Origin of the sequence: Halorubellus salinus, from assembly GCF_020567525.1 — an archaeon.
GTDB lineage: Archaea > Halobacteriota > Halobacteria > Halobacteriales > Natrialbaceae > Halorubellus > Halorubellus salinus.
Genome location: NZ_JAJCVI010000007.1, coordinates 1 through 115,343 on the forward strand (window position 1 = coordinate 1; position 115,343 = coordinate 115,343).

At 59.5% G+C, this 115,343-nt stretch carries 99 protein-coding genes, 4 pseudogenes and 1 CRISPR repeat array (1 of these 104 running past the window's edge); of the genes and pseudogenes, 54 read left to right on the forward strand and 49 right to left on the reverse strand.

Translation table 11 applies throughout. From position 1 onward, the window contains the following. The 5 genes and pseudogenes from LI336_RS18070 to dcm form a co-directional block, all read left to right on the forward strand. Positions 1–381, forward strand: a pseudogene (locus LI336_RS18070) (hypothetical protein); the annotation flags it as partial. Position 382: 1 nt separating this feature from the next. After that, entirely contained in the window at positions 383–2,269 is a 1,887-nt protein-coding gene (locus LI336_RS18075; protein ID WP_227134568.1) for a DUF1998 domain-containing protein, read from the forward strand. Further along, a complete protein-coding gene (locus tag LI336_RS18080; protein WP_227134569.1) occupies positions 2,259–3,158 on the forward strand; it encodes a phospholipase D family protein in 900 nt (299 codons plus the stop codon). The genes LI336_RS18075 and LI336_RS18080 overlap by 11 nt, the downstream gene beginning before the upstream one ends. Positions 3,159–3,225: 67 nt before the next feature. Next, entirely contained in the window at positions 3,226–5,181 is a 1,956-nt protein-coding gene (locus LI336_RS18085; RefSeq protein WP_227134570.1) for a pentapeptide repeat-containing protein, read from the forward strand. 161 nt (positions 5,182–5,342) lie between these two features. Further along, on the forward strand, positions 5,343–6,587 hold the full coding sequence (gene dcm / locus LI336_RS18090; RefSeq protein WP_227134571.1) for a DNA (cytosine-5-)-methyltransferase: 1,245 nt from the start codon (positions 5,343–5,345) through the stop codon (positions 6,585–6,587). An 86-nt stretch (positions 6,588–6,673) separates the two neighbouring features. Here dcm and LI336_RS18095 read toward each other — a convergent pair whose 3' ends face one another. The 5 genes from LI336_RS18095 to LI336_RS18115 all read right to left on the reverse strand — a co-directional run bounded on the left by LI336_RS18095 (position 6,674) and on the right by LI336_RS18115 (position 17,571). Continuing rightward, positions 6,674–8,596 (reverse strand): DNA cytosine methyltransferase, encoded by a 1,923-nt coding sequence (locus LI336_RS18095; RefSeq protein WP_227134572.1) that lies wholly within the window; start codon positions 8,594–8,596, stop codon positions 6,674–6,676. A gap of 300 nt (positions 8,597–8,896) precedes the next feature. Continuing rightward, entirely contained in the window at positions 8,897–13,045 is a 4,149-nt protein-coding gene (locus LI336_RS18100) for a hypothetical protein (protein ID WP_227134573.1), read from the reverse strand. After that, positions 13,029–14,519, reverse strand: a complete 1,491-nt coding sequence (gene dptG / locus LI336_RS18105; protein WP_227134574.1) for a DNA phosphorothioation-dependent restriction protein DptG — start codon at positions 14,517–14,519, stop codon at positions 13,029–13,031. Before dptG ends, LI336_RS18100 begins: the two co-directional genes overlap by 17 nt. After that, positions 14,516–16,261, reverse strand: a complete 1,746-nt coding sequence (dptF, locus tag LI336_RS18110; protein ID WP_227134575.1) for a DNA phosphorothioation-dependent restriction protein DptF — start codon at positions 16,259–16,261, stop codon at positions 14,516–14,518. Before dptF ends, dptG begins: the two co-directional genes overlap by 4 nt. A 446-nt stretch (positions 16,262–16,707) precedes the next feature. Continuing rightward, the gene (locus tag LI336_RS18115) at positions 16,708–17,571 is read right to left on the reverse strand and encodes a MutH/Sau3AI family endonuclease (protein ID WP_227134576.1); all 864 of its coding nucleotides are present in this window, start codon (positions 17,569–17,571) and stop codon (positions 16,708–16,710) included. Positions 17,572–17,916: 345 nt separating this feature from the next. Between LI336_RS18115 and LI336_RS18120 the strand changes: the two genes are divergently transcribed. The 20 genes from LI336_RS18120 to LI336_RS18215 all read left to right on the forward strand — a co-directional run bounded on the left by LI336_RS18120 (position 17,917) and on the right by LI336_RS18215 (position 36,830). Beyond that, entirely contained in the window at positions 17,917–18,540 is a 624-nt protein-coding gene (locus tag LI336_RS18120; RefSeq protein ID WP_227134577.1) for a hypothetical protein, read from the forward strand. 88 nt (positions 18,541–18,628) lie between these two features. Continuing rightward, positions 18,629–20,647: a Kelch repeat-containing protein gene (locus LI336_RS18125; protein ID WP_227134578.1), complete on the forward strand. Its 2,019-nt coding sequence runs from the start codon at positions 18,629–18,631 to the stop codon at positions 20,645–20,647. Further along, positions 20,610–23,183 carry a hypothetical protein gene (locus LI336_RS18130; protein ID WP_227134579.1) on the forward strand — a complete coding sequence of 858 codons (2,574 nt, stop codon included), beginning with the start codon at positions 20,610–20,612 and terminating at the stop codon, positions 23,181–23,183. Before LI336_RS18125 ends, LI336_RS18130 begins: the two co-directional genes overlap by 38 nt. 37 nt (positions 23,184–23,220) lie before the next feature. Continuing rightward, positions 23,221–24,834, forward strand: a complete 1,614-nt coding sequence (locus tag LI336_RS18135; RefSeq protein ID WP_227134580.1) for a S8 family peptidase — start codon at positions 23,221–23,223, stop codon at positions 24,832–24,834. A 2-nt stretch (positions 24,835–24,836) separates the two neighbouring features. After that, positions 24,837–25,658, forward strand: coding sequence for a hypothetical protein (locus LI336_RS18140; RefSeq protein WP_227134581.1), 822 nt, complete (start codon positions 24,837–24,839; stop codon positions 25,656–25,658). A gap of 129 nt (positions 25,659–25,787) precedes the next feature. Next, positions 25,788–26,912: a hypothetical protein gene (locus LI336_RS18145; protein ID WP_227134582.1), complete on the forward strand. Its 1,125-nt coding sequence runs from the start codon at positions 25,788–25,790 to the stop codon at positions 26,910–26,912. A 2-nt stretch (positions 26,913–26,914) separates the two neighbouring features. Continuing rightward, a complete protein-coding gene (locus tag LI336_RS18150; RefSeq protein ID WP_227134583.1) occupies positions 26,915–27,121 on the forward strand; it encodes a hypothetical protein in 207 nt (68 codons plus the stop codon). Between the two features lie 132 nt (positions 27,122–27,253). Continuing rightward, a complete protein-coding gene (locus LI336_RS18155; RefSeq protein ID WP_227134584.1) occupies positions 27,254–27,538 on the forward strand; it encodes a hypothetical protein in 285 nt (94 codons plus the stop codon). Positions 27,539–27,562: 24 nt separating this feature from the next. Beyond that, positions 27,563–28,435 (forward strand): hypothetical protein, encoded by an 873-nt coding sequence (locus tag LI336_RS18160; protein WP_227134585.1) that lies wholly within the window; start codon positions 27,563–27,565, stop codon positions 28,433–28,435. After that, on the forward strand, positions 28,425–28,604 hold the full coding sequence (locus LI336_RS18165) for a hypothetical protein (protein WP_227134586.1): 180 nt from the start codon (positions 28,425–28,427) through the stop codon (positions 28,602–28,604). The genes LI336_RS18160 and LI336_RS18165 overlap by 11 nt, the downstream gene beginning before the upstream one ends. Then, a complete protein-coding gene (locus tag LI336_RS18170; protein ID WP_227134587.1) occupies positions 28,605–29,048 on the forward strand; it encodes a hypothetical protein in 444 nt (147 codons plus the stop codon). After that, positions 29,048–30,412 carry a hypothetical protein gene (locus LI336_RS18175; RefSeq protein ID WP_227134588.1) on the forward strand — a complete coding sequence of 455 codons (1,365 nt, stop codon included), beginning with the start codon at positions 29,048–29,050 and terminating at the stop codon, positions 30,410–30,412. The genes LI336_RS18170 and LI336_RS18175 overlap by 1 nt, the downstream gene beginning before the upstream one ends. Beyond that, positions 30,409–30,627, forward strand: coding sequence for a hypothetical protein (locus tag LI336_RS18180; RefSeq protein WP_227134589.1), 219 nt, complete (start codon positions 30,409–30,411; stop codon positions 30,625–30,627). Before LI336_RS18175 ends, LI336_RS18180 begins: the two co-directional genes overlap by 4 nt. After that, on the forward strand, positions 30,624–30,932 hold the full coding sequence (locus LI336_RS18185) for a hypothetical protein (protein ID WP_227134590.1): 309 nt from the start codon (positions 30,624–30,626) through the stop codon (positions 30,930–30,932). The genes LI336_RS18180 and LI336_RS18185 overlap by 4 nt, the downstream gene beginning before the upstream one ends. Before the next feature lie 43 nt (positions 30,933–30,975). Next, positions 30,976–31,308, forward strand: a complete 333-nt coding sequence (locus LI336_RS18190; RefSeq protein WP_227134591.1) for a hypothetical protein — start codon at positions 30,976–30,978, stop codon at positions 31,306–31,308. A 14-nt stretch (positions 31,309–31,322) separates the two neighbouring features. Next, entirely contained in the window at positions 31,323–32,090 is a 768-nt protein-coding gene (locus tag LI336_RS18195) for a hypothetical protein (RefSeq protein WP_227134592.1), read from the forward strand. Further along, entirely contained in the window at positions 32,090–33,205 is a 1,116-nt protein-coding gene (locus LI336_RS18200) for a hypothetical protein (RefSeq protein WP_227134593.1), read from the forward strand. The genes LI336_RS18195 and LI336_RS18200 overlap by 1 nt, the downstream gene beginning before the upstream one ends. Positions 33,206–33,225: 20 nt before the next feature. Continuing rightward, entirely contained in the window at positions 33,226–34,605 is a 1,380-nt protein-coding gene (locus tag LI336_RS18205; protein WP_227134594.1) for a hypothetical protein, read from the forward strand. Positions 34,606–34,712: 107 nt separating this feature from the next. Continuing rightward, the gene (locus LI336_RS18210; protein ID WP_227134595.1) at positions 34,713–36,545 is read left to right on the forward strand and encodes a hypothetical protein; all 1,833 of its coding nucleotides are present in this window, start codon (positions 34,713–34,715) and stop codon (positions 36,543–36,545) included. 72 nt (positions 36,546–36,617) lie between these two features. Beyond that, a complete protein-coding gene (locus tag LI336_RS18215; RefSeq protein ID WP_227134596.1) occupies positions 36,618–36,830 on the forward strand; it encodes a hypothetical protein in 213 nt (70 codons plus the stop codon). Between the two features lie 117 nt (positions 36,831–36,947). Here the strand turns inward: LI336_RS18215 and LI336_RS18220 are convergent, their stop codons facing one another. The 6 genes from LI336_RS18220 to LI336_RS18245 all read right to left on the reverse strand — a co-directional run bounded on the left by LI336_RS18220 (position 36,948) and on the right by LI336_RS18245 (position 40,386). After that, positions 36,948–37,343 carry a hypothetical protein gene (locus LI336_RS18220; protein WP_227134597.1) on the reverse strand — a complete coding sequence of 132 codons (396 nt, stop codon included), beginning with the start codon at positions 37,341–37,343 and terminating at the stop codon, positions 36,948–36,950. Positions 37,344–37,845: 502 nt separating this feature from the next. Then, positions 37,846–38,367 carry a hypothetical protein gene (locus tag LI336_RS18225; protein ID WP_227134598.1) on the reverse strand — a complete coding sequence of 174 codons (522 nt, stop codon included), beginning with the start codon at positions 38,365–38,367 and terminating at the stop codon, positions 37,846–37,848. Positions 38,368–38,499: 132 nt separating this feature from the next. Next, positions 38,500–38,934, reverse strand: coding sequence for a PIN domain-containing protein (locus tag LI336_RS18230; RefSeq protein WP_227134599.1), 435 nt, complete (start codon positions 38,932–38,934; stop codon positions 38,500–38,502). After that, on the reverse strand, positions 38,935–39,186 hold the full coding sequence (locus LI336_RS18235; protein ID WP_227134600.1) for an AbrB/MazE/SpoVT family DNA-binding domain-containing protein: 252 nt from the start codon (positions 39,184–39,186) through the stop codon (positions 38,935–38,937). 403 nt (positions 39,187–39,589) lie between these two features. Further along, positions 39,590–40,033 carry a type II toxin-antitoxin system VapC family toxin gene (locus tag LI336_RS18240; protein ID WP_227134601.1) on the reverse strand — a complete coding sequence of 148 codons (444 nt, stop codon included), beginning with the start codon at positions 40,031–40,033 and terminating at the stop codon, positions 39,590–39,592. Between the two features lie 17 nt (positions 40,034–40,050). Next, positions 40,051–40,386, reverse strand: coding sequence for a transcriptional regulator (locus LI336_RS18245; protein WP_227134602.1), 336 nt, complete (start codon positions 40,384–40,386; stop codon positions 40,051–40,053). Positions 40,387–40,707: 321 nt separating this feature from the next. On the opposite strand from LI336_RS18245, the gene LI336_RS18250 reads away from it, so the two are divergent. After that, positions 40,708–41,529, forward strand: a complete 822-nt coding sequence (locus LI336_RS18250; RefSeq protein WP_227134603.1) for an IS5 family transposase — start codon at positions 40,708–40,710, stop codon at positions 41,527–41,529. A gap of 55 nt (positions 41,530–41,584) precedes the next feature. Here LI336_RS18250 and LI336_RS18255 read toward each other — a convergent pair whose 3' ends face one another. Then, positions 41,585–42,034 carry a hypothetical protein gene (locus LI336_RS18255; RefSeq protein ID WP_227134604.1) on the reverse strand — a complete coding sequence of 150 codons (450 nt, stop codon included), beginning with the start codon at positions 42,032–42,034 and terminating at the stop codon, positions 41,585–41,587. A gap of 496 nt (positions 42,035–42,530) precedes the next feature. Here LI336_RS18255 and LI336_RS20445 point away from each other — a divergent pair, with 496 nt between their 5' ends. Further along, positions 42,531–42,680, forward strand: a complete 150-nt coding sequence (locus LI336_RS20445) for a cyclin family protein (RefSeq protein WP_227134789.1) — start codon at positions 42,531–42,533, stop codon at positions 42,678–42,680. A 216-nt stretch (positions 42,681–42,896) separates the two neighbouring features. Here LI336_RS20445 and LI336_RS18265 read toward each other — a convergent pair whose 3' ends face one another. After that, positions 42,897–44,276, reverse strand: a complete 1,380-nt coding sequence (locus LI336_RS18265; protein ID WP_227134605.1) for a PD-(D/E)XK nuclease family protein — start codon at positions 44,274–44,276, stop codon at positions 42,897–42,899. A 36-nt stretch (positions 44,277–44,312) separates the two neighbouring features. Beyond that, complete coding sequence (locus tag LI336_RS18270; protein WP_227134606.1) at positions 44,313–44,729, reverse strand: hypothetical protein; 417 nt, start codon at positions 44,727–44,729, stop codon at positions 44,313–44,315. A 28-nt stretch (positions 44,730–44,757) separates the two neighbouring features. Between LI336_RS18270 and LI336_RS18275 the strand changes: the two genes are divergently transcribed. Next, the gene (locus tag LI336_RS18275) at positions 44,758–44,952 is read left to right on the forward strand and encodes a hypothetical protein (protein WP_227134607.1); all 195 of its coding nucleotides are present in this window, start codon (positions 44,758–44,760) and stop codon (positions 44,950–44,952) included. A gap of 32 nt (positions 44,953–44,984) precedes the next feature. Here the strand turns inward: LI336_RS18275 and LI336_RS18280 are convergent, their stop codons facing one another. Then, a complete protein-coding gene (locus tag LI336_RS18280) occupies positions 44,985–45,212 on the reverse strand; it encodes a hypothetical protein (protein ID WP_227134608.1) in 228 nt (75 codons plus the stop codon). 454 nt (positions 45,213–45,666) lie between these two features. On the opposite strand from LI336_RS18280, the gene LI336_RS18285 reads away from it, so the two are divergent. Continuing rightward, positions 45,667–46,119, forward strand: coding sequence for a hypothetical protein (locus LI336_RS18285; protein WP_227134609.1), 453 nt, complete (start codon positions 45,667–45,669; stop codon positions 46,117–46,119). Positions 46,120–47,037: 918 nt separating this feature from the next. Here the strand turns inward: LI336_RS18285 and LI336_RS18290 are convergent. After that, positions 47,038–53,415, reverse strand: coding sequence for a carboxypeptidase regulatory-like domain-containing protein (locus tag LI336_RS18290; protein WP_227134610.1), 6,378 nt, complete (start codon positions 53,413–53,415; stop codon positions 47,038–47,040). A 295-nt stretch (positions 53,416–53,710) separates the two neighbouring features. Here LI336_RS18290 and LI336_RS18295 point away from each other — a divergent pair, with 295 nt between their 5' ends. Continuing rightward, the gene (locus LI336_RS18295; RefSeq protein WP_227134611.1) at positions 53,711–55,345 is read left to right on the forward strand and encodes a hypothetical protein; all 1,635 of its coding nucleotides are present in this window, start codon (positions 53,711–53,713) and stop codon (positions 55,343–55,345) included. A gap of 36 nt (positions 55,346–55,381) precedes the next feature. Here LI336_RS18295 and LI336_RS18300 read toward each other — a convergent pair whose 3' ends face one another. Beyond that, entirely contained in the window at positions 55,382–55,606 is a 225-nt protein-coding gene (locus LI336_RS18300; RefSeq protein ID WP_227134612.1) for a cold-shock protein, read from the reverse strand. Positions 55,607–55,682: 76 nt separating this feature from the next. Here LI336_RS18300 and LI336_RS18305 point away from each other — a divergent pair, with 76 nt between their 5' ends. Continuing rightward, on the forward strand, positions 55,683–57,710 hold the full coding sequence (locus tag LI336_RS18305; RefSeq protein ID WP_227134613.1) for a pentapeptide repeat-containing protein: 2,028 nt from the start codon (positions 55,683–55,685) through the stop codon (positions 57,708–57,710). A gap of 808 nt (positions 57,711–58,518) precedes the next feature. Here the strand turns inward: LI336_RS18305 and LI336_RS18310 are convergent. Further along, a pseudogene (locus LI336_RS18310) lies at positions 58,519–58,898 on the reverse strand (transposase domain-containing protein); the annotation flags it as partial. An 88-nt stretch (positions 58,899–58,986) separates the two neighbouring features. Between LI336_RS18310 and LI336_RS20565 the strand changes: the two are divergent. The 3 genes and pseudogenes from LI336_RS20565 to LI336_RS18320 all read left to right on the forward strand — a co-directional run. After that, positions 58,987–59,205 (forward strand): annotated as a pseudogene (locus LI336_RS20565) (DUF8105 family protein); the annotation flags it as partial. Between the two features lie 31 nt (positions 59,206–59,236). After that, complete coding sequence (locus LI336_RS18315) at positions 59,237–60,625, forward strand: ATP-binding protein (protein ID WP_227134614.1); 1,389 nt, start codon at positions 59,237–59,239, stop codon at positions 60,623–60,625. A 149-nt stretch (positions 60,626–60,774) separates the two neighbouring features. After that, positions 60,775–60,879: pseudogene (locus tag LI336_RS18320) on the forward strand (IS5/IS1182 family transposase); the annotation flags it as partial. 605 nt (positions 60,880–61,484) lie between these two features. Here LI336_RS18320 and LI336_RS18325 read toward each other — a convergent pair. From LI336_RS18325 to LI336_RS18335, 3 genes are all read right to left on the reverse strand, one after another. Further along, positions 61,485–61,787, reverse strand: a complete 303-nt coding sequence (locus LI336_RS18325) for a hypothetical protein (protein WP_227134615.1) — start codon at positions 61,785–61,787, stop codon at positions 61,485–61,487. Positions 61,788–62,136: 349 nt separating this feature from the next. Then, on the reverse strand, positions 62,137–63,372 hold the full coding sequence (locus LI336_RS18330; protein WP_227134616.1) for a hypothetical protein: 1,236 nt from the start codon (positions 63,370–63,372) through the stop codon (positions 62,137–62,139). 154 nt (positions 63,373–63,526) lie between these two features. Then, a complete protein-coding gene (locus LI336_RS18335; RefSeq protein WP_227134617.1) occupies positions 63,527–64,636 on the reverse strand; it encodes a glycosyltransferase in 1,110 nt (369 codons plus the stop codon). A 445-nt stretch (positions 64,637–65,081) separates the two neighbouring features. Here LI336_RS18335 and LI336_RS18340 point away from each other — a divergent pair, with 445 nt between their 5' ends. Continuing rightward, a complete protein-coding gene (locus tag LI336_RS18340; protein WP_227134618.1) occupies positions 65,082–65,474 on the forward strand; it encodes a hypothetical protein in 393 nt (130 codons plus the stop codon). Between the two features lie 53 nt (positions 65,475–65,527). Further along, entirely contained in the window at positions 65,528–66,967 is a 1,440-nt protein-coding gene (locus LI336_RS18345) for a hypothetical protein (RefSeq protein WP_227134619.1), read from the forward strand. Positions 66,968–67,021: 54 nt separating this feature from the next. On the opposite strand, the gene LI336_RS18350 is transcribed toward LI336_RS18345, so the two are convergent. Further along, positions 67,022–68,254, reverse strand: a complete 1,233-nt coding sequence (locus tag LI336_RS18350; protein ID WP_227134620.1) for a geranylgeranylglyceryl/heptaprenylglyceryl phosphate synthase — start codon at positions 68,252–68,254, stop codon at positions 67,022–67,024. A 263-nt stretch (positions 68,255–68,517) separates the two neighbouring features. Between LI336_RS18350 and LI336_RS18355 the strand changes: the two genes are divergently transcribed. Further along, positions 68,518–69,687 carry a vWA domain-containing protein gene (locus LI336_RS18355; RefSeq protein WP_227134621.1) on the forward strand — a complete coding sequence of 390 codons (1,170 nt, stop codon included), beginning with the start codon at positions 68,518–68,520 and terminating at the stop codon, positions 69,685–69,687. 89 nt (positions 69,688–69,776) lie between these two features. Continuing rightward, positions 69,777–71,417: an Hsp70 family protein gene (locus LI336_RS18360; protein ID WP_227134622.1), complete on the forward strand. Its 1,641-nt coding sequence runs from the start codon at positions 69,777–69,779 to the stop codon at positions 71,415–71,417. 94 nt (positions 71,418–71,511) lie between these two features. Here LI336_RS18360 and LI336_RS18365 read toward each other — a convergent pair whose 3' ends face one another. From LI336_RS18365 to LI336_RS18410, 9 genes are all read right to left on the reverse strand, one after another. Next, a complete protein-coding gene (locus LI336_RS18365) occupies positions 71,512–72,312 on the reverse strand; it encodes a nucleotide exchange factor GrpE (RefSeq protein WP_227134623.1) in 801 nt (266 codons plus the stop codon). A 51-nt stretch (positions 72,313–72,363) separates the two neighbouring features. Next, positions 72,364–73,563 carry a transglutaminase-like domain-containing protein gene (locus LI336_RS18370; protein ID WP_227134624.1) on the reverse strand — a complete coding sequence of 400 codons (1,200 nt, stop codon included), beginning with the start codon at positions 73,561–73,563 and terminating at the stop codon, positions 72,364–72,366. 181 nt (positions 73,564–73,744) lie between these two features. Further along, positions 73,745–76,060 carry a tubulin-like doman-containing protein gene (locus tag LI336_RS18375; protein ID WP_227134625.1) on the reverse strand — a complete coding sequence of 772 codons (2,316 nt, stop codon included), beginning with the start codon at positions 76,058–76,060 and terminating at the stop codon, positions 73,745–73,747. Positions 76,061–76,179: 119 nt separating this feature from the next. Further along, positions 76,180–77,019, reverse strand: a complete 840-nt coding sequence (locus LI336_RS18380; protein WP_227134626.1) for a hypothetical protein — start codon at positions 77,017–77,019, stop codon at positions 76,180–76,182. Positions 77,020–77,496: 477 nt separating this feature from the next. Next, positions 77,497–78,423, reverse strand: coding sequence for a hypothetical protein (locus tag LI336_RS18385; RefSeq protein WP_227134627.1), 927 nt, complete (start codon positions 78,421–78,423; stop codon positions 77,497–77,499). Further along, the gene (locus LI336_RS18395; RefSeq protein WP_264475546.1) at positions 78,420–78,857 is read right to left on the reverse strand and encodes a winged helix DNA-binding protein; all 438 of its coding nucleotides are present in this window, start codon (positions 78,855–78,857) and stop codon (positions 78,420–78,422) included. The genes LI336_RS18385 and LI336_RS18395 overlap by 4 nt, the downstream gene beginning before the upstream one ends. Continuing rightward, positions 78,854–79,231, reverse strand: coding sequence for a hypothetical protein (locus tag LI336_RS18400; protein ID WP_227134628.1), 378 nt, complete (start codon positions 79,229–79,231; stop codon positions 78,854–78,856). The genes LI336_RS18395 and LI336_RS18400 overlap by 4 nt, the downstream gene beginning before the upstream one ends. Beyond that, positions 79,228–79,497, reverse strand: coding sequence for a hypothetical protein (locus LI336_RS18405; RefSeq protein WP_227134629.1), 270 nt, complete (start codon positions 79,495–79,497; stop codon positions 79,228–79,230). The genes LI336_RS18400 and LI336_RS18405 overlap by 4 nt, the downstream gene beginning before the upstream one ends. Then, on the reverse strand, positions 79,494–79,856 hold the full coding sequence (locus LI336_RS18410; protein ID WP_227134630.1) for a hypothetical protein: 363 nt from the start codon (positions 79,854–79,856) through the stop codon (positions 79,494–79,496). Before LI336_RS18410 ends, LI336_RS18405 begins: the two co-directional genes overlap by 4 nt. 215 nt (positions 79,857–80,071) lie before the next feature. Here LI336_RS18410 and LI336_RS20570 point away from each other — a divergent pair, with 215 nt between their 5' ends. Next, entirely contained in the window at positions 80,072–80,353 is a 282-nt protein-coding gene (locus LI336_RS20570) for a winged helix-turn-helix domain-containing protein (RefSeq protein ID WP_497007375.1), read from the forward strand. A gap of 3 nt (positions 80,354–80,356) precedes the next feature. On the opposite strand, the gene LI336_RS18415 is transcribed toward LI336_RS20570, so the two are convergent. From LI336_RS18415 to LI336_RS18435, 5 genes are all read right to left on the reverse strand, one after another. Next, positions 80,357–80,629 carry a hypothetical protein gene (locus LI336_RS18415; RefSeq protein ID WP_227134631.1) on the reverse strand — a complete coding sequence of 91 codons (273 nt, stop codon included), beginning with the start codon at positions 80,627–80,629 and terminating at the stop codon, positions 80,357–80,359. A 153-nt stretch (positions 80,630–80,782) separates the two neighbouring features. Further along, entirely contained in the window at positions 80,783–81,781 is a 999-nt protein-coding gene (locus tag LI336_RS18420) for a Cdc6/Cdc18 family protein (protein WP_227134632.1), read from the reverse strand. A 68-nt stretch (positions 81,782–81,849) separates the two neighbouring features. Next, positions 81,850–82,155: a hypothetical protein gene (locus tag LI336_RS18425; protein WP_227134633.1), complete on the reverse strand. Its 306-nt coding sequence runs from the start codon at positions 82,153–82,155 to the stop codon at positions 81,850–81,852. A 2-nt stretch (positions 82,156–82,157) separates the two neighbouring features. Next, positions 82,158–82,511, reverse strand: a complete 354-nt coding sequence (locus LI336_RS18430) for an HNH endonuclease (protein WP_227134634.1) — start codon at positions 82,509–82,511, stop codon at positions 82,158–82,160. A 506-nt stretch (positions 82,512–83,017) separates the two neighbouring features. After that, positions 83,018–83,710 (reverse strand): twin-arginine translocation signal domain-containing protein, encoded by a 693-nt coding sequence (locus tag LI336_RS18435; RefSeq protein WP_227134635.1) that lies wholly within the window; start codon positions 83,708–83,710, stop codon positions 83,018–83,020. A gap of 744 nt (positions 83,711–84,454) precedes the next feature. On the opposite strand from LI336_RS18435, the gene LI336_RS18440 reads away from it, so the two are divergent. From LI336_RS18440 to LI336_RS18480, 9 genes are all read left to right on the forward strand, one after another. Further along, positions 84,455–85,282, forward strand: a complete 828-nt coding sequence (locus LI336_RS18440) for an IS5 family transposase (RefSeq protein ID WP_227134636.1) — start codon at positions 84,455–84,457, stop codon at positions 85,280–85,282. Between the two features lie 301 nt (positions 85,283–85,583). Beyond that, a CRISPR array of direct repeats spans positions 85,584–85,942; the repeat unit is 30 nt; unit sequence GTTACAGACGGACCCTCGTGGGGTTGAAGC. A 196-nt stretch (positions 85,943–86,138) separates the two neighbouring features. Beyond that, positions 86,139–86,354, forward strand: a complete 216-nt coding sequence (locus LI336_RS18445; RefSeq protein WP_227134637.1) for a homing endonuclease associated repeat-containing protein — start codon at positions 86,139–86,141, stop codon at positions 86,352–86,354. A gap of 239 nt (positions 86,355–86,593) precedes the next feature. Continuing rightward, positions 86,594–87,286, forward strand: a complete 693-nt coding sequence (locus tag LI336_RS18450) for an NUDIX hydrolase (protein WP_227134638.1) — start codon at positions 86,594–86,596, stop codon at positions 87,284–87,286. Further along, a complete protein-coding gene (locus LI336_RS18455; RefSeq protein ID WP_227134639.1) occupies positions 87,287–88,633 on the forward strand; it encodes a phosphohexomutase domain-containing protein in 1,347 nt (448 codons plus the stop codon). Between the two features lie 272 nt (positions 88,634–88,905). Further along, complete coding sequence (locus tag LI336_RS18460; RefSeq protein WP_227134640.1) at positions 88,906–89,673, forward strand: class I SAM-dependent methyltransferase; 768 nt, start codon at positions 88,906–88,908, stop codon at positions 89,671–89,673. A 316-nt stretch (positions 89,674–89,989) separates the two neighbouring features. Continuing rightward, entirely contained in the window at positions 89,990–91,018 is a 1,029-nt protein-coding gene (locus LI336_RS18465; protein WP_227134641.1) for a hypothetical protein, read from the forward strand. Between the two features lie 354 nt (positions 91,019–91,372). Then, positions 91,373–91,624 carry a HalOD1 output domain-containing protein gene (locus LI336_RS18470; protein ID WP_227134642.1) on the forward strand — a complete coding sequence of 84 codons (252 nt, stop codon included), beginning with the start codon at positions 91,373–91,375 and terminating at the stop codon, positions 91,622–91,624. A 237-nt stretch (positions 91,625–91,861) separates the two neighbouring features. Then, on the forward strand, positions 91,862–94,186 hold the full coding sequence (locus LI336_RS20450) for a right-handed parallel beta-helix repeat-containing protein (protein WP_227134643.1): 2,325 nt from the start codon (positions 91,862–91,864) through the stop codon (positions 94,184–94,186). 302 nt (positions 94,187–94,488) lie between these two features. Continuing rightward, on the forward strand, positions 94,489–94,755 hold the full coding sequence (locus LI336_RS18480; protein WP_227134644.1) for a hypothetical protein: 267 nt from the start codon (positions 94,489–94,491) through the stop codon (positions 94,753–94,755). Positions 94,756–95,029: 274 nt separating this feature from the next. On the opposite strand, the gene LI336_RS18485 is transcribed toward LI336_RS18480, so the two are convergent. From LI336_RS18485 to LI336_RS18495, 3 genes are all read right to left on the reverse strand, one after another. Further along, positions 95,030–95,509 carry a hypothetical protein gene (locus LI336_RS18485; protein WP_227134645.1) on the reverse strand — a complete coding sequence of 160 codons (480 nt, stop codon included), beginning with the start codon at positions 95,507–95,509 and terminating at the stop codon, positions 95,030–95,032. Between the two features lie 721 nt (positions 95,510–96,230). After that, positions 96,231–96,632, reverse strand: a complete 402-nt coding sequence (locus tag LI336_RS18490) for an SHOCT domain-containing protein (protein WP_227134646.1) — start codon at positions 96,630–96,632, stop codon at positions 96,231–96,233. A 107-nt stretch (positions 96,633–96,739) separates the two neighbouring features. Then, the gene (locus LI336_RS18495; protein ID WP_227134647.1) at positions 96,740–97,285 is read right to left on the reverse strand and encodes a DUF4188 domain-containing protein; all 546 of its coding nucleotides are present in this window, start codon (positions 97,283–97,285) and stop codon (positions 96,740–96,742) included. 239 nt (positions 97,286–97,524) lie between these two features. On the opposite strand from LI336_RS18495, the gene LI336_RS18500 reads away from it, so the two are divergent. Both LI336_RS18500 and LI336_RS18505 read left to right on the forward strand, forming a co-directional pair. Next, positions 97,525–97,989 carry a hypothetical protein gene (locus LI336_RS18500; protein ID WP_227134648.1) on the forward strand — a complete coding sequence of 155 codons (465 nt, stop codon included), beginning with the start codon at positions 97,525–97,527 and terminating at the stop codon, positions 97,987–97,989. Between the two features lie 85 nt (positions 97,990–98,074). After that, on the forward strand, positions 98,075–98,722 hold the full coding sequence (locus LI336_RS18505; protein ID WP_227134649.1) for a helix-turn-helix domain-containing protein: 648 nt from the start codon (positions 98,075–98,077) through the stop codon (positions 98,720–98,722). Positions 98,723–98,786: 64 nt separating this feature from the next. On the opposite strand, the gene LI336_RS18510 is transcribed toward LI336_RS18505, so the two are convergent. Next, positions 98,787–99,932 (reverse strand): oxidoreductase, encoded by a 1,146-nt coding sequence (locus tag LI336_RS18510; protein ID WP_368408402.1) that lies wholly within the window; start codon positions 99,930–99,932, stop codon positions 98,787–98,789. A gap of 176 nt (positions 99,933–100,108) precedes the next feature. On the opposite strand from LI336_RS18510, the gene LI336_RS18515 reads away from it, so the two are divergent. Continuing rightward, positions 100,109–100,873 (forward strand): pirin family protein, encoded by a 765-nt coding sequence (locus LI336_RS18515; RefSeq protein ID WP_227134651.1) that lies wholly within the window; start codon positions 100,109–100,111, stop codon positions 100,871–100,873. Positions 100,874–101,015: 142 nt separating this feature from the next. Here LI336_RS18515 and LI336_RS18520 read toward each other — a convergent pair whose 3' ends face one another. Both LI336_RS18520 and LI336_RS18525 read right to left on the reverse strand, forming a co-directional pair. After that, a complete protein-coding gene (locus tag LI336_RS18520; RefSeq protein WP_227134652.1) occupies positions 101,016–101,630 on the reverse strand; it encodes a DUF7970 domain-containing protein in 615 nt (204 codons plus the stop codon). Between the two features lie 2 nt (positions 101,631–101,632). Then, positions 101,633–102,526 carry a ParA family protein gene (locus LI336_RS18525; RefSeq protein ID WP_227134653.1) on the reverse strand — a complete coding sequence of 298 codons (894 nt, stop codon included), beginning with the start codon at positions 102,524–102,526 and terminating at the stop codon, positions 101,633–101,635. 500 nt (positions 102,527–103,026) lie between these two features. Here LI336_RS18525 and LI336_RS18530 point away from each other — a divergent pair, with 500 nt between their 5' ends. Beyond that, positions 103,027–103,665 carry an SIMPL domain-containing protein gene (locus LI336_RS18530; RefSeq protein WP_227134654.1) on the forward strand — a complete coding sequence of 213 codons (639 nt, stop codon included), beginning with the start codon at positions 103,027–103,029 and terminating at the stop codon, positions 103,663–103,665. A 21-nt stretch (positions 103,666–103,686) separates the two neighbouring features. Here LI336_RS18530 and LI336_RS18535 read toward each other — a convergent pair whose 3' ends face one another. Next, positions 103,687–104,583 (reverse strand): metallophosphoesterase, encoded by an 897-nt coding sequence (locus LI336_RS18535; RefSeq protein ID WP_227134655.1) that lies wholly within the window; start codon positions 104,581–104,583, stop codon positions 103,687–103,689. Between the two features lie 178 nt (positions 104,584–104,761). Between LI336_RS18535 and LI336_RS18540 the strand changes: the two genes are divergently transcribed. Beyond that, the gene (locus LI336_RS18540; RefSeq protein WP_227134656.1) at positions 104,762–105,172 is read left to right on the forward strand and encodes an ArsR/SmtB family transcription factor; all 411 of its coding nucleotides are present in this window, start codon (positions 104,762–104,764) and stop codon (positions 105,170–105,172) included. A 53-nt stretch (positions 105,173–105,225) separates the two neighbouring features. Here LI336_RS18540 and LI336_RS18545 read toward each other — a convergent pair whose 3' ends face one another. Continuing rightward, a complete protein-coding gene (locus LI336_RS18545) occupies positions 105,226–105,444 on the reverse strand; it encodes a hypothetical protein (RefSeq protein ID WP_227134657.1) in 219 nt (72 codons plus the stop codon). 93 nt (positions 105,445–105,537) lie between these two features. Beyond that, positions 105,538–105,936 carry an ArsR/SmtB family transcription factor gene (locus tag LI336_RS18550; RefSeq protein WP_227134658.1) on the reverse strand — a complete coding sequence of 133 codons (399 nt, stop codon included), beginning with the start codon at positions 105,934–105,936 and terminating at the stop codon, positions 105,538–105,540. Positions 105,937–106,220: 284 nt separating this feature from the next. On the opposite strand from LI336_RS18550, the gene LI336_RS18555 reads away from it, so the two are divergent. Further along, the gene (locus LI336_RS18555; protein WP_227134659.1) at positions 106,221–107,657 is read left to right on the forward strand and encodes a hypothetical protein; all 1,437 of its coding nucleotides are present in this window, start codon (positions 106,221–106,223) and stop codon (positions 107,655–107,657) included. A gap of 134 nt (positions 107,658–107,791) precedes the next feature. Here LI336_RS18555 and LI336_RS18560 read toward each other — a convergent pair whose 3' ends face one another. The 4 genes from LI336_RS18560 to LI336_RS18575 all read right to left on the reverse strand — a co-directional run. Beyond that, positions 107,792–111,400 (reverse strand): PAS domain S-box protein, encoded by a 3,609-nt coding sequence (locus tag LI336_RS18560; RefSeq protein ID WP_227134660.1) that lies wholly within the window; start codon positions 111,398–111,400, stop codon positions 107,792–107,794. 110 nt (positions 111,401–111,510) lie between these two features. After that, complete coding sequence (locus LI336_RS18565) at positions 111,511–113,991, reverse strand: efflux RND transporter permease subunit (protein ID WP_227134661.1); 2,481 nt, start codon at positions 113,989–113,991, stop codon at positions 111,511–111,513. A gap of 284 nt (positions 113,992–114,275) precedes the next feature. After that, on the reverse strand, positions 114,276–114,515 hold the full coding sequence (locus LI336_RS18570; protein ID WP_227134662.1) for a DUF8593 domain-containing protein: 240 nt from the start codon (positions 114,513–114,515) through the stop codon (positions 114,276–114,278). A gap of 212 nt (positions 114,516–114,727) precedes the next feature. Beyond that, positions 114,728–115,343 carry the 3' portion of an HpcH/HpaI aldolase family protein gene (locus LI336_RS18575; protein WP_227134663.1) on the reverse strand. Its footprint extends 173 nt past the window's final position, so only the last 616 of its 789 coding nucleotides appear in the window; its start codon lies off the right edge, out of view; the stop codon is at positions 114,728–114,730.

The window sequence follows — 115,343 nt, forward strand, 5'->3', positions numbered from 1 at the left end:
AAACGACTGTATATGTACGACGGATTCAACGAAGCGCTTGAACGCGACCTCATCACGCGCGATGACGCCTTCGAATTCATCAAACGCGCGTACTGTGTCAGTGAGGCACAGGACGAGGCCTGGCTGGATGTCAGTGACGAGCACGGTCAGAACCTGTACCGAGACCGCATCGAGGACCAGTTCGATAGGGTCTGGAGCCGACTCCTCGAAGACCCGCTCTCTCAAGACGGCAAAGGCGAATTCATTGCCAACGTCGTCGAAGGAGAAGCCGAGGATGAACGCGGTCCGATGAACAGTCTTCGAGACATCGACCAGCAGGTCCCGATAATCCCCGATCGGTTCTCGACGTTCGTCGTGGAGTCCTTCAGAGGGGAATACTGATATGCAAGACAACGATGCGGACATGGAGCGTGGTGTCGCACAGGTACTGAGTTCCTTCACCCCAGGCGCTGTTTTCAGCTACGGCCAAGCCGGCTTCTCCATGATGGTCGACAACTGGAAAGTCCAACCAATGGAGAATGTAGACGGGAATCGGGTTGCAAATCATATCGCAGGGAGCGTCAGGGAGTTCCGGAACAGCGACGCCCAACCGTGGAACAATATCGAGCACGAACCAATCGATATCTACCGCCCGAACGAGGTGCAAGGAGAGTTCTTCCCGCAGACGATGGTCTGCAACAGTTGTGACAATGTATTCGCCCCGAAGGACCTCAAGCATCTCGCCGCCAGCGAAGGAGAATGCGATAACTGTGGCGGGGAGCTCCAGCAACTACAGTTCGTACTGGTTCACGAATGCGGGCACGTCAATGATATCGAACCGAAGCCGTGTTCGCAACATGGCTGGGACCCAATCAAGCTGAAACGCGGCGATCCCGAACAGATGCAGACCTTCGGGTTCGTCTGCCGGAGCTGTGGCACGGAGACAAAATCACTCGTGGGTGCCTGTGAGTGTGGGGAGTTCATCAATCAAGCAAGTCCGCTCCAGAGCGGGTCTGTCTATTATCCCCAGCGCGAGACAATCGTCGACATCCCACCTGTTGGGGGTTCTGAGCTCAACATCCAGTATGGTGAATCATGGGCGCGGATTCTCATGCATGCTCACATCGGCGAGTTAGACCTGAGCCAAGATGGAGTCACGTTGGAAGCTGTTGCATCTCGTGAAGGGGTCCCAGAAGAGCAACTCGACGATATCAGAGATCAACTCGAGGAGGTTCCGCCCGAAACCGCAGAGACAATCATCCAGACACTCAGCGACGCTGCAAGCGGTGGCCCCGGCCGGCGAGAAATAGTCGAACTCAACGAACAACACGTATCACTCTCCGATAATCCGGACCGCTACACCCAGATTTCTCACGAACTTTTCACCTTTCTCCGCGCGACTCGAGGGTATCAAGGCGCCCAAGCGGACCTCGACGATGTCGACAGACATCCGTCACCACGTCCACTCTCTGATTTCACGCAGACAGACTTCGTCAACCGATATCATCAAGCCGCCCTCTACGAGGAGCTCCTGGACGACATCGCAATCGAAGATGCGTGGGTCGTCGATAACTTCCCGCTCCTCAGCCTCATCTATGGATACAGTCGCGGTCGCCCCGACGCACGCAAGGCCGATCTCCGTGGCTTCGAGAACCCGCAGGCAGGACGTGATGCTGTCACCGTTTACGGAGACCGCTCTCCTAGTGAGGCAATCATTCTCCAGTTTGACCGCAGTGCCATCATCGACTGGCTCATCGAGGCCGGTGAACTGGCAGGGATGGACGCCCCAGATCAAGACGATGAAAAAAAACTCAAGATTTGGTTCTTGGAGAATATCGATCCGACGGAGACCCAGAATCCGTTCACGCCAATCGAGGATGCACTCACCGAGCAGGTCTATGAACTCCTCCACTCCTCAAGTCATGCACTGATGGGGACTGCTAGTGAACAATGCGGGCTTGATTCAGACAGTATCTCCGAACTCATCCTGCCAACGGTTCCAGCTATCATCCTTTACGCGGAAAGCATGGAGCACTTCTCACTTGGTGGTATGTTCACGTTGTTCAAGACCCGGCTTCACAACTGGGTTGACAGGGCGAAAGAACACGCAAATAGCTGCATCTATGATCCGGCATGCCGGACTGAGGAATCTGGCGCCGCGTGCCACGCGTGTCTCCATACCAGCGAGTTCACGTGTGAGATGTTCAACAAGACGCTAAATCGGAACGTCCTGATTGGGGACCCAGGGCGGAACCCAGCATTCTGGGAGAACCTAGACGATGGCATCTGAGGATTCAGCGAGGCACGTAGGGCGTCTCTGCGAGGACTTCACCATTGCCGGCGCAATCTCCGAGGCTGCAGTGCTGGAGTCACTCTGTGATGGCTTCCGCGACATCCCTACAGACACCATCGACATCTCCGGCCAGGGCCTCATACAGGAAATCACCGAGATGACCCTGAGTCAGACCGAACAAGAGGCCCTCCTTATCGGACTCCTCCAAACCGACGTCGCAGACCGCATCGGTGGCGGGCATACGATACTCGAGGCCACATACCGCATCAACACCACCCACGCTGTCGAGGTTCTCACCCAACAACTCATCGCTGCTCACGCGCTCACGGACGACGCCACCGATTCAAAACGCAGGACCACCGTCGAGACACTCGCGACCTTCCCAGTCGGTACGTCGCAATCACCCCACCGGCCTGAAGGTGTGGTCGACCTCCCACCCAGACTTCGACGTCTCTTATTGGAAGCCAAGGAATCTGTCAGAATCGCGAATCCGTATTTCGATACAACACCACGAATCATCGATGACATCCTTGCACTCCCCCGGAAAGGCGTACACACCGCGATACTCACCAGAGAACTCAATCATCCCGATCACAGAGCGGTCTTTGGCCGGATACACGAGACGCTCACCGCCGAGGAGGAAGCACTCATCGATGTCCGAGAGCTCTACGCGCAAGATTCCAGTGGGAGACAAACGACAGCAACCCATGCCAAGCTGATGGTCGTCGATGACGAGATCGCTTACGTCGGCAGCGCGAACTTGACCATCACCAGCCTCACCTCCAACTTCGAACTCGGAGTCATCATCAAAGGCCCCCCAGTCGCCGATATCGCGGCCGCATTCGACGCCATTTTCAAAGACTCCACCGAGGTCAGCATCGAATGATTCACACACGCTATTCACATCGTAGCCGAACCAACTCCACAATCCGCACTGCGAGGATTCGACACCGATGACTACCTGGGTGGTCCCACTGGAGAGCCAGAGTGTCGAGGAGATACTTGAATCGAAACAGGTCATGGTTGAGAGCGACGAGGCCATCGATTCCGAGGATGTCATCGTATTGTATCGCCCGACGGAGACAGACCTCGTCGGGTGTTTTACCGTAGCCGATGCCACACCGGTCGGAGCAGATGCTACCACCACTTTGGTGACAGTCACTCCTCAATCGGAAACAGTGGGGCGACTCTCTGTCACCCGGGAATCTGAGCAGGAGCGATTCACTGGTGATGTACTCGCACTTGACGAGTCTGAAGCGGAGGTTAAGAGACGGCAACTCGATCGCGCTGACGACAGACTCCCCCCGAATACTGACGCCTCCGAACAAACCGGCTCTCTGCTGGATATCGAATCGCTCTCGGATATCGTCCGTGCCTCTGCACAGGTTGACGCAGCCCAGCAGGACTTCTCTGGAGAACGCCATGGCCGGCTCGTGCTTCGAAATCAGATTCTGCGAGGGTCAGACCTCTCATATACGAACCTCGAGAATTCGGACTTTACTGATGCGGAACTCCAGGATGTCGATTTCAGGGGGGCGAACCTGACTGACGTGACGTTCGACGGGGCACATCTACAGGGTGCTGACTTCCGGGGCGCGAACCTCTCGAGTGCATCGTTCGACCAAGACTTGACCCAATGTCGGTTCTCAGGCGCCAGCCTCATCGAAGCAGACCTGACGGGAACCACACTGGAGGGTGCAGACTTCTCACAGGCAGTGTTAGATGATGCGAATCTCCGTGGGACACGCCCCCACCGGACATGTTTTGATGATGCATCGCTCAAGGACATCCACTGTCAAGACGCCGAATTCATTGATGCCACATTCAGGGGGGCTAATCTCTCAGAAAGTACTCTCGCGGATGCAGACTTCACTGGTGCGACGTTCGATGGAGCAAAACTCACCAATGTTGATTTCACTCGCCCTCTCATCGACGAGACATCGTTCAAATCTGCTGAACTGTCCAAGGCGGAGTTCGACGGTGTAACCGCCGCTGGTTTGGACTTCACTGATGCGAACCTCACTGACGCATCGTTCACAGATGCAATATTGGAGGATGCCCGTTTCACGGGCAGTCGACTCACACGAGCGGATTTTCGAGGTTCGAATCTCTCTGGAGCGGTGATGACGGATGCAAAGGCGAGCGAGGCTGACTTCCGTCATGCGGTCATCGAACGGGTGGCCTTCGGTCAAACAGAGCTCTTTGCCGCCACATTCGGGGGCGCCGCATTGTATGGTGCAATCCTCCAATCAGCACGGGTCGGTGGTGACACCAGTTTCCATCTCAACACGCACACCGAATCCACTTCTGATGCTCCCACCGACACAGCAACTGAAGCTACTCATCGACGCGTGGTCTACGATCCACGCTCAAATCAATCAATTCCAGAAGGCGTTGCAGGTGACCCTGCCGATGTGGAGAAGGCTGAATCGGTCTATCAGACGCTCGAGACAGTGATGGCAGAGAATGCTTACGGAGCGGTTGCATCCAGCTACTTCTGGAATCAGAAGGAGATGCAGCGATACCAGGCCCGACAAGGAGGGACGAGTCTCGGAATCCCTAACGACATTCGATGGTGGCAAAATATCCTTGAGCGGGTCTCCTGCGGCTATGGCGAATCATTCAGCCATCTCTTCGGCTGGGCGTTCGTTCTAGTATGCCTTCTCGCTACCGTCTACCCGTTGTTTGGTCTCTCTCATGCAGAGATTGGTAAGTTATCTTATGAAACGGTTGGAGGGTGGGCGCCTGTCTATGGACTCCAATTCAGCCTTTCGGCGTTCACCGGGCTCGGATATGGACAATTTGACGTCAATCAGATTGGTGAAATGCTTGCAACAATCGAGACAGGATTGGGGGTGGTATTCTTTGCACTCCTTATATTCGTCATGACCCGGAAGGTCACTCGTTAACCTGCAATGAGAAGCAGATAGACAAGCCTTAGACCGCCGATTCAAACGAATTCCCGGAGGCTGTTCCCGAAGCAGGGGATAAGCCAACGAGTATCTCCATCGCTACAAATCCCAAAGGGAGAATGTTGAAGAGTGGTGGCGACCGTAGGATTCGGTAAGCAATGGGGCTGGATGTTGTCGAGTTGTTCGCTGGCGTTGGCGGGTTCCGCCTCGGACTAGAGGCCGCGGGGCACGAAGTCATCTGGAGCAACCAATGGGAACCATCGATACAAGCACAGCACGCCTCGAACTGCTACACTGAGCACTTCGGCGAGGAGAACCACACCAATATCGATATCAACGAAATCGACGAGACCGAGGTCCCAGACCACGACCTCCTCTGTGGTGGGTTCCCCTGTCAGGACTACTCGGTCGCCCAGAGCGGCGCCGAAGGTATCGAAGGAGAGAAAGGCGCCCTCTGGTGGGAAATCGAGCGTATCACCCGCGAGAAACAGCCCCAGTATCTCCTTCTCGAGAATGTCAATCGGCTCCTGAAATCACCGACCGAACAGCGCGGTCGCGACTTTGGCGTCCTCCTGCACTGTCTGCATGATATCGGGTACAACGTGGAGTGGCGGGTCATCAATGCCGCCGACTACGGCGGGGCGACCAAACGCCGGCGCGTGTTCATCTTCGCGGCCCGCCGCGACACCGACTGGGGCACCTACCTCGACACGGAAGGCCCGCAGCCGTACTACTTCACGAAGAAGGGGTTCTTCCCGCGGGAGTTCCCCGTCGACGACGCCCAGACCCAGTTCCCCGTCGAACGCCCCCCAGACACGGAACTCCTCGACAATCCGAAGGCGACGAGCGACGAGTTCGAATTCGAGTTCGAGAAAGCGGGCGCGATGATCGACGGCGGCATCTGGACGCGCGACATCACCCCCGATGGGGAGGACCCGACACCGCTTCGGGAGAAGCTCATCCAGGATGGGGTGCCCGAGGAGTACCACGTGCCCGACGATGAGCTTGAGCGCTGGGAGTACGTCAAGGGCGCGAAGAAGGAAGATCGCGTGACTGATGATGGGTACGAGTACACGTTCAGCGAGGGAGCGATCCCCTTCCCGGATAATCTGGATACCCCGGCGCGCACCATCTTGACGAGTGAAGGTGGCACCACTGCCGGCCGTGAGAAACACGTGGTCGAGGACCCCGCCACCGGCGACATCCGCGTGTTGACGCCGGAGGAGGTCGAGCGTATCATGGAGTTCCCCGAGGGCTGGACGGATACGGGGATGCCAGAGACCTGGCGGTACACATGCATGGGGAACGCGCTCGTCGTCGGTCTCGTCGAACGGATGGGCGAGACCCTCGCAGACGGTGTCCTCGACGAGGACGCTGATACAGACGCTGTCGGCGTTGCCTGACACCACCAGCCTTCCACAAGCACGGAGAATACGAGGCGAATGCGTCGGCCGTCAGGGCGAGGGTGAAGTCGCGCCCCCGGTCTCGATCATTGGGTGGCTGCAGGTTGTGTGTTGGTCGATACGGGCTGCAGGTCGAGAAGCCACTCGTCGATACACGCATGGTCAGCGTCCGGCAGTCGACACGTGGCTTCTGACACGATTGTCTCGCGAGTCGCGTCCGCCAGCTCGTCTGGAATGAACACGTCGTCTGCGTACGCTTCAAATCCGTGCTGGCAGTGATTCAATCGCCCCGCCACGTACATCGCACCAACTGCCTTCATGAGCACTCGAACCGGGAGAGTCGTCCCGCCGAGGATGTCGACGTCGATAGTGACGTCTTCGTAGTCTTCGTACGGAAAATGGGCATCCACGACGCCGTGGCTGTTGTCGTCATCGCGATGGCCAGCGATAGCTTCCAGGACCTCGTACTCGAGCGGTCGGTCGATACGAGCGCGCCGTGACCGAATCGCCTGCAACGTCGTGGCATCCGGCACCAACGGCGCCACTTCTGATTGGAGATCCGCAACGTACGCCTCGAACGCCGATGCCATCTCCGGCTTCGCGTCGAGGAACGCCGCAACCAGCGTCGCAACCTGCTCCCGGTCGAGGGTGAGTGATTGGACGTCCGAGGAGTACCCCTTGTAGAGGACCACATCGAACGCCACCGGATGCCCAACCACCGGCTCTTCCTCATTGTCCTCGCTACCGTTCGGGGTCTCGGCGAGGCCGGCGGCTGGATGCTCGGGGTGTGTCTCCTTGTCGGTGTCGAGGTCGACGCGGAACGCGGTCTTCGTGTCGTAGGGGACGTGATGGCGGAAGGACCGACTGAGACTCAACCGCCGCCGTCCCTTGTTCGAGAAGTCCTTCGCGTTCAGGTTCCGCCCGATATTCCCCTCCGGCACTGTCGATTCGACACGCCGCGGAACACTCGCGGCCTCGATGACGCCATCCGCGGCGAGGGCCTCGCGAATCGACTGCCCGATGCGATACGCGAGTGGGACGGGGACGGCGTCGCCGACGCGATTCCACTTTCGGGCGACACTCGTTCCCGTGAACTGGTACGTGATGGGGAACCCCTGAATCGTGCCAATCTCGCGGATGGTCGGCTTGCGATACTTACTGAAGCGCTCGGGCGCCACCGATTCGTCCTCCTCCATGACCAAGGTTTCCCGGGCGACGCGGCGGTTCGTCGCCAGGACCGTCCGCGACGGTACCGACGGATCATCGGGGAACTGCATCCGGCCGTAGAATGAGTGATCTGCCTTCCGCACCTTGATTTCCTTGGCCTCACGCTCCGTGAGATGACTGATATAATAGTGATCCGAGAGCTCCGCAGCAGGAATCTCGATATCATACAGCGGATCGCGCACCACCCCCTCGGGGCTGCTGGTCGGTGCCGGGAACGACTCCTGGACCTCGCCGAACGACAGCGCCTCCTCACTAGCTTCCTCAGGGAGCGGGAAGTCACCAGAGAACAGCCGGTCCCGACGCTGCGGAGCGCCGTAATCACTCGCCGTCAACACCGCTCGATTCGGTATCTCGAGAACGCCGTCTCGCTCCTCGATACCCAACTGTTCGTAGGTATATTCGTCCTCGAGGTAGTTGTCGAGGCGCGGGACGTTCTCCATCACCCAGTAGTCGGGGTCGAGCTCGACAACGAAGTACATGAACCGCGCCACGAGCTTCATGCCTTCCGCAATGTCGCCGTTCCCACCACTGTTCGCGAACGAGAACTCCGTACACGGAGGCGACCCGAACACCACATCCACATCGTCCGGCAACGCATCGGGTTCCAGTTCGAGGATGTCCTTCTGGATGACCTCTGCCTCTGGATGGTTCAACCGGTACGTCTCGACGGCGCCACTGTCGTTGTCCACCGCGTGTGTGATATCGAAGCCTGCTTGACGGAGCCCTTCACTGAACCCACCGCCACCACAGAAGAGGTCGACTGCCACCGGGTCGTTGGCCATATCGTTATCGACTAGTCGCATGCCCTAATGCCTTTCGATCCTGTCGCCATCCCACTTGTCGGATTCCTGCGTCGTTAGAGATAGGCATCTGAGATGATGACCTCCTGTGTTTCTGGAACCGGTTGTCTTTATAAGTTCAGGACGACGTGACACAACAGTTGAGAACTATCGAGAACCAGTCTCGAACGGCGTGGTGGATTCGGTTTGGAGTCAAGACCTGACTGCAACATGAATGCAGCTTCTGATGTCCAATCGTCGGTTTCTATCCTTCTACGAATCGGACATTCCTGGTATTCCTTCCTATTCGTCGAACCTGACCCAGTCGTGGAGTTCTTCACCAAAGTAGTCGGGTAGCGATGCCTCATCCATGAGGCTGAAGACATCAGCCGGGGTGGTTATTTTCCGTATACCTTCACCCCCTGAGTTGATTTCTCGCTTAATTTCGTTGCCACCGACGTTGATAACCTCCCCGCGGTGACCTTGGGAATCTTCCAGTATCTCGATGTCGAACTCACCATCGAGCAGGTCATCAGTATGCTTCTCGATGATATCCATTTCCTCACCATCGAGCAGTGAGTAATTTTCCAGACGGAATGCGCTGTCCACGGCGAGCCTACCGAATGCGGCCCTCAAAATCTCGGTATCAGCAAATCGCTCAGGTGGGTTGAAGAGACTCTCGGCCCAAGATATGGTGTTCTTGACTTGTTCAACGCCTGATTCGGGAGTTGCAGTCCCACCCTTCGCTTCGGTGAACCACAGTTTCAGTGTGAGTCCATCATCAGAAGCGCGCTTTGGGACCCCGATGAACATTAGGTCATCACTTGCTTTGTCCTCCTCAACTGGTGGGAGCGCTCCTGGACGTTCATGTTGACGTGCGAAATCGTGCTGCAGTTCATCACCGAGGTTCACTGCTATCCATGCGTAGTCGGGAAGGTACCGCCGTAGCATCGCTCTGGCGAGCACCAGACTACCGGCGACACCGACCAGTTCCATGATTTCACTCTCAGTTGCGTGCTGTAGCTTCAGCATCGACTGACCCTCCAGTGCGGTAAGAATCTCCAACATCCGTCTCGGGTCTGTCGTCTGGTCCCGGTCTATTTCCCCAAGCTTCCCTTCCAGAGCGTTGACGTACAGATTCTGCCGGTTCGTGGCGGTGATTGCATCATAACCGGGAGAAGGTGATCTTGTATCCTCGTGGTGGATGACCAATGGACCCCTCCCGCTAGAATCATCTCCGTGGATATAGTACTCCAGCCCGACTGGGGGTTGCAGATGAACAGCCCAGATTGACTGGTTCAATATCTCGTCCAATCGCTTGGTTTGGCTCGTTCCGGACGTTGATTCGACAATGCGAGCAATCTGGTTCTCTGGCGTGTAAATCTCCTGATTCCGATGGCCATGCTCGATTCGGTTGGCATGCCTCGCTGCTCGATGGAGATTCTTACCTCCGTGGTCTCCACACCCGAACCCGTTCGTATACGTTCGCTCGCCAGCCTCACCTTCAATTGTAGTCGATTCCCGTGGCAGAAGTCCATCCCTGTGGAACCGATTGGGGAGGTCGTCGAGTCCTAATGCTGCGAACCTGGATGTCAGCACACCTCTGAAGAACGTAAGATGCGTATCTTCGATAGCAGCCGAAGGTCCAGCCTTTGTGTAGGTGATTCTCTTCCGGAGTTTCTCGACTATGTGATTGTCACGGTCCTCAAGTGGGCCACCATCATCCCCGCTTTGGAAGAACTCATCCAGGGTCTGACCTTGTCCACCAGATCCGTATACTTGCAATTTGAAAGGAGGGCACTCATACTCTTCGTGGGCGTCGAGAACCTCAAGCACATCAGCCAATCCTTCCAAACAACTCCCGAGGCCCCCCATATTGAGGAAGTTCAGGACCAATGGCCGCTCCGAATGAATATCGAACAGCTGGTCGAAGATTTCCCTGAATTCTCGGATCTTCTCACTCACGAGTTCCCGCATGAAGTCTGGCGTCTCTGCATCATACGATGCAAGCGGAGCGTAATTCATCCAGAGTGAGTGATTCCGGATGGGTCTCCCTTGGAACGGCTCATTATCGGGTCCACGACTCCGATAAGGAAGCAGGCCTGAAGGAGTCAGCTGCGCTGCATAGGGTGGGTAACGGAAGCCAGCTGTGAGGTCGTCATCTTCGAGATTATTGTCGCGCCACTTGGCGAGGCGCAGCCCATATCCCAACATCAATGGGTGAAACGAGGTAAGCCAATGCCGTGTCGATTCGTCGCTGGTCGTCAACGTTCCAATACGTCGTATCCTACTGAGTGCAGCGTCTGATTCATCCTTCAGGGATTCTATATAGGCCTCTACCACATCCAAAACTTTCGTCCTTGTTTCTGCATCCCAGGAATCTGTCGACAATACTGTACTCCGGTCGTCTAGATGTTCTAATAGCTTGTCGTACTTCTTATCCAGCGCATTCGGCGTCTCGAATGTCTCGTCTTCAATCGTCGAGGACTCGAAGGTTCGGCCAGTAAAATGCCGGGGTGCCACACTAGCATCGTCGATGAACTCCTCTTCAATCTGAATAATCGACCGGAGTCTGCTATCATCGGGGACAAACTGTCGCCCGTTGGCCTGAATGGTGCCTTCCTTCGTCTCGACATCCTCGATTTTAAGCGAATCACCGGTCCACTCCTCCGGATTGATGATTGCCTCCACGGCCATCGGGAGGTGGACATCTGCCTCTCGTATCTCTGCTTCATCATCATATGCTAGCATCGGGAGTTGATCGACCTCGGATGGCTCAGGTGCAGCCAGGTAGAACGGTCGCTCTGCAGCACCGTTCGTCACCAGCGGGGTCTGTGGATACACGGTCAGTGGCCCATTGACCGTCACGATTTGCCCCTCCTCGGAGATGGTTGCGCTGTCTCCGTCTGAATCATCCGCTTTCGTGAGGGGTGTCAGCGACACCGATTCCTTGTTATGGAGAACAAATCTAGAATCACCGTCCACATCAAACCTGATATCCATCTCCTCTTCGCCCAGCACCTGGAACCACCACTCTGGGAGGATAGCAAAATCGACTTGAACGGTCGGATGAGGGTGCCGGGTTGTCTCATCGACATACACTTCGAACCGTTCCCACTGGATAGAATCGTTCGCTCCCCGTTGTACCTCGTATCTCACCTCTTCCCCATCTATCTCTACAGAGTCATCATCTGGTGTCGTCAGGACTGAGACAGAGGCGAGCGATTCGCTGAATGTCAGCTTGAGTTTGATGCTGTCCTCGGATGCTGTACACCGTACAACATGCCGGGATCGTGCCTTCGTGAAGGGCCCCTCTACTGGACCATACTTGACGGAATCCGGAGCGGAAATGCTGATGGTATCCAGTTCGGGAACCGAATCAGACTTGGTTTCCTCATCACGTTTTCGAGATACTGAAATATTTACGGAGGAGTCGGATTTGGACTCGGGCCCAGATTCGTCGGACTTCTCTTCGGGTTCGGAACTGGATTCGGTTTCTTCGGACTCGGAATCGGATTTGCTTTCTTTGGACTTAGAATCGATTTGCTTGTTATCGAAATCGGCATAGTATGCTTCTTCGAACCCGATTCCGCTCCAATTCTTCTTCTGTCCATGTTTTTTTACAAACTCCTCCTCGTAGTGCTCTCGAAGGTGATCTGCAGTGTCTTCACCTGGTTGGAACGCTTCGATGAATCGCCCAGCGTGCGTCTGTGCAGTTCTGAGATCGCCCAATATCTCCTGTTTTGCATCTTCCTCATCGAGAGACATCTCGAATAAGTTCTCGGGAAGAGAGTCAAAATAGAGCATCTCAGGGAGCTCCCCTATTCCTGCCGCCAGATTCTCAGTTGACTCGTTCTCTAGAGCGACACTGATGCTGGCTAATTCGGCGAACCACGACGTCCTATCATCTTCAAACAGGTCCTCCTCGATATAGGCCTTAATCGCTCGTATGACGGCTTTCGAAGCGGGATTGTCATATCTTCCCGGATTTAATAACGACTCCCTGATTGTTTCTATTGCTAGTGGCCCACCCTCTTCCGTCAGAAGTTCTGCTGGATTAAACGTATCTACATACGCATCCGGATCGATTACGATGAATCCTGCAACATAACGATTTGATTTACTGTCATCAAGTACATTATTCCGGAGGCCTGTCGCCAGTCCTTGTCCTACTTCCATTTCGTTACCTTTCTCGGGGAACTCGCTTCTGACGTGAAGCACATAGAGTAAGGGACTATCGTCGAAGCGGATTGCAGGTTTCATATTCAGCTCCCCATCAAGGTTCAATTCAACCAACTCCTCATCTGCGAGCTCTCGGAGCGCTGCAGCTAGCGCTTCAGTATGTTCCTCATCCGGGTAGTGTGCTGCCAAGAACTGCCCGTCTTCGGGGGGATTGGCTTCGAAGTATTCCTCAACGTGATTCTTCAGGACTGTTTTAATATGTTCTGACATTGACTGAATCTCCGCTATCGCTCTCCTGGCTGAGTAGGCCCATGCTGGTCAGACTCGCCTTCGCTGCTGTTTTACTTCTCTCGTCAAGGTGGAACCCTCGCTCAACGAGATAGCTGTTGAAGCGTGTCAACGCCAACTCCTCATCGGTTCGCTCTTCATCACAAGCGAATACCCGAGCAAGGAACGCGAGTGTCTCGTCGGCCATCTGGAACCGGTAGGATGGCCGTCCAGCTTCCCTGGACAGGAACCGCACATCAGCATCAGCTAGATTCTTCACACCACGAACCCCCATACTGAAAGGGGCTGAATCATCCGCGCCCTGATATCGTTTATCAATCGCCTTCACGAGCTTCTGAGACGCCTCGATAAGAGTCGATTCTAAACAATCATCCGGAGAATCTGCATCAAGAGAGTCATAGATTTCCTCGATTGCAGTCTGACGACTCTTGTCATCCATCACATCCAGCGCTTCAGTTAGTGTCACCGGATAATCGGGCCCGTGATCGTGCTCTGAAATGGCTTCGTTAAGCATCCTGAGAACTGCCAACCGGGCGAAGGAATCATAGATATCTCGCCTGACCGAGTACTCAGCGCCTCTCTCTCCTTTCCATATCTTAACGAACTCCCGACCAAGGCCGGCTGATTCACTTTCGATGCCGAAAGGGACTCCGATGATTTTCGGCGAGTACTCCTCCCCGTTGATGAACTTGCTCCACTCCTTCCGAAGATTCAGTGCAACCTGAACATAGTACATGAAGAAGTGAATTCCGATGAGATCTTGCGAACCACGAAGCCAGTCTGACGCCGACTCGACGTCGTTGGCTAACCATGCTTTCAAATCTACTCGGAAGTTCTCGGCCATCTCGTCGATATATGGCCGCAGTGGCACCGTAGCCTCAGCAGTGTCCTTTGTTGGTTCGTCGAAGGTCTCCACTACCGAAACGATTGCCTGTTCGAAAATGTTGGATGCCTCCAGATTGTCGAGACGCTTCCGGAAGTCAGCATGCAGACCATCTGGATCGAACTCGAGGGACTCTCCCTGTTTCTCAGTCATGAGGAGTCGATACCAGCTCCCCCATTTATTACTGTTGACCGGCCTGATTCGTTTCGGGATAGCGGGGTTGAACGGCACAACAATCGGATTGTCACCTTGTGTCAAAGCGGTGTACTTGGCTTCGAATATCTCCCAGACATCCTCAGAATTGACAGACGGAGTGACATCCAGGTTGGTCTCCTGACTGTAATCCCCGTCGATAACGTTGTTGAACCGCTGCTTGAGGGTGGTGTTGGCCCAATCGAATGTTGTATCTTTGGTTTCCTCTGTGATGGCGACCTCTGGGTCGCATTGAAGGACTGCTGCAAGGACATCACTAAATATTCCTTCGCGTGCATTAGCACGCGCTGAGAAGGGGAAAATACCACCATCTATCGTCCGCCGGGGTACTTGACCGGTTAGCTGTATCTCATCGCTCATGAATCGCTGAGTTGGATCGTTCCGGCTCGTGGCCCCTCGCCTTCCTGGACTCGCAGCAGGAGCTGATTGCTGAGATTTCTGACCTCGAGCTGTTCCTTCTTTTCAGTGAACTGTGAGAGTTGGGTTCGAATCAACCGGACACCCTCAGACTCCTTCGGGTCGATGGCTTCGGGATTGTATCCACGAGTGAGTAGCTCCAGAAGCCGATACAATTCATATGATAAGGGAATTTTCACCTCGTTGTTGAACGCGAACCATAGTTTTCCGAGCTGTGTTTCTTCGGTGGTTCTGGCCACAGATGTTTGTTCATCGTATCCTGCTTTCTCCTGGTTCCATTCTGAAAGGAATTGGTATCTGATTGAGTTCTGCCCATCTGGTATTTCAACAAGCTCACCGTCCCGTGCTTGCTGGGACCAATTCCGGATTGCTTCCACTATCGTATCATAAGCCGTAAACATGAATTCTTCCGTCGGATACTCTCTGTCGCCATCACGGCCGGGTTGCGGGATAGCATCGTGGTGGGTTCGAGCCCCAGCGAACGTTTCGAACAACCCATCCTCGACCACCTCTTCTGTCTCTCGTTGGACCTCACCGGTCAGATGTTGTAGTCGAACCACTGTGCGGTTGATAGCGCTCCCTGACAACCGATCATAATGAACCGCGCCGTCTTGCATATCGAACTCTGGGTTCAGAATCCATTCATCGAGTGAAAGACCAGAGACGAGACAGGGGTCGAGGTGTGCACTTTCGTGCCCCGGGCGCGCTAACACATCGTACACCGTGTTCCAGATGTATGTCTCCTCGACTGGTCTTCCGGCGTCAAGCAACTCCTCGAACGTGGGGAGAGCTTTCTCTTCCATTTCCTCCTGTAATCCTGCGCTTATTAGTATCTTGGAGAGATAATCAAGGACCCGTCGTGGATTTAGATATTCGTTTGAGATGATAGCCCGGGCAGCAAATAGGCGAATCAGCGATTCCTGTACCTCTGGATTCGACAATTTGTGAAGGTTGTAGGCGAGTGGATTCTCCTCTTGTGTTGCCTCGATTTCGTCTGAGATAGCAGCAAACGGGGATTCCTCATTATTGTAATCAAATAGTCGTATTATTTTGGCTAATAGTCCCTGCCCTAACGTCTTAGGATGGGTGTCGAACATACGGCGGAAAGAGAGGTTGACAACAGTCACCTCTTCTCCCCTGTATATTCCCCCCGGATTGAGGTTCGTATAATCTCGAGCATTATCAATTGCGTCCCATACTTTCGGGAACCGTTCGATTCTATTCTCCGTATGGAAGTACGTTAATGCGATTCCAAGGTTGATTGCTAAGCCACGACGAGGGGTTTCACCGCCCTCTTCCTCACCTCTTTTCTCGAGGAAGAGGTCCATCTCATCGTGGTTCGAACGGCGATCACTTTTCGATTCTGTCGCGTCAAGTCGGAGAAGTTTCGGGTGAAGCCAATCAGCATCGGATTCCTGATAGGATTTCCTTAAAATGGCGGTCTTTCCGTCGCCAGTGCTCCCGAGCAGAACGAAGAGTTCCCCATCTGGCTCATCACTACTAAAGAATTCTCGTGCCAGCTCGTCCGCCCTCGTAGGGACATAGATACTCTCCATGAATGCGTTGCTGTCGGTCAACGAGGCAACAACAGCCCCCGGGCGCCCTAACCGTAGACGGACGATTGCAGCTGCTGCTTCCTCAAGACTGTTCACCGGGCTTGAACCGGCATCTTCTCCGTCAGTCATGCGGATTGATGGAGAGGGCAGGAATCTCGAGTCTTCCCTCCTCGATACTCATTACAGACATTTGCTATGGTGAACCCACTATCACATCACATCACCTTAGTATAGGGGGCCAGAATTGCACCTGCCTATGTTCTCATGAATATATAAACATCTTCGAGGAGATACGATAGGGAAGATGAGCGGTCTAGAGACTTTCTCTCCTTATACACCGATGATATTCCGGTAGCCTCAGCACATGCTTCTATTACGCTTCAATTACAGGCTGGTGATCAATTCGTGCGATATCTTCAGCATCTCTGAAACAATCCCGGACTTTAGGAAAGCCGAAGAGATTAATCAAAAGGGAGACAAGCTCTTGTACATCTCCTCCCGATTGCATTCTACGCAACAAAAGAGCGGTATATAGTCCCGTATGGTAAAGAATCATATCCGCTGTGTGTAACGCTTCAGTCGTCGGCGGGGATGTACCCCGCAAGGTCCTTGTAGCGAGCGAAGGACATGGTGTCGCCGGTGGCCTCGGATTGCATCAACTCCCAGAATTCGGCTGCGTCGACGCCGCCACAGTAGTTGTGGGTGGCTTTCTCGAGACCCGTCGAATCCATCAGTACATCAAGCATCCCACCGAGGGCGATGCTCCAGCCGCGGCGTTCGGCGTGGTCGAGAACCGGGTGTGCGTCTTTGGCGACGGTTGAGTTCGGTGCACTCTGGCTGGGGTTGTCTTTCTTGTAGCCGCCGCCGTGTTTGGGGCAGGTGCCGAGGTAGTCGACGTGCCGTTCACTGGGGACCTCGCCGTTGAGGACCTTCTCCTGGCAGATCTCGAAGTCCTCTTGGAAGCGTCTATCCCATTCGTCGGTGGGGCGCCAGATATCGGTCCAGATGATAGGGTACTCCGACCGATTCGTGTCCTCGAAGTGGATGTACCAGACGATATGCATGGCGCTGAGCTTCTTGCGGAGGCCGGGGACGTCGCGCCAGTGGTCGGCCTCGGCGAGGGCGTTGTAGTCGACCATGCAGAGGACGAGGCGTTCTTTCGGGCGGAGGAGGTGGCCGTCACCGGTGGTGTTCAAGGGTGTGACCTTGAGTTCGATGCCGGCGTCGGGGAAGTCGGCTTGGGCGTCGTTGTTGATGTCGATGCCGTAGTAGCCTTTTTCGATGACGTTGGCGACGCCCATTTTCGAGCGGGCGCGGTCGTCGGTGGCTTGGCCGTGGATGGTGTCGTCGATACTGCCGATGGTTCGGCCGAGGAGGCCCTTTGAGGCGGATTCGATCTGGGGTTCGGTTGCTGCGGGGCCGATAGGGTCGTGTGTCATTTCGCGTGCTAGCGGCTAGAACCCTTGGCGGGGTTGAAAAGTGCACTGGCCGTGTTTGGCTTCGCGTCTGGTGATTTTGGCTGTGGATGGATATCGTGCTTGCAGCGATTGTTTTTCGGTGATGGAACGAATCTAACGGTAGTTTAAGTCTGCTAGTGTCCGTTGACGGGGATAAGGCACACTTCACCGTGCTCGCACGGGGAACGCCGATATAGTCTCCACCCAGTGGGGACTCGTCCGGCACCCTTCGACCCCTACTTAGCCATGTCTGCAACTCCACGACCCTCGAGACCCGAGAGTATCAACCCCGACCAACCCGACTACGACTCGACAGCTCCCAGCAAGGTGTTCCGGAAGGCAATCATCGAGAACCCCGCAATCTGCACGCGGTGTTTCGCCCGCCAACGCACCCTCTCACTCCAGGTCGTCCCGGTCGCGACCGTGGACGCGAACGGCGACCACCTCCGGATGACCCAGGTCGACGACGCCGACGCCGGCGACGAACACGTCGTCATGCAGGCGAGCGAGGCGACCGACACGCTGGAGCTGGCGTACCCGCCGCGGGTGTCGGCGGCTACCGCGTCACTAGAGGGCGTTGAGGTGCCGGTGTCCTGGAAGCGCGCCTGTCCTGAGCCGACATTGTTCTGCACGGAGTGCGGCGCCGTCGACGACGACGGCGACCGCGCCACGCTCTCGAAGCACGAACTCCTCGAGCACGCCAAAGCCGTCTCTCGCCGCCTCAAAGAACAGGACGTGCGCCACGACCCGGGGCTGCTGTTCGCGGTCACGAAGATGCTGAAGTCCAAACCCGTAGTGCAGGCGAAGACCGAGCACATCCTCAGTCACGCCGTCCGGGCGAGCGTCGAGAAGCGACGGTACGGCCGCAGTCGGCAGATGCGGGTCGACGACGACGCGAACGAGATCGCGGTCGCGGACGCCAGCGACGTCGCCTGGATGACCGGGCACTAACCGAGAAGACGTTATTCATGATTCACTCGATTACTCCTGAGCGGCAGGTATCGCATTCGAACAAGAGCGGCGTGGAGGCTGGTGCGTGATGAGTACTCGCACGCAACTCCGCAAACTGGAAGCTGCAAGTCTCGGTGCGAGCGCGTTTCTTGCGGTCGCGACGTATCTCACGGTAAGCACGGGACAGGCGGTCGAAGCGAACCCGTTTGTAGTGGCGGTAATTGGCGAGGTCCCGTGGTTCGGATTAGCAGGCGTGAAAATACTTTCAGTCGTGGGGGGCTTCGCAGTGTTTCGGCGCGTAGAACGGATGGATCTGGAAAACAGTAACCCGTCTCAAATTGCCATCAGTGGGGCTGTTTCCACGACAGTAATTCTATTCGCGAATGTTATCAACGATGCTATTATTCTTTCAAAAACTGTTCCGGAAACGTTCCTATTATTCGACGTGGCGGCGCTTTCTGTCGGTGGTGTCTGTTTGATCCTTGCGCGGTTCGGACTTACGGGACTACATCACCGAGTATATCTTAAACGATTGTTCAGCAAACGCCGAAAGGTCGTTTCAGCGTCTATGACGCTGCTTTTGGCCGTCTCTATGATTTCGGGCGCTATCGTTTTAGACGCGTCGGCAAACAATTCGACCACTGAACGCGACGGCACCCTGTCGGTGGCAGGTTTCCCGGATGAGGGTAACTGGTCAGGTAATATTTCTCCCCTTTCGGAAAGTGTAGATAAACACGGTATGGTTAGTGTGGACGGTGTACCTTACCGGGTGGGTGGACAATTAGGAGGTGGCGATTCTAACACGATAAAGAAATACAATAAAAGTAGTGACACTTGGGTTTCTCTTACAAACATCCCGAAGTCAGTACAAGCGGCTGCTGTGGTTTCTCACGGGGGGAATATTTACACGTTCTCTGGACAGGTAGGTGGAAGTGAATCCAGCACTGCGTACAAATATAATGTGGAAAACGATTCGTGGACGACTATTAGCAATTACCCAATTAGTGTAATAAACCTGAATGGTGCCGTGGTGAATGATAGTATATATCTGTCGGGCGGATACGATATCGGCGGAGGTTCCGCAGTAAATAACGTTTACAAGTATGATATTGAAAATGACACATACAGTCAGGTGTCTGGTCTACCAAGCTCAACACAGGGACACGCGTCGGCGTCGGTGAACGGGAACGTTTTCGCAATCTCGGGTATAAATGCCGGGGGAACGGTATATAAATACGCTCCCGAGACTGATACTTGGACCACTGTCAACAGTTACCCCGCTGGCGGGAACGAACCCGCTGCGGTTGGTGTCCAAGGGAAAATTTACATAACGGGCGGCGAAGACAATCCTTCGACTTACAAGTATTCCCCGGCGAACGATACGTATTCCCAGCTTTCGGATATGTCCCAAAGCCGGTTCCGTCACGCAGCGACCGAAGCAAACGGGTATATGTACGTCTCGGGGGACGATGGCGCTTCTAACTCAGTCGAAGTCTATAATATCGCCGGAGTTACCGGCGGTCAAAGCGACGCCACTGTTTCCGGCGTCGTCCGCGACCAAAACGGCGATCCGGTGAGTAATGCGACGGTGGTGTCTGTCGGGTTCGACGCAAAGAACTTCACCGGCAGCAAGCGAGAGATCCAGCAGGAGATCGCGAGCATTCGCGAGCAGTTGAACGATGTCACGCCCGCGAATTGGACGCAGCAGGTCGAGGGCGACTTCTCGATAACCGGGTCCGATGGCGTCCTCCAGTCGAACGCGGAGGGTGTGGCTGTGCACACGCTTGGTGCGTGGCAGGATGCGGACCTGTCGACGCCCGGCACGAACTTCGAGCCTGGGGAGCCGCTCGTGTTCTCGATTTGGGCTGACGAGTGTGGCGGGTTCACTGGCGCCCTCTATCAGGACAACTACGACAGCGACCTCTCCGGGGTCTGCATCCAGGATTCGACCGACGTGGTCGTCGAACGCATCTCGATGGAAGGCTCCATCCAGGACCGCTCGGTTCAGAGTACGGCGACGTTCCAGCAGGCCATCGGGACGAACGAACACGAAGTCGCCATCCGGACGAGTGGTCTCAGCACGGGCTTCTATCGCGTCTACCCCTAAAGGAACCGCGCACGCGTCGTACCTCATCACAGTTGGCGACGCCGACCAGATTATCTCCGGGTGGAAGCAACGGCTCAAGAACCGCGAGAATCAGCTGACGAAGCGTTCGCAGCGCCTCGAGGAGCTCTCAAACGCGGGGAAGATAGAGACCGTCCGAACCACGACGGGGCCGGATGGCCGCGTGAACTTATCGTTCGCGAGCAATGTCGCTGGTGTGAAGCTCATCGCGTACAAGACCCCGCCGAGTCTGGGGCCGAACGCGACCGAGGCGGACCTCCGCGAGTACTACGAGGAGTTCGACGTCCCCGACACCGTTGAGCGCGCTGCGCAGGCGAACATCAGCACGTACGCGGGCGCTGTCTACCTCGCCGACCCACAGCGGTCGCCATACATCAAGCCGGGCGAGACGAACGAGACAACCATCGGCGTGTACAAGGCGGATTACTCGAACTTCGTGAACCTGAACGCGACCGAGAAGTTCGCGGACTGGTTCGAGGACTACGTCGCCGGCCGGTCGTTCAGTTTCGCCGGCCACAACTACTCGCTGAGCAACGTCACCGACCTCCTCGATGCCCGCGAGAAGTTCGCGGGGATGGTCGAGGCGTCGCCGAACGCGACTGAGCGGTTCTGCACGCAGCATGGCCAGTGGTGCGGCGACGCGAACGAGAGCCTCACCTTCGAGGAGATCGACGCGGAGAACATCACGAAGCCGGAGGCGAAGCGTCTCATCCGGCAGGTCGGCTCGCTCAGCGCGGTGCTCCGGAACACGCCCGCGACGCTCAGCGCCGATGAGGTCACCACGGAGATCTCCGAGCGCGCGAGGGTGCTGACTGACGACTTCCGGTTGCCAGCGCCACCGGGGTCGCTGGATGCGGTGAACGCCACCATCATCTACGGGGATGGCACCCGCGAGCAGATACCGAGCGAGTATCTCCAACTGGAGTCGCTGGAACCGAACGGCCCGCTGACGGTGCTGCACGTCTCGAAGTACCCACTCACCGGCACGGACACCGGGTCTGACAGTGGAACGGACGATGGGGGCCGAGAGATTCGACGCGTTGCCATCTCACTCAACAGTGCCGAAGTCTCGGACGTCGCGTCGAATGTGGACGCTGAGACCGCCCAAATCCGCAAGAACCTCTCGCTGCCAGCCGTCCCGGACTCGCTGAATGACGTGACAGCCATCGTTGAGTTCGATGACGGCACCACCAGCACGCTCGGCACTGACGCCCTATCGCTGGCGCGGTCGCGCCTCAACGGCCCACGGAACGTGCTCCGTATCAACTACTCGGTGCCGAGCGGGCAGACCGTCACGGGCGTGAATGCCACGCTCGCCGCCAGCACGGGCGAGGCCGTGAACACATCGTTCGAGGCGACGCGCTTCCTCGACCGCTCGATTCCGTTCGATGCACCCGGGCCGCTGGACTTCGCGGACTTCAACGAATCGGATGTTGAGGTCATCATGCACTCCCAGAGCGGCACCACCACCTCGCTCGACAGCGATTACTGGCGGGTCGAGCAGCCCACGCTCGGCGTTGGGAACCCCGCGGTCGTCATCGAGGACTACCCGCTCGACGCTGACGTCGCGGTCAAGCAGGTGGAGGTCATCGTCGCCGGGGAAGCAGGTCTCGGGCGCGTGACGTCCCGGATCAAGAATCCGGGGTTCACGGGGACGCTCCCCGAGGTGGAGAGCGTCGACGTCAGCACGCTCTACCCCGGCCCGGACTCGCGAGTCACGGTCGACATCACGCCGAAGGACACCGCGGAGTTCGGGAACCTGGCGAACGCCACGGTCCGGGCGCCCGATGGCAGTCGCGTCCCTGCCTCGGTGAGTGGCGGGACGGTTGCGTTCACGACCGAGGGCGCGGGTTCGTATCGCGTGGAGGTGCGGTACACGAATCCGTCGGGGAAGGTGTTCGCGAGCGTCTTCGAGGTCGACGCCGCCTCGAAGTCCATCGACGGCCCCGCAACCCTCATCGCACGCCCCGGAACGAACAGTCTGTACGCGCTCGCGGGTGACAGCCTCGAAGGCGGGTCGTTCACGAAGGAGGGCGTGAACGGGCTCGTGGCTGCGGCGGTCATCAACGCGAGTGCGGACGCCCCGACGGAGCTCCAGATTCACGCGACGGACCTGGACGCGGCCGCCCGTGGCGACACCACGGTCCGGGTGGTCCGCGGTGAGGACGAGCAGAACGTCCGGTCGCACGTCGGGTTCACGCTGCACACGCAGGCGCTCCCCGAAGACGCACACGTGTACGTCGGCGAGTGTCCGGTCCCCAAGTCGGGGAACGCGTGTGGTGACTGGGGCGTCAACGGCACCACCAGCACCATCGAGGGCGTGACCACCGCGAGCGGCGACCGCGAGATCACGGTCGTTCGCGACCCAGGCTGGAGTGAGGAGATCCGGTGGGAGTTCCGCCAGCTCTCGCACGCCCTGGACTTCGACGTGCCGCTCCTACTGGTCTCGCCGGGCGGCCTCGTCGCGGTCGGCCTGTTCGTCCGGCGGCGCCGCGACATCGACCTCGCCCGCGACTGACCGCGTTCCACCAACTCAACTCCCAGACTGATTCATCATGAGTTACATCACCCGATTCCAGCAGGCGGCACCGGCCTCGAAAGCACTCGTCCTCGCGCTCCTCTGCATCTTCGGCCCCGTAGTTGGTGCCACGGGCGTCGCGACAGCCGCCACCGGCGCTCCAATCACCGACTCGACGACCGGGAGCATCCAGCAGTACGACGGCCAGCCGTCGTACATCGTCCACGTCGAGAGCGACTCGACACTCGATGAAATGCGCGAGTGGGCGAACGCCACCGACGGCCGTGACATCGAGCAGTACCAGAACGCCTCGAACAGCGTGCTCGTCTCCGGCCCCGTCAGCGAGGTCCGCAACCTGAACGGGTTCGCCGGCCTCATGCAGGCGTTCGGAAGCGCGCAGCTTCTCGAACAGATGGACGGCGTGGAGTACGTGGCGGCGAACGTCATCCTCACCACGCCCGACCGACCGAGCGGGCTGACCCAAACAGAGTGGACGAGCCCGGTGTCCTCGTGGAACCTGTTCTACAAGGACCACAGCACGGCAGCTGACGGCATCGCCTTCTTCGATGACAGCCCGCGCGGGACGCCCGCGGACGTCCGCCGGTATCTGAACGCGCTCGACGCGAGCACGACCGGCGAAGGCGTCGTCGGCGCGGTCGCGGACACGGGCTGCTACGGCTCACAGCCGACCGGCGAGGTGTTCGGGAACGGCTCCGAAGGCTCGGACGTCCGGATTTCGAACGCGTCGAAGAGCTTCGTCGAACCGGGGAACCCGACGGTGAACGAGTCGGGGTACTCGGCGGTCGTCGACGAGAACGGGCACGGGTCGTGGGCGAGCGGCATCATCTTCGCGAACACGACCACCAATGGCACGAGCACCGACGAGATGGACGGCTTCATGCCCCAAGGGACGCTCCTCTGCCTCCAGGTCCTCGACGACGAGGGCGCCGGCTCGACCGCCGACATCGCGCAGGCCATCCGGTACGCGGCCGACCAGGACGCCGACTTCCTCTCGCTGAGCCTCGGGTCGCCGGTGTGGAACGAGGAGCTGTCGAACGCCGTCGCGTACGCGCACGACAACGGCACGATGGTGTTTGTCGCCACCGGGAACTCCGCGGCGCGTGGGCGGTCGCCGGGGATTGCGACGCCGGCTGACGTCGACCACGCCATCGCTGTCGGCGCCACGAACGCCCGCCCGGCAGCGAACGCGTCGCGGGCGTACTTCAGTCAGTACGGCTCCGACCGCGGCTCGATGGACTTCTCGACGGGCGAGACGCGCGGCGAGAGCGTGGACCTCGTCGCCCCCGGGTTCAACGTCAGTGCGGCGGTCCTGAACTCGAACGGCATCGTCGTGAACAAGACCCTCTCCGGGACGTCGATGAGCACGCCCGCTGTCGCCGGGGCGAGCGGGCTCGTCATCGCCGCCCACCCCGACTGGGGCCCCGAAAAGACCCTCAAGTGGCTCTCCCAGAGCGCTACCCGTGTGCCGAACGGGAGCGTTCACGAGGTCGGGCACGGCTACCCGAACGTCACCGCCGCCATCAACGAGCGACAGACGGCGGAGACGCAGTCGGAGGCGATGACGGCTGAGGCAGAGTTCCGCGAGAACCTCTTCGCGCTGTCGGAGTCCCTCCTCGGAGGCCTGTTCTAGCGATGCCAACGCGACGCGACGTCCTCAAGATGAGCGCGAGCGCGCTCGCAGCGACAAGTCTCGCCTCGTCGACGGCCGGCGCCGACGAGGACGAGGCGTTGTCGGCGGCGCCGTACTGGGAGGCGCGCCCGGACCACGTGACGCTCTCGTTCGACGAGCAAGTCTTGGAGCGGTACAAGCCGATGGTGGTGATCGACCACCTCCAGTACACGCCGAACGCGTTCTACGGGTGGATCGCCCGCAGCTCCCACCGCGACACCGCCATCGCAGTGTACTGGGCGGACTACGACCGCCAGGAGGGCCTCAGCCCGTTCGGGGGCGCGCTCTCGGACTCGCACCTCGGCGACCACGAACCCTGCATCGTCCAGTTCCACGAGGACACCGGCCAAGTGCTCGGTGTGACGTACTCGGCGTACCACTGGCTCGCCGGCCGCGCCCCAACGTACGGCATTCCGCTGTACGAGGAGACGCACCCGCAGTTCTACGTGGTCAAACCCTGGCATCAATACGCCATCACCGCCGAAGAAGGCGTCCTCGACGTCCCGGTCAAGAGCCTGCTGGCGTCGACGCCGGACTTTGAGACGCGGTACGACGAGTGGCTCATCGCGGACGAACTCGCGAACGCGCTGTTCGTGGGCGCGAACACGAACCCGTGGTCGCTCGCCACGCGCGAATCCTGGTGGAAGGACACCACGACGGCGCTCGGGCTCGGGTACTCGCGGTACGAGTCCATCGCGAAGTTCTACAAGCGCCTCTCGTCGATTCCGTTCACCGACTACGGCGGCGCCGAGGTCTCCGACGAGATCCCGGAGGTCGACGACTAATGCACGCCATCCAACCACGCTACGAGGCCGGCGTGATACCACCACCCGTCCCGCCGCCGCCTCCTGTCCCGCCACCCCCAGTTGTCGTCCCGTATCGCTCGCCAACCACCATTCGTTCTCAAGTAGTTCATGAAGCAGCAAGCACTTGCACTCGTGTTCGTCGCGTTGCTCGCCGCCGCCAGTCTGGCGCCGGCCGCAGCCGCGTCGAACCCCACGACAGTCGAATCGACCCAGACCATCGAGCCGTCCATGACGGCGGCGGACTTCGCGAACGCCTCGGAGTGGACCGACGGCACGAACGTCACCGGCTTCCAGGCGAACGCGTCGAAGGCGGCGTTCCTCAACCAGACGACCACCTCGAACAACCCCGCGGTCCGCGCAATCGACAACGAGACCGGGACCGTCATCGAGACCTGGGGGAACTCGAGTCTCACCGAGACCGCGTACGACACGACCGCCGACGAGTACGCGTACCGCGTGAACGTCACGCACGCCGACCTCGACGGCGTGGACATCCAGGCCGGCGAAACGAAGGAGGTCGTGTTCCGGTACGTCGACAACACGAGCGTCAGCGCGGAGAACGAGACGTACACGAAGGTCACCGTGGAGATCACGGCCGCGTCGACGTACGCGAACTATCGCGTCGACAATCACCTCATCTCGACGACGGACTTCGTGGAGTTCAAAACTGACGGGTTCACCATCATGAACCAGAGTTTCTTCCAGGACAAGATGACCCACTTCACCGCCGAGGACGTCTCGGTCAACGGAAGCGGGTCCACCGTCAGCGTCGACATGGCGAACTCGACCGCCAACGATCGCCTCGGCTCCAGTCTCGAAGACCTCACGGACTCGAACTGGGACAAGTCGACGCTCATCACGCTCAAGACCGACGACGGGAAGACCCTCGTCAAGGGCTACACCGAACTCCCTGACGACGTGAACGCGTCGACGGACACGTACGCGCTCATCGACGAATCCTCTGGCGACGTCGACATCCACCTCGGCGAAGACTTCGACGACACCAATTCGCTCACCGAGGTTCGCGTGCGGACGAACGTGGGTCTCGCCCCGCAGATGCAGCAGACGTTCGGGCTGTGGATGCAGAACTTCGAGTGGAGCCTCGACCACTTCAACCCGCTCACCGTCGCCCCGAGCCTCGAGTTCATCCAGAACCTCAACTTCGATCTCTCGGGCGTAACGGCGGTCGCGACGGTCATCCCGATGGCCGTCCGCCGCCGGAAGCTCGCCTAGCGATGGCGGGCCGGTCAGCGCTCGCGGCACTCAAGAGCATCCCGGGGAACGCGTGGGAGAACCTGAAGCAGCCCGGCGAGCTCATCGCGTCGATTCCTCGCGACCTGAAGGCGACGAAGGAGTTCCTGCTCGTCCTCCCGAAGGTTCTCGCTGGGAAGGTCGATGATTCCCTGCCGGACGTCGACGACCTCGGTCGCCGACGCAACTAACCCCGCAACTCAACGCTCCCGTTTCTTTGCCTGCACAGGCGTCCACCCAGCTCCTCCTGGAGTTGGGTGGCGGCGAGTTCGACTCCGCCGGCAGGCGCCACACACGGATTCGATTCACGGAGATCTTCGACCATGGCTACTGAAACCCAAGTTCAGAACGAGTCGTCTCGCTCCCCAATCAGCGGCGCCACGAACGCCGTCACGCGCCCCATCCCGGCCGTACTCCTCGCGAGCTTCATCGGCGCCTTCCTCTTCAGCGTGAAGGTCCAGGCTGGCATCACGAGCCTCTCGCCAACGGACCACCTCGCCATCATCACGAGCGATCCCGTCGGCACGCTGATGGTCACGGTGCTGGCGTGGTTCTTCGTCGGCATCCCCGCCGCCGGCGGCGTCTACCTCGCGCAGACGGGTAACTAACGCTCGGTTCCGGAGGACTGAATCATGATATGGACCCACCGACAGCGAGCCGTCGCACTCGCCCTGGCGTGCCTCGTGGTCGTGTCGAGCATCGCGCTCGCCGCGAGCCCCGCGCTCGCCCAGAGCAGTGACGACGGCGACGAAGCGAACGTCCTCGATTCGTGGCTCACCGACGAGGACGAAACAACCGAAGATGAGAACGGCTGGTTCGACCTCGAGGTCGACACCGAGGCCTGGCGCGCGAAGCTCAGCCACGCGTCGGCGGCCCTCGACGGCCAGCTCGACAGGATGCAGGCGAGCGTCGGCGGGCTCTTCGACGATGAACAACCGCGCGCGAACAACGACACGGTCGCCCAGACGGTGACGGAGATCAACTCGAACAGCGAGACGTACGTCGCCGAAATCAACCAGCGAACGTCCCCGAGTGAGGCGTTCGACACCCACAAGGTCATCGTGTCGCACGAGGGCTCGGAGAACGCGGTGTTCTACGTCGTCGGGAACGTCACCTCGACGGAGAACTCGACGACGCTGGCGTCGCTGACGGCGCTGAACGAGAGCGCGTACAACGCCACGTACTCGAACCGGAGCGTGGACGAGACGTGGGGCGTCGATGGGGACTTCGCGGAGGACCTCCCGACGATGACGGACGAGATAGCGAACCGCATCGCGAACAACGAGAGCCTCGGCCGGGACTACCAGGCGAAGCTCCTCGGGCGCTACTGCGGCACGACGAGCCTCACCGACCCGGGCGAGTGCGACGTCCGGTCGACGCTCTGGATGAACGAGAGCAAGCTCGACGTCACCGAGTGGACGCCCGACACCGAGGACGACGAGGAGGACGGCCTCCTGCCGTTCCTGTCGGTTTCCGCCGTGGAGGTGGTGTCGCGTGTCGCGTAAGCGTGGGCGTCGCGTGCGCGGCGAGGACGGCCGCTACTACGACAAGCAAGCGTGCCGGGACGCCGGGAAGAAAGCCCACGAGAACCGCATCCAGACCGCACTCCGGCGCGCGGGCTGGAAGCTCCGCGGGCTCGCCGCCAAGCTCGCAGTCTGGCGGAGGTGGCAATAGATGGGGCGACTCAGTGACGCCGCGACGACCGTGCTCGGACTGCCGCGGCGCATCGGTCGCGACCTCGTCCAGATGAAGGACGGCCTTCGAGAGTTCATCGGCGAGGGCGTTCTCGTCGGGAAGCTCGCGGACCTCCTGTACTCGACGACGCTCGGTGCGGCCATCGACGCACTCGGCGCCGAGGACCCCGATGACCAGATAACGGGCTCCGTCATCATGATCTCGTGGAGCATCGGCACCTCGATATTCACGGGCGGATTCACGCTCCTGTTCGTCCTCGTCTGGGGGTTCTTCCTCGCGATGGGCGTGTTCCGGTACTCGGATGACGGCGAGCGCGCCTGGGACAACCACGCGCCCGACATCGACGTCGACATCCCTGGGACTGGCCTGCGGTCGAAGCCCAAGCAGTACACGACGCGGTCGCGGCGCGGAGGTGAGGACTGATGGCGCGGAAACCACGGCACGGCCGCGAGCGCGTGGACGACGCGGTCGACACCGTCACGAATATCAACGCACGGTCCATCGTCGGGAAACTCGAGTACCTGGCGGTGTACGTACTCGGGACGGCGGCGTTCATCGCCATCGCGGTGCTACTGGCGTACACGGCAACGAGCGGGGGCCCGCTCATCGCGGCCGCTGCGGGTATCGTCCTGTTCGTATGGGCGGCGTCTACGCTCCGCCCGCACCTGAACTCGGTAGAGAACTTCGCGGCGTGGCTCTGGAGCGCGGAGTCCGCGGACTGGCTCCACGACACATGGTGTCGAATCGCCCCGTGGCACGACGACCGCGGACGCACGACCGCCCGACGGGTACTCGCGCTCGCGATGACCGTCTGTGTCCTGGGGAGCGCACTCGCGGTCGCGATGCCAGCAGGTGCGACCCCGGGCTCGCAGTCGTCGTCGACGACAGCCGCGTGCAGCGAAGAGGTCGTGCACGACTGGCCGTTGACGAACGCGACCGCTGAGACGTTCAACAACTCCTCGTCGGTGTCGCAGGTGAAGGCGAACACGAAGATACGTATCGAGCACACGGACTCGTTCTACCGAGTCAGGGCGCAGAACCCGAACTCGTACTGCGTGCACTTCACGGTCCGCATCCACGCGGACATCATCCCACCCACGGAACTCGGGAGCCTGAAGTCTGTGAACGGGACGACGACGGGGGAGTGGCACGACATCACCGAGTTCGACTCCCAGCGGACGTACACGGAGATCGAGTTCACGCTGTCGGGTGGGGAGTCGGCGATGTTCGCCCCGTCGGAGCCGGCGGTGTTGATTCCGGCGTGGCGCGACCAGCAGAAACGCGAGGCCGAAGGCCTCCTCGCTCGGGTGACGTCGACGTTGGACTTCGAGAGTCCGTTCGACGATGACACCGAGGACCTGAAGGCGAAGACGTATCGGTTCTCGAAGCCGAACGGCTCTGACTACCTCACCGTCCGCCTCGACAACCGCACCACGAACCAGAGCATCGACGAGTGGTACGCGCTCTCCCGGCCGGCCGGAAGTGAGGCTCCGTGGGACCCGATCACGCAGGAGTCCGACGCGGGCGTGTTCTATCGGACGGTCGACGGTGGGTCGAAGCTCCAGTTCGTGTTCAACAACCCGAACGCGACGGTGAAGTTCGTCGCCAACCCCGAGGCCGGCGACAAGCTCGACTACGACGTCGAATCACTCCAACGGTCGCTGTACGAACTCAAGGAGTCGCTCTCGCTTCCGTTCATCCTCGGATTCGCGCCGATACTTCAGGAGCACCTACTGTCACTGACCGGGCTCGCGGTCGCTGGCGCAACGCGGAGGTATCACCCATGAAGATACTCCAAGGATTCCTCACGACCATCGCGGTTCTCGTCATCGGTGTATCGCTGCTGAATGAAGGCGGGGCGTACCTCGCCGGCCTCATCGCACTGCTCTTGATTGTGGTGGCGTTCGGGCTGCCGTTCGCGAAGCAGTACGTGCTCGCGGCGAGCCGGGGGCGGTGGAGTGGCGAGAGCAACCCAGACCGGCGCGAGGTGCATGACGAATGATGGATGCGCTCATGCCGTTCCTCGTCATCGCGGGCGGGCTCGGCGTCGGCTACGTCGTGTACCTCCGATGGACGCGCCACGTCACCATCTTCGGGGCGTCCTTCCGCGCGTTCGTCGCGTTCTTCTGGGTGCTCGCCTCCATCGCTACCGTCGTCCAGGGCTTCCTCTATGCCGGGTTCGCGATGATAGTCCTCTTCTTCTCGGTGTTCCTCTCGAATGCCGACCGCGCGCACCGAGCCGCGACCAAGCAGGACGGCACCCGCAAACGTATCGCGGACCTCCTGAACCCTAATTCTGGCCGATGACTCCCCTTACTCGCGTTATAACACGAACCGCGGGGAGAACACGATGACCGGCGACTACGGTGAAGCGAGCTTCACGCCCATCCGGAACGGCGGGCAACTGTACGTGCCGACGGCGATCGCGCAGAACCCACGGCTCGGGTTCGACCCGGGCGACGACGTCCGCTTCCGCGTCTTGGACTGCGGTGTCCTCATCGCGTGGCGGGCCGGTGACCTCCCTTCGGACGAACTGGTCGTGCCGCCACCCGACCCCGCTCGACTCCCGTGGCCGCTCTCCTCGACGGGCACCACCTACCACGAGCTCACCGACGAGCGCGACGACACGCACGCCGAACCAGACGCGGACACCACTTCGACAAACGCACCGACTCCCGACTAACCCACACTCACATCATGTATCAATCGACGGCACCCGATAGCGAACAGCAACGGAGCGAGATCGAGCTGCTCCGGCGGCGACTCATGAACGTCCTGCCGGACATCGACAACCAACCCCTCTGGCTGGGGGTCTCGAAGTGGCTGCAAGCCACCGCCGACACCAGCCATCAGGGCTCGCTCGAGAGCCAGGTCCGTGGCGAACTCGCGGACTTGAAGAGCGACCCCGACCACAAGATGTTCCCGCACGTCGGCGTCGACCAGCCCGAGGACGCGTTCCCGGACCGGTGTGAGGGCTGCGAGCACTACGGCAAGCACTGCCCGATACTCGCCGACCGCATCGGCGGCCAGCATCTCAAACGCGCGTACGACGTCTCGACGAGCGACGACGAACTCGCGAGTAACCTCTTCGAGATCGCGAGCCAGTACGGCTGCGGCGTCATCAAGGAAATCGTCTCCGAGCGCCGTGGCGGTATCGAAGCCCAGAAACGCACCGGGCACGAGCTGTATCAGCGCGCCATCGTCCACGTCAAAGGCGACTGGGACGCCGAAGACGTCGACCTCGACGGCGAAATCCCCAGGCTTGACGACGCATCCGACGAGGCCGTGACCGACACGGATGGCGAGGGCGGGACTCCGTCCGCTCCGGGGGCGTCTGGCGGCGGTGGGATGCAGGGGCGTGCGATGCGGACTGAGCCGCCCGAGGAGGTCCGTGGGACGGTCGAGCGCGTGAGTGCGGCCGTGGACACGCGGAACCAAGCGGACGATGAGGGGGAGGCCGACTGATGGCGAGTGGTGGCTTCCTCGGGCCGCTCGCGCAGATGGGTCTCGTCGGACTTGTCGTCATCCTCGTCCTCGTCTTGCTGTTCATCGTCGGGTCGAAGTGGCTCTCGAAGCAGTTCAGCGACGAGGACCGCGCCGACACCGAGGACCGGATGCGCGAGGAATCCAAGTCCGGGTCGACGAGCGAGCGCGTCGCCCTCCGTGATAAACCGAAGCGGTGGCCGGTCACGACGAAGCTCTTCTGGGCCGCCGTCGTCGGGTTCTTCGCCATCGGCGCCTACGGCGCGTACGTCTACGCGCAGTCTGGCAGCCCGTCTTCCATCGCGTACGCGACCGAGCTCACGGCCGGCGCGTACGCAGTCGTACTCATCGGGATGGGCGTCTGGATCACGCGCAAGCAGGACGCGAAGTCGGGCGAACTCACGGTGATCTACGAGCAGGAGAACGCGAACCATCAGGACTCGTATCACTACGAGGTCGACCGTCTCCAGAAACACACCTACGAGGAGGCCGGCGAGGAACGCACCGCACTCCTCCTCCCACTGTTGTCGGAGCAGCGGCTGTTCGGGTTGTTCTGGAAGCGGTTGCTCTCGGCGGACCAGAACGAACTCCGTGACCGCGACCACCGCCGCCCCGAAGACCGCGCTCTCGCTCGCGTCGAGGTCGACGACGAGAGCGTCACCTGGGACCAAGATGCGAGCGAACTCACGGTGCGCGCCCGGTCGCGGGATACGGTGGACAACCCGAACAAGCACTGGGACTACGAGTTCCAACCATCGAAGCGTCGGAGTGAGGCGGAGGTCTCCCAGCTCCAACAGGACAAGGAGGAACTTCGCCAGATGGTGCTCGACCTGCGGCGGCGTATCGGTATCCTCAGCGAGAACATGGCGACGCTCGAGACGGAACTGGAGAACGCGGATCACTTCGGGAGCAAGCGCCTCCAGGCCCAGTTCGAGCGCGCGATGGAACTCACGATGGGTCTCGACCGCGGGCAGATGGAGATGCTCCAACTCGACCCGAACGACGTGCCCGGGGAACAGTCCTCTGGGTTCGCGCCGCATCCCGGCGCCGGCCGACAGAACGGCGCTGGCGGCAGCGACGAATCATCCGCCGACTAACCCGATTACTCATGCACTCGATGATGGATGCAGATACTCGAGCCCATAGTCTCGCGCTCGTGCTCCTCGCGGTCGCCTTGGCCGCGTCGGTGCCGATTGGCGCGGCTGCCGGGCCACACGACACCGGGCCGCTCGACGGCCCACAGCACAGCCTCACCCCGAACAACACCACGACCACCACGACCACTGCGCCAGCGGGGCCGAACAACTCGACGACCGGCACACCCTCGGGGCCGCCGTCGATGGCCTCACAAGCCCGCATCACGCCGTCGATTCCGAATGAGGACTACGTCGGCGTCTCCGTCGTCGAATCTGACGCGGTCTACAACACGACCGGCGGGTTCGTCACGTTCACCGTCTCGGAGCCGGTCGCGGCCGCTCGCGTCCAACAGCGGGGCGCGAGCGTCGACGTGCTCGCCGAAGGGCATATGCTCCGCGTCCAGTACGCGGACGACGCCTCCCAACCCGGGAGTGCGACCCTGTTCACGACCGAGCTGTTCTTCGAGGACAACTCCACGAAGGCGGTCAAGCTCTACGCGCGGAACACGGGCGTGTCGGCGTCGACGGCTATCAATCCGGAGTGGCAGGCGCTCATCAAGCACGTCCGCGAGAACGCCGACGACTCCGGGTACAACGCGACGCCCGGCGGCGGCCTCGAGTACGTTGAGCAGGTCGAGGATCGCGCCGACCTGTTCAGTGGCCTCCTCACCGAGGACTTCAAACGGTACCCGGTGCTGTGGCTGGCGAACTTCACGAACATCCCGATGGTGCTCACCTTCCTCGCGTTGCTGATGGCGACCGCGTATCTGTGGAAACGGAAGTTCGGGTGGATTCTCTCCCGACAGCAGGTGTCGGCGTCAATCTCGGCGATCATGCGCGCCAGGGGCTGCCAGGAGTACGAGGAGAGCCGACAGGCCGCCGCGCAACACCCGCTCGCCGAGGTGGAGGGTATCGGGACGAATGCGGCGCGGTACTGGAACTCGGAGATGGGCGTGGAGACCATCGACGACATGGTCGAGATCGCGTGCAAGGGCATCGTCGCGACCGACGACACCGGCCGTGTGGAGACCGACGAGCACGGCAACGACGTCCTCCTCACCCACGGCGTCGACGACCTCACGAAGGTCGACCCCGTGACCGAGCGCAAGTTGCGTGAGGAGACGTGGTTGAAGCCGATTCTCGTGCAGAACCGGATGCGTGCGGAGACGGCGCTCGCGAACATCGAGACGGCACTCCAAGTTGCGGAGAAGCAGTACCGTCGGGGGAATCAGGTTCGGGAGACGCGGATGCAGGTCCAGGACCTCCTCGGCCAGCTGCGTGATATCGAGACGGGCGAGCAGACCGCCGCCATCGCCGCCGGCTCACAGAGCCGCCGCGTCCCCATGGGAGGTGACGACTGATGGAGCTCGATCCACGCGAGATCGCTAAGCGGGAACGGACTCGCGAAAATGACTCTTCGGGTGATATCCGGCTTGTCCTCTGGTGGATGCTTCGCGGCGTAGTTGTCGTGATAGGGCTGTTCTACGTTGCCGTCACGAAGAACGTCACGATGGGCCTGGGGGCGACGGCATTTGTGCTGGCGGCGTCGTTCGTGGTGCCGCGTCTCCCGCGGCTCGTGCGGCTCGCAGCGGGGAAGGCGGTGGGGGACCCGCGGCAGTTCCCGAGTCGGCTCCTCCGCGTCGGGGCGTTCCTGTTCATCCTCCTCGTGGTCGTGGCCGTCTCGTTCGTGCTAAGTCAGTCCACGAACGGCGGCGGCGACGGTGGGACGAGTTCGTACTGGCTGTTCAACCTCGTCTCGACGGTCGTGGAAAACCCAGTCGTCATCATCGGTGCGGCGCTCTTCCTGTACTATCGGGCGTTCGGGCTGCGGCGGTCGTGGGCGGCGCGGCAAGCTGCGGACACGACGGGGTGGCTCGTCGAGAGCGTCAAGCAGCTGAGCGACGAGGTCCGCTCGATGACCGGGTCGTCGTTCGTCATCGTCTCCAGCGACGACACCCAACGCGACATCGAGCACGCGGTCGACGAGGGGCTGGACGCGAGCGTCAGCGGGGCGTCGCATGACCGGGAGCGTCCGGACTTCTACGCGAGCCTCAGCGAGGTCGTCGACGTCGACGACGAACAATGGCTCACGCACGAAGACGTGACGGATGGTGCGACGGACGCCCAACGGCTCGCGACCGCGCTCGCCACCACCACGGAGTTCATGCCGACCAAATCCACGGCGGTCGCCCGCAGCGAGACGTCGGAGAGTGAACGAGCCGGCCTCGGGGCCGCCTTCGACACGGACCCGGAGCCGGAACCACTGTTCGACGACGACCACGCAGACGGCGACGACGACGATATTCCGACCGCGTCCGCTGCGGACGACGTCCCGTGGGGCGTGGCCGTGAAGGAAGAACTGCACTCGCTGTGGCTGTCGCTGTCGGCGTCGGTGAGCAAGGGCCGCATCTACTGGGAACTCGGCCTCCCGTACCTCGTGGCGGCGTGGCTCCAGCTCGTCGCCGCCGGCTTCTGGGTCCAACCCGCCGTCTACCTCGTCGTCCTCGGCGGGACGAGCCCGCTCGCCGCACTCGGCGCGTTCTGGCTGCGGAAGCGCATCCAGGACCGCCGCATCAGCAAGCACCGAACGTCGAGTTCGGGGTCGTTCTGGACTGACGCCGGCGCCCGCGTGAAGGTCGTCGACGCACCAGACGTGACGGCGTACGTCGGCCAGACCGCGGGCGGGCGGACGTACGCGAGTTACGACCGCCGGGAGTTCGTCTCGGAGTTCAGTCAGCGTCTCTGGGAGATGACGCGCGAAGACGAATCCATCAGCCCCTCGCTGCTCGAGCAGTACGCGCGGAACCTCAAGCAGATGAAACCCAACCTCCACGGCCACCTCCAGAACACCGAACTCGTAGCGATCCGCGGCGATGTCGCCGACGCCGTCGACGGCGCGCAAGACGAGGTCCTCACGAAGTCGCGGCTCGCGTACGACGTCATCGAGCCCGACCAGCATCGCCTGAGTTACGACCTCGGCCACGACCCGAAGCTGGTCGCGGAGGTCTACCGGCAGAAGGTCGAGGAGAGCCATGAGCTCGCGGAGGTCGAGAGTACGCGGGAGACGCCGGACGGGACTGAGGTCGAGTTGACGCTCGTGTATCCGACGACGAAGACGCGGCTCCCGGATATGACGGAGTTGCACTCGCGGTTCAGCAGGCGGTTCATGGGCGTCGCCGGCGAGCCCATCTACGAGCTCCCGGCGGTCGACCCGCGCGAGGACCTCACCGGGCACGCCGTCCCGGTCGGCACGCAAACGACGATTCAGAGTTCCGGGGCGCTACCACCAGCTGGTGATTGATATATACAGGTGAGATACTGCTCGCTCCTGTTTCGGAGATACTTTTATAAACTCGCTGAGATTACTGGAACTATGGCATTAGATGACTTTATCGCCAAGATACTGGTTTATGGAGTGCCAATCCTCGGTCTCGTAGCGATCTTAGCTGGTATTATTGTCTTTATTGCTGCACCTGAGATGGGTCAGGAGGGACGGATTTCAATGATTACGTGGGGTGTTGGTTTTCTGCTGGTACTCCAAGGATTGACCTCAATATTCGTCGGCATTAACTCCCTATCCGAGTGATTGATACGCACGGACGATGTCACGCTCGATGCATTCTTTTTGGGATGAAACCATCGAGCAGGATTGAGAGATACATGGGACTCACGAATCGCTCAGTACAGGCTGGACTGGTAGTCGCTAACCCGGCGGTTCAACAGTAAATACAATGTCATCTCGGTGAATAATGACATGGAGTGGTTCACTGACTTGCTCCCACTCTAACTGATTAGAGGGCTGGTTGTCAATATCTACAGATACGGTAACTACATGACCGTTCTGTCGGGGGATGTCGTCACTCACAACTACTTGATCTCCACCAGAAACAGTCGCAATCTCTGAATTAAGGATTGGTTCGTCCCGATCAGCGTTAGTTACAGTTACCATTACCCGTGTCTCGACATCAAGCGCACTGTGGAGAACGAGTCCAGTGGAATCCGATTTTGGAGAGGAGCCACAGCCCGCTGTTGCCGTTGTAATGATGATTCCACCAATGCGGAGTGCGTCACGGCGAGATAGAGTGGAGAGAACATCCATACAGGGTATTAATGCGATGATAAAATAAGCCTTCTTCTTGTTGATGTCTGACCAATTCGCATCCCTACTGAACAGGTGATTCAGAGTGTTGTCTGTGAATACAACCGGTTCATTGTGCTGAACTCATCCTCTGTATGCAGCACCACTTTCGTATCAGATGATGAGTTCAATAGAGCCGACTGAATTGAATCGCAGTTTCTGTTCTTGGATCCGGCGTTGAAAAGTCAAATTCGCTGTTCAACACCTTCCTGCGGCGATTCTTAGACTTTCACTCGTGGGTTTCAGTTTTCGGTCACGGCCGCGCGGGTGTACGGCCTACGCGATAAGGTACGGCACCATTTAAAAATAGGTTCGATTCTACCCCACACCTTGGTGTCGGGTCGGGGCGTGGGGGTGGTGCACATCGCTATCGGGCACCCCAGGTAGATATCTGGTGGCGACTCAGTCGCGCGGCGCCGCTGTCGGTGTCGAGCGACGTGGTGTGCGGAGAGACGAGCGCGGGTTAGTCGCGGATGTTGTAGTCCTGGTAGGCGGCGAGCTGGTCGAGCAGCCCGCGGCCTGTGTCCAGGAGTGGGTCGCCGGGCGCGTCAGCCTCGGGAAGTTGGAGGTCGACGGCGTCGAGGGCGCTGCGGACGTCGACGTCGGCGAGGGCCTCGCGGAGCTCTCGACGAGCGCCCTCCACGTTCTCGTCTTCGCGAACGGCGTGTTCGCGGTCTCGCAGGCTCGCTAACCCCTGGTTCGTCGCCTCGACATCACCCGCCACCCGGTCCCGATACCGAGCGAGCGCGTCGTCGAGCCGCTGGTACGCGGCTTCGATATCTTGGGCGTCGTCCTCGAAGGCGCGACGGAGCACATCGTACGCCTCTTGCTGGGCCTGTTGGACGTGGTCGCGGATGCGGTCGGGGAGGTCGTCGTCGACGTACTGCTGGAGGCGCTCCTCGAGTTCGGTCTTGAACGCCGCCGGGTACCGCGACTGGAAGGCGCGAATCTCGACGGGATACTGGTCGGCGAACTCGCGGAACAACTCCTTGTGGGTCTCGTAGCCTTTCGCGCCGCGGACGTCGTCTTCCAGGCTTGCGACGAAGCTCGACCACAGCGAGAGGTACCTCTCTTGTGCCGTCGCCGACCTTGTCGAGAAGGGGCTCGTCGACCAGCGTCAGTTCGGGTCGTAGGGATTCGTTGCTGTCTCGAGTCGATAGACATCCTCGACAGCGTCAAAATCGTCGTCAAACGCATACAGGTAGCCGAGCCCCTCGGTTTGCATATACGCGATAATGCAAGCATCGACGAAGGAGAGGGGTTCGTGTTGGCGAAAGAGGACCTTCCCTGTCGCGAGGGCGTCGGTAGTGAGTGAGTCGATGTGGAAGCGGGCGTTTTCTTCGATGCGATCGAGGAGGTCGACGGCTGCGTCGTGGCCGGCGTGGGTCGTGAGGCCGTTGAGTGTTTCCGCAAGCACGTAGTCGAGGACGACCGCCTCCGGGAGCGTCCCATCGTCGATACCCTGGAGCACGGGAAGCGCGGCATCGTGGGATCCATCTCGCCGGTATGCGGCGGCAAAGAGGACTGTCGTATCGATTAGTGCACGAGGCATTTACTCGACGTCGACGCCCCAGGCGTCGTGGTCGCTTGTCACATCGGTGGATTCCTCACCAGCGTAGCCGTCAAAATCGGCGAACGTTCCCGTTTGCTGCTGGATGACGTGGACCCGAATGCTCCCATCGTTTTCGAGATGCCAACGGAGTTGATCCCCATCGTCGATATTGAGTTCCCGCCGAATCCGGGCGGGGATGTTCGCTTGGTTTCCAGACACCTTGCTTTCGGCGTCAATTCTGTCGCTGCTCATACCTCCCGGTACGTGGCCGACCGTGAAAAGCCTAGTGTGCCGCCACACTATCCAGTAACAGAAGAGCGATTCCTCCATCGGATGGCCCAAGCCACAGTAGTGGACTTCGCGTCGCTCGCGATGGTCGTTGGAGCCGCACGCCGCTGCGCTCTGAATCGGCCGTAGATACTTCCGAATTCCCCAGCGTCAGTTCGCGTGGCTCCTCGAACCGCAGTTCGAGCGAGTCGTCTCGCACCTTCGCTCGCATCCCGAGCGCTGTATCTTCGATTTCCTCACTCGGGAGCGGGGCGTTCCCATAGAGGGTGCCGGTGAGGAAGCTGGTGGTCGACACGAATCTCGATTCTGTTCACGCCGGTCAAAAGTGGGTCGACGGCCGGACGAACACGACGGTCGAGCCGTGGCGTCAGTACGGGTCGACGGCCGCGTTGAGGCGAGTGACGTCCTGGAGGCGCTCGAACTTCTGTCGGTTGCTGTTCTCGCCGTCGAACGAGTAGAGGAACGGGATGTTACGCCGACGCATGTACGCGACCATCAGCGCATCCGGCAACTCCAGCAGATTGTGCAACTGCCATATCATCCGGCCGTGCTCGTGGACCTCCTCGCCCAGCGGGACGATCTCGAAGTTCGGGCTGTGAACCAGCGAATCGAGCGTCCGCGTCGCCTCGGGCTTCCCCATCTCGCCCTGGACGTGCTTCAGTAGCTCCTGCAGAATCGGTGTGAGCACGACCCCGTCGGGGAGATCGCCCTCGTCGATACCGGCGACGATGGCGCTCGCGGCGTCGTGGTAACGGTCGTTCGCGCTCCGCCACCCCAGCAGTACCGTCGTATCCACCAGAATTTTCGTCATCGACTCTCTCGTCGGCGTCAGTTCTCGTCGCGCTCGCCGCCGCGCACCATCTCGACCGCGTCCGTCTCCCCGACGTCCACCGGCTCCAGGTCCTTCGGGCGCGTCCGTCCCTGGTTGATCTCCGGCGACCACCAGAGCACCACCTGCCCGGACTTCCGGCGCTTCACGCGCCCATCTTCGTGGAGCTGGCGCAGGCGACGCCGCGCGAGATCCTGCGTACAGCCGAGCACCGCCGCCACGTCCCGCGACGTTATCGCAGGCGACTCCGCCACCTCGAACACCGCCAGCACGTCATCCGGGGAGACGTCCTCGGGACCGACCGGGTCGTCATCGTGCTGCGCTGTCTCGCTCATACCCCACCATAGTCGGACTGGCGACTTGAAACCTAGGTGTCGGCCCAGAGAAAGCATTTACCGGCGACAACACTATCGAATTGGCATGCCCTCGCCCCCGTCACGCAGACGCCTCCTCCGCCTCGTTGGGGCGGCTACCTCGGTGCCACTTGCTGGCTGTACCGTCTCCGCATTCCGCCCTGAGGAAGCAAGCTCAGACCCCGAGTACGTAGACGAAGCGGCTGTTGTCTACGAACATGAGCAATTGTCTCTCTCCGTTCAATCAGATAGGCTCTGTTGAAATCCTCACAGGGTTACAGGTTCGACAGCTAGTGTGAGTGAATGCAGGCCCTCCCAAAGTCACGATTGCTCCAGTTTGTTGAGCAGGCAGTCCACTTGGCCCGACGAACTGTCGCTCGCTACTCCTCGAAGTTTTCGAAACGACGCTACACACTCCATCAGCACATCGTTCTACTCTGTCTCAAAGTTCGGAAGAACACGACGTATCGGGCGCTCCTCGACGAACTCATCGAGATGCCCCGCATTCGGAAAGCCATCAACTTGGACGAACTCCCGTCACCCTCAACGTTGTGCAGAGCGTTCAACCGACTCGGTATGGCTGTCTGGCGTGTTCTGCTTAACCTCTCGGTCACGCTTCTCCCGACTAACGGTATCGTTGGGATCGACGCTTCAGGGTTTGACCGGAGTCACGCCTCGAAACACTACACGAAGCGAACAAAGCTAACTATTCAGCAGTTGAAGGTGACACTTCTGGTGGACACGAGATCGAACGCGATTATCGACGTACACGTAACGACGACACGAAAGCACGACTCAAAGATTGCGCCGTCGCTCATCAAGCGTAATACCGGGGAAGTAGCGGTTCTCCTTGGCGACAAGGGATATGACGACCAGAAGGTTCGCACATTAGCCCGTGAGACCGGTGTTCGACCGCTCATCAAGCACCGCGAGTTTTCGTCGCTCCATAAGGCGTGGAATGCTCGACTGGATGCTGATCTCTATGGTCAGCGTAGTCAGAACGAGACGGTGAACTCCAGACTCAAACGCAAGTACGGTGCGTTCGTCCGGTCACGGCACTGGTGGAAACAGTTTCGAGAACTCGCTATCGCCTGCGTTGTTCACAATATCGACCGAGCACTCTAACCGGTAGATACAGATGATCGAGGCACGCATCAGCCGTCAGTCTATATGTTGGGTATCACGAGAAAAACCCACGGTTGCGCAAGATACTGAGCAGCCCACCGCTAACCAACCCGTGACTGAGGAGGACGCCGGCCCGTACTGGATGTGCCGTGCATCGGTAGCTCGTTCCGTGAATATTGTCACCGAATTTGAGCGTGTTCGTCGTCCAGTCATACGTGATACCGTGTTCCGCCTCGGGCGGGTAGCGGGCGTCGTTACACCCGTAGCCGCCACCAGTAATAGCGTACGCGAACAGAACGAGTCCGAGCATCACGCCGACAGCACCGATTCGTTGGTTCCAGTTCAGGAACCAGGTCGAAAGCAGTGCACCGAAAACGAGGGCTGATGTGGTGTACAAGAGGACGTTCGTTTGGAATCCAAATGCGGTGCCGAAATTGACGTAGGTGAGGCTAGCAAGCAACCCGAAAACAGCGAAAAACACGACAGCGATAGTGGCCTTCCGCATACTGTACTCGTACTATTTCTACTGAATAAGTCTTGTCTGTAGAATAGATTCCCTCTCCATCTTGTAGAGACCCGCCACAAAAACATCAACCAATGAAAACGAAAGAGGTAATGTACGTTTTGCACAGCATTCCGAAAATATTCCTGGCCTGATAGGCCGACGTCGTTCGATATGCACACCTACCTAACAGCAGTTCCATCAGATGAGATGTCTAACGAATAGGATTTCAACAGAGCCTCGGATGTATAATCGAAGCCGGTGAGCCAGTCTCTTATCGCCAGATTGCAGACCATCTTGACATTCGAACGACAAGTCATGTCGCGTCAGCAGTAAATGCCCTACAAGATCAAGAAGTCGTTGAGAAAGGAACGACGGGTGGGAGAACTAAAGTCGACCTTGCAATTGATGATATCGGAGAGATTCGGCAACGTGCCAGACGACGTGCTGAAGCCGAAGAATTACTGAAAGACATCTAATTCTATAGGCATCTCAATGACTGACTCAGGCTGAGCCTTCAGTTGTATCTGGCCGGCGGCCAGCTGGGATTACGGCTGGTGCCCTCTACAGTGCGTGCCGGGGGACGGTTCATCGGCGGAATCAACAGGTGGCGGAATCAACAGGTGGTCGCCGAGGCCGCTGGGGCTGATGTCGAAGCCCTCCGCAAAATATATAACCTGCAGTCAGACTTGCCCGACGACCAAAGTACGCCTGGTTCCGTGAGTGAGTGATGCACCGTTCTGTGGAGCAATCTGGCAGTCGTTGAGGATAATAGTCGAGCCCTCCCTGAGTTATAATATGATACTAACAAATGCGAAGTCGAGGTCTCTGCCCAAAACCGAATCCCATCCCAACCGTTTGGAGTTCAGTTCTGTTCCGAAAGTGCCTCTGAGAAATCGCCTACTGGGGCTTCCTCAAACACGTCCTCGTACGATTCTTCGAAGACCGTGTTCATGAGCGAGACCAGCTCTGTGTTATCGGTGCAGAATTCCTCAACCGCTGTGGTCGCGTTGTCGAGGTAGGACTCAACGAGATTCTCTGGGTCAAGCTCGTAGGTCTTGGTGAAGAGTGTGGACGCGCTTCCAAGCCGAATCTCGACATCGTCGATTTCCTCCAATGCCCCGCGGATTTTGGCCTCGTAGTCAGTCGACGCTTTCTCTGTGAAGACGTTGTTGAATGAGTGGTCGGCTTCGTAGGTTCGTTTGTGGAGTTTGCGTTGCGGTGGGAGACGCAAATGGAAGGCGAGCTGCCGGTTGCGGAGCGTTTCGGTCGTCGGTGGGAGATGATAGTACAGTTCGAGGGTGCCGCCGTCGTCGCGGGGATTTTGTTCCCAGTAGGTGGGGCGGAAGCCTTGCCATTTCGCGCTGTCAGCGTCGCGGATTATCCAGCCGGAGTCCTCAAGGGGGAAGTGCTCTTGGATGGTGTCTTGCCAGTGGGTTGTAAGGTGGGTGCTGAGGTCGTCGAAGTCGGTCTCGAACTGGCGTTGAGCTTGTTCGACCTGGTCGATGACGTCGTCGTACTCGAAGTACAGTTTGAGGCGGTCACTGAGTTCGTCTTCGTCGAATGGCTTGGGCATGTTCTCGGTCTCCTGGAGTGAATTGATGAAGTCGGTGAACTGGATGACGCTCCGCGTCGGATACTGGAACAAGGACCCATCGAGGCACTCTTCGAACGCGTCCGCGAGATCCTCCCAGCTCACCTCGTTGAAGCGGTCATCTTCTGGTGGGTCGGCGTTGAACTTCGCGATATACGCGTACGTGTACTCGTCGAGGTCGCTGACCGTGATTTCTGTATTGTCGAACCACGTGAACTGCCAACGCTTCGTGTTGGCGTAGGTTGGGGTCTGGTTTTGGTTCTCGTCGGCGCCGACTTTCAATTCGAGAAAGACGGCCCACTCTGGGTGGTCAGCGAGTGCTTGGCCGCCACAGATGATGAGGTCGATACGGCTCTCTGACCCGTCATCGGCAACGTACACCTCCTCTTCGATCTCGATGTGCTGGCTACCAGGGTGCTGGACTGGCGCGTCGACAGTTTCGAGGAATTTGTCGAGGAGTGTGGTGCCGAAGCCGTGAGGTTTGTTCGGGTCAAGGAAGTACTGGAGTGTCTGTTGGTACTTGCGCTCGCGACGGCCTGACAGTATAGAGAACACGCCAGATGGCTGTTTAGCTTGGCTCTCGACTGCTAGATAGTGGTCGATGAACTCGTCGAGTCGTTGTGGGTCCAGTTCCAGTCCATCCTCGCCCATGCCTACCTGCCTCGTGCCTCGAGGGTTTGAAACTACTTACTGCTGGGCTTTGGCTTGTTCGGCGTAGTCGATGATGGCGTCTTGGATGGTTTCACCGGACCCTTCGATTGTGCTGCCAGCTTCCTTGGCTCGGAACTCGTCATCGGTCTCAGTCACGCGGATCTGGAAGAGTTGCGTGTTCCACGACATCACCTGAAGGCTACGGACGAGGTACTGTAAGCGCGGGCCATGGCCGGAGTGAAAGTGAAAGTAGCACAGGGCGCTGGACGAGCAATCACGGCGTTCAGTCTCACTTTCAGCGAGGGCTCCGACATGGAGAGTTCCTATTCTTCTCGTCCGGGGGTACTCCCAGTCACGTCTAGTCGGGTGGGGGGCTATGGAAAGGCTGATGACGTGGACGACTGCATCATCAGCCAGAACGCCCGCTATGGTGAACGATTCGAGTCCCTCCACGACACGACGGTTAACTGGCCTGCGACCGATGCTCCTTGGTATCGCCATCATCCTGACCGGGGGCATCTTCATCGTCCGCCAGCTCGTCCTCCGCTGGACGAACCTCGCAACCGAATCCTCACTCCTGATCATCTTCGTCCAGATCGGGTTCGCCATCACCGTCCTCGGGTTCTTCTACGGCCTCATTGTCGACGCACGAACCACTGACGCCAATCAGGGCTGACGCACCGGCGTACAACTTTCAGCGGCAGTCGGTCAGGAATCGGTCGTCTGTGTCCCGGCGGTAGCTGGGATGTTGCCGAGTTGGAGATACCGGTTGTCCTCGCGGTTTGGGTCGTAGCCGACGATGATGTCGGTGTCTGGGGGCGTGTCGAAGATGACGCGGTCCCCTTTCTCGAGTGCAGCCGGCATACTCGTGCAGTCGTCGAACCACTGGGCGGTGTCGAAGTCCGTGTAGGCGATGAAGAGGTCGGCTGTAGGCATACGTTCACCTCTCCGGTGGGCGATTGCGACGAGGCGGCCGCCTTGGGTCGGTGTGCAGTCTGGCTCGGCCGCTCCGTCAGGAACCTGCGACACCTCCGTATCCGATTTCCAGGAGTTGACCGTGTCCCGTGTCGTGGTCTTGGGGTGCTGGTTGCAGCCTGCGATGGCGCCCCCAAGTGAGGACGCACCACCCTGTAGCAGGTGTCGGCGCCGCAGATTCATACCACCGTCCACCGAACTGGCGTGGGTAAAGGTGTCGCTCCATGACTGGTGAATGCCCTCTACGGCAATGACAAGGCGCCACCACGCTCCGTATCTGACGGCCAGCCGGCGCTCTCTCGGGGGTCCGTCGCGGTCGCTTGGTGGGGTGGCGGGCGAGTGTGGTGGTGCTCTCGTGGCCGGCATAGAGGGCGTCGTCGGTAGCATTATAGGTTAGTAGTTGATACTAACGTGTGTGGCGAACACGCTGAAAGACTCCGGAGACGGCCTCGCACTCCAGATTACGAAACCAGCCCGGACGGCCGGCCTGGTCGACGAACGCGACACGCCCGACGGCAAGACACCTACGTACAGAGCTGAAACCCGCGTGCATGCATTCGCTGGCTTGCTCGTGGTCGTCGACACCACGAACGTCGACGACGCCGACGAGGCCGAGCTGGTCGCGACGGCGGCTCGTGAAACCGACAGCGCGTACCAGTCGATGACCGCGACCGTCCAGATTGCGGGCCATGGCTACCAGCTCCAGCTCCCACCAGCATCAGACGCAAGCCTCACGCAAGGCGATACACCAGCAGTCGTCCCGGCACCAGGGCTGCTGGTCATTGGGAACGACGATGTCGACGGTCGGGTGCGGCCCACGCGCATCGCCGAGGACCTGGTGACGATACGACGTGACCAAGACGAATGACACACGTACCGGAAGGCGGTGATTGATATCCTGTCTACCGCTCTCGAAGTTTGATATACAATCCACAGCTCGAACAAGGATACTGGAGGCTGGCGGTGACCTGGGCCAGGATGGAGGCGAGATATGTCGCTGACGGACTGGCCGCAATCACTCGGCGGCCCTGTACGTTTGGAAGACGATGGGTGTGTCGAGGTGTGCTTGGATTGGGAGAGGCGTGTTGATGGCGCCATGGAAGTCGTTGGGGGTGGAGTTGTCGTGTTGGCAGGAAGTTTCATTTGGTGGTGGGCGCACTGATGGTGTATGCAATCGGTGAATCGGCGGTGGGTGGTTACTGTGGGTGCGGTGCTCCTTTCTGGCTGTTCTTCAAATCCGTTATCTGATTTGGGGGGCCAGACCAGTTCAACGACGGCCTCGGGAGGAAGCGCGGGGACAACGAGGAGCCAGGGCACCCAATCGGATGCCAAAACCAGTCGGCCATCGGACACTGAGGAATCGGGGGGCGAGACAACAACTCCACGGGATGACGGCTCTAGGGCGGGGATTGCCGACAGGGCACGGTCGTTGCTGCCGCCGGTGGACGTGCTGCCTTCGGGCTATTCGCATCAGAGCACGACGCAGGGGTCTGACACTGGAGTGGCGTCATTCGTCCGGACGTATCGCGATGACGGGCAGGATGGAGGCGAGACGCCGGCGTCTGTGGCGGTGTCTGTCACCGGCTTCGACGCCCGCACGGCCGCAGCCGAGGCGACTGAAACGCGGATTGCCGAGACAGAATCACGATATGACACCTCGATGGAGACGGTGAATCTGGAGTCTGGGGTGTCGTATCAGCGGTTACGGACAGTTACTGATGGCGAATACCTCACCATTCATCTGTGTACCGTCGGTCAGTTCTCGATTGCAGTTGTGGCGTCGGACTCACTCAGCTATGGCCAGTCTGTGCCCCTGCGTCTGACCCAGACGGTCTTCGAGCGGCACCGGGCCAATATTGCTTGATGGGGTTTCCTCGGTGCTGCGATAGATTATCTCGAACCCGTGTTCTCGGGCTGCCTGCTGCAATAATCGAAGTGTCTCCGAGTCTCGGACTTCTTCGACGACGACGATGAGTCGTGCGTCAGCGTCCACTCGGTCCGAGTTCTTCGCAAAGGCTTCATAGTTCTCCATCTGGTCGACGAGGTCTGTGATGTCACTCGGGTTTCGGACCGTAGATTTCACTTCGACGAGGCGGTTCCCGTCTAGGATGAGGTCGATTTCGCCCTCCGTCCCAGTTTTGCGGATGAGCTCGGCACTGAAATCGAGGTCCATCGCTCGAATCTGGGGTCTCCCGAATCGGAGGGCGGCAGTCATCTCAGTCGGGATTCCTTTCGTGCCGCCATAGTTTGAGACTTTGAGTTGATGGAGCCATGAGTCATCTCCGGCCCGGAACGCCGATTTGAAGCCGTCTACGTCGCGTAGTTCGGCGGCTGCAGCGAATACTTCAGTCCACTTGATGCCGACGTGGGCGTCACTCGTGGGGTCGACTCGCGCAGCCAGGTCTGTGACGTCCGACACAGTGAGCGCCTCAGCTTTGAGTAAGGCGTTGAGGTCACTGGCCCGAATGCCGCCTCGGACGTAGCTCCGGAGTGTCTCACTAGGTAGTTCGTGGGTCGATTCGAGTCGCGAGAGGGCGCGCAGATCAATGCCTTCGGTGGCTGCTTTGACGACGAGGTCTCGGCTGAGGAGGCCTGAGGTTCGGAGTGCCACAGCTGGGTTGTCGCCGGCCGTGGTGGGTTTGTCGCTGTAGTATTTCGTGACGAACCGATACTGTTCGGTGGGCGATAATTGTTTCAGTTCGTCGGAGTAGCGGAGGGCGCCCGCGATAGAGCGCGGTGAGTGGTCGCGGACGATTTGCGGGATATCGATAACGCGGCCATCTGTGATCGAGACTCGGCGCCCGATTTCTTTTCCAGTCACGCTGAGGCTTTCAGTCCCGGCTTTGAATCTGCGGACTTTTCGTAGAGACCGGATGCCGTCGGCAGCTGTATCAGCTCCCTTATATAAGGTTTGGCCTGCGGCCTTGAATTTCCCACCGACACCGAGGGTCACAACATCGAACGCCACCCACCCGCCCGACCAGATCGCTTTATTCGTCTGGCCGCGGTTCTGGGCGCGCTTGTACGCTCCATAGTCGCCGAGTGGCGCCAAGATACTGATGAACCGACCGGTTTTGTATGCCGTACTGTCCCGGTCAACGTAGACGTTGGCGCCAATCTCCTCGCTAAGATAGGCGTCCATCTCACTGCTTCGCTTGGCGCTGTATGTCTCTCGCAGCCCCTCAGAAGCACCCATACTGAGATACGTGAGTTGCCTGTCAACTTCGTTTTCACCCTTATCAGCAAGTTTGAGAGTCTGCACCCCGCCAGACGCTGACGTCGGATAAGGGACAATCATATACGCATCACGAGACCCTGTGCGGCGCCATTCCGTGACGTTCGCATACACAACCGTAATCCCAACCGACCCCCGCACCACCGTCACCTTCGTCCCTTCCACCCCAGCTGCACTCATCTCATCCAGGACATTCTCAATCCGCGCATCAACAGTACTGCCCGAAACCTGCGTCTCGAGAACCTCCGCGATAGTGCCTGGGTCGGGGGTAGGGCCAAAGGTCAGGTCTGCCCGTTGTTCGCTGGGGTCCTGGAGCGGCGTGGCTGTTGTGGTAATCACGTCGCCGCCCTGCACCGTCGTTGTGGTCGAGACGAAGTAAGAATCGTCGTGTTTCCGCGGTGTTTCGACCGTCAGACTGGTGCCATTCGGAATCCGTCCCAGACTGACAAGGCCGTTCGAATTCGTGTCCTTCGTCTCACCATCGATGGACGGGTACGAGTCACTGGAGAGTTCCACCGTGACCCCAGACACCGGTTCACCGTCTGGCGTCTCGACCGCTACTGTTGGATAGACGTATCGGGGAATCGTTATCTCGCGGTCCCCGCCCCACAGGTCGCTCTCGCCTGTTTCAAACACGATTCCAGTCGGTTTATACCCCGGTTTCTCAGCGAGCACCGACAGTTGGAGGTCACGGGGGAGCGGTCCAAACTCGTAGACTCCGGGTTCGATCTCGGTGCCATTCAGCGACTCGGGCACGTCATACGACGGCCCGGTTTCGAATCCGATGAACCCGACAGCGGTGACTGTCACATCCGCATCCGTGACCGGCTCACCGGAACCGTACCCGACCACGCGGACAGTCGGGTCGACTAATTCCTCAGCGACAATCACCGACCCGAGTGTCGTTACTCGAGTCTCCGTGTCTGGCGACGATTGAGATAGCTTGAGCGCCACACTGGCAGGGGGCGACGCGGCCGTTGGCGTCCATGCAAACGTGTGCGTGGTCGTCGCCCCCGCGTCAAGCGTCACCGTCGTCGTAGTCGTAGCGCTCTGAGTCTCTGCCCCGGGCACACTGATGGTCCTCGTCACGGCCCGATCATGCGGATTCGAGAGCTGAACCGTGACAGACACCGTATCGCCCTCGGCGATAAACTGTGCCGGTTGCGTGACAGCCGCCATGTCGAACCCAGATGTGGTCGTACTGTTGTTCGACTCGGCGCTGACGGTATAGGTGGGCCCCCACGCGCTGGACGCAGTCCGAACCCAGTCGTCGCCGATTCGCGTTTCAACCTGCGTCTTCACGCGCACCGGGCCGGCCGTGGTGGGCGTAAAGTCAGCACGGAGAGTTTGCACGTCGCTCGCTGGCACTGATGAGGTTGGCGTGCGGACGGTCTCCTCCGCAGCACCATCCCCATCGGCGTCAATCAGGAACGCCACGCGAACGGATTGCTCGTCACGGTTCGGGTTTTCTACCGTGGCGTCCAGTGGAACACGTTCTCCCGTGGTTAGATTGCCATCGCTGGCAGCCTCAGCAGCCACACCGCTGTCACGCGTGAGTGGGTACTGTCGTTCCACGACGAGTGACGGCGCCTCGCCTGATTCCACGTCGAGTTTCGTCGTGGCCCAGAAGGCACCATCAGCATAGACTTCGACATAGTAGGTTCCCGGGGTGAGATTCTGCCAGCTGGTCTCGCCCGACGAATTCGTCTGTTGGGTGTCGAGTTTGTTGCCACCATCGTCGTAGAGGACGACGGTCGCACTGGCAGTTCGAGAGCCGTCACTGTCCTCAACTGCAAGTTTGAGACCGCCGGTAGATGACGCCACGTCAATCTCCGTTACCCAGCCAGTGTCGGCCGTCAGGACCCAGTCATCATTGACTATGGTCTCGACTGCGACCCGAACCTGAGAGGGACCGCCTGAATCCAGTTCATGCTCGTACCCAAACCACTCCGACCCCGCACTCGCGACATCTACTGGCCCTCGAGTAATCGTCTCCTCAGCACGCCCATCGTTGTCCGTATCGAGGAAGATCTGCACGCGAACCGAGCGGTCGCGACCAGCATCATTCCGGACTCGCGGCGAGATGAGGACCGTCTCGCCGACTTCGTAGGTGCCGTCGCCACCATCTTGATTCCGAATCTCAAGTGCATTCGGGTACGGTTCGTGGCGCTGGAGTGTTGTCGATGTGGTCGCCCCAGCCTCGACGTCAACTGCGTCCCCACCCCAGTAGAGACCGTCGGCGTACATTTCGACGTGATAGGAGCCTGCCGGCAGCTCGGAGAAGGACGCACGACCGTCAGTATTCGTGTGTGTGGAGTCGACCACTGTGTTCGCGTCGTCATACAGCACGAGTTCAACATCACCCTCCGGGGTGCCTGATTTGTCCTCGACAGCGAGCTCAAGGGTGCCTGTATCGGATTGCACCGTCATCGAGTCGTGCCAGCCAGTGTCGTCGGTCTGCACCCAGCTGTCACCGAATTCGGTCTCGACGAGGACGCGTACCTGTTGGGTTCCACCCGACGAAATCGCGTGTTCGTAGCCGAACCACTCGCGGTCACCAGCACCAACCGTGATGGGTCCTCTTGTTACCGTCTGTTCGCCGCTCCCGTCGTTGTCGGTGTCAACGAGTATCTGGACGCGGACCGACCGACTACTCGATGCGTCATTCACAATCGAGGGCGTGATGAGAGCTGTCTCACCAACTTGGAGACGTCCATCGCCATCCCCTTGTTCTTCAACCGGGACACCGTCGGCGTACGGTTCGTATCGCTGAATCGTTCGCGTCGTGGTCTCGCTCCCCTGCACTTCGATATCGAGGCCACCCCAGTACTGCTCGTCAGCATACGTCTCGACATGATATTGGCCGTCGTTGAGGTCGGCCCAGACCACGTCGCCACTGGCGTCGGTATATTTGGTGTCCACTCGGTTCCAGTCCTCGTCATAGAGGACGACCTGGATGCCAGATGCGGTGGCGCCACTTGCATCGGTGATGGTGAGATCCAGATTGCCAGTTGTGGATTGCACGTCGAAGGCGTGCTGCCAGCCAGTATCGTCAGTAATCACCCAGCTGTCACCGAACTCCGTCTCGACGAGCACGCGTACCTGGTGCGTGGCACTGGCGTCAATCGTATGCTCGTACCCGTACCACTCTGAGCCGCCACTATCGATTGTCAGTGGGCCACGCGTGATTCGCCGTTCAGCGGTGTCATCGTTGTCGGTGTCGACGAGTATCTGCACGCGGACTCCGCGACTAGTCGATGCGTCATTCCTCACGCGGGGTGTGATCACCGCGGTCTCGCCGCGTTCAAAGACACCATCGCCATCGCCTTGTGCCTCAATTTGGAGTGCCGATTCGTACGGCTCGTACTGTTGGATGGTTCGGGTTGTGGTACTGCCGGCCTGGACCGCTGTCTCGAGCCCACCGAGATAGCGGTCGTCGGCGTACACCTCGATGTGGTAACTGCCGTCACTGAGGCTCGTCCAAGAGATGCCACCATCGGCGTCGGTGTACGCTGTGTCAAGCTGCTCCCAGTCATCATCGTAGAGGACGACGCGGGCGTCCGCGATTGGCTGTCCAGATTCATCTTCGACCGTGATATCCAGGCCGCCGGTCGATGACTGCACAGTGTACGCGTCTTCCCATCCGGTATCGTCAGTCAGCACCCAGTCACCTCCAAACTCGGTTTCGACGAGCACGCGAACCTGGTGGGTGCCGCGTGCTTCTATCGGATGCTCGTATCCATACCAGCCAGCGTCGCCGCTCGAGATGGTCTGTGGGCCCCTCGTGACAGTCTGGTCAGCATTGCCGTCGTTGTCGGTGTCGACGAGAATCTGAACGCGGACAGCGCGGCCGGTTGACGCGTCGTTTCGAATCCTCGGCGAGATGACAGCGGTTTCGCCAGCCTCGAAGGTGCCGTCACCGTCTCCTTGTTCAGCGATGTCCAGATTGTCTTCGTACGGTTCGTAGCGTTGGAGTGTGGTGGTTGTCGTCGATCCAGTGGTCACTTCCACTTCCGAGCCGCCTAGGTACTGGTCGTCGGCGTACGTCTCGATATAGTACGTGCCGGCAGTGAGGGTAGTCCAGGAGACGTCGCCATTGGAATCACTGTATTGTGTATCGATTGCGTCGTAGTCGCTATCGTAGATGGTGACTCTGGCGTTGTCGATAGCATGGCCGGACGTGTCTTCGACGGTGAGTTCGAGTGTGCCCTCGTTTGACTGGACGGTGAACGACTGCTGCCAGCCGGTGTCGTCGGTGACTGCCCAGTTGCCGCCGAACGCGGTTTCAACTTGGACGCGAACTTGGTGTGTGCCACTTGTGTCAGGCGTGAAGTCAGTGCCGTACCACTGGTCGTCGTTGCTGTTGATGGTTAGTGGCCCTCGAGTGACGGTGGTCTCGGCGACATCATCGTTGTTGGTGTCGATGGAGATTTTGACTCGGACGTCGCGGCTGTATGATTTGTCGTTCCGTATCTGTGTGGCAATATTGACGGGGTCTCCAATGGAGATGGTTCCGTCACCGTTCCCCTCGTCGGTGAGGTCTATGGTTTGTTCGTAGGGCTCGTTCCGGCGGAGTGTGATGCTGGCAGCGGTGTTATCTGTGACTTCTGCGGTTACGCCACCCCAGAATTCCCCATCGTGGTACGCTTCGAGATTGTATTCACCGGGGGAGAGGTCGGACCACGAGACCTGTCCGTTCGAGGCTGTCGTTTGTGACCCGACTCTGTCCCAGTTGGTATCGTAAAGAACGACTGTTACGCCGGCAGTTTCATAGCCGTCAGCGTCGCGTACGGTGACCTCAAGTCCACCGTTTGTTGCTTGGGTGTGTGAGAACGGTTGATGTGATGGGGCGAGGGGACCCGAAGAGTTCGTGCGTTCTAGTGGGTCGTGTGTGGTCGTTGGTGAGGCGGCGGCTGTGGTGCCGGGCAATGTCCCGAGAAGGCATAGTGAGCCAATCAGGAGCAGGCTGATTGCGAGTACGGATATTTGTAGGCGGCTGTGTCGACTGTGTATCGGATGTAGCGTGCCCTTCAGAACCAACTCAAATCCCCCACCTGAATATGTTAGATTTCCAATTCAGGTCTTATAATTGTTCTGGGCGCACGTACCCGACACGAGGACACTCCCAACACCAGCAGCCAAAACCTCAATCAGACGCCACCCTCCCATGGGATGCAACGAGTCGGCCACCTACTCATTTGAGGGACGGCTGCGACGCACCGATATGCAGCTTCCAGGGCGAACGCCCCTACGGCTCTCACCGCAGACGACGCGCGCGGTCGTCGCTGGGAGTGCCGTCTTCGATCTCCTCACACGGCTCCCCGGAGACGTACTGATTCCACTACTGTCGGTCAGTGGCGGACTCGCAGGCCCACCATGGCTCGCCACACTCTCAACGTGGCTCCTGTTCTTCGTGGTCGTCTTCACCATCACCCCCTCAATCTTCACACACCTAGACGTTCTCCCACGACATGCAACTAGGTTCAGACTCATCTTCGCCACCGGCACCATCGCGGTCGCATACACCCTCCAGAACCCACCACCTCGCGGCATCCCTTACCTGAAGCTAATCTTCGGGATGTTCCTCCTCGGCGGAATCATCCTCGCGTACCTCTCGATTGTTCACAACTGGCGTGTCACGAGCGCAGAGGGCCAAGCTGTCGAGATTCTTGACCTGATGACGCCAGGCGAGGATGCACGCGCAGAAATTCGAACTGACCTCGCACGCGAGGGGTGGCTCGGCCGCGCCGGCCTGACATCGTACCTGCTTGCAGTGATGATTATCGTCGCCATGCCAGCAATCCTCGCCGCAGTCGTCCTCAGAGCGCTGACTTACGCCTACCCACTCCTCGACATCTTGGTCCTCGCCTGGGTCCTCAAGGACCGATTTGAACCGCACCTGGAGATAGTATCATCGGACAGCCGCTTACAGCGGTTCTACTATGATATCGAGTCGTTCCTCTTCGACATCATCGACCAAGCAACTAGAAGTATCCACGGGATGATCGCAACGATGTTCGCGCTGTTGGGTGTGATGGTCGCAGCGGGCTACTTCCTCTTGCTAGTCTCGGTCGGCCCCAGGTTCCTCGAGACAATCCAACTCGGGGTCCGAACGCTCGCTGATTCGCCGTCGCTCGATGTCTTCCAGATAGTGTGGAATCTCCTCGGTGTCCTGGTCCTGTTGGGGACCGTCGGAAGCTACGCGCTCTGGGGGTGGCTGCGAGAGCTCCAACGCCTCCCGTATTTTCTCGACTACAGGGAGGCCAAGACGACCGAGGAACACCCTCGTGACGCACTGTCTGCGTTACCTCCAGCGCGAGTCACCGGGTTCTTCGGGCTGCCGGCGGTTGCGATGGGACTCATGGCCGCCAGCATTCAATCGGACTCGACCCTCGCCAACACAATAGTCAGCGTCGGCTGGCCGCTATGGCTCGTCTTGCTGGGTGTTGCCGGCCGGCGAACACTCACCCGACGACCTCAGCCCGTACAGCGCGAGTACTGGGTCATCACCAGCGCCTTGCCCTGGTACACGATATTATTCTTGACGTTCGCCAACGCCGACGGTATCGTGACAGCCGCACCGAATCCACTCGCAATCGTCGCCGTTCTCAAACTCCCGCTGGCCTTGGTACTCCTCTGTACAATGATGGCTGTGTTCCCGTTCGTCACCGACTACGCGGAACGCACCGAAGGACTCCAGAAGTACGCCGCAGCAGCGGTCATGCTCGGCCTCGGCTGCATCTCTCTCGTTGCCACAACAATCTTCAGCGGCACCTACAACACTGGCGCCGAAATACTCGCCGGAATCGGATTCGTCGCCGGTATCCTCTTCTTCCTCGTGAGATACTACGACCTCTAGTACCACAATCGACCCGCTCAACTAACACCCAGGTAGTTACGGCCTTTCTGCATCGGGTGGGGTCTCGATGACGATGTCTCGGGCTCGAGGGCCGCGGGACGCGGTCTGGATAGAGAAGCTGACTCGGGCGTCGAGTGTCGGCTCACCTCGAACGACATCTGCCCGGTGCAAGAAGACGTCCTGTCCATAGCCGTCCCGTTCGATGAAGCCGTACGCCTCCTCGTCGCTCAGAAACCGGATGCGCCCAGTTGCCTGTTCCATAGCCGTCTCTCCGACAGACAACGGCCGGATATTTCAATCACTAGTTTTATTCGTCGGTCGCGGGTGGTTCTGGGCAATGCCTGTGGGGTGTGACTATTTCGATTCGACCGACTGGGAACAACGACTCCAAGCGCACGTCGGCCGAATCTGGGACCTCGAAACCGCACTCCGAACACGCGAAGACACCACGCCGACTGCGCACATCGAATCACTCGCGGACACCCACGGAATGCACCCAGAAGAGGTCGCCCGTCTATCACTCGAAGCGGCCAAGGACCGCGGCCTCCTCGCTGACGTGCCAGTAGCCCTCGAGTCAGCGGCGTCCCGATGGCACGCTCATCAAAACCGCCTCCCAGACGACTGCCCCCACGAGTCCGTGACCGGCGACAGCTACTGCCAGTACCACATCCACCCCAGCATGTACGCCTCGGTGGGAATCTCACGCGACAGCGTCCAGGCCGACCTCCGCAGCCACCTCACAACCGAGACCGACCAGCGCGCCTGTTTCGTCGGTGCAACGTTTACCGAGCTCAACCTCCACGAACTCCGGGTGTCGAGTACCGCGACCACTCGGGTCGATTTCCGATTGAGTACAGTCATCGAGCAGGTGGACTGTGCAGCCGCAACCATCCAGCCGCCACTCACGTTCGAAGGCGCAATCCTCAATCAAGACTCGGGCGAGCACGAGACAGCCGCAACTGGCACGGCAGCGAACCGCTATCTGAGTGTCGACGCGACCGTCGATTTCGGCGGCGCTCACTTCGCCGGGACGACCGATTTCAAACACACCATCTTCGCCGGCCCGAGTTCGTTCAACGGCGCGACGTTCGACGACATCGCGATGTTCAATTACGCCAAGATGCACGCCCCATTCGAATTCTGGGCGACAGCGTCCGGCAAGGCGGACTTCAGCAAGACCCGCTTCCATGACACGGCACAGCTCCGTGGCGACTACCACACCGCAGGTATCTTCAACTACGCAACGTTCGAGGGGCCAGTCGTCTTCTGGAACAGCACGTTCACCGGCAAAGCGGAATTCCTCGCGACCACATTCCACGACCGACTCGATGCCAGTCACACAACCTTCGCTGGATTCACGCGGTTCTGCGAGACAGCCTTCCATGGGGCGGTGAGTCTCCACGCGGCGCGCTTCACCGACCGCGTCCACTTCCGCCGACTCGACGCCGCGTCAACCAGCATCGACCTGACCGACGCCCACCTGGCGGCGGGCATCATCGAATGGGACGCCCCGACGGCGTACTTCGACGTCAGCGACGCCACAATCGGCAGGGTGACACTCACAGCGACAGAGGACGGCGCGCTCCCGGGGTCGCCGTTCGACCATCTCGATATCTCCCGCACCACGTTTGACGGATTCGATTTCGGTCGGCACGCCGGCCAGCTCAAACCCCGCTGGCGACTGGACACGCTCGCCCCGAATTGGCCAACTAGCCGGGACTCCGGGTCCAGGGACCAGCTCCAGCGGTACGAGGCCCTGGAAGACACGTATCTGCGAGCGAAGAGTGGCGCCAACCAAGCAGGCCACAACAAGGCTGCCTCCGAGTTCTTCCGGCACGAGATGCGGTATCGGCGGAAACAACACGCCACACACGTCCGGCATCGGCTCGCAGCTCTCACCAGCACCGATGCGTCGCTGGGGCGAACCGCGTGGCGATCGGGGACCGCAATCTGGCGGACGCCCTTCGATATCGGTCGTCGGCTGACACCGTGGGGTGCCCCACAGCCAGCTGCAGCAGCGACGACGCCGGCGTGGTTAGCGGCGTATCGATGGGGTGCCAATACCGTCTTGGATGCCGTCTCCGGCTACGGTGAGCGCCCGCAACGACCAATCGTCAGCTCCGTACTACTCATCTGTGCGTTCGCCGTACTATACGCCGCCCTCGGGGTCGCAACCCCGGCATCGGAGGGGTCAGCTATCGGGTATCTGCTGTTAAGTCTCCAGTCGTTCATCACGTTCATCCTCGGGTCCAGTCCGGTCGAGACGGGTGTCCTCGCGCAGTTCCTGAGCGCCGTCGAAGGCTTCGCGGGCGCCTTCCTGATAGCAATCTTCGTGTTCACGCTAACGCGCTCCATCCACAGGTAGCCTGTTCTCAAGGCTCGAAGCCGTGTCGGGCGTATAGGTGTGGCCAATGTGTTTATATTAGCTTGTAGCCTGTTTCTCCAGCAGCTTGAAGCCGAGATCTCCTATTCAGCTGAGGAACAGAAGTAAAAGAACTCTGACACCGAAGCGGCTACTTCTTCCGAGCGTATAGATGGGGTAGTATCTAGGGCCGATTAGGAAGGGGAGAGAATCACCCCTTTACCGGGCTCACGATATCTTGTATCGCCGATTCGATGTCGGCGATACACGGTCGGAAAGGCTGATGCAGTATTATCGTGCTTGATGGACGCCGTCGTCAAATGGTCCTTGTTCTTTGCCGGCCTCGGTACAGCTCTCTTTGAGCCCCCGGTCTGCTAGCTCGGATTGGGATGGATGCCAGTTGGTATCGGGCCCCTGGTTGGTTCGCTGAGATTGACGACGAAGTCGAGGAGCTCATCAGATTGGTGCATACCAATCTCTTGGTGCTCCAAGCCATCTGTATCTGAAAGTGCTTGGAGCGCATCTCTTGCGTGGTCCTATCGACCGACGAGCAGTCACTTGCCGGGGAGTACCTCCGCGGCCTCGCACCTGGCATTGACCCAGACACCACCACCTCTAAATCCGATACTCCCTGAGAGAACAACTACGCATACTTCCGGCATAACGTCACTGAGCAGCTTTGCGGCCTAGTGTTTTCCAACGCTGCGTCCAGAGTCGGACCTCGCAATCGAACCCACCACTACCAGTACGAAACCCATCACTCCAGCTCACCCTTTTAGAAATCGAGCTGGATACAGGACAGGGGCACTGTCTAGTTTAGCACCTCCGCAGCTGGCGTGCGTCCATCGAGCGCCTGATGTGGTCGTTGGTAATTGTAGTAGTGCATAAACACCGTAAGCCACCGGCAGACGCTCGGTCGACTGCCCACCCATGATTGGTGGAAGCGGTCGATCCGCATCGCAAGCGTCTGAAACCACTTCTCGATCTGGTTTCGGTCGACGTGTCGAGCCGACCGCTCGATCCGATTCGAGCTAGGGCAGTCAGATAGCCGTAGCTATCGACCAGAAACCCAGCCGCTGAGAGGTCGTGTTTCTCGTCTAGGTCACGGAGGAACGCAGCCGCTGAATCGGTGCCACGCCGAGCAAACACGTCGACGCCGAGGATCAACTTCGTGTCGAGGTCTATTGCAGCAGAGGGAGCAGAGGGCATCGAGATTCGACGTGAGTGTTGGCGTTCTGGGTGGCGCGAGGAGCGCCAGCTTTGAACCGAGTCGACCGAGACGACTCCAGTCGATGAAACCGTGGTTGAGCGGGCGGCGGTAGCTGACGAAATCACTGATGGGTTCGTAGCAAGCGGTTGGTTGGGGACACTCGAAGAGGTACTCGCGGGAGTCTGGCGTCGGTGGGGCCTGGAGTCTACGACAGACGGGATGAGCAGGAATTTTTCTGAAGTGTCTGTGGGTGGGCCCCTTGAGAAACGGACTCGACCCATACACTGATTATGTGGGCGATAATATTATTGAGGACATAATGATTGACCGGGATGCAGAGACGGACTGGCTCCGTTCACACCTCACCGATGACGGGGAAGAACTGATCGTCCTCTACGGCCGTCGCCGCGTCGGCAAGACGACACTCGTCACGAGCGTCTTCGACGCCCTCGATAGCCCGACAGTCTACTACCTCTGCGACGAACGTGGCACCACCCAGAACGCACGCCAGTTCGCCGAACAAACCGCCGAACAGCTGGACGACATCCCCCCTGATGTCGACGGCTTCGTCGATGCCTTCGAGTACCTCAAGCGTCGCCTCGACGAGCCCGCCGTCGTCGCCCTTGACGAGTTCTCCTATCTCGTTGACGAAGACGAAACCATTCCCTCAATCTTCCAGACGGTAGTCGACGACACCCTCAACGGCACGGGCATCTCACTCGTCCTCCTCGGCTCCTCTATCTCGATGATGGAAGAAGGCGTCCTCAGCTACGAAAGCCCTCTCTATGGCCGTCGAACCGGCCAGTGGCGGATGGAACCGATGACGTTCGGCGACGCCGCCGGCTTCTTCCCCGACTACACCCCCATCCAACTGATCAACGCCTACAGCATCCTCGGTGGCGTGCCAGCCTACCTGGAACAATTCGATCCAGACCGCAGTCTGTTCGACAACGTCGACCACTTCATCCTCTCGAAAGGAGCGTTTCTCTATGAGGAACCCGAGTTCCTGCTACGGCAGGAACTCCGGGAACCAGCGACGTACATGGCGATTCTAGAGGCCATCGCTACTGGGGCAACCCGGGTGAGCGAGATCGCAAACGCGATCGACCGAGACGCGAGTTCGCTCTCCAGGTACCTCCAGAACCTCACGCGCATCGGGCTCGTCGAACGGGAAACACCCGTCACCGACCCCGACGGCCGTGGCGTCTACCGGATCACCGACCAGTTCCTCCGCTTCTGGTTTCGCTATGTCCTCCCGAACCGTGCAACGCTCGAACAGGGTCACACCGAGCCCGTTCGAGACACCATCGAAGCCACGCTCTCCGAACACGCGAGCTGGACGTTCGAAGCAGTATGCCGACAGGCGGTCCGAACGGCCGCGTTCCCCGTGTCCTGTTCGCGTGTCGGCCGCTGGTGGTACGGCGGCGACGAGATCGACGTCGCAGCCATCGACGAACAGACCGACACCCTCCTGCTCGGCGAGTGCAAGTGGACCAGCGAGGAAGTTGGGCGCGGACTGCTCACTGATCTTGAAGCGCTGGAGAGTGAGGTCCGCTGGCAGGGAAGTGACCGATCGGTCGTCTACGCGCTCTTCGCGAAGACAGGATTCACGGAAACATTGCAAGAGATCGCTGGTGATCGTGACGACCTGTTGTTGTTCACACCGACGGATCTCTTAGATCTGTTCGAGGAGCCTCAATCGGACTGACATAGGTTGGGGTGCTCGGATCGGGCTTCTGAGTCATCATCGGTGGAAGTCATCGAAGTCCTGACCGGTTGGCTCCTAATTGGTGCCGTGAGGCTCTGTTAAAATCCTCGGAGAGGTACAGGTACGCCCGGTAGTCTGCCCGAATGTAGGCCCTCCCAAAGTCGCGGTTACTCTGGTTCGTTGAGCAGGCGTCTCACTTAGCTCGGCGAGCTGTTGCCCACTACTCCTCGAAGTCCTCGAAACGGCGGTACACACACCGATTCTGGGAGCATTCCCCGTCCCCTTCGTCAACGACGCTCGCGGCCGAGAGATGCGTTCACGGCGGCTGTTGACCTCGCGGCCGTTGCCGACGGGCTTGACGCACGCTTCGAGCACCGCATCCGCGACCCAAGGAGATGGTGTCGAGCCCGGCAGATGAGAGATCAAACTGGACGGCTGGCTCACACCCAGATGATCTCAAGGATGGGTCACTGTTGTGCTTGGGTTGGTCGCTCGGTGGATGGCATCGGTGGGTGCGTTACGGTGTCGTAACGCCGCCAGGACGCAGGGTGTAACGCCCTGTGACTGCGGTAGCTTTTTGTTGTATCTAGTTCTAGACGTTTCATAGGAACCGCCGTTGCAAGCTTTTCACGGCTAGCCATGCGGCCGTTTGCTCACCCGGTGCTCACCCGGTATCAGGGGAGCAACCGGGCGAGCACGTGGCGTTACACCCCACCGCTCACCCGCGTTACGACACCGTAACGCAGCCTCTCCGAAGACATATCCACATCTCCAACCCGAGCGTCTAACTGCCAACACGAGTACCGCTTCGGAGACCTGAACGGCCTCAGCGGCCAGTAGCTCACAATCGTCGGGCCTCCTAGTTGGCCAACGCGTCTTTGGCGATGGTTGCGGCAGTTTCCGATTTGGCCGCGCCGTCAGCGACGGCCTCGACGAACCCCTTTGCCTGGTCGGCGTGGAGATTCGCAATTAGAAAATCAAGTGCGAGCAGTTGCTCCCTTTTTCGACTGAGTGGGGACGATTGGTGAGACTGCGTCGATGGCGCGTTCGTTGGGATGGTGTGCGAGCACCTCAACCACGCCGGGGGGTTCAAAGAACCCGTCGCGGGTGAGACCGCCGCACAGACGCGCTCCGCGTCCGCATCGCTCTCGAACAGTTCCATGATGACGTCCTCGAACAATCTGTGACGCTCCCCGTACTGGGGTATTTCGTAGTAGGGGAGTTGCTCGAAGTCCTGATCTTCGAATAGGTACGCACGGAACGCGTTACTGTCCCGGGACGGGTCATCACCGGGGTGCGGGTTTGAGGGTTCATACTACGAGAGTTCTGGTATCTGGAGGGGGTGGGTCAATGCTCGCACTATCGACCCAGGGTGTGAGCGGCTGGGGGAACAGTGTCGTCTCTAGGTCGACCGTAGCGGGTCCGTTGCCGCCCAATTCGCCTTTGACGTTGTCGAACGACTCGTGGAGCGTATTGGACATCGGTCACGTCTTCGGCTATAGGATACCCCCTTAGGGGCGACCTGTTGGCAGAACTGCTGGATTCCCAGAGCGGTGAATATACTCGATTGCAATCCCGGTCATCAACGAATCTGACTCAATTGCGTACGAACTTGCCCGCTCAAGGTACTCTTCGGTGATTGAAACAATTGCGTCATAAGCATCCCGCTCAGAGTCATGAAGCATGTATTCTGCCGTAACAGGAGTGAGCTGCCCCTGGTTCGTGTCCTGAGGATAGTCGTCGATATCGTCCAGCCAGATTTGTGCGCCGATAATAGCGAGCACAACCGCCCGTTTGAACGAATCATCAATCGAAATTCCGCTGGCGCGGTACATCTCAATCATCCCATCGTAAATCACACCCACACGTTCATACTGTGTTTTACAGTAGGGGAGAGATTGCTCTGCTTCGGTCAACATCTCGGGTGGGTCATCGAATGATGCGTGCTTGTACTCTGCTTCGATCGCTTCGATTGCTTCTTCCTCACCCTCTCTTGCCCCTGTGAACAGATCCCGAAAGTGGGCGTCCTGATTCTGATGTCGTTCAGATGCGTCTACGGCCCAGTCATACTGTTCTTGCACTTGTGGAGAAAACTCCTCAAACAGGTCTGTAACGCGTTCGTGCAATGTGTGTTGGGCGATTCCGGCAACCGCCTCTCGTTGCTGCGGATTGAGGTCACGATTCAGAACGAAATCCTCAAACTCGTCATCGTTGATTGCGTCCTGCATGTCACCATCGAGAAGCGCTTCAGTGCATAACCGAGAAATTGCCTTCGTATCACGAACCAGCTGCAGTTCATCCTCAGAAGCCGCACGAAAGCGTTCCTCCCGCCGTCGCTCATGTTTTTTGTCATACGGGATCCGGAAATACTCCATAATTGGTGTCCGGACATCCCCAGTGACTGGATTGAAGCTATCCGGTGAGTTCTGGATCGCACGTCGATACAGATACCCAATTGTTAGTTCAACCGGCAGCGTCAGCTTGGTATCATACGTAAACGATACCTCTTCGAAACCCATCTCCTTCTCGATCTCTCGCTCAATAGCCCTATAGCAGTCTTCCAGAAACCCTTCCAGCGTATCTTCAGCCAGATTCCGTATACGAATCGCGTCTCTATCAAACGTACCACTCCGAGCATAAAACTTCAGAACTGCCTGGAACGCCACTGGAAACAGATCCACATCTGCCAGTCGTCTCGATACAGCACGAACAGGACCACCAGACTCAGATTCTGCCTCTCGACTCATTTCTTCAGGCTACCCTATCCACAGTTGTATAGTTATTGACTCTGACCCAGCACCCATACCAGGGCTTTCAGCCTTCTGCCCCGAGCTTTACCTTCGGTACGACCTTGAGAATCTTTGCCCCCCCGGAATTGGTTCACCCCATCGCGCCTCTTGCTCACAGGAGGTCAATATAGTGGCTACGCAATCTCTGGATGGTCGAAGAAACAGAGAACTGGTTACGGAACTCCAGACACCCATCACGTAACGTATCGTGATCCTCTAAAGCGTCCTCCAGGGCATTTGTCATGGCGGGAATGGAGCGTGCTTCGTAGCGGTATCCAGTCACACCGTCCTGAATCGTGGACTGCAGTGCCCCCGCATCGGCTCCGACGACAGGTGTGCCACAAGCGATAGCTTCCATGCCGACGATTCCCTCTGTTTCTACTGGGCTTGGGAATCCAAAGATATCCAGCGCGGAATAAAACTCTGGTAGCTCATCTCTCTCTAGAAGCCCTAAGAACCGAACGTCAACATCCGCCTGGTCACCAACTCGTGAAAGTTCTTCGCGCGCAGGTCCGTCGCCACCAAACACGACTGTGACAGACTCCTCAAGACGTTCTGCGGCTTTGATCAGGTCTTCTAGTCGTTTTTCGTATCCGTGCCGACCAGTATACCCGATGAGCGTTCCCGACAGGTCGTACCGTTGTTTGAAATCGCTAGTGTCGACTTCTGCGAAGTGATCGAGATTCACGCCGTTTGAAAGAACCCGAATCGGGATTGAACCGTCTATGCGAGAGCTTAGCTCCCGTTTTGTTTCTGGTGAGGGGGCTAAAACGAGATCAGCCGCCTCTATTGTTTTGGCTTCATAATAGGAGACGCCTGAGCCAAATAACGAGGCGCCAATCTCTGTAGGCACCACGTAGTCTGCGTACTCCTGCATGGGGGTGTGGTATGACACGACAAATGGTACGTCTAGCGCCTGAGCCAGCACCCACCCTGCAATACCGACCGAAAACATGCTGTGACTATGGACGATATCAGCGTTTCGGACCTCTTCTGGAATCCACGGAACAGCTGCCCTGTAGCCAGGGTAGAACGGGAATGGAGCACTTGGGACTGGAAATTCGTGTGAGTTGGGGGAGTGGTTGCTGTCTGGATAGACGATATTCATCTGGCCGAGTTCTTCGTTCCAGCGGTCCGCCCACTCTGAAACAGTGTAAGTGACCCCGTTGACAGTCGGTAGGTAGGTATCGGTGAATGCTGCGACTTCGAGATTCTCAGTCATGGCCCATGGTGTTTCGTAGCCTTATTATACTTACCGATTCCAGACAGGTAGAAGAACAAATGGGAATATCCGAAATTTGGTGGACTGGATTCGGAAGTGCGGTCATCAGTATTGGCATGACACTCGTCGGTGTATACGCGTTCCGAATGGAGTTAGTGTGGGTTATCCTCGGGTTTGGGTTATTTGTAGCCGGATATCGCGTCATGCAGTATGGAACTTACGGATGGCCAGATAGGGCGCCGGCTGAGATTCGCGAGAAGAATTTAGGCACGGTTTCGAAAACTGGCTTGGGCCTGCTTATCTCTGTATGCCTGTCAGCTTACGGGTTCGTTCTGATGGGTGAGGCGGTACATACGCAGTCGATTCAACCGATGCTTCTGTCTGGCGTCTCCGTTGTTCTTGGGTACATCGTAGGTCATAAAGCAGCTAATGATGAGGTGTTGTAATGCCTGAACGAAACTCTCTCCCGGAACTGTTGGTAGGCCTGATTATCGCCATTGGGGCGCTGGCAGTAGCTGTGTGGGGGGCCGCTCAGCAATGGAGTTATCTCAGAGTGTTGGTTCCTGTCAGCGTTTCTTGGGCGGGGTATCTCCTTGCGCATCACGGTGAAACTGGTCGATTTGTGGATGAGCCAGGTGTAGGTGATTCCCCTGATGTGCCTGATTCTACAGTGAAACAAGTGAGCGTGGTCGCGCTTGTGGTTGTGATGGCGCTTGCGTTTCCGCTTGGAATTCATGCGCTTGTGGTAGACTCGTTTGTGAGGTTGCTGGTAGCAGCCGCAGTGTTTGTTGGGGGGTACGTTGCAGGTCATCTGCTGCTGACCGGCTCTGCATTCTAATTGTGACCGTATCCCACCCTTTTTTTAAGAGGGGTGGTCATAACCCGAATGTAATGGCTGATGAGGAGTCTGCTGGTGAATCTGACACCTCCCCCACAGAAGAAGAGCCTATCAATACGTATGTACGGGGTGATTCGAACACGGCAAAAGTAGACCGCCCCTCTTCACTGGCTTTCCATCAATTCTGCTCACTCTCGCCTCTCGAGAGCTTCTATAATCACGAACGGTCCGAGGGAGACCTTCGGATCATTTCACCACCTGTCCGGACCATCTTGCAGCACTGGCCGTTGACAATGGTGGTGATGACTGCACTGTATTTGGCCATACCGTTGGTAGAGCCGCAGGTGAATCCTGTCTGGGCATATCTTCCACAGTTTACTCTGGAAGTAGTACCCTGGCTTGTGGGGCTGTTGGTTGTCTGGGGTATATTACTTGCAACTGCAACTCGCGCGGAGATTATCGACGGATACGGTGATCTTCTCAAACCCGTAGTCATCTATAGTCTGTTTGGCTTTCTTCTTTCAGGAGTTGGCTTTTCGCTGTTTCTAGTCTGGCAGAGTGAGTCACCGGCCGAAATCCCTGCAAACGTTGTTTTCGGTTCAGGCTTTTTATTTGCCGCATACATTTCGGGGCTGATTGCGTACGACTTGCTGATTCGGTTTGAGAATATGATCGAAAACTTTGGGGCGAAAAATATTGTAGGCGATGAGGACAAATACAACGATGTCTTCTTAGGTACTATCGGAAAAAAGATCAATCGGACCTTTCTCAGGATCCCGCTTTCCTATATCTTCGGTGCTGCATTCACCGTTCAACTCATGGTTTTCTGGCATTTCCAGTCCGGTCCCCACCAGTTGAACTCAACGATTGCTCTCATCTGTAACGTGTTCTTCGACACCATCGTGATGATAGGAGTATTCCAATTCCTCATCTTCATCCGAGAACTAAACATGCTATTTGAAGACCGATATGAGTCAAAGGGTAACACAATCAAATTGGAGTATCAGCCATTCCACCCGGACGGTCACGGGGGGTTCCGGGATTTCGGAAGAGCTGCGATGCAGGTAAACGTACTCGTGATCGTCGCGGGACTCTACTACGTGTATCGCTTGTTTGTCCAAGGAGTCCGCGCACTGCCAGCAGGCGGGTTTTCAGCGCTCAATGAAAGCAACGCTGTACTCTGGCTTGTCGACTTCATGGGTCCTATCGTCTTGTACGTAGTGGTGTCGGCTGCATGGCTCTACTATACGTTCTGGACAGTACATCTCAAAATGGCACGAGACAAAGAAGAACTGATACTTAGGAGACAATCGGAGAAGCGGCACGAAAAACCGGTTCAACACACACTGCCAATCGGCGCGCTAGAAGACAGAGAGGGATATGAGGAACTACTGTCGTCCCCAGTATGGCCACTGGATAGCAGACAGATTCAGACGGTCGTCCTGACAAATATCATAACCGTATTCCTGACACTAAGCAGTCTACCGATCTGAATAAGATTCCATCAATACAACTAGGACTTCAACGACTCACTCAGCAATCGCAGCTCAATCCACATCAGAATTCCTCAGCTGTTCCCAACCGAGATGCTGGACAGGAACTTCATCCGAAGTAGACCCATCAGGCACTGAGAGGACAATATTCTCCAGATATCTCCTTGCCTGCGACTCCACCCCTGGGAAGACCTCGGCGAACTTATGCCACCACTGCCCCCCCATCGTCCTCACAAACTCTTCAATAACCTCACGAACCTCACTCTCAGATACCGTCTCATCCAATTCCTCCCCCAGATACAGCGACAGGGCGACCGTTGCCGAAAGAATCTCGCATGCCTCTTCCTCCGGGTTTGAGACTGACGGAATGGTCGAGAGGAATTTCTCCGCACTGGTCCCTTCAACCTCAACTGAGTCTTGAATCCATGCTCTGATCTCTTCGACTGACTCACCTGAGTCTAGAGCATCGAATGCTTGATCACAGATGGACGCTTCCTCCTCAGCGATTCGATGGAAAATATCCCCGACCACGACAGCATCGGCACCAGCCTCAAGCATACAGTTTGCCTTCTTCCCAGAGTCAATCCCACCGCCATACCAAACCTGAGATCTAGAGAGCTCACCGGCTACTGATTCCAAAATTTCCATCGCTTCGTCGCCGCCATACATTCCAGAATATTCGATATAGAGGATTTCGCTCTTGAGATGCCGGTCCGCAGCCAGACCCCTTTGTTTTGCCTCTCTGGTATTCAATACATCATCTTCCGAAACACCACCCCGTCTCGCCGCAGCACTCTCTGGATTCTGAATTACGTACGCTTCGAACACAGCCTCTTCGAGGAGCCATGAGACCAGAAACTCCGCTAACGAATCACCAACCAACGCGACAAGCCAAGAAGGAAGTTCGGCCTCAATTTGCTCGGGGATGAGGTCCTCACGCAAGTATTCGATGCCGACACCGAGAGTTCCTACCAACCCATCCGAACCCCCATTCAGCACCTCTGGAATCGCGAGAAAATCAGCCTCTTCATGTGTTTTCCGAGTAACGTGACTCGCATCACTCGGTTCGTGAAGTGTAGGCGTTTGCACAAAATTGAGTAACTCAAAGGTTTCCTCGGTATTCACATCGGTCACATCGCTCGATCCACCGACTGAAATCGCGTCTGTGTACGCCAAATACACTGGAAACAGGAGCGGAAATCGCTTTTCCTCTTCGGGATCGACCTTGGTAACGTGCGTCCATCCTGGTGGAACAGGATTCGAATCAACCGGAAGAACTGAATCCACCAGTATCCGCCCACCATCGAAGAATTTCCGCAAGCCATGACCCGGCCTCATATTCTACTAACAGCGACGAAACCCGGCAATCGTATTAATAGCATCGCATTGCCTCCCTGTATTAGTTGCTGCAAATACGGTTTCTTTATGGACGTTTCAAGGCTAAAACCTCGCCTTTCAGGGCGGGGAGGATGTCAACCTCACCATCCTTGCGGTAAGAGTGCATCAGCCACCAACAATTATCAGCATGGGGGACGAGTTAATCATCATACATGACTATCGAGATTGATGGTGAAGTCAGTCGGTCGCTTCCCACGTCGGGAGGAACTACGACTGTCGAAGTTACGCTCACTCCGCAATCCAAGACGCAGCCCACGACCCGCCACGTGACGTTGTTAATAGATACCAGTATGTCGATGTTTGGAACGAAACTGGAAAATGCTAAATCAGGAGCAAAGCAGGCCCTGAAAGAGTTGACCGACGATGATTATGTGAGCGTCGTTGGTTTCGACTCTGAGCTTCAGATGGTACTCCCTATGACTCAGTGGGGGACAGCAGACCAGAAGGACGTTACAAAAGACATTGATTCCATTGAAGCAACTGGTGGAACAGACATATACAAAGGACTGGAGAAAGCCCGAGAGCAACTAGTAAAAGAAGCCCCAATGGAAGCAGGGGCAGTGAAACGAATAATCCTCCTCTCTGATGGCCAGGATCGATATGACGCTTCGACCTACAGGAACCTTGCTGCAGAGTTCGATGATGAAGGCCTCTCAATCATCGCCGCTGGCATCGGTGGCGGATATGATGAAGAAGTCATGTTGGCCTTAGCGAACGCTTCCGGTGGCACGCCTGTTGACCTTTCAGAAGATGCCATCGACCAGTTCATCAAACAAACCGTCAGGGAAACGGACAGCGTTATCGCACCGAATCCAAAGCTAGAGATTGCACCCACCCAGGGGTTCATCATTAACGACGCCCCAGCACTCTTCGACGCGCCAAAAACGGAACGACGTGATATCAATAGAGATCCTTCACCACCGACTCTGAGTTTACCTGAACTGCAAGTATCCCATCCACACCGACTCACGTTTGAGGTACTCGGACAACCTCGTACTGCCGGGTATACCGAGGAACTCGCTACGTTGCGAGTTCTAGATTCATTGGGCAACGTCCTTGGTGAGACGGACGTTGAAATCGACTACGCTGAAGAAGCTGGACTTCAACGAGCGGATATTGAGAAAACAAGAGCAACGGCCAAGGTAACCAGCGACATTCAGGATTCTGAAGTCTCGAAGGCAGCCGTAACTACAGAGATAGACAAGATCAAAGACAAAGGCTGGAAGGACACCGCAGAGCAGTTAGAAGAAAGGCTTACTGAGTCGGAACAAGACGGTGGACTAATCAGAGTGGGTAAGTCGAAACTCGGCGAAGACGAATAGGCATGGCATCTGTTTCGGTTGGCAGATGAATCTGTGAACGCTTTGACTACCATAAAGTTATTCAACATGTTCCCCGTGGTACCAGTATAATGGCGAGTGAAAAAATTCTCGGAATCGATTTGGGTACGACAAACAGTGGGATGGCAATCGTTGAGGCCGGAGACCCCCAAATGCTCTCAAACAATGAAGGGAATCGACTAACGCCCTCTGTCGTTCACTACGACGAGGATGGTGACGCCCTCGTTGGACGGCGAGCAATTTCTCGGGAACCCGCTGAACCCGATCAGGTAATCAGAGAAATCAAGCGGCACATGGGTGAGGAAGATTACACTGAGAAGATCCAGGGGAAAGATTTCACGCCGCCCGAGGTGTCGACTGAAATCCTCCAGAAGCTAAAGCGCGATGCCGAGGAGTATCTCGAAGACGATGTTTCTGAGGCAGTCGTCACCGTGCCTGCCTACTTCACGATCAACCAGACAGCCGCTACGAAGACAGCCGCCGAGAACGCTGGGTTCGACGAAACTCATCTGCTGAACGAGCCGACCGCTGCAGCACTCGCATACGGAAACGGCAAAGACCTCGACGAAACTTTACTCGTATACGACTTTGGAGGTGGAACACTCGACATCTCCATCATCGATGTCGCCGACGACGAGTTTAAAGTACTTGCAACGGACGGCGACAACAACCTTGGTGGCGCTGACTTCGACCGGGCGCTGATGGAGTTATTAGCAGAACGGTACGAAGATGAACACGGAGTCGATATCCGTGACGATACCGAGATTTCGGCCAATCTCCGTACAGAAGCAGAACAAACCAAAATCGAACTTTCAAGCGACACAGAAGCCGAAGCGATGGCACCGTTCCTCGGACAAATCGAAGGTGAAATCGTTACAATCGAGGAAACGGTCACACGAGACACCTTCGAGGACATCACTGCTGACCTCCGTGACCGAGCCATAGATCCGATTCAAAAAGCCCTCGAGAAAGCCGAACTCACCACCGACGACATCGACAACGTACTCCTCGTTGGAGGGTCCACAATGATGCCGGCGATACAGGACCGCCTCGAGGAATTCGTTGGGCTTGAACCTACCAAGACCATAGATCCCGACAAGATTGTCGCCCAAGGGGCAGCAGTATACGCACAACGTGAGATAGAAACCGGTTACCGCTGCCGAACCTGTGGGAAAGAGTTCGACGCCCTGCTGAAACTCAACGAACACTACGACGAGGTCCACACGGAGGAAGATTCAGATAAATTCGAATGCACAAACTGTGACGAGACGTTCGACACAAAAGACGAGCGCAAGGCACACCAAGCAAAAGCTCACAGTGGTAGCGACAGCGACGATGGAGACAGTATAACCCCAACCGGGCCATCCATTACAGACATCATCTCCCACTCGCTGGGCACCGAACTCAAAGACGGGAGCATGGACGTCATCATCGAGCAAGGGACCAGCATAGAAGATGCCACTGGAATCGGGCTGTACACTACAACCAGAGACGATCAGACCAGAGTCCCAGTCGGAGTCTTCCAAGGCGAGAGCAATACAGCACGTGAAAACAAACAAATTGGTGAGGTGACCCTGAGCGACATCCCGCCACGCCCCGCTGGTGTCCCGAGAATCGAAGTCACCTACGACATAGACAAAGACGGCATTCTTCATGTCGAAGCCATCGACCAGGAAAGCGGCGAGACTGTGAACGGGGACTTCGACCTCTAACCCCACTCCTGTTCCGCTGGCTTCTGAAGTAAATTCGAATCTAAGTCCGTCCTGCCCAGTTCACGCTATTCACCGGGGTGAACCGCTTGCGTGGCTACTTTGCAACCGCAACCCGTGCTGGCCGAATGACCCGATCATTTGTCTTGTAGCCGACTTCCAACACTTTAGTAATCTGCTCTGATTCGTACTCGCTGGTCGAAACCTTCTCCATCATGCGATGCAGTCGGTCATCGAACTCGTCACTCTCTTCTGGTTCTATCCGTTCGATTCGACCCGATGTGAGGACCTTATCGAATTGTTTCTTGACCATCCGCAGACGCTCCTCAGTATCCGGCTCAAGAGATTCCATCTCGATCGAATCGCCCAACATATCCTTGACCCGTAACATATTACTTGCGAGTTCCTCAACAGTGTATTTCCGGAGTTCCTCATGCTCGTGTTCATTTCTTCGTTCGTAATCCTCCAACTCGGTTTCGAGCTTAGTTATCCTATTTTGGGTCTGAGAAAGGGCCTCCCGTAGATCCTCTACCTCGGTATCATCATCTGAATCTTCACCATCTTCGGCCTCCGGTTCCATGTCGGCATGAGTTCTCTGCCCATCGGATTCGGTGACTGCTGACTCATCCGAACCGGCAGCTGTTTGCTGGCCCTTTTCGGAACTGTCCACCTCACCCGGTCCATCAGGGCTTTCCGACTGCTCACTCTCATTCCCGGTTTGAGCGTTCTCTACCGGACCATCACCGCTCACTGCTGGGTCGCCATTCTCCTGATCCGATCCGTCCCCCTGATCGGATGGGATGGTTCTTCCCCTTGGTTGGCTATCGCTCCGTGATGATTGGGTGTCCTGTTCATCATTCTCACTCCCTTCTTGACCACCTTCGTAGTCGTCAGCCATGAACGTTCAACCGTATATTGGCCACCATACATGTTTACTTTTCCCCCTGGCTTATCCGTGAAACTCGCTCGAACTCACATCGTGGGGGAGATAGCCAATGGAAAGAACGCAACGGCCCTGGATTCGCCGGTCATCTGGAAGCAGCACCTGTGAATCCAACTGTTTCGTATTCGATTGGAGGAGTTCCACATCACCTGCTAGCCTTTCTCGGGCGAGCATCGTGTCATCATCATCCTGAAACTCGACGATGACATCCAGATTCTCCGCTGGGGCATCACCGAAGTTCGCGACATGCACTGAGACCTCAACCGAGCCATCTGACTGTGGCGTTGCTTCCCACTCATGTACCAGTATTGGGTCTTTCCCAACGGGATAGACCTGTGCTGAGGCATTCTGATACTGTCTAGGCATCTCACCAAGGTCCCAACCATGGCCCGTCGCTTCGAGGGTGTAGTACTTCGTTCCGTTGTGCTCAAAGTAAGCGCCATCCGCGTCAATGGACGGCGCAACACCGAGCATCATATGATGGTGGTTCGGGAGGACTAAAAGAGCGACCTCACAGCCGAGCTCTCGAAGGATCCCACCGAGTAGAATCGACGTGTCTTCGCAGTCACCGCCATCATGGACAAGCGTCTCGATGGGATATTTCGGGTATTCCATCTGCCCCATCGTCACGTCGTCAGGTGTGTATTCAAGACTTTGGACAAAGCGCATTGCTGCGTTTATCTGTTCCCGCTGACTGAGCCCAACTTTCTCTCCGAATGACCGAATCCGGTTCGCGAGCTGGGAAAGAAACGGCTTATCGAACGGGTCTCCAATGTAGGTCCCGAAATTCCGTGTCCGTGTACGCTCTGTATAGTATTCGAACAAATGACCGGGGACCTCCATCTCCCACGTTTCATAGTCACCTCGGAACTGCCACGTGAACCGCCTAAGAAAGCCTCCCTCCTGGTTGGAGCGCTTTGGTTTCGAGCAGCCTGACCACCCTTGGAATGACGGGTCCCAGTCGGCATCGTACTCCCTGTTCTTGGTCGTGCCTGGCGGCGTTATGGTTATGTCTATATCGTCGGGGAAGCCATCCTCACCAAACAGGTCCGAGAAGACTGAGCCGTGGTTTTCACGTCGTTCATCATCTAGGACTGCAAGTTGCTCCCGGAGCCATTCTTCCGAATGTTGCTCCCGCTGTTCCATTAAATCCTGAACCATCTCCGTCAAAGTGACCCGAGATGTATCGCTTGAGTTGTCCTTCATACATTCAGAGGCCCGTTGTCTACTTGACGTATTCTATCCAAGTCTCTTAGATATTTCCCACACAATGTTCGATGAGACGTCCACCAAATCCCGAGTCTCAATCGAAAGCAATCCAGAAGAACCGGCAATCCAGAAGCTTGCACTGCGGGCGTTATCGAGTCACAACGCCCTTCGTTAGAGGCTATTCAGAATCTTCATTGAGTGTTGCAATATTATCCGCTAATCCGAAATACGTCTGGACTCTCGTATCTTCTTCGTGGAATTCGGGATATGCGAACTTCTTCGGCATATAATCCTCATCCTCATCGATATTCAGCAAGTCTTTGACGGACTCCGACTCGGCCATATAGTGTTCGTGTAAGGTCTGATACTCACTCGTGTTCTCCAGCGCTATTCTACCGTACATCGACACCAGACGGATGACGAACTGATTTCGAAGATTCTCATACCGAACCCAGTTGAAAGAGTCCACTTGCCCTGAGAGCTTCTGGCGATTCTCGGCGTCCAGATCCATCAGACTCTGGTTCTCACGCGTCGCAATCACTCCGAGGTAATCAAAGACATTGACCGTTTTATTGTACGTCTCCAAGTCTTGGACTGGTTCCTCGAGCGAGTCAATGAGGTAATTCAGCGCGTGTGCGACTTGTGACTCGGTCACGACACCTCGGTCGATGAAGTACTGGATACTATCCGCTTCCTCGATCATCCGACGATTGAACGTCTCGAAGTTCGTGAACGGCAACGTCGTATGTTGAGACTTGGAGAAGTCGCTCAACCGATTCTCGATGGAAGTTCGCTGATTCTCATACTGGGCCTGTTCCGTTTCAAGTTCCAGCTGCTCCTGCTCTAGACTCTCGAGGTGGTCAGTATACTCACTGGTCGTTTCCAACAGCGTTTCCCGACACTCTTTGCGCCGGGCTTCGACAACTTCCTTCGCATCATCTAATTGTCGATATGTATTATAGAGTCCGCCAAGCTGCGTATTCCGGGACTCAACTTGGTCGAGTGTCTCACTGATTTCCCGTTTCTTAAATAGGCGATGTCCTCCAAGATTCTCGTACTTTTCACGAAGCGTGTCTTCCCAGTTCGCGTAAAACCGCTGGAGGCCGTCTTCCCACTTCGCGCGCGCATCCATCTCGTCAAGTCGGTCAGCATCACTGATTTTCCCTCTGTATTGGCTCCACTCGTTCTCAATCTCCTCCTCGAACGAATGTTCACGAATCTTTGTTCTAATGATCTCCGCCAGTTCATTATAGAACAGATAATCGCCGACACTGTCCATCTCGAAATTCCGATTCAAATCGGGGATTTGCTCCCGGCACCGGTTGCGTTCCTCTATCAGCGTTTCTTCGTCAAAGTACTCGAGGTCAAGGGACTGTGCTCGACTACGAGCCGTTCGCACTATTTTCTCCTCGACAGGTGAACTCTCTTCGGGGATTTCGCCGGTGTGGAGGTCGACTACATCTTGGAGATAGTCTCTGTCCTCACGGTATGCCTCTAATTCATCCGCAACTGAATCGAGTTCCACCTCGAGTGCGTCCTGGCGATCTTTGATATCGAGCAGTTTATCGAGATCCCGTACTGGCACTTCCAAGATGCCACCGTCGATGGAGTGCAGTATCGAATCGGGGATGTTTGGATCGTTCTGGAAGTTCTCGATCCCTCCCATCTCCGAGAACAGGCAGATGAGTGTCGCGACGGTGTTGTTCATCTGTTCTCGGTAGTCTTGACTCATTTCACCTTCCCGGAACGCGAGGAGGGAGTAGAAGTCAAAGGGAGACTCTTCGACAGTGAATTCACTGGGACCGACGTCAGCTTCAATGGGGATTGAGATTGGGTAATTACCAGCGTCGTCGTAGTCTACGATGTACATCAGGTCCCTGAGGGCGGCGTACGCGTTCGCATAGTAGTTTGCGTTCCCTTCCGTCCCGAGAGTGAGATCTTCGTCACCTAGCGAGGGGAGTGATCCGACGCCACCCACGAAGAATGCTTCATCGATTTCGTCCAGAATATTCCGCAGCATGAAGCTTAATAACGGGAAGGTGCCACTCCCGGTTCCGCCTCCTAATGCGTTGACGAGCCACACGTTGGCTCCGTCCATTTCTTCTTCGTCGAAGTCATTTCCTCGTTCATCGACGAACTCGGAGATGATAGTGCTTAGGCGGCTGTAGACATTCTCGAAGTTTTGGATATTATCGATGTAGTAGCGAGAGACCGGCCGTTGGCGTTTTGCGCCCCCTGTAGGTTCGAGTTCGTAATCCGAGTGTAGATATGAGTATTCTTCTTTCTGAGCTCCCCAGATACTCGACGGGGTATCCAGGGCGATTCTATTCATGTCGTTATTTGTATATTCTTTCAGGTCGTCGTTTTTGGTATCAATCCCTATGAATTCGAACTTTGCGTTCTTCTCTTCACTCGTGACAAAGTCATGAATCTGCGTAGCCATCCTGCACCCTCCTCTGCCGACACCAATTACAATCGTAGGGTTCGTCGTCATGGCAAACACGTTGTAGCTTTTTCACATAAACATTCGGGCCCCGGACCCGCTCATACTACCCACGTATAACCAACACGATTACGAAGACGCCCTCAAGGCAGTCACCCCTCACTCAATCCCTACACCGAGGGTGGCTCAAGGCCACCATCATCATCCTCATCATCATCATCAATCGAACTCCCACCAGATTGGTCTCCCGCAGGTGTTGGCCCGGGGGCCCCACCGTCCGACTGATATTTATCGATCAAATCCTGAATTTTGCGTTCCGCACCCGGAGAGTCGATTCTGCTCTTTACCCGCTCCAACTCTTTCGAGAACGTGTCGTGCTCATCCTGCACTCGCGAACCGATACGCCGGTAAGACACCCCAGCTGCAATGAGGCCCAAAACCCCGAATCCCAGCGCCCCCGCGAAAATACCCAAACTCACAGCTTGCCCGCTCTGCTCACTCTCTAGCTGATCTTGTTTTTCCTGCAGCTGGTACCACGGAGAAGAGGAGAGATTAGCGGTGATCGTTTCCTCGTGAGTGAGCTCCTGTCCGTTTTGAACATACTGGATATCCACGCTCGAAGCCTCGATGGACTCCTGCTTGATATTCTTCGGGTACACCGTATACGTGAACGTTATCTCCTCGTTCTTACCAAGCTCATCAATTCGAAACTCCCCTCTTCCCGCATTGGTCACGTTGATTTCTGCTGCCCCAGGTTGGACCGTATAACTGAACGTCCCGCCTTGTAAGAGCGTTCGTTGTTGAGCCCTGAAATTAATCACCACGTTGGAGATCTTACTGCCATCCGGCGAAAACGTATACGTCACCGTGATTGCTTGGTCATTTGCTTCCTGCCCTCCCTCATAACTGGTGCTGGAACTAGTGCTCAATTCCGCAGAAACAACTGTCACAGACAGCATGAGGGCAAAACATAGCACCACAAGCCCCACTCGCTTTCGATCGAGCATCATCTTACAAATTCTAGGTAGTCCATTCAGACAACGAGTAATTATTCTTTTCGCCCACCACGTATTGCACTTCGAAGACTCACAGCCATTGTCGCCGATCCATCCCTGAAGTGATGGTGTGGATCGGTCGAGTGTGACGTGGCGAGATGCTCGAGTTGAGGATGCTCCAGTCTTGAATCCGACTGGTTGCCGGGAGACGATGAAGAACCAGCTAGCGGACTTGTTCGATCGGTGGGCTGGCGTCATCAGGTGTGGGGTGGGATGCGGCGTTACGCTGTCGTAACGTGGCCGCTGGTTGGGCCGTAACATTCCAATAGCCGCCAGGGTCTCGTCCAAACCCGGACGAGTCTTGGACGAGTCCACGGACCCGACGCTAGTCGACTGCAGTTTACAGTCGCGGTGTCGATGGAAGCTGTGGTCTGGATGGGATGTGGGGGCTATCGCCCACGGCGGTGTGTTACGGCCATCGGCTGCACCCTGTTACGACAGCGTAACGTCACCCCCGTCCGTGAGGACCTGCTGGCTCTCGCCACCACCCCCGCCACCGGCGGTCACCATAGAGCCGTCACCGCAGTCGGTGAACTGTTGGGTGTAGTCGCGCCAGCTGTCGCGGTCGATGATTACGAGATTCCGATCGTTCCGCCGGTCATCAGAGCTGGCGGGGGCGAACTCGAGGAGGTCTTTGCCGAACCGGCCGATGAACTCCATGACGCGCCGGATGGTGTTCCGGTTGGGGTGGCGGACGTCGAGGCGTTTGGCGAGTTCTGGGGTGGCGATTTCGCGTTCGATGACGTCGCGGAGTTTGTTGGAGGTGAGGTGGAGTTCGTCGCCGTGTGGGGTGGCGTATTGGGCGAGGTGTGGGAAGAGTCGGGCGGCGATTTCTTGGTTTGCGGTGAGGTCGTGTTGGTGGGGTTCGAGGTTGGTGGCGGTGGTGTAGAGTTGGTGGAGGGGCGTGAGGTCGTCGATTGCGGGGCTGGCTTGTTGGGCGGCGAGTTTGGCGGCGTCGACTTCGCCGTGGGCGACTTCTTCGACGCACGTTTCGAGCTTGTTGATGCGCGTGAAGACGTCGCCGTCGTTGCGGACGTGGGCGTCGGCGGTGGCGCCGTCGAGGTCGCCGTAGACGATGTCCTCTAGGTCCCAGACGTCGGTCTGTAGAAAGTCTAGGCAATCGGCGAGGGCGCGTTCGACGTGTGCGATGGTGTGTTCGAGACCCCGCCGTTTCCGCTGTTCTCGATCCCGCGCCGCCGCTAACTCTTCAACCTCCTGTTCACGCTCGTCTACCTCTCCCTCAAGGGTGGACACTTGCTCTTCGAGGTCTGCGACTTGGGTTTCGAGTTCTGCGATGCGCTCTTCATGTTGGGTTTCGAGCGCGTCGAGTCGCGCTTCGAGGTCCGAGTGGTCGGTCATTGGGGGTCACCTCCGTTGGTGTCGGGGTCTGCGTGGGGTGCTGGCTGTGAGGTGTTGGGGTGGTTGGGTTCGGCGCTGGTGATGGCGTCGAGGAGGGTGGTGGCGGTCTTTGTGAGGTGGTAGTGGCGGCGGCGGGCGTCTTCGAGGTCGGGTTGGATATGAATCCAGCCGCGGTCGTTGAGGCGGAGGGTGGTGGGGTAGAAGCGACTGGAGGAGGGTTCGTCGTCGGTGTAGTGGGGGTAGGCCCGCAGGTGTTCGCGGATGCTGGTGGCGGGTTCGCTGGCCTGTGGGTGGGTAGCCTGGAGTGCATAGAGGGTGCGGAGGATGTCGCGTTGGAACCCGCTGAGGTTGTCGAACCGCAACTGGGGTTCACTTGTAGTGGTGGTGGTGGGCTGGTTGGACTGCGAGGTCGTGGGAGGCGTGGTGTCGGTCATTGGGTGAGAAGGGCGCCGCAGAGCTGGCAGCGCTCAGTGTCGGTCTGCTGGTCGATACGTGCAGTGCACTCGTGCTCATCGTCGATCACACGCCCACCATCCGTCTGGACCGGATTCCGGACCCGCTCGATTGCGGTAGTGTCGGTGTGGTTGGTGGTGGGGGTGATGGTGTTGCCCCAGGTGGTGCGGAGGCCGGAGAGGGTGAAGACGAACCACTCCCTGGCTGGCCTGTTGATGGGGTGGACTTCGATCCTGGGGTCGCCGTCGGCACCCATGGTAACGGTCGTGATTTGGATGGGGCCGAGGCGGTCGTGGGCGAGGGTGGTGCCTGGCCGGAGGCGGTGGCCGTGGACGTCGACGGGTTCGGGGGTCAACGTTGGTCACCCGGGGTGAGGTCGCTGGGGTCGGCCTGATCGAGCTGGTGGGCGAGACTCCCCTCGGTGAACCCACCCGGATGGCCGCGCGGCCGCCGCGTGGGGTCGTCGAAGGCCTGGTGGCAGTCCCGGCAGTACCAGTCTTTGTCGGGGTCGACCGAGCGTTGGGATTTCGAGAAGCCGGGGCCGCGCCGGTAGAGGGCTTCCGGGCCCGCATCACAGAACGGACACGCATCCGTCACCCCAAACTCTGCATCCTCGCTCACGCGCCATCACCCCCGCCTTGGGCGCGGGTGGCTACCTGGTGGCCGTACGTCCAGCGCGTGTGGTGGCCGCCATCGGGTTCGAGCGCCACGACGTCGACTCCGTGGTCCTCAACGTCGATGTCGTACGCGTGGAGGAGTTGATGCGCAACTGGTTCCACGACGGCGTCAACGCCATCCGCGATCAGCAGGCGCGTGGTCGTCTCGATTCCCGAGGGTGTGACCTCGTGGAGTTGGTGGACCTCGATGGCGTCTGCGACGGTGGTGTGGTTGGTGGGTTGTGCGTCGGTCGGTGCGGGAGGTTTTTCTCCCGCGCTAGCATTGTTGGTCATGGCTGCGTCGCCTATCTCGACGGAGCCCACGCGGGCCCGATGTCCTAGCATCGGGGCCCGCAATTCTCGTGCTGACCCACGCCCAGAGAGCGCAGGGTCTACGTGCAAGCTCTCGCCGTACACAGTGGAGTGTATGGGAAGGTTATTAGTTTTTATGCACAATATAGTGTATTGGATGGTCCGATACATGTACGAAAACCTTCTCATGAAAACGCTGAAACCCCTTGCCCGCGCTGGGCGTACCAATGCGGCCCCGTCTCGCATCGTGGATGACCCCAGTTGACAGAGACATCCTCGAACTACTGTCGAACGAAGGTGGAGCCTCAGAACTCCGTATGACCCCGCGAGTCGTAGCGGCGAATACAGACTGGGGTCAAGATGCAATCCGCAAGCACCTCCTGACGCTGCGCGACCACGGTCTACTCGAATATCACGATGAAGACGCTGGAATCTACCAAATCTCAGACCACGGCCGTGCGTATCTCGCCGGTAATCTGGACGTCTCTGAACTCGAGGAAGACGGGTAATCGTCACGCTCGGACCACACCGATGTCCAGCTCTTGGAGGGCGGCGTCGGCCCAGTCTGGGTGGCGGTCGGCGTCACCGGAGAGTGCTTCGAGTTCGCCGAATCGGTATTTGGCGAGGAAATCAGCAGTCGCACCCATCGAGGTCTCGTTAACCCCATAGAGGAGGCTCAACTCCTCGTGAGAGATTTCGACGCGATGGTCGTATTCGCGACCGCGGGCCATCTTTACGTTCACTTTTTCGCCAGTCCAAGTCTCAATCACTGCTTCTCGAGGCATACCCCCACGCTTTCTACGGGTCGGTCTTCAACAGCAGCGCGTGCATGCCACTTGCATCAACCTCCACACGCACACCTCGAGAGCCTTCGATAGACAACCTGAACGTGGTGAATCAAGTGGCAGCCAGTTGGGTGCCAGATGGTTCTGTGTCGGTCAGGCGGGGAGTGCGTACTCGGTGTACCGCCCACCGCCCTGTTGTTCGATGAGGCCTTCGCGTTCCATCGAGTTGAGATACGACCGTAGCGTGCGTTCGGCCATCGGGTCTGAAGCACGCTCACGGTATTGGGCGTAGAGGTCACCGGCCTGGATTGTGCCTTCCTGTTTGATAACCTCGTAGAGGATGCGTTGGTGTGTGCTGAGCTTCTCGATGTACCGACTCGCAATCTCACTCCGCGCATTCTCCACGACGTCGTCGACGACGTCGGTCGTGATTTCATCCTGGCGGCGGTCCGTACATTGTTTCGCTGCGAGGCGGAGTATGGTGATGGCAAGGCGGGCATCGCCGGCGGCCTGATCAGCCATATACCAGATGGTATCCTCTGCAATCGATCCGGGGACGAGGCCGACGTTGGCGCGTTTGGTGAGGATGTCTGCGAGTTGGGCGTCGCCATACTGGTCGAATTCGACGTGCTGGAAGGTGCGGATGCGTTTCTGGATGCGCGTGTCGCAGTTGATGAGGAGATCGTCGTAATTGACGCTGATGAGCACCGTCGTCACGTTCGGCAGGCCATACAGTGCGTGAATCACTTGCTTGTCCTCGAGGACGTCGGCCTCGTCGAGGACGGCGACGAACTCGTCATCGAGCTCGCGGAGCCGATTGATCAGGACAGTCCGCGCGTTGGCACGCGGATCGAGCGGTGCGGACCGGTCCGAGTCTCTGAACAGCCCTGCGAGGGCGCCGGTGGAGGAGTTGGCGCCGATGCAGTCTACGAATCCAGTTTCAACGTCAAGGCGTGCATCCTCGAGCTTCCTGAGGACGTACCGTGTTGTCGAGGTTTTGCCCGCCCCGGAGGGGCCTGTGACGATTGTGTTCTCGGTCATGCCGCTTGGGCCGCCGCCAAGTGACGCGGTCAATGCGTCCACTTCGCCCTCGCGATGTACGAGTTCACTGGGGACATGCTGCTGGCGGAGGGCGCGTCCGTTTTGAATCATGTCTGTCGTTTTTCGAGGGGGAGACTTCAGGGCGAGCCAGGCGCAGTGAAAGTGAAAGTGGTTCTGAATTAACGTCCCGGTATCCAGCTTCCGAAACCGGAGCCGCAGTCGGGGCAGTCGTAGCCGTCGTGGGCGCGTGCGGCGAATCCACCGACAAAGTAGCCGAAGAACAGCCCGAGCCCACCGAGGGGGAGTGTCGCGGCCATCCCGAAGCCTGCTGTCGCGATACCGATGACGCTACCGGTCAGGAACCCCACCAGCCCGAGCGTGAGGGCGCCGGCAATTTTCAGATGTTGGTCGTACTTCGGCCCATTCGGGGAGACGATGCTGTCGCAGGACGCACATCGGACGTCCAGGTTCGTGATATCAACCATGTTCAATCGAGGTGTTCGCGAGCTCGCCGAGAGAACTCCTCTGACGAGCAGTCCGTGAATCGATTCTCGAACGTCCCGTGACAGGACAGACAGAGCGATACGAGGTTATCGAGCGCGTTCATCCGCCGCGGTGTCCCGTCGAACTCGGACCTCGGCGTGATGTGGTGAACCGACAGTTCACGCCCGAGATCGTCCGCACTCGTTCCACAGACCCGGCAGGTGTGGTCGTCCCGCTCGAGGCACTTCCGGCGCTGCTTGCTCCAGTTCACGCCGTATTCGGTCTGTGCGTACGGCGAGTCGAGACCAGCCGCTTTGTAAGCCCCTCGAACCAGCGACTTCCACAGTAAGTTTGACATTCGTGACGAAGTTTTTGCAAGGCTCTTGGAAACGGCTTAAGTGCTGTTGCCGTTCGTGATTTCCGAGCCTGATAAAGAAAGCAAGCGCGCTAATTCCGATCTCTACTGAAGCGCCGCAGGTTCGACGGGTTCGCCACAGTGAGGACAGCTCCCAACGTCGTGAGCTCTCTCGATACCGAACACCTGCTGAGGATTCAGTCCCTGATTGAAAGCCTCTTGTTCAGCCTGGTGCCGAACTCGCGGCGCTGCCGAACCGGTTCGGGCCCACTGACCGATATCTATTAGCAACGTCTCCGTCCGTTGTTCGCCTGTTCTACGGTCCGACCCGCGGACTTTCACTCTTGTGGAGCCGTTCCCGTTGGAGCTCACGAAGGAGAACGTCGCGGTGCTTCAATCCCTCATGGGTTCGTCTGGGGTTGAAGCACTTTCACCCCGGCAGTGAATCGCGTTTATCACCCCGGTTACAGATGGACCCTCGTGGGGTTACTACGTGGCTCAGTCTCCGGCTAGAGTTCGTTCAGCACAAACGTCTCTGTCCGTGGGTTCGTGACCTCGATCTCTCGGCGGTAGGTGGTTTCGACGAACCGGTTGTCGTTCTTTGGTGGTTGTATCTCGATGGTGACGTTGCCGACGAGTTCCGTGCCCGCGTTTGGAGCGTCTTCGTACTGGAGTTGGCCGTCAGGGTTGGTTGTATGCGTTCCAGACCCCCAACCGATGCCGTCTCTCGTGTGTACGGTCCGGAACCGTGCGTTCGGCACGGGCGTTCCGGACTCATCGACGACGAGCACCTGCAACAGGTACGCGTCGGGGAGTTGCCTGCTGCCGAGGTTGACGGGCTTGTGTGTCACGTCGATTCGGTTCGCGAGCGCGTAGAGGTCGGGAGCGCCATCGCGTTCGGGTGCTGGCAGTCGCGTCCAGTCTTCGACCGTCTGGTAGTACCCGATAAAGACCTCGTCCGGTTGGTCAAGCGTCTTGCTGAAGACGCCACCCTTGTTCGTCTCCCGGTAATCGACCCGGAACTGCCGACCGACGATGCCTGCTTGGTCGCCTCGCGCAGGACCCCCTGATGGTTTTCGAATTTGCCCGCGAACCCCGAGTTTGCCTGCTCTCGCTGTTCCCACGTTTGATACGCCGACTGTCCCCAACCCAGCAACCATTCCGCCTTGTTTCAAAAAGCCACGTCGGTCGATTTTGCTCATAACAGTCGAAATGTGAGGCACGAGAACTTCGTTATACACTCGGTAGCTGACACACTGGGGTCTGCAGTTCGATTAAACGTCTGCGTTCACGAGCGTACCCTCTGCCGGTACAGACTCTTCCTGTGCCACTATCTGGGCGAGGGATTCACGACGATACGATTGTCGTCCGTATCTTTGATTTTTGCTTGGCGGTCGGCGTTCTGAACTTCTGTTGTCCTTGGGCTCCGCTTCAGGCTGGTATAGGAGCGTTCAACACGGGTGTTCGAGCTGACTTGGTGTCGGTCTCGGTGATTCTATCATGGCGAGCTCTGCAATGAACATGTATTCGAAACAAGCCTGGAACTACTCTTACATTCAATCCAGACGCATGTTTGGAGGGGGCGATTGAGATGTCACACTCCTCGAAATTGGATGTGAAGTTCGAACATCATCAAGAGCTTGAGCCCGGACTTCCGTATCCGAAGACCAGTTATGAACAGTCCTGGATTGAGGAGAATATTCAGCGAATTCGGGCTCAAGTCATTGTCAATGATACAGTCCGCACCTTCCACGTGTTTTCGAAGACTCCGGGCTTCGAGTATCCTGCCCACGTGGATCAGCGAATGTGGACGATTGTTGTGAGAGGCCATCTTGATGTGGGATCTAAACATCTGAATGCGCTCAGACGGCTCTGGTGAATCGCTATAAGGCGTCGGTTTCGACCGTCAGAACTAGGAAGTTGAAGCGGGAAACCGCCGATGCTCTATGTCGAGGATCTCCCGCTTCACAGAGAAGGCGGTACGGTTAGCTAAAAATGCTGTTGGTGGACGAGGCGAAGTCGCCGCCCCCGAAGGGGGTGGCGGCTTCGCCGACTACGCGGCGGTGTCGCTGCACTGTCTGCGGGTTTACCTGGAGAAATCGTACAGGGTCTCGTTGGATCTGTTGAGCGAGATGCCGCAAATACTCGGGGAGATTGGGCTTGACGCGGATGATCTCCCGCATCACTCGACGTTAATCAAGTGGTTTGACAGGCTCAAAACAGCACTCTGGCGCGTGCTGCTCCGACTGTCGTCGGAGCTGCACGAGCTGAGCGGGCACGCCGCCATCGACGCGACATTCTTCGACCGCGAAAGCGCCAGCAAGCACTACTGCCGCCGGACGAACTACCGCGTTCAGACGCTGAAAGCGACGGCGCTCGTCGACACAGAAACACAAGCGATCCTCGACGTCCACTGCAGCACCGGGAAACCACACGACACCAAGGTCGGCTGGCAGGTCGCCCGCCGCAACGCGGGCGACCTGACCAGCCTCGCTGCCGACAAAGGCTACGACTGGATGCGGTTACGCGAAAATCTCAGAGAAGAAGGCGTGAGACCGTTGATAAAGCATCGCATCTTCCGGCCCATCGACCACGCGCACAACGCGCGGGTCGATGGGCCTCGCTACCGTCAGCGAGCGATGTGTGAGACCGTCTTCTCGACGATCAAGCGCACGCTCGGCGACACCGTGCGTGCGCGAACCTGGTGCGGCGAGTTTCGAGAACTCGTGTTGATGTGTGTCGTCCAGAACATCAAGCAGACGGTGAACGCGTGAAATCAAGCGACGTCTGGCGATTCACCACGGCCCTTTGAACGTAAGATTACCGAAGGCGACCTAGAGACGATCTCCCACGAGCTGTCGGATATGCTCGAAGCCGATGAGTCTGCCATCATCTACGAGATGAGCTCGGACTCTTACGTCGACCGAACCGTCGTCGGCGACGATCCGACTGACGACGCCCGGTTTCTCTGAGGTACCATCGACCCCCCGGGGGTTCAGGGGCTATCGATGGTCGACGGGAACGACCAAGTGAAACCACATACATAGCCCTGTATATGCCCTCGAATCGGGCATGGTTACAGACGGACCCTCGTGGGGTTGAAGCTCAAACACTGCTGACGCGCCCAGCAGCGTCGCTGTTACAGACGGACCCTCGTGGGGTTGAAGCGTTATCTGAGTAGATAGCCCGCTTTCCTCGACGCCTGTTACAGACGGACCCTCGTGGGGTTGAAGCGTCCCAAAGGTAGACAGCGAACGTCGGCTTCGGGAACGGTTACAGACGGACCCTCGTGGGGTTGAAGCCTCCTTGGTGCTGCTCGCGTTCCAAGTCTGGAAGTTTGTTACAGACGGACCCTCGTGGGGTTGAAGCTGCTAGCCGGATGAAGAATCGTTAGGATTCAAGCGGTTACAGACGGACACTCGTGGGGCTGACTTCGAGACGCCACTCACAGAAATCGAGATCCGCGACGTCGGGACCCGCCGGGTCTGCCCGCCCTGCACGCACTTCGCCCCCAGCGGTATCCTCCCAACCCCCACCGATGTAGACTCTGACCAGCGGGTTCTCAAAGAGAACAGTCAGAACCTCAAAACAGGCGACTACGGGCTTGACTGGAGCAATCCAGAGGAGGCCGTGTCAACAGCCACCGACACCGACTCGACACCGTCGCCCAGCGTGGACACTCGCGAGTTGCTCCTCGAATTACTTCGCGTCCACCAGACTGTCACTGGCGTCCCGACTCGTGAGGACCTCGACAAACACACGGACTACGGTGCCGACACCTACGCTGTGGAATTTGGGAGTATCGACGCCGCTCTCGACGCCGCTGGCATCACAACAGACACCTAGTACACCCAGGAGCGTCCCTTGCCTCCGCAGCGTCGATGATGGTCGATGGGAGGCCTCTCGAAGCCCCGGATAACAACGTTTCTCAGAAGGTTTCAACTACGGTGGAAGTCGTCTAGAAAAATGGGGCGAAATGCACTCAGGCACGCGTTCCGAGGAACGTTTTGAAATCAACAATGTACAACATATGAGCGCCAAAGTATAAATGTTCGACTCTCATCATCTATTGGTGAGAGGATACCATGACTGAAGATAATGACAAGGAACAGTTAGACGAGATGGTCGATCTTTACGATGCCCAAGGAAACCCGCTCAACGAGAAGAAAGAGTTGTCCCAAGTCCATCGAGACGGCGATTGGCATCGAACGTTCCACTGCTGGATAGTCAACCCAGATATTCATGGCGGATCCGTACTCCTACAGCGGCGTGGCGAGTGGAAACAAAACTGGCCAGGTAAGGTCGATACCTCAGCCGCTGGCCATTACGATGTCGGAGAGAGCCTTGAGGACGGCGGGTTACGAGAACTCAGAGAAGAACTGGGAGTCGAAGCCGACGTTGAGGATCTGATAGATGCCGGCACGAGGATCGAGGTTGAGGAGGCTGAGGAGGGTGTGAAGAATTACGAATTCCAAGACGTCCGCTTCCTCCTCTCTGACAAAGAAATCGACGACTTCGACGCGAGTTACCCCGAGGTGGGGGGACTCATATATATGCCTGTGAGCGCTTGCCTCAGGCTACTCTCTGGGGAATCGGATGTCGAAACAGGCCACGGTTACAGCTTCGTGAGTCAGGAAGATGAAGATCAGCCAGAGAAACAATACGGCGATTTCAAACTGACGAGGGACGATTTCATTCCTAGCATTGACCGCTTCTATTTCAAATCGGCTATCCTCGCGAAGAGGATACTCAACGACGAAAAGCACATTCAAATATAGATGAGGGAAAGGGAGCAGAGCTATTGGGGCCAGACTATCCGACGTTACGGATTGCGAGACAGGACGGAGTATTTCGAGGATGACGAGAAGCTATCTGTTCTTTCGGATGGGTTGGTCCATCTGATGGAAGCGTATGGGTTGGGGAACATCGAGATAGCCCATGACTCGGGGGCGAAATCCGCGGAGATCGCCTCGAAGCTCAGGGGCTACATTGTGGAAAGCGGCACTGATTCGACGGTGGTCGGCCACAGAAGCTCGCCAGAAGTGGCTTTCCTGTCCAGCAGGATCCGTTCTCTCTGCGTGCTCATCTCGGGAAGCCACCAGAGTCCCTACTACACTGCTGTAAAAATGTTTGAGGGAGGTAGCCAACTTTGCAATGGTGGTTTATCACCGATTTTCAGAATACTCGCTAACCAGGATGAGTCGGGACGGCGGACGGACTACGCCGACTACATCGCCGAACGTGTTCTGGACGCGTCCTTCGACCCGGTTCGGAGGGAAATTGCGATCGTGGACCCCGGTTCAGCTGGGGGGAGAACGACCAACCGTATCCTCTCGACACTAGGCCACGACATCCGAGAGCTGCATAACGTGTCTTCAGAAGACGCCTCTGGAAGGTGGGTTTCGAGATTCGCCAGTAACTGGAGCGAGGAGCATACTGAAGCGGTACGGCGAGTTCTTACCGAGGTCGAGTCCGAATTAGGGGTGCTTATTGACGAAGATGGTGATCGGGTCGTTCTAGTCCACCCTGACCTTGGCCCGATCGCGCCCGATGAAATCGGAGCGGCAGTAGCACTGGCTGAAGGGTATACTTCGATCGTGTGTGATTATCGATGTAGCCCAGCGGTGAAATCGTTCCTAGAGTTGCACGGTATCGACACCATCCTGTCTGAGGTCGGTAGAGATAGGATTACGGATGCGATGTCATTATCGGATGCCGAGCTAGGTCTAGAGATTTCGGGGCATTTCTTCTTCCCTGGTTCTGGGGGAATCCGTATCGATACCCCCTACGCGATAGCACTTGCTTTGTCCTCGCCCGACTTCGTCGGACATATCAAGGAAATACGAGAGCATGCCAGCCTCGAATACCGTGGGGGCGAGTATCGGGTCCCCTTGGATGGGTTCGATCTTGCGGGGTTCGCGGAAGCTCTGGCTTCGATGAGGATCAACGGTAGCAGCGCTTCGTTCAATCGGTTCCCCTCCGGTTGGATGTGTACCTTCGAAGACACCCTACACATCGTTGCGCGCCGTAGCGAGACCAGTGACAAATTCTCACTGCTGGTATGGTCCTTGTCAAAAGAGCACCACGATAGGATATTATCCATCCTGGACGAAGGGCGGCCGTGATACGATAGGCCCGACTACGGTAGTGGTTGGGCCGCGGTGTCGGGAAGGCTTGGTCGGTGGGGAAATCAGGCTGGGAACGTTTAGTGAGTTGAGACAGTTGCTATTTTGCGCTCACGTTCGTCCTTCTTGCCATCTTGACATCCTCCCCGCCCTAAAGGGCGGGGCTTTCTCCTTGAGTTTCCGTAAAACCGGCAAACCTGTAATGATTGTATTTATTTATCAGTGATAACTGCGGGTTTCTATAATACGGCCATATTTGCAGAAAGGATACCATGGATTATGATCAGATAGCCGACGACACTGCGGAAGGGCGGATGAATTCGGTCGGGAGACGTGCAAAGGTAATCAATGAACTACTATCACTGATTGAAGACTCCAGGGGCACCAACGGTGGCGACCTCGTCGATCTAGGTTCGGGCACTGGCTACAGTTTGTTCAGGGCCATGGAGAACTACGATTTCGACTCCATCACGTGCGTTGACGAGAGCGAAGAAATGCTGCATGAGGGCCGAACCCAATCGGACAGAAGACCAGACAACACGAAGTACCTCGTCTCGGCAATCGAAGATATAAACGAGAACGGGTCTAAATATGACGTCGCACTACTGAACTCGGTTGTCCATCATCTTGATGATTTGAACGAGTCGTTTGATTCGGCGTTCCAGGTTCTGCGTCCCGGTGGTGCTCTGGGGATATACACGTTGTCACAAGAACAGCTCAATGACCACCACCTGGTCAGGTTCTTCCCCAGTGTCGCCGAAGTGAATTCCCGGAGATACCCCCCGATAGAGGATCTAAAAACAACATTGGACGATGTCGGATTCAGGCACGTGAAATCCGAGAAGGTCACCTTCGACGTAGAGTTGGACCCTCAAAAATATCTAAGCAGCATCGTTAATAAGTACGGATCGGTGCTTCATCTCATCAACGACGAGGAGTACGAAAAAGGAGTGGAAACGATACGCCGGAGAATCGACGAGGGGAAGCCAGTTGGCCAATTCACAGGCCGATATACCATAATCGCATCGACGAAGGAATAGGCTGATAGTGACCATCATGCCGGTCCATAGGGTGTCCTCCAGCTGGTCCCTACTATCCTGATTGGTTCTCTTCAACGCCCAAGCATTACGAGACGACGTCGGTACGTGATGGCTCACGGCAGCCGTGTCGCTATAAGATCTCGGTTGACGGACCAAGTGGCAACTGCGATTGATAGCCATTCCCTGAGGATGGCCTGACCAGTTGTGCGCTCCTAACCCTGAGGAAACCATTCAATTGATAATTGACGAGAGTAGAACAGGACTATATGACCTCGGATGGTGGTCCCGTCTACATCTTAGAGACCACCCTGTGGCTATGATAGACATGAACTTTGGAGAGCTCTCCCTGTCGTCACGAATAGGGTTAATTAGATCCTTGGGCCGCGGAGCCACGGCGTTTGTCTCCGTCGGGACAGCGTACCAAGTCCTACTGATTTATTTTAGAACGCGGCTTCCACTGTTCCTCTTCATCTCGGGATTCATCAATATCTGGTTCATGTGGGAGTTGGTGGTTGTGTATACGGATGAATCGTCGGGGTCAGATGAAGAGGACCAATCGGCTGACGAGATGTTCTCGGATGCTGTTCTGGCATGGACCCAGGAGTTACACGAACAGGGTCGTCATATGGGTGTAATCAGCTTGCGGAAGCGGTTCTCACACGTTCTCCATATCTTGGGATACCACGACGTACGTTACGAAATCGGGGAGTTGGCACTCCAATCTGCGAATGTTCTGCGCGAAACAGACGATAGGGTAGAGATCCTGATAGACGATATGGGTTGGGCATTACATATGTGTGGCAAAACCGAAGACGCGATAGATAACATCCAGAAAGGCGTCGATATCGCACGCCAGACCACGGATGAAAAGAGCGGACGGCTCATACTCGCTGAGGCCAAAGGTCTGAGACACCTTGCCTTCCTCTACACACTCCAGGGCCGTGGTGAAGCCGAGAATTACATCGAGAATGCCTGGGATGTGCTGGACACTCACCCGGAACCAGGATCAGAGGAGGTGCGGAGAGATCGGATGCAACTCTTACATACGTGGTCGGAAATCCGGTGCATGAACTATGGTATCCTATCGAACGGGAAGATACGTAACAATCCCGAAGCTGAGGCGGAAATCGAGTCGTCGATTGACGACCTCACCGAGGTCATTGAGACGTTCGAAGCGTTGGGGGATTTAGAACGGGCCGCGAAATCGATGCGCCTGAAAGTGAGGATGTTGAACGCGATTGATAGAGAGATCGATGCCAAGGAGGTAGAAGCAAGGCTCAACGATATTCTAGAGAAGTCTCAACTGTTCTCTTACGGCCGGATATCCCCCGTAGCGGACGGTTGATTTGTGACTATCCTCCAGCGGACCGAATGCGTAGCTCAGGTTCTATTTTACCCAGCAATGTCAGATAGCGATTAAGTCGCTTCTACTCCACTTGGTGAATCCAGCAATTAGAAATCGTATCTTTTCCCCCCAAAGGGGTCCCTCAAAGTCAGATGGGAATGACCCTTGGAAGGGATTTTAGCAGAATTCGCACTTCTGGAGCAAAGCTGGTAAGCAACCAGCAAACTCTGAAGGTGCGGCTCTGTTGAAGTCCTATCGTTCCAACATTTGTCTCGCTGGAATAGCCGTTAGGTAGGTGTGCGAACTAGTCACTCAGAGTCACACTGGGGGTAAATATCATAGGAGACTATCCGTATGGCGAGTCTCACTTGGGTAATGGAATACGAAATTGATTCAGGGGAGTCCGTCAGTCAAGCAGTTCTCACGAGTGTCGGTATAGTCGAAGATACTGCTATTACTAACCTTCCGGTACTGTACGAGACGGTAGACCCTGACGCGTTAGATGCCATATTTGCAGGGGATGGGAATCGCAGGATGTCGTTCGCTTTCAGTAACTCCTGTATTGAGGTTTACAATGGGGAATACCTCATAGTCGAATCTGCGTGAATAGCGCCTCGTAGTGAAATATCAATTCAGACTGATTAGTAGGTATATTCCCTGTATCTACCAGAACGTCTCAACGCATCAAGGAGGGTTCTCACCAGCTGATGCGCAGTGAAACATCTGCTCAGTAGGTTTGCATACTACTCGGCCAGAATCGTGAACCAGCGGCACATCTGGTTCTCCTGATAGGGGTCCTTCCCACCATCTTTATTTCCTCTTTGTTGGATAACACTATAGACCGTGGCAGATAAGCTCCCAATTCTCCGGCGGCGTCTGCTCGCCGCTGCAGCGAGCGGAGGGCTCGCATCATTGGCTGGCTGTAACTCGGTGAACGAGGATAGCACCACCAGCGACCGAAAAACCACCACCTCCACAACCGTCACATTCACCGATACTACCACATCGACCAGGACTTCCCCTCCAACAACCTCAACGAGAGACAGCAAACAGGTGTTCTCAGGTGGCACACTGGCAGATTTCCAAGATGCTCTGATAACCGCCAGCGAGATACCTGACGCCACATTACAGATTGACCCGGGGACGTATCAATTTGATCCGCTGCGGGCTGTCTCTAGTGGCGACAAGCGCGAACACGCCCGATTCACTGACATTGAGGACGTCACGATAGAGGGCAATGGTGCGACCTTCGTATTCAGCAATCCGCTGCGGGCTGGCTTTCGTTTTATTGGCGGACGCGACGTGACCGTGCGAAACCTTACGCTGGATTACGACCCTGTCCCGTTCACCCAGGGCGAAATCGTTGATCTCGGACCCGACCAGCGACGAATCACACTCGCGCTCGATCACGGCTATCCATCGCTTTCCCATTCCATGTTCGAGGCCGCTGATCGGGTTTGGGCGAGTGTCCACCAACCGGATGGTCCGCTGGTAGAAGGATTCCGTAAGGAGAGAAGCTTCGATAAATTCTTCTCGAGTATTGACCGCGTTGCCGACCGTCGATTCGAGTTAACACTTCGAGATGGTGTCAGTCCAAATGGACTGGCTGAAGGCCGCCGATTGACCATCGTCGCACGTAATCAGGGGACGGTCTTGTCGTTCTACCAGATGGAGCAGCCAACAGTTGAGAATATCACGGTGCACGCGTCAGGTGGGGCCGTATTCTCTGCAGCTGTCTGCTCGGATCCAGTATTCCGGGGTACAACAATTGTTCCACCCCCGGACAGCGATCGCCAGATCGCGTCGGATGCCGACGGAATCCGCATCGTCAATTGCTTGTCCAGCACAACTGTCGAGAATTGTCACCACGAACGCTTACTGGACGATAGTATCGTCGTCCAACACACGTTCACGAGCGTAAGTGAGCTTCTCGATGACCGTACGGTTGCGGTCGAGAACGTCCATCCATTCGTCGTCAGCTCTGAGGACACGCTCGAAGCACTATCCCAGAGTGGTGTCAGACTCGGTGAGTTACCACCGATCGCTGATTACGAGCGGCGCTTCTCCTCGCCAGGCAGTCGCGATAAACCGGCAACAATCACCTTCGCGGAGCCGATCAGTGGCACCCTCTCAGTCGGCGATTATATTGGTAATCCAGAGACGGGCAGCCAGAACTTCACTGTTCGAAACAACGAATTGCGGGACCACCGGGGTATTTTGGTGCGCGTCGTTGCCCGTCACGGTGAAATCACGAATAATGTTCTTGATGGGGCCTCCCGGAACCCGGTCGAACTGGAGTGCGATAACGATCGACATTTCGCGCCGAAGGGGTACGTCGACGACGTAACGGTTGCGGAGAACACGATTCGGCGAGCCGGGATGGTGTACTTCTCGGGTGACGAGCCGGCTGGTATTCGGGTACATCTCTTGACTCGCCGGGATGTGCCTGATGACGGCCGTCCAAACAGAAACATCAGGGTCCGCGACAACGAGATCGAGACGACGGCTGGTGTCGGAATTAACATCGAGAACGCTGAAGACGTAGCTGTATCAGGAAACCGCATTTCGAACGTTAACCAGCTTGGGTACGGCCCGTATGGCGTATCGATTGCTAACTCTCAAGCCATTACGCTCACGGACAATACCGTGGCGGGACCCAGTACCCGTTTACAGGCGTTCGGCCAGCGCACCGATAGTCGCGAAATCACCAGTAGCAAGAACACGTTCCGAGTAAATGGGGAGACCCGCACGGTTTCCCTTCAGCAGTGGCTTCCGGTAGTATTCAGGTTCAACCGGGCTGTGCAGCCGGAGCCCAACAGTCGATATCTCACAGTGCGATGCTACCGGGTTCGACTACGTGCCGGAGACACGACCGTCCAAGAGTATGATATCGGAGCTGATGAGTCTGGGCTTAGACTCAAACGTGGGTACTTTTCACCGGAAACAGCTGACTCCGGTACGTGGCGATGGTTCGGTGGGGGGGATGCCGTTACTCGCTTGACGTTGCCGGCAGACGTCATCGAACAGTCGGACCATCTTGAGATGGAGTTGATGCCTGTTGAGCGGGATATCAGGGGAACCGTCTCTGTCGACGGAGCCGATGGTGAGACTGTTCGATTTGCGAGTGAACAGCTTCAGTGGTACACGTTTGATCTCCCGGATCGCTAGACAAGATATCACCAGTCACCCACTGCAGGCATCAGTGGCCGCCGCTCAACGTTTCTCGTTGGCAGGCCATGTTGTCACCTACAACTCCGTCGAATGGGTTGTAAATAAGCACTCCTACTGGACAGCCGTTTCGCTGGACCGAAACCTGAATCGAAGCGACGCCCTCTGAGATTCATGTCTTTACTCAAACGTGCAACGCCGGAGTACCGGTTCGTGTGAACCCGCCAGAATCGCCGTCTGAGTGCGAGCGTTAGTCGGGTGAGAACCGATGTACTGCACGCTTCTCTTGAGGAACGTGTAACATGGGAACCGAGCGGAACCGGGACGCTCCCTGGAACGTCTGGATGACCCGTGGCGAGTACGCGGAGATCCCGCGGCACGCACCCTCCGACCTCGCCGAGATGGCGATCCGGTTGATGGGGGACTGCTGGCTTCGCGTCGCGGAGGTTCTCGACGTGACGGCCAGCGACATCTTGCGGCGGAGCGACGGTCGCAGCTGGAAGGTGGAGGTCGTCGCCGGGAAGGACACCAGCGGCGAGTACGCGCAGGGCAAGCACCGCGAGACTTGACCCCCCGCGACCTGGAGGCGCGTATCAAATGGCTCGTCTAGGACGACGTCAGTCCGCGCATCGTCATGGCCCTCGGCGGCTGGGACTCCTACGACGCCATCGAACCGTACCTCGTAGCACCGACAGAGGAACAATAGCAAGGGGAGTATGTCCACAGTCGACCTCTGATTTGAGTTCGGAGGATACGTCTGCCAGTGGCAAGCGACCGATCCAATCCCTGTGGAGCTTCAGCCCACGAGGGGCCGTCTGTAACCAGTCGTAGGTCTCCTGTGAACTACTCCTCCTCGATAGTGAAGGCGAACTCGAACTCGCCAGTGAACTCCACGCTCGGTTCACCGCCACCTTCGGGCCGCGAGATCGTCATGTCCCCGTAGCTCTCCCATGCCTCGTTCGCGAGCACCCCACCAGACGAATCGTACACGTCGACGAATACGATAAGGATGAACGAGTACTTGATTTCGGAACCGGGTTCGGGGTTGAAGTCCTCTTTCGTGAAACTCCAGTCGTTCACGAGCGAGACATTGAAAATGGACTTGAACGACCCACTATGCGGGTCGAGGTCGGTGTGTTCGTTCGTCGTCTCGTGCGAGCCGTACGGCGTTCCCGGGCCATTGCCGTCTGGACCGAGGTCGGCCGTCGCTGTAATGCGGTCGACAGGCGAATCTGGAGATTCGTAATTCGCCCGTATTCCGCCGGTTAGCTCCACATCCGTCACGACAGAACCGGCCGAGAGCGTCTTCGACACGTCGTCCAAGTCAATCGTCTCCAGTCGGAGTTGCGCGCCCCTGACCGGTCGCGTGGCGTGATAGGAGAGTGCGCCCGCGCTCCCGAGTCCGACGATTGCAGCGATAGTGTTCCTTCGCGTCGTTCGTGGTGGCATCGCACCTGACAGTTTGGTTTTATTGGCTCGTAGTTACCCGGCAAGTACCCCGACTCTAGGTTTCACCCACGAGACTCTCTCTGTAACCCGGTGTACCGACTCAACACGAAGCACAGAAATTCCGGATTAACCTCACGAGGGCCCGACGGTACCCCGGCCCGGATTCAGGGCGATTTACGCTCCACTACCGCTAGTCACCTGACCGTGAGCGTCGATTCCCAGTATCCCCTTCTACCCCCGAGGTCGAGGGTGTAGCTCTACTTGTGGTATCTCGCGATCTCGTACATCGTGAGACGGAGAGCGTTATGCTGACCGCTGGGCCTGATGGCGGCTAGTTGATAAATCTGATAACAACAAAACTCCGAGGCTGCTGGGCGGGGAGAACACGTCGACGACGCGCGACGTCCTCTGGAAGTTCGAGGAGACGTGGCTCGGTGTCGGGAAGGGATTCCTGGACTGCATCGAGGCGAACCGTTTTGAAACGAATCAGAATCGTCCTCCACGACTATCATGGCCGAGATGGTGCTCTCGCAACTACCACCTGTATTCGAATGGGCACGACGCCTAGTATGAGGACCAACACCACTCCACGTGCCTACCGTCGGTTCTCGGTGCGAGCGTCGTCGTATGGGTCCTCCTCGCGTTCGCTCTCGAGGAGTCGTTCGACGTGGTGTTCGAATTCTTCCTCAGAGAGTTCGCCGGTCGCGTACCGCTGTCGGAGGATCTCCAGTCCGGTGTGGGTATCGGATCGCTGGCTGGTGTCGTCGGTTCGCTGCTCGCCGTGCTGTCGTGCGTTGACGATGCCGATGGCGGCGGGGAGGACGACGCCGAAGCCGATGGGGAACGCGACCCAGAAGAGGCTGACGTCGAGTGCGAGCAGGTTGAAGGCGACCGTGAGGGTGAGTGCGGTCACGCCGGCGGCCACGAGCGACGTGACAGCGAGGGTCCCGCGTTCGAGCGGGTGTTGCCCGTGGTGAGGTCGATTGTCGTTGAACATAATTGAACGTCGGTGCCAGAGCGCAGGAACCTTTCTCCAACATGTTGGCCTCGTGGTGTTGCGAGCGGTCGTGACCGTTCGACCAAGCCGGACTGGCGGGGTAGCGATCACTCCGAGTGGTCCTCGACCGTGCTGCCGTCCGTGCCGACCGCGGGCCAGTCGTCTTCTGTCCCCAGGCGTTTCGCAGCGGTCTCCAGCGGTCCCTCTGCGGGTTTGAGCGTGCCCGCGTCACCGAGCCCGAACGCGGGCATGTTGTTGTAGACGCACTCGGAGTCGTCCGGATCGACGCGGTACGTCTCGTGGAAGATACCCACGTCGCCAGTCCGGCCACCTGACTCGTTGTATTCGACCCACGCCGGCAGGTGCTCTTGTTCGATGTCACGGGCGTACGTTCTGAGGTGCTCGAAGGACGCCCAGTACTGGATCATCACGACCATCCGCGTGTTGACGGTGGTCTCGTAGCCGAGGAGTCCGGAGTCGTCGTCGGCGTCGAGCTCGTGGAGCATCCGCGGCATCGCGACGGCGACGGGGAGCCAGCGGTGGAGCTTCCAGAAGCGGTTCACGCGCATCCCGATGAGGAACACGACGAACGGCTCGTCCAGCTCCGCAGTCATGCGTCGGTCGTACATGGCGTCGACGAGGGCTGCCGTCACCAAGCGAGTTCCACCAACATGTTCCACCACGCAGTCGACCAGGTGGAAGTTCGCGGTGTGGTCCGGCCGCGCCACCGACGTCCCCGGACGTTTACACCTACTACGTCCACCCTTCCGCGTGCCGAGACCGAGGTCGTTCGTCGCACCGACGAACGAGGTCGGCGTACCATCCTCGCACTGGCCACTGGCTCCAACATGTTGGACAAAGATGCGTCCGCGTTGTGAGCGTCCATCTTCCTATGTCGAACGACACTCGGGACGCGGCCCAGGACGAATCCAGGAGCGTGCTCCCGGCACTCGCCTACGTGCTCTTCGCGCTCGCGACGCTGCTCGGGCTCGCCCACCATATCGACCACGTCATCCGCGGCAATCACGTCGGCTGGCCGATCACCCCCCAGGTCAATCCCTTCACGTACAGCCTCGTCATCTACCCGCTCGTCGTCACCGGGTTCGTCGGCTCGCTCACGGGCCGGACCGGGGAACGCTACTGGTCTCTGGTCATGCTCGTCGGCGGCGGCATGCTCGTGTTCTTCCACCTCAGCCCGTGGGCGGTCGAACCACCCGGCGACGTCATCCTCCCCTACGCCAACCCGCTCTTCGGCTACGTCGCGTTCGCCGTCCTGCTCGCGCTCATCGGCGTCGTGTTCGCCGGCGCCGCCTACTCGCTCGCGCTCTGGTATCGGCGCACGAACACGACGCAATGACCCGAAGGGTTGAGTCGCACCCACGCGAACGCCCAGGTATGCGGCAGCTAGCTGGCGTCGCGAAGCGAAGCCCCGGAGGTGAGCGATGATCCGGGCGCGGTTCCGGATGGAGGTCCCGGACGGCATCTGGGTGGCGGCGGTGTCGGAGGCGTTCCCGGAGACGACGTTCCGGCTGCTCGCGGGCGCACCGCTTGAGTCCCGGACGCTCGAACTCGGCGAGGTCGCTGGCCCGGACCCAGCCGCGGCACTGGACGCGCTCGCCGCTCACGACAGCGTCGTGTCCGCCGAACGGTTGTACGTCGACGACGACCGCGGGTTGACGAAGTACGAGACGACCGAGCAGGGCCTGTTCACGTTCCTGGCCGAGACGTCGCTCCCACCGGAGTTCCCACTGACCGTCCAGGACGGCGTCATGGAGTTCAACGTCACCGCCTCCCGCGAGCAGTTCGACGCGCTCGGCGACCGCCTCGACCAGAGCCCGCTGCGCTACGAGTTACTCTCGGTCGTCCACAGCGACGCCGCCGGTGGCGTGTTGACCGCTCGCCAGCGCGAATGCCTCGACGTGGCCCTCCACAGCGGGTACTTCGAGGTGCCCAGGGAATCGACGCTCGCCGACGTCGCCGACGCGCTCGACGTCGACAAGTCCACGGCGAGCGTGACGCTCCGACGAACAACCAGCCGCATCGTCGACTGGTTCCTGCTCACCACCGACGACCACACGCTCGACGCCTGAAGCGCCTCGAGGTCGCCGTCGGTGTCCTTCTGCTCGTCGAGTACCCGCTCCCGCTGTGACCGACTCAGTCGTGGAACGGGGACGCGTCGACGGAAAGCTCCTCGTCGCCGATGGTTGCCTTCGGTTCCAGCAGCGTCGACCGGTCGAACTCCGCGAGCGCCTCGTCCGCAGCGACGCGGGTCGGCCAGTCCGGGTTCGCGAGCGCGCTCGTCCCGAGCGTCAGGAGGTCGGCGCCGTCCTCGAGTACCTGGCGGGCCGCCTCGGGCGTCCCGAGGGACCCGTTGGCGATGACGACCGTGCCGTCCGTGACGTACTCGACGGCGGCCTCCGCCAGCGACGGCCCGTCCTCGCCGAACGTCGGCTCCGTGGCGTACCGCTCGGTCGTATGGACGTAGTCCGCGCCAGCATCCGAGAGCGCCTCGAAGAACACCGCCGCCGCCTCCTCGCCCTCGGGCCACACGTAGCCGTAGTCCGTCACCATCGACTGCGACACCCGCACGCCGACCACGAAGTCCTCCGGCACCGCGTCGGCGACGGCCGAGACGACCTCGGCGGGATACCGCACGCGGTTCTCCGGCCCGCCGCCGTACTCGTCGTCGCGCTTGTTCATCTTGGTCGAGAGGAACTCGTTGAGGAGGTAGCCGTTCGCGGCGTGCAACTCCACGCCGTCGAACCCGGCGTCGGCGGCGTTCGTCGCCGACGCGACGAACCCCTCGCGCGCCGTCTCCAGGTCTGCCTTGGTCGCCTGCTTGGGCTTCGGGTACCCGCCGTCGCCACCGTAAGCCTCGTTCTTCACGCCCTCGGGCTGGACCGGCGACGGCGCGATGGTGTGCTGCTCGGCGGCCGACGGAATCCCCTGGTTCTGGGCGCCGCTGTGCATCAACTGCGCGAAGATCGCGCCGCCCTCGTCGTGGACGGCGTCGGTGACCCCCGTCCACGCGTCGACGTGGTCGTCCGTGACGAGTCCGGGCTGCTTCCGGTACCCCTTGCTGTAGGCGTCGTCCGTGTAGACGCCCTCGGTCACGAGGAACGAGAACCCGCCCTCCGCGAACTTCGCGTAGTATCGGGCCATCCGCTCGGTCGCCCGGCCGTCCTCGGTCGCACTCACCCGCGTCATCGGCGCCAGACCGACGCGATTGTCGAGCTCCAACTCACCCAGAGACGTCGAATCGAATAGCACGTTGCCCCGAGCTACGAGCCCAACTCGAATAATCGCTCGGATTCAGACGCCACTCACCCCCATCGCCGCCGAAGCCACTGCCTGCGCTCCGTGTCAGTGCACCTCCACGCGAACGGGACGTGCTCCATCGCGGGCCGGGTCCGTGCGCACTGACACGACTTCGCCGGGAGGCGAGGTGCCATACGAGTCCACCCCGTACCGACCCCATGGACGACGCTTCTCGCACCGGGGCCCTGTCGGGGCTGCACACGGCGCCACGGACGGATATCTCCCAGCACCAGGGCCAGTTCCGCATCCACTTCAACTTCCCCGGCCGCGTCCTCCCGGGACACGACGACCACGGGTACGGGCCCCTTGCGACCGTCGTCGAGTCCTTCATGGACCCCGGGACCCTGATACGGATGCATCAGCACCGCAACGAGGAGATCATCTCGTGGGTCCCTGCGGGCGTGATGCGGCACGACGACCGCCACGGCAACGACCTCGTCACCGACCCCGAGCACCTCATGGTGATGGGCGCCGGGAGCGGGTTCTGGCACGCCGAGGAGACGCTCGCCGACGACCCGCCGCTACGGATGCTCCAGATATTCGTCCGCCCGCACACGCTCGACCTCGAACCGAACATCCAGCACGAGCCGATCCCCGACCCGGTCGCCGGCGAATGGCGGCACCTGTTCGGCCCCGAAGGCACCGACGCACCGCTTTACGTCCGCAACGACGTCGAGCTCCACGACTGTCGACTCGACGCAGGTACCTCGACCAGACCCCCGTCGCGACCCGGCTGGCACACCTACCTCTACGTGTTCGACGGCGCCGTCGAGGTCGACGGCGAGCCCGTGGGGTACACCGAGAGCGCGCTCGTCACCGACGCCCGGGACCACTCGGTCACCGCCACCGAGGACGCCACCATCGTCGCGTTCACCATCAACCCCGACGCCCCCATCACGCGGCAGGGCACCATCGGGCGCTGACCGACGACTCGGTGCCGTCATCACGCGGTCTCGATCCGGAATTGAGGTTCGAACCAATCTTCGATAGTCTCGTCGACCGCATCGAACCAGGATACTGAACGGGGTCTCGGTTCGAGGGCGTCGCCAACGTACAACAGGGCTGCTAGTCGCGGGTGTAGCCCATCGACTCGAGTTCGCTGATGACGTCCTCGCGGTTCTGGAGGGCGGCGCGGTAGACGGCTTCGCGGATGTCGAAGACGGGGATGTCGCGACCGAAGCGATCCTGAGTCTCTGCTTCGAGTTCCTGCTCGCCGGTCTTGACGTCGTCGTGCACGAAGAACGTGAGGCGTTCGTCGCGCTCGAACTGCACGGACTTGTCCTTGAGCATCCGCCGCACCACGTACGGCTGTCCGCTCTCGGTGGTGTCCTTGCTGGTGCCCTCGGTGGTGTCCTTGCTGGTGCCCTCGGTGGTGTCCTTGCTGGTGCCCTCGCTGGCGCTCTCGCCCCTCGATGAACTGGATGTCGCTATATCATTTTCCGAGGTGGCCGTGGTCTTCGAACGTGATTCCCCGGAATCGCCCGACGACGACGCGCTCGGCGCGTCCGTCGATGCATTGCTATCCGCTGCGACCGGTTCTCCGTCACGCTCCTCGGCGTCTCGTTCACCTGCACCACGCTCCGTCGAGGCGTCCGCCACGTCGGCGTCCTCGACGGACTCATCCTCGTCTTCGTCGTCGCTCCCCCAGACGTCACCAGTCCCGGATTTCATACCCCCCATCGTCACACCTCCGCGAGCCCCTCTATCTCACCCGGTTCCGGGGGGTTCGGCGCCTCGATGCCGCCCTGCCGTTCGATGTGGCGGGCGAGCTCGTCGAACTTCGCGAGCGTATCCATCTCGTGGTCCCGCTGGCGGTCCCGATGCTCGCGAACGTACGTGAACGCGCTACAGTTCTGGCGCCAGCAGCCCTCGAAGAGCGAACTCCGCTGCCGGAACACCACCGGCACGTCGTACCCCAGGTCGCGCACCGCTTCGAGAATCTCCGTCTGGTCGTTCGTCCCACTGAACCCGTTCGGCACGGCAGCCAGTACGCCGACGCCGATCTCGAGTTGCTCGCTCAGCCCACTGACCAGGTCCTCGAGGCCGTTCACGGATGCCTGGCCTTTGGCGCTGGGTTCGATGGGAAGGACGAGGTTCCCGCTCGCGGCGATGGCGTTGTAGACGCCCGCGCCGGGGGAGGCCTGGGGGTCCATGATGACGACGTCGTACGCCTCGTTCACCTCGTTCTCGCGGAGGACCCGCAGGAGCTGGGTGTACTTCGGGAAGCTCTCGCCGAAGTCCGAGCGGGAGTCGGCCTCGCGTTGCAGGACGTCCTCGAGGTCGTCGAGCATGTTGTGCTCTGGGATGATGTCGACGCCCGGGTGGTCGATGTCGTGGTGGATGAGTTCGTCGAAGGGGCCTTTCTCGCGTTCGACGAGGTGGCGGACGATGTGGTCCGCGTCGGCGTCGGCGCGGTCGTGGTCGATGTCGAAGAGGTGACTGAGGTCACCGTCCTGTGGGTCGAGCGGGATGACGAGCACGTCGAGGCCGGCGCGGGCGTGGGCGACCGCGAGATTCGCGGCGAGCGTCGTCTTGCCGACGCCACCAGCTTCGCTGTAGACGGTATACGGGAGCATTTGCTACCTGTTACAAACCACTGCTACAAATAATTCACCCGTTCGAACCAACCAATTGCTGCAACCAACCATTTTCAACAGATGATTGTAACTATCGCTACAAACAATTGTATGCATTGATTGTCACACGCGCTCGTTTGAATCGTATGTTTGTAACGGGTGGTTCACTTGGTTGTTGGCGACAACTGATCCGCACACTTGTTCGAGGTGTTCGAGTGGAACGTCGGACGCAACCAAGCGTCTCGGGGCGGAGTTTTCGCGTGTACAGATGCCTGAGAGAGTGGTTCACGTCCCGTTCGGATGTCCCCTGTGGCACGTGTTACAAGCGACTGGTTCAACCGACCGTTGCAAACTGGTGTTTGTAATACGTGTGGTGGCGCTGGGGGTGTTCGTGCTGGAGCGCTGGTGGGCGAGACTGCCGGGGGCGAACGACGCGGCTGGGTCCGCATCGGTGCTGAGTCGGAGTCAGCTATTTACGCCAACCCAGTCTTGTTAGATCCATGCCACGAACTGTGGAGGTCGACGGGCGCGCAAGCATCGACGTAGCGCCGGACACCCTCGTCGTCAGTATCGAGATCGAGGCAGGGGACAGTACGGCCGCACGCGCCAGAGACCTCGAACTGGACCGCCGCACCACCCTCCGCGATGCACTCCCCGACGTCGTCGACGACACCGACGTCACCGTCACCGGCCGCTACGTCGGCGAGAGTACGGCCGCGTTCGACGAAGGCGTCACCGGCGATTACACCGCCCGCACCACCCTCGACGTCCGGTGTGCACCGAACGTACTCGACGACGTCGTCGTCACCACGACCGACACCGGCGGGTCCGTCGAATCGGTCACCCCCATCGTCTCCGAAGGCCGACGCGAGGAGCTCCGCGAAGAGCTGGTGACTGCAGCGACCGAGAGCGCCCGCGAGCAAGCCGACCACATCGCGGAAACGCTCGACCGCCCAATCACCGACGTCGTCTCGATATCGACGAGCGAGCCCGGCCCCCTCGACAGCTTCGCCGATGAAATCATCCCCAGTGGTGTGAGTGCCAACTACGACCCCGGGCCCGTCGAACTCGCAGCGTGCGTCACCGCCACCTTCGAACTCGGCCCCGCGGACGACGAACCCGATCAGCGCCAGCACTGACACCGCGGGTGTACTCGCGTGTCAACGCACGGCGTCGGGATGCGTGAACGAGAACACGCCCGCAGCCGGGTCGACGTCGACCACACTCAACCCACGGAATCCGAGGTTGAGATAGTGCGGTCGCCCGCCGTCCTCGCCGCCCGTATCGTAGCCGAATGCGTGAGAATGCCCGGTGACGGTCCCGTAGACGTCGTGCGTCCGCACGGCGAGCTTCAGCGCTATCGAGCCGGTGTGGAGGTCCTCGAGGTCCTCCTCGCGCGTCCCCTTGGAGTGATGCCGGTCGAAGGAGGTGTTGAACGGCGACAGATGCGACGCGACGAGCACGTCGGTCCGTCCGGCGAGCAGGTCGCTGAGGCGTTCGTACGTGGTGTCGATGTCGTCGATGGCGCGACGGAACGCGGGTCGGTTCGCCGCGCGAATCCCGAGGCGGTCGGCGGCTGCCTCGGGCGTCGTGGCGTCGGTGACGACGTCGTAGCAAGCGGCCTCGACGTCGGCGGCGGCCTGGTCGGCCGCGTACCGCCGCTCGCCACGTGGTGCGGTCCGCGCGTCGATGGCGGGGAACTCCGTCTGGTCGAGGGACGCGGTGAGCGAACGCCGTTCGCAACCCCACCCGACGACGATCAGTCCATCGAGTTCGAGGACGGCTTCGTGGCCGGACTGGGCGGTGGGTACTGCGTCGACGACTTGCGTAGGCATCGGTGCGTGGTCGTGATTCCCGGGGACGTAGAAGACCGGGCAGTCCGCGTCGAACCGCTCGACGAACGAGCGCGCGAGCTGGACGTCCTCGGGCCCATCTCGATGCGTGAGGTCCCCGACGACGAGCACGGCGTCGAGGCCGTCGGGTACCGACATGGCGTCGACGTCGTGGTCGCTCGCGTCGGGTTTCAGATGCAGATCGTTGCAGACGAGCAGCCGCATGCTTCAAAAGCACTTCGGACACCGATATGAACCCACTGGTAGCTTGACACTCGGTAACACCCAGTGTCAGCCCCTGGACCGACCCAAACGTCCGAGGCTATCTATCTAGCCTCTCGGGCTGCCCGGAGCAATACGTATTGTGCGAGTACTTGAGCGGATAGAGATGCTGTCTCGATTCATGAGCCAGCTAGTACCCCAGGATACGCCGACCGAACCTGAGGCGACCAATCCCGAAGTGGTCGGTCTCGGCGAGACCGAGACGAGCGACGTCTTCGCCGCGTTGTCCTCCCGGACGGCGCGCTCGATCTTGAGCGCGCTCTACGACACCCCGGCCACGGCGTCGGAGCTCGCGGACAGCGTCGATACCTCGCTCCAGAACGTCGGCTATCACCTCGACAACCTGAGCGACGCGGACCTCGTCACGGTCGTCGACCAGTGCTACTCGCCGAAAGGCAACGAGATGGACGTCTACGCGCCCAGCAACGGCCCGCTCGTCGTCGTCGGTGGCGGGGAAACGGAGACCGAACAGACCCGGACGGCCATCGACCTCCTCGAGTTCCCGACGACCACGTCAGCCACGAGCGACTGACCGACCGTCGCGGGATAGCGCTCGAAGCGGGCCGCGGCCAGCTTACCGCGGAGTCACTGCATCTCCCGTGTGTCGACGACGTGGGTCGCGTCGATCCGAAGCCACTCCGTCACCGCCGTCCCGTCCTCGGGGTCGGGAACGAGGAACGTCACTTGCTCCGCGGCGGAATCGTGACGCACTTCCAGTGGGCACGCCTCGTGGTCGTCGGTATCGTCGCCGTGCCCGTTGCAGCTCGTCGATTCGCGCGTCCGCTCGCTGTCATTCCGCGTCATATCGGGATGATCGGAGCGGGGATGGATAGTTTGGAACCCAGTGTTGCACGACGAGCAACGCCCACAGTCCTGGGGAGCCGTCGACGAGTTGCGTCAGTCGCTCAGTGGTGCGTTCGAGGCGAGCGCTGCGTCGGCGTCTGGCTGGTCGGAATCTGGTTGGTCGGGGTCGACGGTGAGGGCGTAGCCGTCGTCGGTGATGTCGACGGTGAGCGTTTCCAGGGTGGCCTCGAAGACGGTGCGGTGGTGGCCGTCGGGGTCGTAGCGCATCCGGGATTCGACGAGGCCGGCGTCGACGAGGCGGTTCAGGCGGCGGTAGATGGTGGTCCGGGAGGCGTCGCAGGCGTCGGCGAGGTCGCGTGCCGGTGCGGGTGTGCTCTGGATACGACGGAGAATCGTCTGCGTGTGGTCCGCGGCGAGCAGTGTCAGGAGGTCGGTTGGTTGCGGGGACTGTTCGCGTTCGGCGGCCGCCAGTGGAGGGTGACTGGATTGCATCGGGCGTCTCGTGTGCGACTGTTCGCTGCCATCCCCCAATCCCTAGTGTCAATCCACGTGGTGCGCGTCGTGGACGCAGGCTAGATGTATTGCGTCGGTCGCGCTGGTGGGCGACTCGGGCACGCTATCGAGTCAGCTTGGACGTCCTCGACGTTACCCCGTTCGGGGCTCGGAGCGCATTCGTCGGCGCTACCAGGGGGCCTGTACGGGCTTCCGGGGGAGTGTTACGGCGTGTGAAACACGGAACGGTCGCTTAGGTACCACTCCGTCGAACAGTCGAGACGATGAATGAGAGTGACGTGACGTGCGTCCCGGCCACCCCGGGGGTTCCAGTGGGGTGGCGAGCTGGCACGCCCACTCGCGACGGCCCACGTACAGGGGCTGGTTCGCGCGGTGCGGCCGGTGGGTGCGCTGTCGTCCAGCCGTTCTCGTTCGACGACGGCTCGGAGTCGACGGGCTCGAAGACGGAGGTCGTGGAGTCCGAGGGAGACGGTGGCGAGCCCGGTGATGGGACGGTGACCGCTGGTTCGCGGGGTTCTGCGAACGATGTGCCGTCGGCGCCGTGGACGGTGCGGGACGACGTCCTCGACCAGCGGCCCGACAGGCAGGTGCTCGTGGTCGGCGACGGCGTCGTCGGGCGAACCGTGACGGCGCTCCTCCAGCGGAGCGGGTACGAGCCGGTGCTCGCCGCGACCCTCGACCACGACCCAGAACGAGCCCTCGTTCACCTGGACGCGGCCGCGTTGGAGGGACTCGCACATCTCGACCTCGCCGGACCGGTCCGCGACCGCGGCACCCGCGTGGAGAGCGTCCGCGTCACGCGCGCTGGCGCGGAGTCGACCGGGTCCGGCGTCACCGTCGAGACCGTCGAGTCGCCGGGAGCGTCGAGTGTCGTCGTCGAGGCGAGAGCACTTCGCCGGTTGCTCGCGGCGCACCATCCACTCGAACGCGCCCAGACCAGTCGGACGGTCGCACGCGTCACGGAGCGCGCGGACGGTATCGACGTCGAGTTCGGGGACGGCGTCGAGGAGTCGTTCGACGCCGTCGTCGACACGGTCGGGGCTACCCCACTCGAGCACGGAGCGGGTGTGGCGCCATCCACGCACAGCTACGCGCAGTACGTTCGTCGATGCGAGGTCGACCCGGAGGGGGAACGCCAGGTCCGGGACGTCTGGGTACCGGGGGCGCTCGTCCAGGCCATCCCCGGTACTGGGGGCGCTGAGGGGTGTCTTCGCGTCACGACCAGTCGCGGTGACGTCACCGGACTTACCGAGTGCACCCGTATCGACGAGGCGGTAGGCGTGGCTGCAGGTGTGGTCGCCGACGTGTTGCGTGCCGGGGAGCCGACGCGCGTCGAGCAAGTGCGGTCGGGCGCCAAGGCGCTGTCGCCCGCGGCCTGGGGCGCCGGCCGTATCGCTCGCTGCGGGGAGGCGGCGTATCCGGTCGCGCCGGCGACCGGCCGTCGCGTCTCGTTGGGCGTCCGTGACGCGGTCGCGTTCGTCTCGGCACTCGCCCGCAGCGACCGCTCGACGACGGCGACCATCGCAGCGTACGCGACCGCACGGGAACGACGGTTCGCCGCCCTCGGACGACGATCCCCCGTCGACGCGCACGACAGTCACGCCTCGACTCCCGGCGCCGACGGGACGCTCGACACGCTCGACGCCTTCCGTACGCTCGCCCTCGACGGCGCACTCGACACGACTCCCGACTCCCTCTAGTACACTCACTCGACCCACGCCGAACGAATCCCACGCGCCACTCGTCCATGCCACGACGACCTTCATAGACACGCTGGCGGACGAACGAGAGCATTCCTCACGCGGTCCAGTCGGACGCGAGGATGACGGACTCGCTAGTCGTCGAGGAGGAGCTCGAAGACCTGTTGCTCGGCGAGCCGGAGGTGCTTGTTGAGCGTCGGTTGCGTGATGTCGAGGCGGTCGGCGACGGCGTTCCCGTCGTTCTCGCGTGGCCATTCGAAGTACCCCGCCGCGAGGGCGGTCTGGAGCACCTCGAGCTGGCGGTCGGTGAGCTCCTCGCGGACGCGTTCCGCGAGCGCGCCGGGCGTGACCGACTCCTGGTTGTGCTGGCGGCGCGCGACCAACTCGAGCGACGGCGCGATGGCCTCGAGGCGCTCGACGAACGACCGGACGTCCGCCTGCTGTGGGACCTCGACCACGACGGTCACCGCATCGGGGTCGGCCGACGCCGCCCGAAGGACGCCGCCGTACTCCGCGAGCGGCGACCCGAACCAGTCGTCCGCGCGCACCTCGACGAGCGTCGACGACGACTCCGACGCGACCACGGACACCGCGCCGTCCAGTTCGTCGCTCGCGATGGCGGCGACGTCCTCGGGGACGCCGCGGTCGAACCTGTAGTAGACGCTGACGTCGCCGTCCTGTCGAGCGACGGTGCGTTCAAGGGTCACCCGGCAGTCCGCGGCGGCCGCGGCGCGCGCGAACGACAGCGCCTCGCCCCGTCCCGTGAACTCGAGCTGGACGGTCTCGTCGGACTCGAGCGCGCGACGGCGCTCGATGGCGACGATGGCGTCCCCGATGGACGTCCCGAGCGACCCCAGCACCCCCTGCTCGCGGTCGCCGAACGCGTTCGGGTGGTCGGTCGCCACCGACAGCACGCCGTGCGTGATGCCGTCGTACGATACCGGGACGGCACAGATGGACTGGTAGCCCGCCGCCAGCGCTCGCTGCCGCCAGTCGCCAGCGGGCCCCGCGTCCACGATGGAGTCGGTCACCTGGACCTCGTCGGTCTGCCACGCCCGCACGGCCGGGTGCGGGTCCGCGCTCTCACCGGTCGTCTCCAGCCCCAGGCTATCGACGTACCGGCCGGTGCCACCGACGACCGCGCGAGCGGTGAGCGTGTCCGCCCCGGCCTCCAGCCCACCGACCCACGCCAGCTCGTACGGGCCGGCGCTCGCGAGGCGCTCGCAGACGGCGCGCTCGACCTCGCGCGCCGTCGACGCGTCCGTGATTGCAGCCTCCACCTGACGGGTGAGTCGCGCGATGCGGTCCAGGCGCTCGGCGCGCTCGGTCTGCGACCGGAGCTCCGCCTCCTGGGCTGCGAGCCGCTGCTCGCCCTGGAGGTGGTTCAGTGCGGCTTCCAGCGTCGCCGCCAGGACGTGCGCCGCGTCGATGGTCTTCGCGTCCAGCGCCTCGTCCATGGCCCCGACGAGCAGGACGCCGTGGTTGCCGAGCGCGAGCACCCGCCAATCGGCGAGCGCCTCCAGTTCCGACGTCGCCGCGCTCGACGCACCTCCGTTCGTGCTCGCGACGCCATCGCTGGGGGCGACGACGCGCCCGGCCGCGAACGCCTCCCAGAGCGGGCCCTCCCCGGGACGAACCGACGCCCCCGTGACCGAACTCGGCAGCCCACCGGACCCGACCTCGGGCTCCAGCACGCCATCCGCGTCGTCGTAGAGGAACGCACCGACCGCCGGCAGCTCAAGGGCGTCCACCGCGGCGTCGACCGCCGTGCGCGTCGCCTCCGCGGGCGTGTCCGCCGTCGCGAGCCCGTCCGTCGCCGCCTCGAACGACCCGATACGGCGCTCGTGGGCCTTCCGGTCGGTCACGTCACGACTCACGATGACGACCCGCGGCGGCCCGCTCTCCCACGCGATGGGATAGCAGTCCGAGTGCACCCACCGCTCGGTCCCATCTGGGCGCTCGATGCGGTACTCCAGCGAGTACCGGTCGTCGGCCGACCCCGCGTACACGTCGTCGACGACGCTCTCGACGAACGCCCGGTACTCGCCGCGATCGTCGGGATGGAGCGTCCCGAAGAACCCGTCCTCGTAGCGCTCTTCGATACCGGCGAGGGACTGCCCCCAGATCGCCTCGTACCCCGAACTCACGTAGTCCGGGTCCTGGTTCGGGGCCGTGATAGCGTCCGCTCGCGTCATGAAGATGGCCTCGTCGATGCGGTCCACGATAGCGCGGAGCCGGCGCTCGCTCAGTCGCTGCTCCGTGACGTCCCGCTGCATCGAGACGACGCGGTCCTCGCCGTTGATGACTGCCGGGCTCACCGTCGCCTCGATGTACACCGTCTCCCCGTCGGCGGTCTCCTGTTGCCACTCGACGGTCTCCGACTCGCCCGACGCCATGACGCGCTGACAGAGCGCTTGCGCTTGCTCTTTCGTGAAGCCCGCGTCCGCCGCACTCAACTCGTCGAAATCGAGGTCGAGGACGGTCTCGAGGTCCTCGTACCCGAGTCGCTCGACGAACGCCCGGTTCGCGTCCACGAGCTCCGCCGTCTCCGGGTCCTGTATCGCGATGGCTTCCGTGACGCCGTCGAAGAGCTGCTGGTACTCGCGCTCGCGCCGGAGGCGCTCGGTGACGTCCCGGACGCTCGCGAGCACGCGCTCGGCACCCCGTATCTCCACGACGCTCAGGTGTATCTCGGCGGGGAACGTCGACCCGTCCTTGCGGTGACTCGGCCACTCGAACAGCTGCGGGCCCTCCTCGCGCGCCGCCCGAATCTTCTCCCGGGCGTCCGCGATCCCGTGCTCGGGGTTGGTGACGACGTCGATCGTGTCGCCGACGAGCTCGTCGCGGTCGTAACCGTTCAATTCGCAGAACCGCTCGTTGACGTCCAGTATCTCGCCGGTCTCCGGGTCGTGCACGACGAGGCCGTCGGAGACGCTCTCGAACACCTCGCGGTACGTCTGCTCGAGCTGGTGGCGTTCCGTCACGTCCCTGGCGAGGACGAGCACGCGGTCCTCGCCGCCGATGGTCGCCGGCGAGAGCGTGCACTCGAGCCGTCGGCGCTCGCCCGCCGCGGTCTCGATGACCCACTCGATGGTCTCGGCCTCGCCGAGCTCGGCGACCCGCTGCTGTATCTCGAACGCGCGGTCGGCCGTGTACCCGTCCGCGGTCGCGGAGACCGCGTCGAGCCCCCGGTCGAGCAACCCCTCGCGGTCGTATCCCGTGACGTCGAGGGCGGACGCGTTCACGTCGACGAGCGCTCGCTCCCAGGGGTCGTAGACGAGGATGAGGTCGTTGACGTCGTCGAACACCTGTGCGTACCGCTCCCGTTCGGTCGCCGTCACACCCGACTCGTCGACGTCGGTCGTCGCTCCGGTGGCGCTGACGCGCTCCGTGAGCCGTGCGACGAGCACGCCGGGGTCGCGGTCGACGAGTGCGCGTGGTAGCGTCTGAACGGTCGGTGTCGCCACCGCATCGAGGATGCTCGCGTCCGTCCACTCCTCGACGAGGAGCACGACCGGTACCGGCTCGTCGCCCCCTCCCCAGCGGTCGACGAGCCCGTCGACGTCCACGCTCGAGTCGTGCGCGTCCACGACGAGACAGTCTACCTCGCCTTCCCCCTCGTCCGCAAGACGAGTCACGTCGACCTCGCGGTCGACGCCGCAACTGCCCGCGCGCACCCCGTCGACGACCGGGTCCGCGCCCACCACGGCGATCCGAACGGGTGGTCCCCTCGCAGCGGTCATATCACACACTCTCGGCGCCCTCACCTAAAACCCAGGCGGCTGACGCCCAGCGCGGCGAGTCCACCCGAACGCACCCGCCGACCCCGGGGGGTAGTCCGGGACCCCCCGGGTCAATCCTGTGCGACGCCCGTGGGCGTTGGCTCGGTGGTGACGGTGCCGGGGGCGTACCGACTCCAGAGCACGAGGAGGCTCGGGAGCACGAGCACGCTCACGGCGAACGCGGTGGTCAGTGCGACGACGACGATGGCACCGAAGCTCTGCAGCTGGGGGTGCGGGACGAGCGTGATCGTGGCGAGCGCGCCGACGGACGTGAGGGTGCTACCGAGGAGCGCGCCGCCGGTGCCGGTGACGGCTGCCTCGAGGGCCTCGTACGTGCCCGCGCCCTCGCGGCGTTCGTCGGCGTACCGGTCGCCGACGTGGATGTTGTAGTCGATACCGAGCCCGATGACGAGACTCATGAGCAACGCGGTCAGGAGCGTCAGCGGTATCGACAGCAGGTACATGCCGCCGACGACGAGGCCGAGCACGAGCGCGATGGGGACCGCGACCACCAGCCCGAGCGTGGCGCTCCCGTGCATGTACCGGAACACGCCAGCGAGCGTGAGCGCGATGGCGGCGAGCGCGACCGCCATCGTCGTGAGGATGCCGTCGACGATGGCGCCCAGGATCGCCTCGTTCACCGCGAACGACCCCGCCACGGTCGCGGTCCGCCCGCTCCCGTCACCGGCCATGATGGCGGCGCTCTCGTCGAGGTCGGCGACGACCGCGTCGGCGTTCGCGTAGTCCGCATCGAGCGACAGCGACACCAGCAGGGACTGGTACTCGCCGTCCTCGCGCGCAACGACGCGACTCGCGAGGTCGCTATCGGCCTCGTAGAGCGCATCGTAGACGCGCTCGAGGTCGCGGTCCGGGATCCCGTCGTCGTCGGTATCCGTCTCGGCGACGACGGCCGCCAGGTCGTCGTCGCGAGCGGCGACCGCCTGGACGACCGTCACCGGCGACGTGACCGCGGGGCTCCCCGTCCCGTCGACGAGGAGGTCGCGGTCCCGGACGTCCTCGACCCCGCGCTGCACGGCGTCGAGCGTCCCGTCGCTCGTCACGTCACCCTCGACGAGTATCGGCTCCTGGAACGCGGCGTCCGCGCTCGCGGGCTGGTAGACGTCCTCGACGTGATCGCTCCGGGCGGCGACCGGATGCGTCTCCCACCCCAGCGGCCCGGGCAACTGCTGCTTCCACTCGGCGACGTCGCCGTCGCTCTGCTGGTAGCTCTCCTCGTCGAGCCCGACCCACGCAGCGCCGCCGACGGCGCCGACGAGGACGGCGACGACGAGCACCACCGGCGCGCCGCGACGCGCGAGCGTCACCAGCCGCCCGAGCACGGGCTTCAGGAAGCGCCCGTGACCGAGCGGAGCCTTCCGCCGGTCGACGCCGACGTGCTCGAGGAGGCCGTCGATACCGATCTTGAGGGCGGGCACGACGGTGAGGAAGATGACGAGCGCGGAGGCGACGCCGAGCGTGATGGAGACGCCGAGGTTCCGGATGAGCGGCAGTGGGCTCGAGAGGTTCGCGAGGAACCCGATGGCGGCGGTGACGGTGACGAGGACGAGCGCGGTCGCGATACGGGTGACGGAGCGATGCATCGGCGCGCGGATGCCCTCGTCGTCGGTGCGGTGTTCCCGATACCTGTTGAAGACGTGGAACCCGAAGTCGATGCTGAGGCCGGCGATGAGGACGACCGGGATGACGGTGATGGCGCCGGCGGCGACACCGAGCCAGCCGAGCAAGCCGATCATCCAGAGGACCGAGAGCGTGACGCCGACCATCCCGACGACGACGTCGACGAGGTCGCGGTACGCGAACCCGAGGACGACGACGATGAACGCGAGCGCCACGGGCACGACGAGTTCGAGCATCTCGCCGAAGAAGTGACTGCTGTAGGCGTTCCACGCGTGACTGTTCAGCACGAAGAACCCGCTTTCGGCGCGCTCGGTTGCCTGCTGGTAGAGCGCGGCGGTCGCATTGTCGAGCGTGGGCTCGCTGACGCTGGTGTCGAGCGTGACGAGCATCCTGCGGTCGGTCGCCGTCGCCGAGGCGTCGTGGTCGGCGGGCAGGTATCGCGCTGCTCGGGGGTCCTCGGCGAGCGTGCGCTCGACGAGCGCCTCGACGTCGCTGGAACTGGTCGCTTCCAGCGCGTCGATCTGCTCGCTGAGGGTCGCGTTGGGCGTCCCGGCCGCGCGGACGGCGACGAGATTGGAGAACCCGTGGATGCCGTCCTCGTGGAGCGCGCGAGCGACGGTTGCGTTCTCGCGTATCGTCTGCTGGTATCGGAGTCCGGCGAGCAGCGATTGCTTCGAGAGGGCGTTGCCGTCCTCGCGTTGGACGTAGACCGGTTCAACGGTACGGTTCGGGGTGTCGTCGGTTCGTGCGAACTGCTCCTGGATGGTCTGGGAGGTCTGGACGCGGTCGAGGTGGTCGAACGCGTCGGCGTCCGCGCTCGCCTGACTCCCGGTGTCGACCATCGGGACGCCAGCGACGACCACGGCCGAGAGGAGGACCATCGCAAGGAGCGTGAGGCGAGTGTGTTCGGTCACGAACCCGACCAGGGTCGCTAATCTATCTCGTGACATCGGTCGCTGTAGCACTGCGTTCGCCCGCACCCGGGTTATCAATGTGCGCAGGGTTGCGGGGCCAACAACCCCGCAGAAGATATAAGTAGAGTAACCATCCGGTATGGAAGAACACATCGACTCCAAGCGAGCGTCCACCCAAGCCACCGGCGCACGGCGACGAGTCGCTGGGCGGAAGAACGGTCCAGCACTTCACGCAAAAAAGATGCGTCAGCGACCTCCCGGCGCAATCCGGCCGTCGAGGACAGTTACTCTTTGAGTTGCACCTCGTCGTCGGTGATTCGGTCGATTCGTCGGGATTCGAGCAGGTAATCGTCCGCCTCCTTCTCACCCCACCCGAGTTTCGACCGAATGGAATCCGTGATCCCCGCGTCCGGGTCGACGTACGCCGTCCCGTTCCTGACCTCCTTGATCATCCCGACCTTGTCGCCCTTCGCGTTCACGACCCGCTTCCCTTCGTCATCGTCCGAGATGTTTGTTCGTTCCATTGCATCCCACCGAACGGAACCCGCGAGGATTGTTATGAAGCTCGTATCCTCGCCAGGAGCCAGTAACACCCCGTTTCCCGACAGCAAGCCGCCACGACCACTGCACTCTCCGGCAGGAATCCACCGAACCGCACGATGGAAGAGCGACCGCCGGATGGACGAGCGACCGCCCGACTCGAACACCGTGCGCTCGTCGCGTCACAGGAGTCAGGTTAGCTCGACCGGGCCGCTTCGAGCCACCCGGTGACGGTCTGTTCGAGCGCGCCGGTCGTGCTCCCGAGGTTCAGCAGCTGATAGCCGTTCGCCGCCTTCTCGGCGACGTCGTCCATCCCGAACCCGAGCCCTGCTACGGGTACGCCCGCCTCGATTGCCTTCGACCGAACCGTCTCCTCCGCCTTCACGACGCTCGGATGATTGATCTCACCCGGGTACCCGAGCGATACCGACAGGTCGAGCGGCCCGACGAAGACGAATCCGAGCTCCGGTACCGCGAGGATGTCGTCCAGATTCTCGATGGCCGTCTCTGTCTCGATGGTGACACCGACGAGCGTCTCCTTGTCTTCGGTGGCGACGTACTCGTCGGCCAGTCCCCAGCGGCGAGCGCGCGGCGACCCCAGCCCCCGGTCACCGGGAGCGTCGTCGTACCTGAACCGACCGGCCCGTACCGCGGCGCGGACCTCGTCGGCGGTGTCGACGCGCGGCAGGAACACGTTTCTCGCGCCGAGGTCCAGCGCCTTCCGGACCAGCGTCGGGTCCGTGTCGGGTAATCGAACGAGCACCTCGACGTCGGTTCGTTCCGCAGCACGAAGCAGGTCCTCCATCTGGCGG

Coding starts and splice junctions, on each gene's coding strand:
- LI336_RS18150 (WP_227134583.1), top strand. CDS start 26,915: ATGGCGGGCCGGTCAGCGCTCGCGGCACTCAAGAGCATCCCGGGGAAC.
- LI336_RS18440 (WP_227134636.1), top strand. CDS start 84,455: ATGTCGAGGATCTCCCGCTTCACAGAGAAGGCGGTACGGTTAGCTAAA.
- LI336_RS18540 (WP_227134656.1), top strand. CDS start 104,762: ATGAGCCAGCTAGTACCCCAGGATACGCCGACCGAACCTGAGGCGACC.
- LI336_RS18330 (WP_227134616.1), bottom strand. CDS start 63,372: ATGAGTCGAGAGGCAGAATCTGAGTCTGGTGGTCCTGTTCGTGCTGTA.
- LI336_RS18215 (WP_227134596.1), top strand. CDS start 36,618: ATGGCATTAGATGACTTTATCGCCAAGATACTGGTTTATGGAGTGCCA.
- LI336_RS18220 (WP_227134597.1), bottom strand. CDS start 37,343: ATGGATGTTCTCTCCACTCTATCTCGCCGTGACGCACTCCGCATTGGT.
- dptG (WP_227134574.1), bottom strand. CDS start 14,519: ATGAGCGATGAGATACAGCTAACCGGTCAAGTACCCCGGCGGACGATA.
- LI336_RS18490 (WP_227134646.1), bottom strand. CDS start 96,632: ATGTTCAACGACAATCGACCTCACCACGGGCAACACCCGCTCGAACGC.
- LI336_RS18420 (WP_227134632.1), bottom strand. CDS start 81,781: ATGATTCAAAACGGACGCGCCCTCCGCCAGCAGCATGTCCCCAGTGAA.
- LI336_RS18370 (WP_227134624.1), bottom strand. CDS start 73,563: ATGAAGGACAACTCAAGCGATACATCTCGGGTCACTTTGACGGAGATG.
- LI336_RS18170 (WP_227134587.1), top strand. CDS start 28,605: ATGGGGCGACTCAGTGACGCCGCGACGACCGTGCTCGGACTGCCGCGG.
- LI336_RS18360 (WP_227134622.1), top strand. CDS start 69,777: ATGGCGAGTGAAAAAATTCTCGGAATCGATTTGGGTACGACAAACAGT.
- LI336_RS18365 (WP_227134623.1), bottom strand. CDS start 72,312: ATGGCTGACGACTACGAAGGTGGTCAAGAAGGGAGTGAGAATGATGAA.
- LI336_RS18280 (WP_227134608.1), bottom strand. CDS start 45,212: ATGCCTACAGCCGACCTCTTCATCGCCTACACGGACTTCGACACCGCC.
- LI336_RS18550 (WP_227134658.1), bottom strand. CDS start 105,936: ATGCAATCCAGTCACCCTCCACTGGCGGCCGCCGAACGCGAACAGTCC.
- LI336_RS18125 (WP_227134578.1), top strand. CDS start 18,629: ATGAGTACTCGCACGCAACTCCGCAAACTGGAAGCTGCAAGTCTCGGT.
- LI336_RS18480 (WP_227134644.1), top strand. CDS start 94,489: ATGGGAACCGAGCGGAACCGGGACGCTCCCTGGAACGTCTGGATGACC.
- LI336_RS18255 (WP_227134604.1), bottom strand. CDS start 42,034: ATGCGGAAGGCCACTATCGCTGTCGTGTTTTTCGCTGTTTTCGGGTTG.
- LI336_RS18075 (WP_227134568.1), top strand. CDS start 383: ATGCAAGACAACGATGCGGACATGGAGCGTGGTGTCGCACAGGTACTG.
- LI336_RS18450 (WP_227134638.1), top strand. CDS start 86,594: ATGACTGAAGATAATGACAAGGAACAGTTAGACGAGATGGTCGATCTT.
- LI336_RS18140 (WP_227134581.1), top strand. CDS start 24,837: ATGCCAACGCGACGCGACGTCCTCAAGATGAGCGCGAGCGCGCTCGCA.
- dcm (WP_227134571.1), top strand. CDS start 5,343: ATGGGGCTGGATGTTGTCGAGTTGTTCGCTGGCGTTGGCGGGTTCCGC.
- LI336_RS18380 (WP_227134626.1), bottom strand. CDS start 77,019: ATGATGCTCGATCGAAAGCGAGTGGGGCTTGTGGTGCTATGTTTTGCC.
- LI336_RS18300 (WP_227134612.1), bottom strand. CDS start 55,606: ATGGAACAGGCAACTGGGCGCATCCGGTTTCTGAGCGACGAGGAGGCG.
- LI336_RS18295 (WP_227134611.1), top strand. CDS start 53,711: ATGCAGCTTCCAGGGCGAACGCCCCTACGGCTCTCACCGCAGACGACG.
- LI336_RS18095 (WP_227134572.1), bottom strand. CDS start 8,596: ATGGCCAACGACCCGGTGGCAGTCGACCTCTTCTGTGGTGGCGGTGGG.
- LI336_RS18570 (WP_227134662.1), bottom strand. CDS start 114,515: ATGGAACGAACAAACATCTCGGACGATGACGAAGGGAAGCGGGTCGTG.
- LI336_RS18145 (WP_227134582.1), top strand. CDS start 25,788: ATGAAGCAGCAAGCACTTGCACTCGTGTTCGTCGCGTTGCTCGCCGCC.
- LI336_RS18385 (WP_227134627.1), bottom strand. CDS start 78,423: ATGACCGACCACTCGGACCTCGAAGCGCGACTCGACGCGCTCGAAACC.
- LI336_RS18545 (WP_227134657.1), bottom strand. CDS start 105,444: ATGACGCGGAATGACAGCGAGCGGACGCGCGAATCGACGAGCTGCAAC.
- LI336_RS18180 (WP_227134589.1), top strand. CDS start 30,409: ATGAAGATACTCCAAGGATTCCTCACGACCATCGCGGTTCTCGTCATC.
- LI336_RS18085 (WP_227134570.1), top strand. CDS start 3,226: ATGACTACCTGGGTGGTCCCACTGGAGAGCCAGAGTGTCGAGGAGATA.
- LI336_RS18205 (WP_227134594.1), top strand. CDS start 33,226: ATGATGGATGCAGATACTCGAGCCCATAGTCTCGCGCTCGTGCTCCTC.
- LI336_RS18415 (WP_227134631.1), bottom strand. CDS start 80,629: ATGCCTCGAGAAGCAGTGATTGAGACTTGGACTGGCGAAAAAGTGAAC.
- LI336_RS18200 (WP_227134593.1), top strand. CDS start 32,090: ATGGCGAGTGGTGGCTTCCTCGGGCCGCTCGCGCAGATGGGTCTCGTC.
- LI336_RS18305 (WP_227134613.1), top strand. CDS start 55,683: ATGCCTGTGGGGTGTGACTATTTCGATTCGACCGACTGGGAACAACGA.
- LI336_RS18265 (WP_227134605.1), bottom strand. CDS start 44,276: ATGGGCGAGGATGGACTGGAACTGGACCCACAACGACTCGACGAGTTC.
- LI336_RS18160 (WP_227134585.1), top strand. CDS start 27,563: ATGATATGGACCCACCGACAGCGAGCCGTCGCACTCGCCCTGGCGTGC.
- LI336_RS18080 (WP_227134569.1), top strand. CDS start 2,259: ATGGCATCTGAGGATTCAGCGAGGCACGTAGGGCGTCTCTGCGAGGAC.
- LI336_RS18425 (WP_227134633.1), bottom strand. CDS start 82,155: ATGGTTGATATCACGAACCTGGACGTCCGATGTGCGTCCTGCGACAGC.
- LI336_RS18190 (WP_227134591.1), top strand. CDS start 30,976: ATGACCGGCGACTACGGTGAAGCGAGCTTCACGCCCATCCGGAACGGC.
- LI336_RS18185 (WP_227134590.1), top strand. CDS start 30,624: ATGATGGATGCGCTCATGCCGTTCCTCGTCATCGCGGGCGGGCTCGGC.
- LI336_RS18460 (WP_227134640.1), top strand. CDS start 88,906: ATGGATTATGATCAGATAGCCGACGACACTGCGGAAGGGCGGATGAAT.
- LI336_RS18555 (WP_227134659.1), top strand. CDS start 106,221: ATGAATGAGAGTGACGTGACGTGCGTCCCGGCCACCCCGGGGGTTCCA.
- LI336_RS18245 (WP_227134602.1), bottom strand. CDS start 40,386: ATGAGCGAGACAGCGCAGCACGATGACGACCCGGTCGGTCCCGAGGAC.
- LI336_RS18195 (WP_227134592.1), top strand. CDS start 31,323: ATGTATCAATCGACGGCACCCGATAGCGAACAGCAACGGAGCGAGATC.
- LI336_RS18525 (WP_227134653.1), bottom strand. CDS start 102,526: ATGCTCCCGTATACCGTCTACAGCGAAGCTGGTGGCGTCGGCAAGACG.
- LI336_RS18505 (WP_227134649.1), top strand. CDS start 98,075: ATGATCCGGGCGCGGTTCCGGATGGAGGTCCCGGACGGCATCTGGGTG.
- LI336_RS18435 (WP_227134635.1), bottom strand. CDS start 83,710: ATGAGCAAAATCGACCGACGTGGCTTTTTGAAACAAGGCGGAATGGTT.
- LI336_RS18530 (WP_227134654.1), top strand. CDS start 103,027: ATGCCACGAACTGTGGAGGTCGACGGGCGCGCAAGCATCGACGTAGCG.
- LI336_RS18375 (WP_227134625.1), bottom strand. CDS start 76,060: ATGACGACGAACCCTACGATTGTAATTGGTGTCGGCAGAGGAGGGTGC.
- dptF (WP_227134575.1), bottom strand. CDS start 16,261: ATGACTGACGGAGAAGATGCCGGTTCAAGCCCGGTGAACAGTCTTGAG.
- LI336_RS18560 (WP_227134660.1), bottom strand. CDS start 111,400: ATGACCGCTGCGAGGGGACCACCCGTTCGGATCGCCGTGGTGGGCGCG.
- LI336_RS18520 (WP_227134652.1), bottom strand. CDS start 101,630: ATGGGGGGTATGAAATCCGGGACTGGTGACGTCTGGGGGAGCGACGAC.
- LI336_RS18470 (WP_227134642.1), top strand. CDS start 91,373: ATGGCGAGTCTCACTTGGGTAATGGAATACGAAATTGATTCAGGGGAG.
- LI336_RS18115 (WP_227134576.1), bottom strand. CDS start 17,571: ATGACACACGACCCTATCGGCCCCGCAGCAACCGAACCCCAGATCGAA.
- LI336_RS18325 (WP_227134615.1), bottom strand. CDS start 61,787: ATGGAACTGTTCGAGAGCGATGCGGACGCGGAGCGCGTCTGTGCGGCG.
- LI336_RS18135 (WP_227134580.1), top strand. CDS start 23,221: ATGAGTTACATCACCCGATTCCAGCAGGCGGCACCGGCCTCGAAAGCA.
- LI336_RS18465 (WP_227134641.1), top strand. CDS start 89,990: ATGATAGACATGAACTTTGGAGAGCTCTCCCTGTCGTCACGAATAGGG.
- LI336_RS18500 (WP_227134648.1), top strand. CDS start 97,525: ATGTCGAACGACACTCGGGACGCGGCCCAGGACGAATCCAGGAGCGTG.
- LI336_RS18275 (WP_227134607.1), top strand. CDS start 44,758: ATGCTCCTTGGTATCGCCATCATCCTGACCGGGGGCATCTTCATCGTC.
- LI336_RS18455 (WP_227134639.1), top strand. CDS start 87,287: ATGAGGGAAAGGGAGCAGAGCTATTGGGGCCAGACTATCCGACGTTAC.
- LI336_RS18340 (WP_227134618.1), top strand. CDS start 65,082: ATGCCTGAACGAAACTCTCTCCCGGAACTGTTGGTAGGCCTGATTATC.
- LI336_RS18230 (WP_227134599.1), bottom strand. CDS start 38,934: ATGCCTCGTGCACTAATCGATACGACAGTCCTCTTTGCCGCCGCATAC.
- LI336_RS18430 (WP_227134634.1), bottom strand. CDS start 82,511: ATGTCAAACTTACTGTGGAAGTCGCTGGTTCGAGGGGCTTACAAAGCG.
- LI336_RS18535 (WP_227134655.1), bottom strand. CDS start 104,583: ATGCGGCTGCTCGTCTGCAACGATCTGCATCTGAAACCCGACGCGAGC.
- LI336_RS18250 (WP_227134603.1), top strand. CDS start 40,708: ATGCAGGCCCTCCCAAAGTCACGATTGCTCCAGTTTGTTGAGCAGGCA.
- LI336_RS18515 (WP_227134651.1), top strand. CDS start 100,109: ATGGACGACGCTTCTCGCACCGGGGCCCTGTCGGGGCTGCACACGGCG.
- LI336_RS20570 (WP_497007375.1), top strand. CDS start 80,072: ATGCGGCCCCGTCTCGCATCGTGGATGACCCCAGTTGACAGAGACATC.
- LI336_RS18395 (WP_264475546.1), bottom strand. CDS start 78,857: ATGACCGACACCACGCCTCCCACGACCTCGCAGTCCAACCAGCCCACC.
- LI336_RS18335 (WP_227134617.1), bottom strand. CDS start 64,636: ATGACTGAGAATCTCGAAGTCGCAGCATTCACCGATACCTACCTACCG.
- LI336_RS18345 (WP_227134619.1), top strand. CDS start 65,528: ATGGCTGATGAGGAGTCTGCTGGTGAATCTGACACCTCCCCCACAGAA.
- LI336_RS18155 (WP_227134584.1), top strand. CDS start 27,254: ATGGCTACTGAAACCCAAGTTCAGAACGAGTCGTCTCGCTCCCCAATC.
- LI336_RS18240 (WP_227134601.1), bottom strand. CDS start 40,033: ATGACGAAAATTCTGGTGGATACGACGGTACTGCTGGGGTGGCGGAGC.
- LI336_RS18235 (WP_227134600.1), bottom strand. CDS start 39,186: ATGAGCAGCGACAGAATTGACGCCGAAAGCAAGGTGTCTGGAAACCAA.
- LI336_RS18100 (WP_227134573.1), bottom strand. CDS start 13,045: ATGTCAGAACATATTAAAACAGTCCTGAAGAATCACGTTGAGGAATAC.
- LI336_RS18315 (WP_227134614.1), top strand. CDS start 59,237: ATGATTGACCGGGATGCAGAGACGGACTGGCTCCGTTCACACCTCACC.
- LI336_RS18175 (WP_227134588.1), top strand. CDS start 29,048: ATGGCGCGGAAACCACGGCACGGCCGCGAGCGCGTGGACGACGCGGTC.
- LI336_RS18355 (WP_227134621.1), top strand. CDS start 68,518: ATGACTATCGAGATTGATGGTGAAGTCAGTCGGTCGCTTCCCACGTCG.